Source organism: Rhizobium sp. C104, assembly GCF_022354505.1.
In the GTDB taxonomy this organism is placed as follows: domain Bacteria; phylum Pseudomonadota; class Alphaproteobacteria; order Rhizobiales; family Rhizobiaceae; genus Rhizobium; species Rhizobium redzepovicii.
The window spans coordinates 1,940,794-2,056,136 of sequence record NZ_CP092348.1 but is presented as its reverse complement, the minus strand read 5'-3'; the positions used below and the strand labels follow the sequence as shown (position 1 = coordinate 2,056,136).

Sequence of the window (115,343 nt, the reverse complement as noted above, 5' to 3'; positions counted from 1 at the left end):
ATGGGGCTGAGGCCGACGTCGGCCTTCAGGAAATGCGCCAAGATCGTCGGCGAGGTGATGGGTAACTACCATCCGCACGGCGACCAGTCGATCTATGATGCGCTTGCCCGTCTCGCCCAGGACTTCTCGCAACGCTACACGCTGGTCAACGGCCAGGGCAATTTCGGCAATATCGATGGCGACAGCCCCGCCGCCATGCGTTACACCGAATCGAAGATGACGGCGGTCTCCGAACTGCTGCTTGAAGGCATCGATCAGGATGCCGTCGATTTCCGCGACACCTACGACGAATCGAATTCCGAGCCGACCGTCCTTCCCGGCGCCTTCCCGAACCTGCTCGCCAACGGCTCCTCCGGCATCGCCGTCGGCATGGCGACCTCGATCCCGTCGCACAATGCCCACGAGCTTTGCGACGCCGCGCTGCATCTGATCAAGCATCCGGATGCGACCGTCGAAAAGCTCGTCGAATTCATTCCCGGCCCGGATTTCCCCACGGGCGGCATCATCATCGACAGCCGCGACAGCATCATCGAGAGCTATCGCACCGGCCGCGGTGGCTTCCGCGTGCGGGCGAAGTGGCAAACCGAGGATCTCGGCCGCGGCGGCTACCAGATCGTCATCACCGAAATTCCCTTCCAGGTGCAGAAGTCGCGGCTGATCGAGAAGATCGCCGAGCTGCTGATCGCCCGCAAACTGCCGCTCTTGGAGGACATCCGCGATGAATCGGCCGAGGACATCCGTGTCGTCCTGGTGCCGAAGACCCGCAGCGTCGATCCGACGATCCTGATGGAATCGATGTTCAAGCTGACGGAGCTCGAAAGCCGCTTCCCGCTCAACATGAACGTGCTGTCCATGGGCCGCATCCCGCGGGTCATGGCGCTGAACGAAGTGCTGAAGGAGTGGCTGGATCACCGCCGCGAGGTGCTGCAGCGCCGCTCGCGCTTCCGACTGGCCGCGATCGACAGGCGTCTCGAAATCCTCGGCGGCCTTCTGATCGCCTATCTCAACATCGACGAGGTGATCAGGATCATCCGCGAGGAGGATGAGCCGAAGCCTGTGATGATGGCGCGCTGGGATCTCACCGACATTCAGGTCGAGGCGATCCTCAACATGCGGCTGCGCGCCTTGCGCAAGCTGGAAGAGTTCGAGATCCGCAAGGAATTCGACGAACTCACCAAGGAAAAGGGCGAGATCGAAGCGCTGCTTGCCTCCGACGACAAGCAGTGGCAGACGGTCGCCTGGGAAATCGGCGAAGTGAAGAAGAAATTCGCCAAGGCGACCGAGGTCGGCCGCCGCCGCACCCAGTTTGCCGACGCACCCGAGGCCGACGAGGAAGCAATCCAGCAGGCGATGATCGAGAAAGAACCGATCACCGTCGTCATATCCGAAAAGGGCTGGATCCGAGCGCTGAAGGGCCATATCGCCGATACGGCGACGCTGACCTTCAAGGAGGGCGACGGCCTGAAGATAGCCTTTCCGGCGCAGACGACGGACAAGATCCTGATCGTCACGACAGGCGGCAAGGCCTTCACCCTTGGCGGCGACAAGCTGCCGGGCGGTCGCGGCCATGGCGAGCCGCTGCGCATCATGGTCGACATGGACAACGACCAGGCGGTGCTGACGGCTTTCGTCCACGATCCGTCGCGCAAGCAGCTGATCGTCTCGACAGCCGGCAACGGCTTCGTCGTTCCGGAGGCCGAGCTGGTCGCCAATACGCGCAAGGGCAAGCAGATCATGAACGTCGCGCTGCCCGAGGAGACGCAGCTGCTCGTGCCCGTCAGCGGCGACCATGTCGCCGTCGTCGGCGAAAACCGCAAGCTGCTGGTGTTCCCGCTGGCACAGGTGCCGGAAATGTCGCGCGGCAAGGGCGTGCGCCTGCAGCGTTACAAGGATGGCGGCATTTCCGACGTCCGCTGCTTCGCAATATCGGGCGGCCTCGTCTGGGAAGACAGCGCCGGCCGCACCTTCACGAAGAACAAGGACGAGCTTGCGGAATGGCTGGCCGACCGCGCCACCGCCGGCCGCACCGTGCCGAAGGGTTTTCCGCGCAGCGGCAAATTCGCCGGTTAATGCGTGATGCCGAAAAGTGTGAGCGGTTTTCGGGCGACATCATGCTCTAACTTTGTCGCCCGCAAGCGCGCAGCGGTTCCGGGCTAGCGATATAAAAATTCCGTGCTCGTCTCTTGGCGGGCGCCGGAACTTCTCTATCTCTTCGCTGTTATCCAAAACAAGAGAAGGCCGGTCTGTGGGCGGACGGAACGGCTGTGGGCCGCGCGCTTGGAGCAGGCGCGCGCCGTTACCGGAGGAAAATCGATGCCCGCCAGCACCATCAAATTGCATGTCAGCCATACCTACAGGGTTCCGCCTGCTGTCGTGTACGACGCCTGGCTCAACCCCGAAATCGCCCGCCGCTTTCTGTTTGCCACCGATGACGGTCATGTCATCCGCGCCGATATCGATCCGCATGTCGGCGGCCGTTTCTTCATCGTCGACCGCCGTCCCACCGGCGACGCCTTTCACCAGGGCGTCTTCCTGGAATTGAAGCGCCCGCAACGCATGGTCTTCAGCTTTTCCGTCGAGGACCACGACCACAATTGCGACCGAGTCGAAATCGACATCGAACCGCTCGGCGGCGGCAGCCGCCTGACGCTGACCCACGAAATGTGCGCCGAATGGGCCGAACACGAGGAAAAAACCCGGCAAGGCTGGGCGCACGTGCTCGAAGGACTTGGCAGGGAGTTGGAACAGCAGCAGATGAAGGCTACCGGTTGAGCGACAACGCCTATCCCGCCAATGGCCTGATGCTTCTGCCGTGCACCATCCAGAAGCAATGCCCGGCGATCGCCGCTATCAGGATGCCGCCGCCGACGAGTGTCATCGTCGCCGGCGTTTCCGAAAAGATCAGCCAGACCCAGATTGGGGCGAGCACTGTTTCGAGCAGATAGAACATGCCGACCTCGGGGCGGAGAGGTAACGCGGCCCGGTCGCGAGGCACCAGAAGGCGACCGGCATGACGATGGCGCCGTTGACGAGAATCCAGCCGGGATCGGCGATGGAAAGCCCTGAGGGCAGAGCTTGCGCGAGGCCGAGCACGGCCGGCAGGATAGCGGCAAGCAGCGGCACGAAGCCCATATCCCGGCGCGAGGCGCGCCCGATTGTAATAGCTGCGGCAAGAATAAACGCGCTGAGAAGCGCCATGGCATCGCCGAAAAAATGACCGCTGGAAAGCCCTTCGCGCACGATCAATCCGACGCCGAGGATCATGAACAGCATGGCGATCAGCGTCGCGGCCTGCGGCTTCTCCTTGAGGAAAGTCCAGGAAAGGAGCGCCCCGAACATCGGGTTGAAGGCGACGATGAAGACGACATTGGCTGTGGTCGTATTGAAGACGGCCAGCACGAAAGTGAGGGATGAGAGGCCGTAGAGCAGACCGGCGAGCAGGCCGGCTCGCCCCGGAACGAGCACCGGCCATTTACCCGAGGCAACGCGCATTGCTGCAAGGATGACGAGCGTGGCGACAACCGTGGCTGCGCTTCGCATGCCCAGGATCGACCAGATGTCGCCGCCGCCAAGGCGGACGAGCGGAATATCCATGGAAAGCGCCAGCCCGCCGATCGCCGTCAGCAGCAGGCCCTTCCGATGATCGGAAAGAGCGGTGGACATTCAGTCGTGGGGGCTTTCGGGCATGGACAAGGGATCGAAACGTTCCCAGCCGCGCGGTGTCAGGTGCTCCTGCGGCTGGAAGCGCGTCTTATAGTCCATTTTTCGCGACCCTTGAACCCAGTAGCCGAGATAGACATGCGGCAGGCCCAGCGCTTTCGCGCGCCTGACATGGTCGAGAATCATGAAGGTGCCGAGTGACCGCCGCTCGAGATCGGGATTGAAGTAGGAATAGACCATCGACAGCCCATCGCTCATCGTGTCGGTCAGCGCGGCGGCAAGCAGCTCGCCCTTCGGCCGCTGTTCCAGCCCGGAGCCTTCTTCACGCCGCCGGTACTCGACAATTCGCGTGTTCACATGCGTGTCCTCAACCATGATTGCATAGTCGAGCACTGTCATGTCGGACATGCCGCCCTGCTGGTGGCGAAAATCGAGATAGCGGCGGAAAAGCGAATATTGCTCGCTCGAAGGCTGGGCCGTGAATTCGGTGGCAATGACGTCGGAATTGGCGGCAAGCACCCGTTTCATCGATTTCGTCGGCTCGAATTCCTGGGCGAGAATACGCACGGAAACGCAGGCGCGACAGGATTCGCAGGCCGGGCGGTAGGCGATATTCTGGGAGCGGCGGAAACCGCCCTGGGTCAGGATGTCGTTCATCTCGGCGGCGCGCGGGCCGACCAGATGGGTGAACACCTTACGCTCCATCTCATGCGGCAGATACGGACACGCAGCCGGAGCCGTCAGATAAAACTGCGGAGATGGCGTTGTCTGCGTATTCATCTGTCGCGGAAATTTCCTTGTCGAGACCGTGCCGTTTCTTGACAGCATGACCTAAGAATAAAAAACGTCAACAGCGGGGCGGTTCTTGCCCTTCATATCGGTCTTCTAATTTTAAATATGGAGCAGTGGCGGCCCCGGCAAAGAGAAAGCGGAGACTTTATTTCGTCTCCGCTGAATGGTTTAGCCGTGGTCTTGAGCCATCGCTTAGGCGGTGCGAACCGTCGCTGTCCCGACCAGCAGGTCGTGGATGAGGCGGCTGCGCTCGGTAAACAGGCCGGCAAGCAGGATCAGCGGCGTCAGAACCGAGTTGAGGATCCAGAACAGCGCCAGATGCACGATCGCCGTCAGGAAATCCATCGGCCGACCGTCGACGCGCACGATGGCGATGCCCATCGCGCGCATGCCGAGCGAGGCCTGGCTCCGCCCGCCGACAGTCAGGCCGAAATAGATGCCGGCGACGATGACGAAGAGTGCAGGGTAGAGCAGGAAGCCAAGCCCGAGCGTGACGATCGACAGGAAGAACAGCACGATCCCCGCGGGGATGCAGAGCAGCAGCACGATCAAATAGTCGAGGATGAAGGCGAAGACACGGCGGCTCAACACGCCGCTATAGGCGCGCCAGTCCTCCGGTGCGGCATAAAGCGGATTGGGGTTGTAGCTCATCTCAATCTCCTGCGGAAAAGCGATGCCGCAGATATGGTATCGGCAGAACAAAATACAATAATTCTTCCTGGCTGCGGATGTTTCAGGCCGATCCGACCTGAAACATCCGCATCTAAATCGAAGAAATAGAGCATGATGTCACCCGAAAACCGCATACACTTTTCGGCATCATGCTCGCAATCACCGCTTCGCGAGGACTTTCGCCACCTCGACCGCGAAATAGGTGAGGATGCCGTCGCATCCCGCCCGCTTGAATGACAGCAGCGTTTCGAGCATCGCCCGCTCGCCGTCGATCCAGCCATTCATCGCCGCTGCCTTGATCTGCGAATATTCGCCGGAAACCTGGTAGGCGAAGGTCGGCAGGCCGAAGGCCTCCTTCATCCGCCAGCAGATGTCGAGATAGGGCAGGCCGGGCTTGACCATCAGCATATCAGCACCTTCCTCGACGTCGAGGGCCGCATCGCGGATCGCCTCGGTGCCGTTGGCCGGGTCGATATAATAGGTCTTCTTGTCACCCTTCAGCAGCCCGCCCGTCGAGATCGCCTCGCGATAGGGGCCATAGAAGGCGGAAGCGAATTTCGTCGCATAGCTCATGATGCCGACGCTCTGGTGGCCGGCTGCATCAAGCGCCATGCGGATTGCGCCGATGCGCCCGTCCATCATCTCGGACGGCGCAATGATGTCGGCGCCGGCATCCGCCTGCATCACGGCGGCACGCGCCACCTGATCGACCGTCTCGTCGTTGACGATCTCGCTGCCTCTCAAAATGCCGTCATGGCCATGGCTGGTGAAGGGATCGAGCGCGACGTCGGTGATGACGCCGATATTGGGCACCGCCTTCTTGATCGCCGACGTCGCCTTATTGATCAGATTATTGGCTTCGAGGCTGTTCGAGCCCGTTTCGTCGCGCAGTTCCATCTCGATATTCGGAAAGGTCGCGAGCGCTGGAATGCCGAGGCCGGCCGCTTCGCGTGCTGCCTCGACGGCCTTGTCGATGCTCATGCGGTTGACGCCCGGCATGGCCGGGATCGGATCGACGATGCCGGAGCCGGGCACGATGAAGATCGGCCAGATCAGGTCGTCGACCGTCAGCCGGTTCTCCTGCACCAACCGGCGTGTCCATTCCGCCTTGCGGTTGCGCCGCATGCGGCGATGGCCGGTGATGTCGTCGACGAGATGCGTCCTATCCTGCATGATATCTGCCCCTGGCCCATTCCATTTATCGGAGCGCTCATTATCATGACCCCCGAAAAATCCAAACCGGACGATTGGCCGCGGCGGAAAAACTTGAGGCGTAAAGCCCGAAATCGATTTTCGGCGTTACGCGCGAGCGCGATGTGATAGAGCATCTTCAGCGCGTCGTCAGAGGCGCGGCGCTCGTATGAAGATGCAACCCCGAACCGATGTCTGCGCTATGGAAACCGATTCTCCGACGATACCGAAACGCACGCTGGCGGATATACTCTTCATTCTTTTCCTGAGACTGGTCGCCGTTTCCTGCTTCTGGTTCGGCCTGCAATATTGGGCGATGCTCGTCGGCTATTCGCTGGTCGGCGCCGGCCGCTTCGACCTTTTGAGCCTGCCGTGGAAGGTGGCGAGCACCAGTCTCGCCGTGCTTTTTCCCGTCGCCTCCCTCGGCCTTTGGCTCACCGTCTCCTGGGGGCCGGTCATCTGGGTGCTGGCCGCCGGCGGGCAAATCCTGATGTACGGCCTACTGCCCAATATTTTCGGAGCCAACAAACTGATCATCCTGCTGCACGTGATGGTCGCCGTCGTCTACCTGATTTTCCGCCTGCTGCTCTGGCTGGAAAAACGCCGGCACCGCCGCCAGGTAAGTGTTGATTTACCCTGAGACAACGTGGGGTTTCCAGTAAGGCTCCGTTAAGCCTGCGGTTTAAGTCGAATTTTATATGTATTCGATAGGGTCTCACTCAAGGCGGGAAGAAAACGACACCGCCAAACAAACAGTGAGGCAGTCAATATGAACACGAAAATCAAGCCGCAGGCGGTATCGAACTTCCGTGACCAGCAGGACCAGGGCATCCGTGATCTTTACATGGAATCCCTTCATCTTGTTGAACGTCTTCACCGCCGTCTTCTCGACGTCATCAAGGACGAGTTCGACCGTCAGGGTCGCAGCGACGTCAACGCCATCCAGGCGCTGCTCCTTTTCAACATCGGCAATTCCGAACTGACCGCCGGCGAGCTGCGCTCGCGGGGCTACTATCTCGGCTCCAACGTTTCCTACAACGTCAAGAAGCTGGTCGACCTCGGCTTCATCAACCACCAGCGCTCGCGCATCGACCGCCGTTCCGTCCGCATCAGCCTGACCGAAACCGGCCAGGACATTGCCGAAACGGTGGCTAAACTCTACGAACGCCACATCACCTCAATCGACAAGGTCGGCGGCATCGGCACCGACGAGTTCACCCAGATGAACAAGCTGCTCCAGCGCCTCGACCGCTTCTGGAACAACTCGATCATGTATCGCCTCTGAGACCCTCGACCTCCTTCAGGGTTGCAGAAAACCGGACGTGTTCCCTGCGCGTCCGGTTTTGCCGTTGGCAACGCGTGGCATCTTTGCAACGCAAGGCAGACAAGCATTATCTCCCGTATCCAAGCCGTTTTTTAGCCGTTATTAACCGGCACGGTTTAGCCCGTCATATGGTTTGTTGTGTCGTGTTTCCGGTAGCCGGATATTCCGCCTTCCGGCACGGCAACACGAATTGGCCATATTGGTGTGGCAGCGGAAGGCTTAACAACCGGCGCTTTCAAGGGACCGATCAAAAATGGTCAGGCTGTCGCATCGCAATCTTGTGATGGGGCAAGCGGAAAGTTTTGATCTGCCGGGACAACAAATGCACAGAGATCTGCGTCAGAGCGCAGTGATATCGCAAAGAGCCGCGGCTTCTCTTTATCGCCGCATTCAGTGGTTGGGACTATGTCGAAGAAAAACGGAAATGAAGCTCTCTCGCGCCGCGCTTTCCTTGCGTCCGCGGCAACGGTTGGCGTTAGCGCGATTGCCGCGCCGGCCTTCGCGCAATCGGCGATCGATACGCTGATCAACGCGCCGCGCCGCGGCAACTGGGACGACCAGTTTGACGCCAAGGCGGCTTCGCGCACGGCAAGCGCCGTCGTTTCCAATACGCCGATCCTCGGCCCCCAATCGGTCGCTAGCGCCCAGCAGGCGGTCATGCAGTATCAGCAGATCGCGGCCGCCGGCGGCTGGCCGGAGGTCAATCCCGGTGACCAGAAGCTGCAGCTCGGCGTCAGCCATCCCGCCGTTCAGGCGCTGCGCCAGCGCCTGGCGATCACCGGCGACCTGCCGCGCGAGGCCGGCATGTCGAGCGCCTTCGATTCCTATGTCGATGGTGCGGTCAAGCGTTTCCAGGCCCGCCACGGCCTGCCGTCCGATGGTGTGCTCGGCGAATTCACGCTGAAGGCGATGAACATCCCCGCCGATGTCCGCCTGCAGCAGTTGAACACCAATATCGTCCGCCTGCAGACTTTCCCCGAGGATCTCGGCCGCCGCCACGTGATGGTCAACATCCCGGCTGCCTATGTCGAGGCTGTCGAGGATGGCACTGTCGCGACGCGCCACACCGCTGTTGTCGGTCGTCTCAGCCGTCCGACACATCTCGTCAATTCGAAGATCTACGAGGTCATCCTCAACCCCTACTGGACCTCGCCGCGCTCGATCGTCGAGAAGGACATCATGCCGCTGATGCGCAAGGATCCGACCTATCTCGAAAAGAACGCCATCCGCCTGATCGACGGCAAGGGCAACGAAGTTGCCCCGAGACCATCGACTGGAACGGCGAGGCACCGAACCTGATGTTCCGCCAGGACCCCGGCAAGACCAACGCCATGGCGTCGACGAAGATCAACTTCTACAACAAGAACGGCGAGTACATGCACGACACGCCGCAGCAGGGCCTGTTCAACAAGCTGATGCGCTTCGAGTCGTCTGGCTGCGTCCGCGTCCAGAACGTGCGCGACTTGTCGAACTGGCTCTTGCGCGAGACCCCCGGCTGGAACCGCCAGCAGATGGAGCAGGTGATCGCATCCGGCGTCAACACGCCGGTCAAACTCGCCACGGAAGTTCCGGTCTATTTCGTCTACATCTCCGCCTGGGGCATGCCCGACGGCATCGTCCAGTTCCGCGACGACATCTATCAGATGGACGGCAATGCCGAGCTGGCGCTCGATACCACGGCCGGCATGGAACAGCCGGTCCAATAAACGGCGGCCTCTGCATCGCATCTTCAAACCGCGCCTTCCCGGCGCGGTTTTTTTATGCCGGGGAGGGCACCCGGTGACGTGACCGCCGGTCCTCAGCGCTGCGCTGTCGCAAAATGACAGGAGCGCGCGCTTTGCTCAGCAAATGTCGTTCTCCGTATTGCCCTTGCCACGGCGGAAGGCTAATACCTCAGCGCATTCCAGTTGAGGAGCCCGCCATGACCAATGCTTCCACCGAGTCCTTCTTCAATCGCTCGCTTGCGGACGTCGATCCCGAGATTTTCGGTGCGATCGGAAAGGAACTCGGTCGCCAACGGCACGAGATCGAACTGATCGCTTCCGAGAACATCGTCTCCCGCGCCGTGCTGGAAGCCCAGGGCTCCATCATGACCAACAAATATGCCGAGGGTTATCCCGGCAAGCGTTACTACGGCGGCTGCCAGTTCGTCGATATCGCCGAGGAGCTGGCGATCGAGCGCGCCAAGAAGCTGTTCGGCGTCAATTTCGCCAACGTCCAGCCGAATTCGGGTTCGCAGATGAACCAGGCCGTGTTCCTGGCGCTGCTGCAGCCCGGCGACACCTTCATGGGCCTCGACCTGAATTCGGGCGGCCACCTCACGCATGGTTCGCCGGTCAACATGTCCGGCAAGTGGTTCAACGTCGTCTCCTACGGCGTGCGCGAAGGCGACAACCTGCTCGACATGGATGAAGTCGCCCGCAAGGCCGAAGAGCAGAAGCCGAAGCTCATCATCGCCGGCGGCACCGCCTATTCCCGCATCTGGGACTGGAAGCGCTTCCGCGAGATCGCCGATTCTGTTGGTGCCTATCTGATGGTCGACATGGCTCACATCGCCGGCCTCGTCGCCGGTGGCCAGCATCCGTCGCCGTTCCCGCATTGCCATGTTGCGACGACCACGACCCACAAGTCGCTGCGCGGCCCGCGCGGCGGCGTCATCCTCACCAATGAAGAGGATTTGGCGAAGAAGTTCAATTCGGCTGTTTTCCCCGGTCTGCAGGGTGGTCCGCTGATGCACATCATCGCCGCCAAGGCTGTCGCTTTCGGTGAGGCGCTGCGGCCCGAGTTCAAGGATTACGCCGCCCAGGTCGTCAAGAACGCCAAGGCACTGGCCGAAACGCTGATCGCAGGTGGTCTCGACGTCGTCTCCGGCGGCACCGACAACCATCTGATGCTGGTCGACCTGCGCAAGAAGAACGCCACCGGCAAACGCGCCGAGGCAGCTCTTGGCCGCGCCTACGTCACCTGCAACAAGAACGGCATTCCCTTCGACCCGGAAAAGCCCTTCGTCACCTCCGGTGTGCGCCTCGGCGCGCCGGCCGGCACGACCCGCGGCTTCAAGGAAGCCGAATTCCGCGAAATCGGCAATCTGATCGTCGAGGTTCTCGACGGCCTGAAGGTTGCCAATTCCGATGAAGGCAATGCCGCCGTCGAAGCCGCCGTACGTGGCAAGGTGGTCAACCTCACTGACCGCTTCCCAATGTATGACTACATGGGATAAGGAGTAGCGATGCGCTGCCCCTATTGCGGTTCGGAAGATACACAGGTTAAAGATTCGCGTCCGGCGGAGGACAATACGTCCATCCGCCGGCGGCGTATCTGTCCGGATTGCGGCGGCCGCTTCACGACCTTCGAGCGCGTGCAACTGCGCGAGCTGATGGTCATCAAGAAGACCGGCCGCAAGGTTCCCTTTGATCGCGACAAGCTGGTGCGCTCCTTCGAAGTGGCTCTGCGCAAACGCCCTGTCGAGCGTGACCGCATCGAGCGCGCCGTGTCCGGCATCGTCCGCCGGCTTGAAAGCTCGGGCGAAACCGAAATCTCCTCCGAGCAGATCGGCTTGCAGGTGCTCGAAGCGATGAAGAGCCTCGACGATGTCGGCTTTGTGCGCTACGCCTCCGTCTATCGGGATTTCTCGCTTGCCGAGGATTTCGAAAAGGTCATTTCCGAAATCAACGCCAAGATCGCCCGCGACCCGCTGGACAGGTGAGCCATGAGCGTCACGTCGCATGACGAGAGTTTCATGGCGGCGGCAATCCGCCTGTCGCGCCGGCATCTCGGCCGCACCGCCACCAACCCCTCCGTCGGCTGTCTGATCGTCAAGGACGGCGTCGTCGTCGGCCAGGCGGTCACCGCCGTCGGCGGCCGCCCGCATGCCGAGCCGCAGGCGCTCGCCGAAGCGGGCGATGCTGCTCGCGGCGCCACCGCCTATGTGACACTCGAACCCTGCTCGCATCACGGCAAGACCCCACCCTGCGCCGAGGCGCTGCTCGCCTATGGTGTCGCCCGCGTCGTCATCAGCGTCACCGATCCCGACCCGCGCGTCTCCGGCCGCGGCATCGCCATGCTGCGTGAAGCCGGCATCGAGGTGGATGCAGGCGTGCTGGAGGCCGACGGCCGGCGTTCGCTTGCCGGCTATCTCACCCGCCAGACGAAGAACCGCCCTTATGTGACTCTCAAGCTTGCCGTTTCCGCCGATGGCATGATCGGCCGCCAAGGGGAGGGCCAGGTGGCGATAACCGGCCCGGAGGCCCGCGCCGAGGTTCAGGCGCTGCGCGCCGAAACCGACGCGATCCTCGTCGGCATCGGTACCGCAATTTCCGACAACCCGCTGCTGACGGTGCGCACACCAGGCCTTGAAGCGCAGTCCCCCATCCGCATCGTGCTCGATCCCTCCCTGGCATTGCCGCTGACGAGCAAGCTGGTTCAGACGGCGCGGGATGTGCCGGTGATCGTGGTGGCGAGTGAAGAGATTTCGCCGTTAGGGTCAGAGGAAGGGTCACACCCTTCTGTCCTGGGAGCTACCCCCAGCCAATCTCCCCCTTGTGGGGGAGATGTCCGGCAGGACAGAGGGGGGTGCCACACTCTCCGACGCCGCTACGGACCTGGACTCCCGCCGCATCGCTCTCGAAGCCACCGGTGTCGAGATCGTCTATTGCAATCCCTATCATCCGGAAATCCTGCTGCCGGCCTTGGCAACACGCGGCATTTCCTCACTTCTGGTCGAGGGCGGCGCCAAGACCGCCCGGCTTTTCCTCGAGGCCGGTCTCGTCGACCGCATCCAGCTTTACCAGGCGCCTGTCGTCATCGGCGAGGGCGGTATTGAATCGCCGCTTGATACAACCGACATACCATCGGGTTTTGCCCACACGGGCACGCAGATGTTCGGCGAAGATCGCCTGGACGAATACGAAAGAGGGCTTTGATGTTTACCGGAATAGTCACCGATGTCGGCACGGTCGAATCAGTTTCTCCGCTGAAGGAAGGCATCCGGTTGCGGGTCGCCACCGCCTACGATCCCTCAACGATCGACATGGGCGCCTCGATTTCGCATTCCGGCATATGCCTGACCGTGACGGGTCTGCCGGCCGAGGGCAGCAATGGCCGCTGGTTCGAGGTCGAGGCCTGGGAAGAGGCGCTGCGGTTGACGACGATCGGCGCTTGGCGGGAAGGCAGCCGCATCAATCTCGAACGGTCGCTGAAAATCGGCGATGAACTCGGCGGCCACATCGTTTCCGGCCATGTCGACGGCAAGGCCGAAATCCTCTCGGTGACATCGGAAGGCGACGCCACCCGTTACCGGCTGCGCGCGCCCGAGCATCTGGCGAAATTCGTCGCCCCCAAGGGTTCGATCGCCCTCGACGGCACCTCGCTGACCGTCAACGCGGTCGACGGGACGGATTTCGACGTCCTGCTCATCCGCCACACGCTCGAGGTCACCACCTGGGGCGAGCGCAAGGCCGGCGATTTCGTCAATTTCGAAGTCGACACCATGGCGCGTTACGCCGCCCGGCTGGCGGAATTCCCGAGCACCTGAATCGAAAACCTGTACCGGTTTCCGGGGTCACAAGTCACTCACCAATCCGGGGACAGCTTCGTCAGATACTGGCCGTAAGCGCTCTTGCCGAGCTTCTCTGCGAGCTTGGCGAGGTCGTCCTGCGAGATGTAACCCATGCGCCAGGCGACTTCTTCGGGACAGGCGATCTTGAAGCCCTGGCGTTTCTCCAGCGTGCTGACGAAACCTGCGGCATCATGCAGACTATCCGGCGTGCCGGTGTCGAGCCAGGCATAGCCCCGGCCCATCAGCTCCACGAAAAGCTGGCCGCGCTCAAGATAGGTGCGGTTGACATCGGTGATTTCCAGTTCGCCGCGCGGTGACGGCTTCAGGTTCGCGGCGATATCGACCACCTGCTGGTCGTAGAAATAGAGGCCGGTCACCGCCCAGTTCGATTTTGGCTCCTTCGGTTTCTCCTCGATCGACTGCGCATTCATCTTTTCGTCGAAGCCCACGACGCCATAACGTTCCGGATCGGTGACGTGATAGGCAAACACCGTTGCGCCTTCCCGCCGACCTGTGCCGGATTTCATGATTTCCGGCAGTCCGTGCCCGTAGAAGATATTGTCGCCGAGAACGAGTGCCGAGCTGTCGCCGTGCACGAAGTCGGCGCCGATGATGAAGGCCTGGGCGAGGCCGTCCGGGCTCGCCTGTACGGCATAGCTCAGCGAAATTCCCCATTGCGAGCCGTCGCCGAGAAGACGCTTGAAGGCTTCGACGTCGTGAGGCGTGGTGATGATCAGCAGCTCCCTGATGCCGGCGAGCATGAGCGTCGTCAGCGGATAGTAGATCATCGGTTTGTCGTAGACCGGCATCAACTGTTTCGAGACGGCCTGGGTGATCGGATGCAGACGTGAGCCCGTACCGCCGGCGAGAATAATTCCCTTCATGCCTATCTCCTTAAAGACCCTTGTTCAAAAGGTCTTGCATGACAATCGTCATGGATTTCTTCCACTCCGGGAGCCGGAGTCCATAGGTTCCGGCGAGCTTCTCGCCATTGAGGCGTGAATTGGCGGGACGCTTTGCCGGCGTCGGATAGTCCGCCGTCGGGATGCGTTCGACGCCGACGTTTCTACCGCCGGATTTGGAAAGCTCAGCGAATATCGCTTCGGCGAAATCCGCCCAGCTTGCTTCGCCGCTGCCGGTCAGGTGAAAGGTGCCGCGGAGCGATGGCGCGGGGTCCGCGACGATACGGGTTGCAATCGCAAGAATCGCGGCGGCGATGTCGAGTGCCGAGGTCGGGCATCCCCTCTGATCGGCGACGACGCGAAGAAGATCGCGCGTCTCGGAAAGCCGCAACATCGTTTTCATGAAATTGGCGCCAAAGGGTGAATAGACCCAGGCAGTGCGCAAGATGACGTGGTTCGGATTCGCCGCCGCGACGGCCTTCTCGCCCGCGAGTTTCGAACGCCCATAGACGGAGATCGGCGCCGTCGCATCCTCTTCGCAATATGCGGAGGCCTTGTCGCCGCTGAAGACGTAGTCGGTCGAAATGTGGATGACCGGGACCCCGATCCGCGCGGCAGCCTCGGCAACTGCCCCGGCACCGGCTGCATTGACGGAAAAAGCAAGCTCGGCTTCGCTCTCGGCCTTGTCGACCGCCGTATAGGCGGCGGCCGAGACGATCACATCCGGCCGCAGAGCCGAGAAGGCGGCTGCGACGCTTGCAGGATCCGAAAGATCCATTTCCGGGCGCCCGACTGTGTTGATTTCGACGCCCGTTTCGGCACCGCGTCTGAGCAGCGACTGAACGACCTGGCCGTGTTTGCCGGTCACGGCAATGCGCATCTTATCGCCCCTTGAAAACGCCGAGGCGTTCGCCGGAGTAGACTTTTTCGCGCAGCGGCCTCCACCACCATTCGTTTTCCAAATACCAGTGCACGGTCTTCTCGATGCCGGTTTCGAAGGTCTCTTGCGCCTTCCAGCCGAGTTCGCTTTCGAGTTTCGAGGCATCGATCGCATAGCGTGCGTCGTGTCCGGGGCGGTCGGTGACGTTGGTGATCAGATGCGCATGCGGTGCCTTGTCACTGTAGACGCCGTCGAGAATGGCGCAGATGCGATGAACGACATCAATGTTCCTACGCTCATTGCGGCCGCCCACATTGTATTTTTCGCCGGGGCGCCCTCTGGATGCGATTGTGAAGAGGGCGCGGGCGTGGTCTTCGACGTAGAGCCAGTCGCGGACATTCGAGCCATTGCCGTAAATGGGAAGAGGCTTGCCCTCCAGTGCGTTCAGGATCATCAGCGGAATGAGCTTCTCAGGGAAATGGAACGGGCCGTAATTGTTGGAGCAATTGGAGACAACGACGGGCAGGCCATAGGTGCGGTGCCAGGCGATCGCCAGATGGTCGCTCGCGGCCTTGGAGGCGGAGTAGGGCGAGGACGGATCGTAGGGCGTCGTCTCCTCGAAGAGGCCCTCGTCGCCGAGCGAACCGTAGACCTCGTCCGTCGAGACATGCAGAAAACGGAAGGCGCTCTTGCGGCGAGCGTCAAGCCCATCCCAATAGTGCCGTGCGGCGTCCAGCAGGCTGAATGTGCCGACGATGTTGGTCTGAATGAAATCGGCTGCGCCCGAGATCGAGCGGTCGACATGGCTCTCTGCCGCGAGATGCATGACGATATCAGGGCGGAAGGACGCGAATGCTTCCTGCATCCCGACGTTGTCGCAGATGTCGGCGCGCAGGAACTGGTAGTTCGGCGCCGCTTCGACGGATTTCAGCGATGCCAGATTGCCGGCATAGGTCAGCGTGTCGACATTCAGCACCTCGGCGCCGATCTCGTTGACGAGGTGGCGCACCAATGCCGATCCGATGAAGCCCGCTCCGCCCGTGACCAGTATGCGCATCGTCGATCAATCCTGGGGTTGCTGTGTTGAATAGGAAAAATGACCTGGCAGATCGGCGAGCCGCGGCAACGTCTTGTCCTTGTCGGATGATACCATGTCTTTCTCATCGAAGGGCCAGCGAATGCCGATCGCCGGATCGTTCCACGCGATGCCGCGATCATGCTGCGGGCTGTAGGGTGCGGTTACCTTGTAGCTGATGACGCTGTTCGGCTCGATCGTTGCGAATCCGTGTGCGAAACCGGCCGGTATCCAGAGCTGCTTGCCGGTCTCCGGCGCGAGCTCCTGAGAGAGCCATTTGCCGAAGCTCGGCGATCCCTCGCGGATATCGACGACGACATCGATGATCCGGCCGGCAAGGCACCGCACCAGCTTGCCCTGTGCGAAGGGCGGGATCTGGAAATGCAGCCCCCGGACGGTTCCGGCCTGTGCCGAAAGCGATTCATTGTCCTGGACGAACGTGACGTCGGCCACATTTTCCCGGAACCAGGCATCCTTGAATACCTCGGAGAAGTAGCCGCGGTGATCGCCGAAGCGTGGCGGCGTGATCGCAACAATGCCCTCGATGGCTGCGGTCTCAATGCGCATGACATACCTTTTCTGCGGCCTTCATCAGGCGCCTGCCTTCATGACGCTCATCAGCATGTCAGCCTGCGAGCGGCTCTGCATGGCTGCAAGGCCTGTCGTTGCAATGGCATCGCGCTCGTCGGCATCTGCGATCAGCTTGTAGCAGCGCTCGATCATGTTGTCATACGGCTCGATTGCCAAGCCGCCGATGAAGGACTGGAGGTCTGGATCGCGGATGTCGCCTTCCGTCAGCACGCAAACGCGATTGGCGAGCAGATATGAAATGCGTACGATCTCGAAGACGCCGCTGGCATAATGATGGATGTTGATCACGATCTTGGAGCGGGCAATCGCCGCATCGCGTTCCGCTCCATAGATATTGAAGAGATGGGCGACCTTGAGCCCGCCGTCCTTCAGCGTCTTCAGGATATGGTGGCGGCGTTCGTTCATCGAGCCGTAGAAGAGCACGTCGATATCTTTGACGGTGGCGTGGCTTATCTGGCTGAGGCACCGGCTATAGCCGATTTCGAGCACGCCGGCGTGATCGATTCCCTTGGCGGCGAGATTTTCCCGATTGCGCGGGCTGTAATCCAGAACCGGAAGCGACTTCAGGACCGAGGTGTAGCGCGAATTGATCCAGCTGCTTTCTTCGGACACCTGCTCGAGATTGATGACGACGCTGTCCTTTGGCAGATGGCTGACGATTTCGGCGGCGAGAAGATTGCCGCCATAAATGATCGGCGCACGGCCGGCGAATGCGTTCATGTCGCGGACGATCGGTGCCGAGCCGCCGAGTTCCTCGAAGGCGCCCTGCAGGCCGAGCGCGACTTCGTCGAAGGCATGGCTGTGATTGTAGTTTTCGGGCGTCACGATCCAGATGCAATGACGGTCCTTGTGTGCCTGCCATCCGCCGGCAAAGGGCTGCAATGAATTGCGCAGCGGCTGCTCGATCTTCGGCGCGGCCGGTATGGCGGGCCTTCCCGTCCGGCCCGGCAGCGGCGGTACCGGAGAAGAACCAGAGGTCTGCCGGGCATAGGCGCGCATCAATTCGCGGCCGCCGATAAATTGGCCTCGCGGCATCCAGCCGGGCGGATCATCAGCCCCCCAGATCAGATGCGGCTGCTTGATGAGCGGTTGGCGGCCTTGCTGCCACGCGGTCAGGAGAGCCTCGTCACGGCTCTGCAAAAACGCTTCCTTGGCGGCGAGGAGGCCATGCAGCATCCGGCCGAGGCGGACACCGAACTTCCATTCGAAATCGGCAAGGGTGGGCACGAAGGCGGCGATCTTCAGTCCGGAGGCGATAGCCTGTTGGACATAAAGTCCGAGCAAGCGCTCGATCACGAAGGGGCGCATTTTCGCGTTGGCATCGCGTGAATAATTAGCCGTACCGGCATAGGCAGCACCCGCCGCCGTGCCGGCGCGCGCTTGGTTTTCCAGCGATTCAAGAATGCGTTCGCAAAAGGCGAAATAGCCGGACCAGAATTTTCGGTTGCCGCAGAAATAGTTGCAGAACATGAAGGCAATCTTGTCCTGCGGCGGCGCGATAGGATAGCCGAGCTCCTGGATATGCAGAAAGATCGGCTCCATGCCGGGGTGACCGCCAAGCAGCGAATGTTCCCAGACGTTGCTGTAGATCGCCGCGTGGCCGATCAACGGATTGTAAAGATAGGCGTCCGCTCCTTCTGCTCTGGCTTTTTCCGCCTCCGTCACAAAGGACGGGAAGCTTGTCACCGACTTCATCTCGAATTTGCTGGAGAGCAGCCCCCAGAACACGTCGTCACCGAGGCCGATCGCCTCGTGATGCTGATGCAGGGTGAGGAAGAGTTCATATTCGCGGGTCGTAGCCTGCGTATTGAACGAGATGTCGAGCGGCATGGCAGCCGTATCGAGCTGGCTGCGCTGCGAAGCGTCGAGATAGGGCTGATAGATGATGACCGATCCCGTGCCGGCAGCTTTCTCCGTGAGAAGCGCCAGATCAGGAAGGCCGGCCGGCAAAGAAGGAATGGGCTGATTGATCGTCAAGGTATTGTCCTTCGCGAAAGGCTACCGTCTGCATGGAAATCTGCAGGACGGCAATTTGAGCCTGTTTGGTGCTACTATTTGAGGTGAAGCTTGCGCCACACTGTTTGCAGAACTGTCGCTGTTCCGGCTGGGGTGGGGTGAGGGCACTCGACTACCGTGGTCAGTTTTATCTAGTCAGCCTTATTGGCTCAGCCGCTTCTGCTGCCAGTATCGCAAAAAGTTGCGATGTTGCGTTTGCAATTGGGAGCCTCGCTTATACGCCGCTCCTGTAGACCCCGTCATTCGATACCGTCGCAATATCCCCGAACAGGGACCCGGGTAGGGTATTGCCATAGAGTTCGGCTATCCGCTTGACGAGAAGATAGCTTCCCAGACGCTCCTGGCAGAATGAGATCGCACGTTTCTGCACGGGGTCATCGGCTTGAAACGGTTGATATCGTTTCGCAAATTCAAAAGACGGCGCCACCATGCGGACAAAAGTATCCAGCCACCAGTCCGTCGGATACGTGCCGAGTTCAATGCCACCAGGAACGAAAGTGCTGGAATTGAAAAACTGCAAAGCTTCGGCTTGCGCTAAAGTATTTGTTTCGATCGCACACGCTGTATATCTCAAGAAGTCAACAATATTGTGAAAGCGTGCGTAGTGTTGAGATATGTTATGGAGATTTAGCGGCCGAGGCAGAAAGAAACTTTCTGAAAAAAACGCCGGATCCTCTGGTCTTGTGATTTCTGTTTCTTCCGATGTTGCTGTGTTCATCCCGGGATAATCGGGGTTCGGCGTTCCGATTTTGAGCCGTGTCAAGAATTTTCGATACTGCCAGATAGTAATGGTACGAGGTTTTGCTGCTTCTTCCGAAACGACTTTCGCGACTACGATCGTTCCCAGAGATCCTGACAATTTCGCGTGAAGCTCCTCCGGCTCGCTGAAAAAATCATAGCCGGCAATGACATCCATTCCCCTGTTTTCCGAAGGTAGTTTAGAGTTGAGCCATATGATTTTCGAGCCCTCGGGCGGAGGATAGCTCGGCAAATCCTTATGGCAGATGATGAAAATGGTCATATTTGTGATCAGCCTCTGATAGATCGGGAGTTTCTGCCGGCTGCAATTACCACGCAGCTCGCCCGTCAATGCTTAGTTGTGTCAAGGTGGCGGACGTCGGTATTCCAAGCGCTTCTGCCTCTTGTCAGTGACTCTAAAGCGCGTTCCTTGCGCGTAGCAGGTGCGAGGCTTGGACCCATCCGGGGACGCAAGCTGAGGTCGTCGATACCCGTTAGCTTGGGTTTGCTTGCCGATATCGGCAAATGTCAGCAAGCGCCGCTTACGCGCGCTGCGTTGCCCGCTTGGCGGAATTCGCTAACGCGAAAACTGAATGATCTCGCCGTTATACTGCGTGCGCGTGATCTCGCGAAAACCGAGTTTGGCTGCGACCCTCAACGAGGCCTGGTTCTCCGGGCTGATGATGCAGCTCATCGGCTTTCCGGGGAAATGCGTTTGCCCCCAGCCGATCAGCGCGGTCAGCGCCTCGGTGGCGTAACCGCGGCCGTGTACCGAAGGCATCAGCGCCCATCCGAGTTCCATCGTCCCCTCGATCGAGGGTTCCATCTCGCGGCGGGATTCCATGAAGCCCGCTTCGCCGATGAACCGGCCGCTGGCCTGTTCCTCGATTGCCAGAAAGCCGAAACCCATATGGTGCCACATGCCGGCAATCCGAAGCATCCGGCTCCAGCTCTGCTCTCGCGTCGATGGGATGCCGGTGATGAAGTGAACGACGTCCTCGTCCGCCCAGAGTGCCGCATGCGCCTCAAAATCGTCGAGGCGGTGCGGGCGGAGCGTCAGCCGCTCGGTTTCGAGGGTTGGAATATCGGTCATCTCGGTTCCTTCAAGCGCCGGGTTCGCCGTCCCAATAGTCGAGATCGCTTTCCGGCCGGCCGATATGGCGGAAGCGCGAAGGTTCGGAACCTTCCTCGTTGTTTTGGCCCTGTTTGTTTTGGCAAGAAACTTTCCGGAATCCGGATATTCGACGATCTCGGTCTTCGCCATTGTCGATATGCCGAGATAGACGAGTGGAGCCGTGCCGGTGTTGATGATCTGGTGCGCCGTTTCCGGGCCGCCGGCCGGGGCGCCGAGCGTGTCACCCGCCTTGATCGCATGGCGCTCGCCGCCGAAGCGGTATTCGCCGGTGCCTGAAATCACGTAGAAAAGCTCGTCTTCGACATGGTGGTTGTGGAAGGGGCAGCCGGATTTCCCCGGCGGCACCTCGTTGTAGCTGATGCCGAGGCCGGTCAGGCCAAGAAGGGTGCCGAACGAAGTGTCGACGCTTTCATAGAGCGCGCCCTGTTTCCAGTGGTCGAGCTTGAGATCGGCGATATTGATCACCGCCTTCGATTCCCTGGCCATGATGTCCTCCTGTTGCAGGAAGAGAAGCCATCATCGCCCGGGAAAATTCAATGGTTTTCTGGAAAATCCCGGCATGACAGAGAAAAGGCATGGCAGAGAAAGGCATGGGCGGAGAGGAGACCGCCGCCCATGCTTTGAGCGCCGCGCACCGAAGGGGCCGCGATGCGCTGAAGCGTCAACGGACGTAGAAGGTCAGACTTCCGTCGGCTGCCTGTTCGGCATTTACGATGTTGCGGACGTCGACGCCCTCGTTGTTGAGCCGGTGGGCAAGTGACCTGTTGGCGTCGATCGAGGCCTGAATGGCGTGCACGGCCTGGCCGGAACGTTCCGGCGCCGAGCGCGGCCCGGTATCCTCGTCGTCGAGGTTGCGCCAGTTATGGACCTGCTCGACGTTGAAATCATTGCCGTGGAAGGTCCGGAGTGTCTGCTCGATGCCCTGGGCGGTGTTCATACCGAGGCTTTCGGCTCGGCTGACGCCGGCAAATACGAGGGAGGAGAGGGCTGCAGCGATGCTGATGGTGACAACGCGGTTCATGATTGTATCCTTTCATCTGCTTTGACGGTCGACTGTCGTTGCAGGGGATCGTCTGTCACGCCATGGAATTGGCACTCTCTTCCTCGCGATTCAATATGCTAACACACTGAAAAGCCATTAAGAATTGTTCATGAAATCCGCCTTCGAATTGCCGTTTTCCAGGCATCCGGAAATACCGCTTCGAGAAGCGTGCCGAGCAGTGCAGGCGCGGCGCGGCTATCCCCTTGCGGATATTTCTTCTTTGGCGTTTGCGGCATCGGGCGAAAGTGCTTGCCATTCTGGTGAAGGCATGTTTTGACCGCGGGCTGCCGAGTGGAAAACGCCCCACAAAACGAAGGTGAACCATGCCGAGAGAGACCGCTCCCCATATTTTGATCGTTGAGGCCCGCTTCTACGACGACATGGCCGACGCCCTGCTCGAAGGCGCGACCTTCGCACTGGAACAGGCCGGCGCCACTTTCGAGGTCGTCACCGTTCCCGGCGCACTGGAAATTCCGGCGGCGATTGCCATGTCGCTCGATGGAGACGACAATGGCGGAACGCATTATGATGGCTATGTCGCGCTCGGCATGGTCATTCGCGGCGAGACCTATCATTTCGATATCGTGTCGAACGAATCCTCGCGCGCTTTGATGGATCTTGCGGTCAGCGAGTCCCTTGCCATCGGCAACGGCATTCTGACCGTCGAGAACGACGAACAGGCATGGGTGCGTGCGCGCCGCTCGGACAAGGACAAGGGCGGATTTGCCGCTCGCGCCGCTCTGACGATGATCGAGCTGAAGCAGAAACTGGGTGCATAACGAATGAATGACGACAAGACGGAACGGCCGGTCAAGACTGCAAACCAGCGGGGCGCTGCCCGTCTTGCTGCCGTTCAGGCACTGTATCAGATGGATGTCGGCGGGACCGGCGTTCTGGAAATCGTCGCCGAATACGAGGCGCACCGTCTCGGCCAGGAACTCGACGGCGCGACCTATCTGAAGGCCGATGCCGGCTGGTTCCGTTCCATCGTCTCCGGCGTCGTGCGCGATCAGACCCGTCTCGATCCGCTGATCGCCGCAGCCCTGCAGGATGACTGGGCCCTGTCGCGCCTCGACAGCACCGTGCGCGCCATCCTGCGCGCCGGCGTCTTCGAGATCACCGACCGCAAGGACGTCCCGGTGGCGGTCATCGTCACCGAATATGTCGAGATCGCCCAGGCCTTCTTTGATGACGACGAGCCGAAGCTCGTCAATGCGGTGCTCGACCGCATTGCAAAGCAGGTTCGCGGCGACACGAAGAAGTAAGTCTTTAGCCGCCAAACAATCTCCCTAAGTCTTTCTTCGCACTGCAACGGTTTTCGCTCGTTGCGGTCTTGACGCCACGTGATCGACCACGCAATCTCCGCACCGCTTAGCTGTGGCATTTCTGTGGAGAGGAAGGCGATTCGGCGGCGTATCTGCCGGAGAAGGAGTGAGCTCCGGCCTATGGGAGGAAAGAGCGAAATGACGATTCTTTTATGCGTAATCGCATGCGGTCTGCTCTCGGTGGTCTATGCCGCCTGGGCAACCCGGTCGGTGCTTGCCGCCGATCAGGGCAATAGCCGCATGCAGGAGATCGCGGGTTATATCCGCGAAGGCGCTCAGGCCTATCTGACCCGCCAGTACAGAACCATTGCCCTTGTTGGCGTCGTTGTTTTCATCGCAGCCTGGCTGCTTCTTTCCGCCACGGCCGCCATCGGCTTCCTGATCGGCGCCGTGCTTTCCGGGGCTGCCGGCTTCATCGGCATGCATGTCTCCGTCCGCGCCAATGTGCGCACCGCCCAGGCGGCCTCCGCCAGCCTCTCCGCCGGCCTCGACATCGCCTTCAAGTCAGGTGCGATCACCGGCATGCTGGTGGCGGGCCTCGCACTGCTCGGCGTCTCCATCTACTATACGATTTTGACCTTCGGCCTCGGCCATGAGAGCGGCTCGCGCGAAGTCATCGATGCGCTGGTGGCGCTTGGCTTCGGCGCTTCGCTGATTTCGATCTTCGCCCGTCTCGGTGGTGGCATCTTCACCAAGGGCGCCGACGTCGGCGGCGACCTCGTCGGCAAGGTGGAAGCCGGCATTCCCGAGGACGATCCGCGCAACCCGGCAACGATTGCCGATAACGTCGGCGACAATGTCGGCGATTGCGCCGGTATGGCCGCCGACCTTTTCGAGACCTATGCGGTCTCCGTCGTCGCCACCATGGTTCTCGCCGCAATCTTCTTTGCCGGCGCCCCGATCCTCCAGTCGGCGATGATCTATCCGCTGGCGATCTGCGGCGCCTGCATCATCACCTCGATCATCGGCACCTTTTTCGTCAAGCTCGGTTCGAACGGCTCGATCATGGGCGCGCTCTACAAGGGGCTCATTGTCACCGGCCTGCTGTCGATCGTCGGTCTCGGCGCCGCCACCTCGCTGACGGTCGGCTGGGGCTCGCTCGGCACAGTCGCCGGCGCCGACGTGACCGGCACGAACCTGTTCGTCTGCGGGCTTGTCGGCCTGGTCGTCACCGCGCTGATCGTCGTCATCACCGAATACTACACCGGCACCGGCAAGCGTCCTGTCGTTTCGATCGCTCAGGCCTCGGTCACCGGTCATGGCACCAATGTCATCCAGGGCCTGGCGGTCTCGCTGGAATCGACCGCCCTGCCGGCCATCGTCATCGTCGGCGGCATTCTTGCCACTTACCAGCTCGGAGGCCTTTTCGGCACCGGCATCGCGGTTACCGCCATGCTCGGCCTTGCCGGCATGATCGTCGCCCTCGACGCCTTCGGCCCGGTCACCGACAATGCCGGCGGCATCGCCGAAATGGCGCATTTGCCGCCTGAGGTGCGCAAGTCGACCGACGCGCTCGACGCCGTCGGCAACACCACCAAGGCGGTGACCAAGGGTTACGCGATCGGCTCGGCCGGTCTCGGCGCGCTGGTGCTCTTTGCCGCTTACGCCAACGACCTGCGGTATTTTGCGGCGCATGGCGACCAGTATCCCTATTTCGCCAATATCGGCGAAATCTCGTTCGAATTGTCGAACCCCTATGTCGTCGCCGGTCTGCTGTTCGGCGGCCTAATCCCCTATCTCTTCGGCGGCATCGCCATGACCGCCGTCGGCCGCGCCGCCGGTTCGATCGTCGAAGAGGTGCGCCGTCAATTCAAGGAAAAGCCCGGCATCATGCAGGGCACGGAGAAGCCGGACTACGGCAAGGCGGTCGACCTTCTAACCAAGGCCGCCATCCGCGAGATGCTCGTGCCGTCGCTGCTGCCGGTGCTGGCGCCGATCGTCGTTTATTTCGGCGTGCTGCTCATCTCCGGCTCCAAGGCCTCGGCCTTCGCCGCTCTCGGCGCATCGCTGCTGGGCGTCATCATCAACGGCCTCTTCGTCGCCATCTCGATGACATCGGGCGGCGGCGCTTGGGACAATGCCAAGAAGAGCTTCGAGGACGGGTTCGTCGACAAGGACGGCGTACGTCACATGAAGGGCTCGGATGCGCACAAGGCGTCGGTCACCGGCGACACCGTCGGGGATCCCTACAAGGACACGGCCGGCCCCGCCGTCAACCCGGCGATCAAGATCACCAACATCGTCGCGCTGTTGCTGCTCGCTGTTCTCGCCGGTTGATACATCCAAGCACCGCGGTTCGCCGCGGTGCCATACCTGACAACAAAAAACCCGCCGGAAGGCGGGTTTTTTATCGGAGGTCTGTAGCTGATCAGCGCAGGCTGCTCGGATTCTGTGGCGTGCCGCCGGCGCCGCCGCCGAACAGGCTGCGGGCAGCACTCGCAGCGCTGCCGCCGGAAAGCATCTGCTGCAGGAAGGTGAGTTCCTTGCCGCCGGTCGGCGTGACGCGTCCGATCGTGTCGAACACCTTGCCGTCCTGAAGCGCGTAGTTGGCGCGGCGGCTGACGACGCCGTCCTTGTCGAAATAGATCGCCAGGACGCTCTGGTCGACGACCTTCAGCTTCTGGAACGCGACCGAGCGCGTGCGCCGCTGTGAGATGTAATAGAAGACTTCGCCGTCGAAGGTCGCCGTCGTCGACGGGGTGCCGAGTGAAAGCAGCACCTGCTCGCGGCTCGAGCCCTCCGGAACGAGGTTCAGCGACTGCTGGTCGGCGACATATCCGCCATTGAGCACGGTGCCGGTCTGGCAACCGGAAAGAACGGATGTGGAGGCGATTATAAGGGCAATGGCCGCACTGCTGAAGAGTTTCACGTCAGACTTGAAATACCGTTTCTTCAACGACATCTACTCCCTAAAGTATCGATAGCAGCCATTTGGGCCTTGCACGCTTTACCTCCTGCAAAACCATTGTGGCCATTCCGGGTCGACTATCCCGATTTGCTTCGCTGACGCATCGAGGGCGTCGTCCCGAAACTGGCCACGATCGGCATTGCAATTCGCGCCTGCTTCGGTAAACCAGCTTTCGAAATCATGCAACAAGGCCAGAGGCCGGCCAGCGTGAAGAATGAGGCATTTCCGGAAAAAACAATGATCTTCGGGCTGTTCCGCAAGAAAAACAACAATCAGGCAATCGTCGACAGGCAATATGCGGTGCTGACGGCGGGCGCCCGCATGCCAGAGATTTATGAGCGGCTCAATGTGCCGGATACGGTCATGGGCCGTTTCGAGATGCTGTCGATCGCCATGATTCTGTTTTTTCGCCGCACGCGCAGTCTCCGCCACCAGCGGCCAGGAGATCGCCCAGGAAATCGTTGACGCCTTCTTCCAGGATATCGACTATTCGATCCGCGAACTCGGCATCGGTGACAACAGCGTGCCGAAGCGCATGAAGAAGCTCGCCGGCATGTTTTACGGCCGGCTCGAAGCCTATTCGAAGGCGATGGACACCGGCGATGCCGAAGCGCTCGCGCTCGCCCTCGCGCGCAATATCTATCCGGAAAGCCCGGTGCCGGCCGATATGTCCGGCCTGGCCCATTGGATGATGGCCGCGGAAGCGCATTTGTCGGCGCTTGCCGAAGAGGAGATCGCCACCGGTTCGGCGACGCTGCCGCCGGTCGCCCGCCCACCTGTCGCCTGAGGAGGAAATCATGAAGAACGATCGGGACGATGTTCCCTTCTCCTATCGAGTCAAGGTAGGCCATATCTCGGCCAACCCCGTCGAGGTTCATGTCGAGGCCGACGCAAACGAGTTGACGGCGCTTGCCGAGAGCTGGAACGTCGTCTCCGTCGATGATCTCAGCGCCGATCTGCAGATTGCCCGCTGGAAGCGTGACGGCGTGCGCATCAAGGGCCGCGTGAAGGCGAAGATCGTCCAATCCTGCGTGGTGACGCTGGAGCCGGTCGAATCCGCCATCGACGAGAGCTTCGAGCAGATCTTCGTGCCGGAGGGTTCCAAGCTTGCCCGCCAGGCTGGCAATGATACCGGCGAGATGTTGCTCGATCCCGACGGTCCCGATCTGCCCGAGACCTTTGTCGGCGATACGATTGATGCCGGCGAGGTGGTTGCCGAATTCGCCGCTCTGGCGATCGATCCTTATCCGCGCAAGGGGGGCATCGAATTCGCCGGCCATATCGAAGATAGCGGCGAGGAGGACAAAAAGCCTTCGGCTTTCGCGGCCCTCAAGGATTGGAAAAAGGACTGAAGCGCCTCTGGCATTTGACATAATTCAGTTGTAAGCGACGCCAAAACCGGTATTTTGGCCGAAATTTCGCCCTCGGCGAAAAGAAGGATCAGGGACGCGTGATCAGAATATCTCTCGACCTCATGGGTGGCGACTTTGGTCCCCAGGTTGTCATCCCCGGCGCCGCCAAGGCGCTCGACCGGCATCCGGATATTTCCTTCGTTTTCTACGGTCTCAAGGAACAGTGCGATCCGGTTCTCGCCAAGTTTCCGAAGCTCAAGGAAAAATCGGTCTTTCACGACTGCGAGCTTGCCGTCAGCATGAGTGAGAAGCCGAGCCAGGCGCTGCGCCGCGGCCGCTATATCTCCACCATGTGGCGCTCGATCGAGGCGGTGAAGACGGGGGAGGCCGATGTCGCGGTCTCGGCCGGCAATACCGGCGCGCTGATGGCAATGGCGAAGTTCTGTCTGCGCACCATGGCCAATATCGAGCGCCCAGCGATCGCCGCGATCTGGCCGACGCTGAAAGGCGAGAGCATCGTGCTCGACGTCGGTGCGACGATCGGCGCAGATGCGCAGCAGCTGATGGATTTTGCGCTGATGGGCGGCGCCATGGCGCGGGCGCTGTTCGAGGTCGAACGGCCGACGGTCGGCCTGCTAAATGTCGGCGTCGAGGAGATGAAAGGCCAGGAAGAGGTCAAGGAGGCCGGCCGGCTGTTGCGCGAGGCGAATATCGATTCGCTCGAATATTCCGGCTTCGTCGAGGGCAATGACCTCGGCAAGGGCACGGTCGATGTCGTCGTCACCGAAGGGTTTTCAGGCAATATCGCGCTGAAAACCGCCGAAGGCACCGCCAAGCAGATCGGCGAATATCTGCGTGCTGCCATGTCGCGCACGCTGCTCGCCCGCATCGGCTACCTCTTCGCCAAAAGCGCCTTCGACATGCTTCGCGAGAAGCTCGATCCGAGCAAGGTCAATGGCGGTGTGTTTCTCGGCCTGAACGGCATCGTCATCAAGAGCCATGGCGGGGCAAATGCCGAAGGCATCGCCGCAGCCATCGAAGTCGGCTACGACATGGCCAAGAACGGCCTCAATCAGAAAATAGAAAACGATCTTAAGAAATATCATGCCAAGCGGCTGCCCCCAATGGGCCCGGAAGCTGCATGAGCAATGGGGTTCAATCGAATATGATCCGTTCAGTGGTTCGCGGGTTTGGAGCCGCACTTCCGAAGCGCGTGATGACCAATGGTGACATGGAAGCGATCGTCGACACGTCGGACGAATGGATTGTCCAGCGCACCGGCATCCGCCAGCGTTATGTCGCCGGCGATGACGAGACGACGGCCTCGCTCGGCGAGGCCGCCGCGCGAGCTGCCCTTGCCAATGGCGGCCTGACGCCGGCCGATATCGATCTGATCATCTGCGCCACCTCGACGCCTGATAACACCTTTCCGGCAACCTCGGTCAACATCCAGAACCGCCTCGGCATGAGCCACGGCTTCGCCTTCGACGTCCAGGCCGTCTGCACCGGTTTCGTCTATGCTGTCACGACGGCGGATGCCTACATCCGCGGCGGCCTAGCCAAGCGCGTTCTCGTCATCGGCGCTGAAACCTTTTCACGCATTCTCGACTGGAACGACCGTACCACCTGCGTGCTGTTCGGCGACGGCGCCGGTGCGATCGTGCTTGAAGCGACCGAAGGCGAGGGCACCGTTGCCGATCGTGGCGTGTTGACGGCGCATCTGCGCTCCGACGGCTCGCACAAGGAAAAGCTCTATGTCGATGGCGGGCCATCGACGACGGGTACCGTCGGCAAGCTGCGCATGGAAGGCCGCGAGGTCTTCAAATACGCCGTCGGCATGATCACCGATGTCATCCAGGCTGCCTTCGATTCGACCGGGACCACCGCCGAGGATCTCGACTGGCTGGTGCCGCATCAGGCCAATCGGCGCATTATCGACGGTTCGGCCAAGAAGCTGAACATCGATGCGGCGAAGGTCGTCATCACCGTCGATCTACACGGCAATACCTCGGCGGCCTCGATCCCGCTCGCGCTTGCGACCGCTGCCGGCGACGGCCGCATCAAGAAGGGCGACCTGGTGATGCTCGAAGCGATGGGCGGCGGCTTCACCTGGGGCGCCGTTCTGCTGCGCTGGTAGGCACGAATCCAAAAAAACTGGCGGCGAACAAGAGCTTGACCGTAAGGCGCAAGACAAATACTCTTTGCGCGATTTCACAAAATATTTGAAATGGGCGGGGAAACCATGACTGGAAAAACAGTGACGCGAGCAGACCTGGCGGAATCGGTTTTCCGCAAGGTCGGGCTTTCCCGGACCGAATCTGCGGAACTTGTGGAAACCGTCATCGACGAAGTTTGCAACGCCATCGTGCGTGGTGAAACCGTCAAGCTGTCCTCCTTCGCCACCTTCCAGGTGCGCGACAAGAACGAGCGGATCGGCCGCAACCCGAAGACCGGCGAAGAGGTTCCGATTTCTCCCCGCCGGGTCATGACCTTCAAGGCGTCGAACGTGCTGAAGACGCGCATCCTCAAGGCGCATGTCGCCCGCAAGGTCAAGCTGAAGCCGCAGAATCCGGCCTCCTGATCATCGGCTTCCCGTTTCGAAACGGCGATTTTCTCCCTTCGCACCGTCCTGCGTTGTGCGCAACGTCGAGACATGACTTGAATTGTCGGCGCCAAACCGTTGAAATACGATGAGTCGCCGTAAGATCGAGCCACGAGGTCGCGTAGCAGTATGACGTTGGACAAGAGCCCCGATGCCTTTCGCACCATTAGCGAAGTCGCAGACGATCTTGATCTGCCGCAGCATGTGCTGCGCTTCTGGGAAACGCGTTTTCCGCAGATAAAGCCGATGAAGCGCGGCGGCGGCCGTCGCTACTACCGGCCCGAGGATGTGGATCTTCTCAAGGGCATCCGGCATTTGCTCTATGATCACGGCTATACGATCAAGGGTGTGCAGAAGCTTCTGAAAACCAACGGCAACAAGTTCGTCATATCGGTCGGCCACGGCGATCTCGCCAGCGTCGAGGCGCTTGCCTCGGGCGTGCAGGAGGCGACCGCCGGGGAACCGCGCGTCGGCATGGCCGACGAAGACCAGATTGTCGGCCGCGCCAAGCCGCCGATTACCCGCCGCTTCTTCAATTTTGTGGCTGGCGAGGACGAGCAGGAAGTCTCGATCGGCAAGTCGAGCGTTGGCAAGGAAGACAGGGCGCTGCTGCAGGAGGCGCTCTACGACCTGCTGGAATGCAAGCGTCTGCTCGATCAGGTGCGCTGACCGGAACTCTTATTCTTATGCATGTCGTTATCCCGGGATCGCCGCACGGCTCCGGGCGAGACGCTTCAAAGCATGTCGCGCAAAAGTGTACAGCGGTTTCCCAAGCAAAGCGCGAAGCGCTTTTGCCGCAACGACATGCGTAAAACAAAGACACAAAGCGCAAGGAGCGAATCTGAAAGATCGCGACGCGCTTTAGACTTCGGTAAGCCGCTTCATCGCCTGTTCGAGTTCGCTGAGCTGGAAGGGTTTTTGCAGCACCGGCAATGTGCTCGGGCTGCTGCCGGCAGGGGCGGCGCCGTATCCCGTTGCATAGATATAGGGTTTGCCGCGTTCGTCGAGCAGGTTTGCGACCGGCAGCGAGCTCTGCCCGGCAAGCGAGACGTCGAGAATTGCAGCGTCGAATTCAGTATCCCTGGCGGCTGCCAGCGCCCGTTCGAGATCGGGCGCGCTGGCGCAAACCCGGTAGCCGAGATCGGCGAGCATGTCCTCGAGCAGCATGGCAATCAGCGCATCGTCTTCGACGATGAATATGTCTTTCATGTTCGCGTCCACCCATTTCCCCTTGCCGGGCATGCGGATTTATGTGGACTCCTGGCATGTCTCGTCAAGCCGTCGTGCCCGGCAGTGCGAGAAACAGCATATTGCCGGGTGAAATTCCATGTGTAAAAGCTGGGACGCCGCCTGCGCAACGGCAACTGCATAATTCCTTCAATCGGAATCGATTTTGGGATAAAACTCTGCAGCAATTCAAAGTGTTACGGCGCTCTTTGCGCGTCTGATAAGGCGCAGCGCCGTAAGGAGGGGTCTGGAATGGATTTGCTGAGTGCCACGGATTGGCTGCGTCACAGGCCGGGTTATACATATCCGCTGGCCGTTGCCTTCGTTGGCCTGACGTTTCTTCTGCGGCTTGCCGCCAGCGACTATCTTTCCGGCTTTCCCTTTCTGAGCTTCCTCCCGGCGATATTGCTGGCGAGTTTCATTGGCGGCGCGGGGCCGGGCCTCGTCGCGGCGATACTTGCCGCTTTCATTGTCCAGCAGTTTTTCGTCGAGCCGCACAATATCTTCTGGCCGGTCAGCGCCGGCCAATGGGTTGGGCTGTCGACCTATCTCATCAATGCGGCGATCATCATCGGGCTGATGGAGATGATCATCATCGCGCATCGCCGGCAGAGCCGCCTCCGCAACGAGCTCAACGGTTTCAACACGCGCCTCGAACAGACGGTTGTCCAGCGCACCGCCGAACTCAGGCACGAGATGGAAGAGAATGCCGCGGCACAGGCGCAGGTGCGCCAGCTGCAGAAGATGGAGACGATCGGTCAGCTCACAGGCGGCGTCGCCCATGATTTCAACAACATGCTGGCGATCATCATCGGCAACCTCGATCTTGCCCAGCGACGCATGACCGGGCATGAGGATCCCCGCGTGCTGAACTCCATCCAGAATGCCAAAGACGGCGCTCAGCGTGCCGCGGTCCTGACCGCGCGTCTGCTCGCTTTCTCGCGCCAGCAGCCGCTCGCCCCTGAGGTGATCGATCTCAATAAGCTCGTCGGCGGCATGTCCGAGCTGTTGCGGCGTACACTCGGCGAGCAGATCCGGATCGAGACCGTGCTTGCCGGCGGCCTTTGGCCGAGTTTTGCCGATTTGAGCCAGCTTGAGAACGCTATTTTGAACCTTGCCGTCAACGCCCGCGACGCCATGCCCGGCGGCGGACATTTGACCATCGAGACCGCCAATACCGAACTCGACGAGCGGTATTCCCGCATGCATTCGGAGGTCGATGCCGGGCAATATGTGATGGTCAGCATGACCGACACCGGCACCGGCATGTCGCCTGACGTGATCGAGCGTGCATTCGACCCTTTCTACACAACCAAGGGACCCGGCAAGGGCACCGGTCTCGGCCTCAGCCAGGTTTACGGCTACATCAAGCAGAGCGGCGGCCACATCAAGATCTATTCGGAGATCGACAGGGGTACGACGGTGAAGATCTATCTCCCCGGCATGTCGGCGCGATGAGCGCCAGGTTGAATGCGGCTGGCGCCCAGCCTATTCCCCAAGGCAGCGTCAACGATACGATCCTGGTGGTGGAAGATGATGAGAACGTCCGCATCATGACCGCCGAAAGCCTGCATGAGCTCGGTTACACCGTGCTGCAGGCGGCAAGCGGCATGGAGGCGCTTCTGCTTCTGGAAGAAAATCGGGAGGTCGACCTGATCTTCACCGATATCGTCATGCCGCAAATGAGCGGACGCCAGCTTGCCGATATCGTCCAGGAAAAATGGCCGGCGATCCGCATCCTCTACACCACCGGTTATACCCGTAATGCCATCGTCCATAACGGGGTGCTCGATCATGGCGTCTCCCTGCTCGCCAAGCCCTTCAGCCTGGAGCAGCTAGCCCACAAGATCCGCGAACTTCTGAATGTGCCGGCGAAAATGGAAGATGAGAGCACGTGAAGCCGAGCATGATGCCGAAAAGTGTGAGCGGCTTTCTCATGACATCATGCTCTAACTCTTTAATTTAAAACAGGATTTGGATTTTAGGCCAACCGAGCCTAAAATCATCCTGTTCCAGGCGGCAACATGTCCTCTGTCCCCGATCGCCTTATTCGATGACCTGGATCACGCGGTGCGTCTTCGGCTCGACGATGACGCGTCGCTCGTTGACGACGGTATAGCCATAACCGTCCATATTCGGCACGGTGTGCACTTCGACGGTATCGGGCAGCGTCGCGCCGACGGCGATATCGCCGTCATAGACGACGGACGGCGTATTTTGCTCCATGACATAGGTGCGAACTTCGCCTGGCAACACGACGGAGCCGGTCGGTGCGGGATCGGTGACGATGACGGTGCTCTGCGCGAAGGCGGTGGAACTGATGGTCAGCATGGCGGCCGCAGCCAGCATGATCTTGCGCATGGGATGTTCTCCTTTTTAACTTTGGACACCGAGGCAACGCTGGCCATGCGGCATAGTTCCCCGCCGGCCTTTCATCGTGGCACAAGACAGTCGCCATCAGCGCAGTTAAGGTGTTGCTAAATCAATTTATGCACCATACGGTTGAGCTGTCCGAATCACGGTCAGCGCGGGTTCGTTTAACGGCATCAAGGGTCGGCCGTTTACGCTTCGTTAACCATGTTGGCGATTTATACCCTGTGAACGGCCGCGTGGTCGTTGATTCGAAGGTCCGTCGCGTTTCGGTTTGCGGATGGATATCTGGAAAGACGATTGCGGCGGCTCAAGACATGCGTTTGCGGATGACGATATCGCTGGTGGCAGTGGCGGGCATGATGGCCGGCTGCACGTCGACAGGCGGTGTCCGCCAGCCCTCCGGGCCGGAGACCGTGGCGCCCGAGAAGGCGCTGGTCCTGCCGCCGCCGGGCGGCCCGTCGATCGTCAGCGTGGTCGAACGCAAGCGTGGCAACGGCGTCGAGCAGACGGTTTCCTTGTTTACCTCATCCTCCGTGCCCGGCCAGAACTTCCTGAAGGTCCAATTTTTCGGCGCGTCCGGGGCCAACCCCGGCACCGGCAATGCCGGCTTCAGCATGATCAATGAGAGCGGCATTGCCCGCGAAGTGGCGCGCTCCGCCCCCGGCGTGCCCATGGCGACGTCGGCGACCTTTCTGCAGAACAGCTATGGCCCTTTTGGTTACGCCTCCGGCCGCAGCCGTGGCGGCGACACCTGCATCTATGCCTGGCAGCAGATCCGCTCGAGCGTCAATGCCAACACCCAGGCGCGCAATTTCGGCATGATCCAGCTGCGCCTGCGTCTCTGCGACGCGAATGCCAGCGAACGCCAACTGCTCGGCATCGTCTATGGCTATACCATATCGGGCACTTTCGACGGGGTGATCTGGAATCCCTACGGCAATCCGCCGCCGGCCGACGTTGCGCTCGGCCGCACGGGCGCGCCGATCTATCCTGACCAGGGCGGCTATCGCGCCAGCCCGATGCCGATCGGCTACGAGCCGGCGCCCGCGATTATCAGCCGGCCGCGGGCGGTTCTGCCCCGCAACGCTTCGACCCCGGCACCGGGCGCCGCACCGATGCCCGCGCCCATCGGCCCGCGCGTGCCGCTGCCCGGCGAGGCGCCGCAGGCGAGGGTGATGCCGGATGCGGCAGCCGCGCCGCCCGAACAGCCGGTCGAACAATCCGCAAGGGCGATCGGCGTCACCGTGCCTTCGCCAGACTGCATAGGCGACGCGGCCATGACGGCCGCCTGCCGGAGATAGAGCATGATGCCGAAAAGTGTGAGCGGTTTTCGGACGACATCATGCCCGTTCTGAGTGAGCATGCCCGGAGCGCCGATGGTGTCCGGTTGAGCAATTTCGAAGGAACGTCGATGCGCAAAGCCCGCAGTGTCTTCATATGGGCCGTGGTTTCGCTCTGCTTGATCGTGCTGATCACGCTGCCGGTCAACTTGCAGACCCAGCTCATCACCAGCATCACGGTGGTGACGGTGATGGCGCTGATCAAGGTCTTGAAGGGCGAGGGGACCTGGCGCCTGGTGGCGCTCGCCTTCGGCACCTCGATCGTGCTGCGCTATGTCTACTGGCGCACCACCAACACCCTGCCGCCGGTAAACCAGCCTGAGAATTTCATTCCCGGCCTGCTGCTCTATCTCGCCGAAATGTACAGCGTCGCGATGCTGGCGCTGAGCCTGTTCATCGTCGCCACACCGCTGCCGCCGCGCCCCTCGCGCGCCGCCAATCCCGGGCGTTTGCCGCATGTCGATGTCTTCGTTCCGTCCTATAACGAGGATGCCGGGCTTCTCGGCAACACGCTGGCGGCCGCCAAGGCCATGGATTATCCGGCCGAAAAGCTGCATGTCTGGCTGCTCGACGATGGCGGCACCCTGCAGAAGCGAAATTCCGGCAAGCTGCTCGAAGCCCAGGCCGCCGCTGCCCGCCATATCGAGCTGAAGAAGCTCTGCGAAGACCTCGACGTCAGCTATCTCACGCGCGACCGAAACGAGCACGCCAAGGCCGGCAATCTGAATAACGGCATGAAACATTCGACTGGCGAACTCATCGCCGTCTTCGATGCCGACCACGCGCCGGCCCGCGATTTCCTGCTCGAGACCGTCGGCTACTTCGAAGACGACCCGAAGCTTTTCCTTGTTCAGACTCCGCACTTCTTCATCAATCCCGATCCGCTGGAGCGCAACCTGCGCACCTTCGACAAGATGCCGAGCGAGAACGAAATGTTCTACGGCATCATCCAGCGCGGCCTCGACAAATGGAACGCCGCCTTCTTCTGCGGTTCGGCGGCGGTCCTGAGCCGCAGGGCGCTCGACTCCCAGAACGGCTTTTCCGGCATCAGCATCACCGAGGATTGCGAGACGGCCTTAGCGCTCCACGGCAGCGGCTGGAACAGCATCTATGTCGACAAGCCGCTGATCGCCGGCCTGCAGCCCGCCACCTTCGCAAGCTTCATCGGCCAGCGCAGCCGCTGGGCGCAGGGCATGATGCAGATCCTGCGCTTCCGCTTCCCGCTGCTGAAACGCGGCCTGTCGATCCCGCAGCGCCTCTGCTACATGTCCTCCACGCTGTTCTGGCTCTTCCCGTTCCCGCGCACGATCTTCTTGTTTGCACCGCTCTTCTACCTGTTCTTCGATCTGGAAATCTTCACAGCCTCCGGCGGCGAGTTCCTTGCCTATACGCTTGCCTACATGCTGGTGAACCTGATGATGCAGAACTACCTCTACGGGTCGTTCCGCTGGCCATGGATTTCCGAACTCTACGAATATGTTCAGACTGTGCATCTGCTGCCGGCGGTCATCTCCGTCATGCTCAATCCGAGGAAGCCGACCTTCAAGGTCACCGCCAAGGACGAATCGATCGCCGTCAGCCGCCTGTCCGAGATCAGCCGCCCGTTCTTCGTCATCTTTGCGGTGCAGATCATCGCGCTCGTCATCACCATCTATAGAATCTATGCCGAGCCCTATAAGGCCGACGTCACCCTTGTCGTCGGCGGCTGGAACCTCATCAACCTGATCATGGCCGGCTGCGCGCTTGGTGTCGTGTCCGAGCGCGGCGAGCGCGCCTTGTCCCGCCGCGTCCGCGTCAACCGGCGCTGCGAATTCGGCGCCAACGGCAAGTGGTATACCGCCTCGATCGAGGACGTCTCGGTCCATGGCGCCAGGCTCCACATCTTCAACAAGCAACTCGACGAGATGCTGGTCGGTGCCCTCGGTGAAATCCGCTTCCGGCCCTATAGCGGTGCGGAACTGGAAACCCTGCCGCTGATCGTCCGCAACATCGAGCCGTCGGGCGACATCAGCAATGTCGGCTGCCAGTACGTGCCGAAAAGCGCGCTCGACCACCGCCTGATCGCAGACCTGATGTTTGCCAACTCGGGCCAGTGGACCGAGTTCCAGGCCTCGCGCCGCCGCAATCCGGGCCTGATCCGCGGCACCATTTGGTTCCTCGGTCTGTCGTTCTACCAGACGAGCCGCGGCCTCGTTTATTTCTTCCGCAGTATGCGGCCGGAACGCGAAGCCCAGCAGCAGGCCGCAAAGGTCAACGCCGGATGAGAAGCATCGTCGCTGCCTCGCTTTTCCTGCTGAATGCCTCCGCCTTCGCCCAGGCGCAGACGGCACCCTTCGACATGTCCGGGGAGCGTCCGCCCGGCGCCGCCGTTGCCCCGAGACAGACACCGCCGGCTCCGCCGGCAGCGGCTGCGCCGGTTCCCGTCACGCCCCCGGTTACCGTATTGCCGGCACCGGCACCCCAGGCGACACCTGCTCCTGCTCCTACACCGGTTCCCCCGGCAATCGCCGTTCAGCCGGCGCTGCAGCCGGCCGCGGCGGCGAATACGGCTCCGGTTCAGCGCCCCAACAGTATCCGTCGCTATGTCGTTCCCTTTTCGAAGCTCGGTCTCAGCGGTGAATATGATCGGCGGTCATGGTCCGTCTACCTGACGCAGGAACAGGCGGCCGCAAAGGCGAGCTTCACCTTCGCCTACCAGAATTCGATCGTCGTCGCGCCTGAGGCCTCGGCGCTGACCGTCTATCTCAACAATCGCCCGATCGGCCAGCAGCGCGTCGGCTCGCCGGACGGCCCGTCGGCCGTCACCTTCGCGGTTCCGCCAGGCCTGCTGCAGCCGGGCGCCAATGTCGTTACCTTCGAAGCCGCCCAGCGCCACCGCACCGATTGCAGCATCCAGTCGACCTATGAATTGTGGTCGAATATCGATCCGGCCGGAACCTATCTGAGCTTTGCCGGCAGCGATGCCGCAGAGCCGGCGAGCGCCGATGCGATCCGCGCCATCGGCGTCGACGGCGCCGGCAAGACCGAGTTCGACATCGTCGTCCCGGCGCTGGAGCAGCCGGGCACCACCAAGCCGCTACTGCGGCTGGCGCAGGGCCTCTCCGTGCTGAGCAGCATGCCGAACCAGGTCTTTGCCTTCAGCACTGCTTCGCTTCCGGCCGGCGGGCCGGGTAAGCTCAGTGTGCTCGTCGGTACCGCGGCGGAACTGCGGCCGCTCTTTCCGGGCCTGCCGCCCGGCGCCGAAAGTGCGGCACTCGCCGCTTTCGTCACCGATCCGCGCAGCGGCTCACCGGTGCTTCTGATCAGCGGCCCGTCCTGGCCGGCAGTCTCATCGGCGATCGATACCATCGTCTCCCCGACCGACAGATCCGCAGATATCCGCCGCGACGTGCTGACCACCGAACGCTGGAGCGCGCCGAACGCGCCGCTGGTCTTTTCCGATACCAACATCGCTTTGTCTCAGCTCGGCGTGAAGACCACCGAATTTTCCGGCCGGCGGTTGCGGACCAGCTTCAACATCGCCGTGCCGGCGGATTTTTATGCCAATGCCTATGGCGAGGCGAAGGTGCTGCTCGACGCCGCCTATACCGACAACGTCCTGCCCGGCAGCCACATCGATATCTACGTCAACGACAATATCGCCTCCACCGTGCCGATCACCACGACAACAGGCGGCATTCTGCGCCATCTGCCGATCCGCGTGACGATGCGGCACGTCAAGCCCGGCCTGAATACGGTGGCGATCGAGGCGATCCTGATGACCAAGGACGATGCGGCTTGCGCGCCTGGCGCGACAGCCGGCGCCAATCCCCGCTTTGCCCTGTTCGATACCTCAGAGCTGCAGATGCCGGATTTCGCCCGCGTCGGTCAGCGGCCGAATCTGGCCGCCATGGCCGGCACCGCCTATCCCTATGGCCGGGCCACCGAACCGATGCCGCTGTTCATCGACCGCGTCGACGCCGACACGCTTTCGGCCGCCGCGACCCTGCTCGGCCAGATGGCGATCATGGCCGGCCATCCGATCCCCGTGGAAACCGTTGCCTCGCCGAATACGATCGGAGATCGTGACGCGATCTTCATCGGCTCGATCTCGCAGATGCCGACAACTGCGCTGTCGCAGACCAATATAGCAACGGCGAGCCAGGCCTCATGGCGTCCGGTGACGGATGCGCAGACGGGCGTCGTCGACACCGGTACGGCCTTCGAGGAATGGAATTCCAAGGTCAGCGGCGGTGTCTTTCGCACCCGGATGATTGCCTTCCGCGAGTGGCTGTGGCGCAATTTCGATATTTCCCGCAGCTCGCTGCAATTCGTGCCGGGCGCCGAGGAAATCTTTACGCCGCCCAACACCGCTTCGCTTCTGGTGGCCCAGGGCTCCAGCCCCGCGGGAGCGGGCTCCTGGACCGTGGTGGCGGCGCCATCGGCGAAGGATCTGCGTGAAGGGGTCGAGGTTCTGACCTCGCAGCTGAACTGGCCGCAGTTGTCGGGCCACATCACCACCTATTCCAGCAAGACCGGCAAGATCGAGGCGTTGCCCGTCACCCGTTTCGATTTCGTGCCGTCGACGCCCTGGTCGATCGCCAACTATCGCCTGATCGCCGCCAACTGGTTGTCGACGAATATCCTCTCTTATGCCTCGCTGCTGGTCGTCTTCGTGCTCCTGATCGGCGTCACCACGTCGACGATGCTGAAGAAGCTGGGCCGGTCGAAATGAGGCGGTGGCGCGCGCTTCTGCTGGCGGCCTCTGTCGCGGTTGCACCGGGCCTGCCGGCTACCGCGCAGCAGGCGATGATTAATGCCGACGCCTGGTCGGCCTACAAGGCGAAGTTTCTCGATCCGAGCGGCCGCATCGTTGACAACGGCAACGGCAACATCAGCCACAGCGAAGGGCAGGGCTACGGCCTGCTGCTCGCCTATCTCTCGGCAAGCCCCGCCGATTTCGAGCAGATCTGGTATTTTACCCGCACCGAGCTGCTGCTGCGCGACGACGGCCTGGCCGTTTGGAAATGGGATCCGAACGTCAAGCCGCACGTGGCCGACACCAACAATGCCACCGACGGCGACATGCTGATCGCCTATGCTTTGGCGCTTGCCGGCACGGCATGGAAACGTGAAGATTATATCCTCGCTGCCTCCCGCATGGCGCAGGCGCTGCTTGCCGAAACCGTCGGCAGCTCGCAGGGCCGCACCTTGCTGATGCCGGGAACCGAAGGGTTTACCGGCAGCGACCGCGACGATGGTCCGGTCGTCAACCCGTCCTACTGGATTTATGAGGCGATCCCGGTGATGGCAGCGCTCGCGCCGTCGGATGCCTGGAAAAAACTGTCGGACGATGGCGTGGAACTGTTGAAGACGATGCAGTTCGGCCCGCGCAAGCTTCCTGCCGAATGGGTGAGCCTGCACGACAAGCCGCGGCCGGCAGAGGGGTTCGACGCCGAATTCGGCTACAACGCCATCCGCATCCCGCTATATCTCGCCCGCGGCGGCATCACCGATAAGGCACTGCTCGTCCGCCTGCAAAAGGGGATGTCGCAAGACGGCGTTCCCGCCACGATCGATCTGACCACCGGCCGGCCGAAGACCGTGCTGTCGGACCCCGGTTATCGAATTGTTAACGATGTTGTGGCCTGTGTTGTCGATGGGACCAGGCTGCCGAGTTCGGCGCTGCAGTTTGCCCCTGCGCTCTATTATCCGTCCACCCTTCAACTGCTGGGGCTGGCCTATATCGGGGAGAAGCATCCGGAGTGTCTGTGAAGTCTTCTCTCGTGGCGGTTTCAGCGGCAGTGGTGGTGGCAAGCCTTGTCACCGGACTGAAGGACCGTGCCGCTCTGCAGGAAAGGTTCGGCCTTGGCTCTGCCGGCAAGCCGGCGCCGGAACTGATGATGATGGGCCGTATCAAGCCGAACGATGCTGCCGGCAATTCCGAATTCAATGCGCAACTCGTCGCCGACAAGATCGAGGCGATCACGTCCCCGCCGCCATCGGCATCGGATACTTCAGATCCGAATGCCGTCGCGCAGCAGCCAGAACCGCCGCAATCAGCCGCGCCTCAATCTGCGCCCCCATCCGCGCCAGAACCCACGCCTCAGCCGACGGCTTCTCCGTCCCCGGTCACGCCTGCTATCGTGTCCGAGCCTCCAGCGCCGCAGCAGGCCGTCGCCCCGACGCAGCCTGCTGTCGATGAAAGCGCGCTTCGTTATTTCGCCAGCCGCGGCGACAAAGTGCGCCTGCAGGCCGAGATCTCTCGCCTTCAGGCGCTCTACCCGAACTGGGTTCCGCCGGCCGATCCGCTCGCCGTGCCGCAGAACGGCGACAAACAGCTCGAGGCCATGTGGCAGCTTTATTCCGATGGCCGATACGCCGAGCTGCGCAGGGCGCTCGCCGACCGTCAGGCAGCCGATGCCGGATGGCAGCCGCCGGCCGATCTGCTCGAGCGGCTCGCTGTCGCCGAGGACCGCGCCCGCCTCATCAATGCTTCCGACCTCAAGCAATATGCGACGGTGGTCGATATCGCAGCCACAACGCCGAGCCTGCTCACCTGCAGCGAGGTCGACGTCCTTTGGCGTGTCGCCGAAGCCTTCATCCAGACGAAGAGGCAGCAGCGCGGCCAGGACGCCTACAGCTATATCCTGAAGAACTGCCCCAATCCGGCCGAGCGGCAGGCGACTGTGGAAAAGGCCTCGACACTGCTTGCCTACCAGCCGATGCAGGCGCTGCTGGCGCTGGAGAAGCCCGCTGCCGACGGCAGCAAGGAATTCGACGCGATCCGCGACAATCTCGCCCGGCGCTTCATGGCCGAAGGCAATGACGATCCGAAGCTCGCCATCGCGCCCGAATATGTCGCCCGCCTCGAAAAACTCGCCGGGACCGAGGGGCTTGCCTCGGATGCGCTGCTGCTCGGCTGGTACCAGCTTCGCCGCAACAACGATCCTGAGGCGGAGAAGTGGTTCCGCGCCGCCCGCGCCAAGGAGGATACGGCCGCCGCTTCGCAGGGGCTGGCGCTGGCGCTGATCGCCCGCAAGGCGCCTCAGGAAGCCGAGGACGTGATGTTCCGCTGGCGTGCGGATTCCGACGATGCGAGCGCCACCTATCTCGCCGCGACCGCCAATCTGATGGCGCTGCAGCCCCCGGCCGATCTCGCCGAAGACGTGCTGCATCGCATCGCCGCCGAAGTTATCGCCCGGAAATACGTGCCGACGGCGCAGCAATTCGGCTGGTATGCCCGCTCGCTCAACCAGTTCCAGACCGCCGCGCGCTGGTTCGAGACCGCACTCGTCTGGAAGCCCGATGACGAACCGTCGGCCTATGGCCTTGTCGTCACCCGCGAGCAACTGGGTGACCGCAAGGGTGTGCTCGAGCTTCAGCGCGCCTGGGCCGGACGGTCGGCCCGGATCATCAATCTCGAAGACACCTCATCGCTGATGCCGAATGGGGGCGCGGTGCCGCCGGAGAAGGGCACGCTTGCCCCGCAGCAGCCGGTTCAGCCGACGCAGCCGGTGCAACGCCCTGCCACGGCGGCCGAGCCGCTTCCGGCCGAACGCCGCACCCCGCTGCAGCCGGAGCCCGATGTGGCCGTTCGCCCGGCAAGGCCGGCGATGCAGACGGTGACCGTTGCGCGCGGTTCGCGCCAGACACGCGGCTGCTCGACGACCTTCGATGCGGGTCAGCTCAGCCCGGCCAATGCGCTGTCGCGCGGCTGGTGCCTGATGGATATCAATCGGCCGATGGAGGCCATCTCGGCCTTCGAGGCGGCATTGCAGAGCCCGGTCCGCAAAGACCGTGAAGACGCAGCCTACGGCCAGAGCCTTGCCTATCTGCGCGCCGGCCTTTCCAGCAACGCCGCCGTTGCCGCCACCAAGGCGCCGCAGAACCGCCAGCGCGCCGCTGAGCTGCAGGTGGCGATCCTCGCCGACCGCGCGCTTTCGGCCTTCGATGCCGGGCGTTATCGCGAGACCCTGATCTATCTCGATCAGCGCGCCCAGCTACAGCAGGAACGCATCGACCTGATGGTTCTGCGCGGCTATTGCTACCTCAATCTCAAAATGTATGGCGATGCGACCCGTATCTTCGAAGCCGCTGCCGCGACCGGCAGCCGCGACGCTGCCCGCGGTCTGGCCGACGTTCGCAACGTCACCCATCCCGACGTCAACGACTAGCGTTGACGTCGACGTCAACGACTAGCGTTGACGCCGCCGCCGCTCTCCGCTACTCGCCTGTGCAGGGGTCGCCCCGGCCTCGCACCCGCAAGGAACGCCCCGTGCCCGCTCTCCACGATATCCTCGACAGATCCTATGACGCCTTCCTTTTCGACATGGACGGGACGCTGTTGAATTCCATCGCCGTCGTCGAACGCGTCTGGAGCGAATGGGCAAGGCGCCATGGCTTCGAACCGGAGGTCTTTCTGAAGACCATCCACGGCATTCGCGCCTCCGACGTCATCCGCGGGCTCGGCCTTCCCGGCGTCGATCCGGCCCATGAGGCGGACTTGCTGCTCGTCGAGGAGATGGAGGATGTCTCCGGCATCGTCGAAATCCCCGGCGCCATCCGCTTCCTCTCCGCCATTGCCGACGGCAAATGGGCGATCGTCACCTCGGCGCCGATCGAGCTTGCCAGGCGCCGCATGGCCGCCGCCGGCATCCCGATGCCGAAGGTCATCGTCAGCGGCCAGGAGGTCAAATCGGGCAAGCCCAGCCCCGAAGGCTATCTGCTCGGCGCCAGCCGTCTTGGCGTCGATCCCGCGAAATGCCTGGTCTTCGAAGACGCCGTCGCCGGCATCCTCGCCGGCGAAGCCGCCGGTGCCGACGTGACCGTCATTACCGAAACCCACGCCACCCCCTTCGAGACCCCACATTTCTCGATCGCCAACTACCAGGCATGGCAGCCCCGCCATACCGCCGAAGGCCGGCTGACGCTCGCGGCGATCTGATCAATTAGACAAACCGCCTCTTTTTGTGGGAGGCGAGTTTTTCCGCTTGCATTGCACGCGCCGAAAAACTAAACGAAGCAAGCCGTTTCGGCAGGTCGGGGCGTAGCGCAGCCCGGTAGCGCACTTGACTGGGGGTCAAGGGGTCGCTGGTTCGAGTCCAGTCGCCCCGACCATTTATCCCCTTGAAATCCAGTCAGAACATCACGTTTCGTATGGCGGCGCTCTCGCGGCCATTGCGGAAAACGGTTGATCTTCAGTGCGGTTTCTGGGCAATCGCGATCATCGATTTTGCCAGCAGCGGAATCCTCCCGACATATTCGAAGTCGACGTCTTCGAAACCTGTTTCATGCAGCAGCGTGCTCAGCGTTTCCGGAGACCAGAATTTGATATGGCCATGGTCCTTGAGGGGCATGAAATGATCGTCCATCTTGCCGCTGACGGCCAAGGCCAGATTTTTCCAGTAACCGTGAAAAGGCGTCGACATGACCGCGATGCCGCCGGGCCTCACCAGATCGTACATGGTGGCCGAGAACGCCTTGGGATCATAAACGTGCTCCACCACCTCGAGGCTGATCACCGCATCGAAGGTCCCGTACCGGCTGGAGAGATCTTCGTAACCGGAGCCGATTTCCAGCGGCAGATCCGGATGGGCCGTTCTCGCTTTTGCGATACCGTCCTCGGAGGGATCGACACCGGTGACATCATAGCCCTTTCCTGCAAGCACGGCCGCAGCACCGCCGGCACCGCAACCGAGGTCGAAGACCGATGTTTCTTTTGCCTCCTGAAAACTGTTCTCAAGAACATCGACTACGGCCGGCAGAATATAGGAATGGGCCGTCGCCGGTTTAGCATGCACATAGGTCGTCGCGTCTAGTTCGATAGACATTTTACCTCCTGGAGAAAATGAGCCCGCCAACCCAATAATACGCAACACAATCGTACGGCGGAGTTTGACGGCAGTGTGGTGTCGTTGTGGTATTAAAGTGATTAGCGCAGGAGGCGCTCGCGGCAGCTGAGGATGGCGGTTGGCGGATATGCGCATTCGGCTAGGCTAGCCGTCATCTCACGAACGAAGAGCGCCGGCGCTCGCCGATGGGAGATCCTGAAGCCGATTGACAGGGTGCAGGGAAGATGATGAAACGTGGCGCAAATCGGATTTCACTTTGCCGGGACGGGTACCCAGTCGTCGTTTCGACTTCGATATTGCGACCATTTGCAGTAAATAACGCTATGAAATACCCTTTGTGGGTGTGGAATCAAATAAATCTATTAGTTCTTTTTGGTACGCTTTGAGTTACGGAGCTGTTATTTGTTGCCTTTTGTTAAGGTTATACCAAGATTAAGTATGAGATACGCAATTTCGAATCTAAAAAACGTGAAACCTCTTCGCTTTCATGCGAATATGTGTAGATTAAAAGCGTCCCTGTCACAAATAGCCTAGTGCGAGCGCATGGCGGAAATGAAGCAGAATCTCACTTGCAGGCAAGCCCTCGCCGGCGCATTCCAGGCTTTGTCCGAGGAGGCCGTTAAGGCTGGCTGGTCGGAGGGCGATGTCGCCCTCGCGCTTGCTGAACTTGCCGAGGAGCAGGTGATCGAGGTGACCGCCAAGGTGATTATGGAAGGCTCCATTCACCCCCAGCTCGCCGCCGCCAGCCGCCACAGCAGCTGATCTCACAGCAGCAATCCCGCCGTCTTCGCCGCTGTGATGAAGGAAGCCTGTGCGGCGCGCGGGCTGCGCAGCCCGTCGAGCGCGTCCAGGCAATGCTGGCGCGCGACGCGATAGTGACGCCCACGCTTGCTCGGCCATTGTTTGAGATATTCGACGGCTTCCCAGACGGTGGACACGATCAGGCTGCTCTCTGGAGAAAACACCCGGATGGGGGAGGGGAAGCGTATTTCACTCAACGTCTGCACTCACTGATTATTGCCACAGGGCGGCGTCAAAACGCGCGGGACGAAAATTTGTTCCCGGATTTTGTTTCGTGGAAATTTGCGCAGTTGCTAAAATTCAAGCCGTCGCGCATAATCATTTCTGTCGGTTGCGGAGGGCGGCCGGCGATGCAAGCGTGGATGCGTTTGCCCTCGGAGGGAATGCGGCGTGATGTTACGGTCATCAATTCATCCGCATGATTTGCCGCTGTTTTCGGAAGATCTCGATCTGCTTTCGCAGGTGCTCGACAAGGTCTGCGATGAACGCGGCCTCGCCAGGACGACACCCGAGGCCGAGCGCATCGGTGCGGTCATCATTCAGCTCTACAGGCAGGGCGTGAAGGACGGCGGCAAACTCGCCGACCTGGCAAAGACCTACCTCTGACGTTCAGTTCTGCTCGATCGAGACACCGTTCTTGCCGATGCTCATCTCAATCCCCTGCGGCTTGCTTTCCTCACGGTAGATATAAGTACCGAGGCCGATGACGGTGACGACGAGAACGCCGATGAGAACGTAGAGACCATTCCTGCTGTTCAAATGACTGCCCTCAAATATCTGATAGGACAGCGGAAACGGCCAAGTGTCGGATTGGTTCCGCAACCAACAGGATGAATTGAGCCCGCGCCGGCCTAATCGTCGTTTGCGGCGTTGAGGTTTTCCGGCCGGATACCGTCGTCGCTGACGGTGCGCGCACGCAACCGGATGCCGGGGCCGCCTTCATCCTGATTGCCGCTCGACAGGAAGATGATGCCGTGCGCCTCCAGCGTGCTGCGCACATCGAACAGCGCGTGCGGCTCGCCCGCAAATTCGCCGTTTTCCAGCGCCGTCACGGTCTCCACAGGCAGGCCGGTTGCGGCGGCGAGCTCTTCGATACTCATCCCGATCATGGCGCGCGCGCCGCGTATCTGTGTCGCTGTTATCATGGCGGAAAATCTAGCGCATTTACCGCAGTTCTCAAGTGGCGCAGGCCGATCAAGTATCCTTCAATTTCACGCCGAACAGATCGTCGTGCATGCGCTCGACCGCGACCCCCATGCCTCCCATGAGGGCGGCCCGGTTCCCAAACCGGCTGATCTCGATGCGCGGCGGATAAGGCGTGCAGCGCGGCAGGAAACCCCGGATGGCGTTTACCAATTCCGGTCTTGCGCCGATGCTGCCGCCGGTGATCACCAGTTCGGGATCGAGAGTTGCTCCGATGGCGGCAATGGCGAGCGCCACTAGCCTTGCCGTCTCTTCGATTGCGGCGACGGCGCTGGCATCGCCTGCATTGAAGGCGTTGAAGAGATCGGCCACGGTGGCAGCGTTGCGCCCGCCGAAGCCGGTGTAGCGGCGTAACATCGCGACGCTGCCGACTGCACTCTCGAAGGTCCCGAGCGTAAACCCGCCGGGATCGAAAACATCGCCGCCGATCGGGAGATAGGCGATCTCGCCGGCCGCGCCACGCGCGCCACGCAGCAGTGCGCCATTGGCGATGATGCCCATGCCGACGCCCGTTCCGAGCGCGACGAAGGCAAAATTGCCGGTTTCGACACCGTGTCCCCGCCATTTCTCGCCTTGCGCGGCGAGGTTGACGTCATTTTCGACGATCACCGGAATGCCCATTCTGTCGGAGAAGACCTGCCGCAGATTGATCGCGTCGATGCCGGGGATATTCGGCGCCACATTGATATGGCCGGTGGCCGGATCGAGCACGCCGGGACTGCCCAGAACGACGAGACGGAGCTTGTCGGCAGTCGTTCCGGCTGCAAGCAAGAGTTCGACGATGAGATCGCTGAATTGATTGACGAGATGCATTCCGCCGCGGGGGTCGGTGGCCACTTTGGTTTCGGCTATGATGTTACCTAGCAGATCGCAGATCGCCGCAGCGATCTTGGTGCCGCCGAGATCGATGGAGACCGCAAGACCCGCCCTGGCGTTGAGTTCATACGTAATCGCATTGCGGCCCGGGCGGCCATCGGTCTGGCCGACAGGTTTCAACCATCCATCATCCTCGAGGTCGCGCACGACATCGGAAATCGTCTGTTTCGAAAGGCCGGTCAGCTTGGCAATGTCGGCGCGGGAAATCGAGCCGCTCGCCAACACGGTCCGGATCACGGCATGAGTTGAGATTTTTCGTGCGATGGGCGTCTGCGTGGCAGAAAGTGTCAGTGCCATCGGCTAGCTCTTCCAGTTAGTTCGGAGCATATACCTAATCAGGGGTCGATATTGACCCGAAACCCTCGTAGAAAGGAGGGCTTCGGCTCAACTTCGTCATATAAGCGGATTTCAGTACACCCAAGGTGGAGATTTGTCTATGTCCTTGACAAATGGGAGGTCGCCTGTAGGCTGATATCAACGTGCAATGAAATGCACGGCGAAATAAAGAGGGTCGAGGACAAGTATGCGCCACCCGCATTGTCTGGATAGCCGCGCGCTCGCCAAGGTCGCCCGAAGAGGAGCAGGCCCCGGCTTGTCCCTCTATTGCTCTCTTTCGCGTTCTGCAGCCTCTTCAACTTCGCTGTGGGGGGATTATCGATGATAAAGCCCTCGACCGATGGACAGCTTTCCGCCGAACAAGGCGTTTTACTGCCTATAATGGCGCCGCGCCTTCAGGCCGATGTTCATCCGGACGGATATGCTGATCTCGCCCTCTGGGGCGCCGGCAGTCTGGGGCGCGTGAGGTTTTCCGCCATCGCTGGCCCTTATACCTATGCGCCGAACCGAATGGTCTCCAGGCAGGGCGGCATATTCGTCGCGCAGTCGCTGCCGGTGATGTTGATCAGCGGCGCACGCCTTCAGGGCGTATATCCGGCGCGTCGTTGCGCCTGGTGGCATGAGCCGGATGGGGACGGCGCGAGCGCGAAGGTTACTCGGGGCCCCCATCGGCAGACTGCCGAAATGGGCTGGGGTGTCCTCATCGTGGACGTTCTCGGTTCCGATTTGCGGATTGCCGTCGGCGCCTCCAGAGACGAAGCCGAGAGGGCTCTCAGCCTCGCCAGCGAAGCGATCGTTGCCGAAGCCGCCGAATATGTCGCGCGTTGCGATCTGGCGCCCGACGCCGACCCGCTGATGCGCAGCATGGTCAGCCAGGGCATCCATGCCGCGCTTTCCAGCATCAGGCGCGACGAAAACGGCGCCTTCGCCGGTCTTGCCGCGGGGCAGGCCTACAGTGCCCCGGCGCGGACCTATTACCGCGACGGCTATTGGACGATGCAGCCGCTTTTGACGCTCGCACCGGAGGCGGTGCGCGACGAGATCCGGCTGCTTGCCAAGGGGTGCAGCCGGATGGAGAAGCCCCGAGCGGGGTGATCTTGACCGGGCCTGCGCAATCGGAGGCGTGGCAGCGCTTTGTCGAAGACAGCAAGGCCAATCCCAAAACCCACAAAAAGGCGGTCCCGGAATACCACAACCGTCCGCAAGACTGGTGGAGCGACCACTTCGACAGCCCGCTTTTTTTCATCCTGTTCATCGACGACTACGTCAGGGCCACGAAGGACCTCGCCGAGGCGCAGCTGCACTGGCCGATCGTTCGGGCAATCGTCGACCGCTATCTCAGCCTGGCCGGCCCCGACAGCGTCCTGCCGGTAAAGCCACGTAACGATCGGGATTGGGCCGACAACGTCTATCGCGAGGGCCTGGTCTCTTATGATCTCGGTCTTTTCATCGGCGCCATGGATGCGGTGGCAAGGCTTGGCGACGGTCTGGATCCGGCTCTTGCCGAACGCGCGGGCAGGACCGCAAATCTGGCCCGCCAGGAGATCGAGGCCAAGCTCTTCGTCCCGGCAACGGGAGGATATGTCGACTATGGAACGCCTGGCGCTTTTGTCGAGGATCATCTGGCTCTCGACAGCCTGACCTTGTCGCGGTTCGGCGCAATTTCAAAACAGCAGGCCATTGGCTTGCTGAGAGCCTTTGAAAGCCAGCTGGAAACGCGCAACAATCACGAGCAGCCCTATGGCAGCTGGGGTGTAATGTGCGCCTATCCGCCCTTCAAGCGGCCAAGCGATCTGCGATCCAAGACGGCGTTTCCCTACCGCTACCACAATGGCTCGGACTGGCCCTATTGGGATGGCGCCTATGCCGAAGAACGCCTTCGCCACGGACTTGGAGGGGCGCGTTACGCCCTGACGCGCTGGTGGGAAACCTGTCTCGACAATGGCTGGATCGGTGCGGTGGAATATTTCTCGCCGCCCTATGGGCGCGGCTCGCTGCTTCAGGGCTGGAGCGCCATGCCGGCGGCAGTCGTTTTGAAATATGGGCTTGACGCCGCAAATGCGGAGCCAATCTCATGAGCATGACGGCTCGGTCGGTTCTACTCGGGTCTCTTATCAATCCGCATGGCGAAGGCGACGGAGCCATCGCGTTCGAGTTCGGAAAAGCCAAGATGACGGTAGAAACCTCTGGCGCGTTCGTTGTTCGGATCGACACCGAGATGCACCGCTCCGACTCCGTGATTGCGGAGCGCTTCAAGCTCGGTGCTGATCATCCTGCGCCCCCAGCCGCCGGCCTGAAGTCCGGGAAGAATGTTGATGTGAAGATGCGCCGGGTAGTCGTCTTGAAGCCACGTCGTTCCGCTGCGCGGATTTTGAATTCGTTCGAGCACGTCGGCATCGCGCGGACGGTTGGGCGTCAGCCCGGCGACCTGCTGTCGGACGAACGGCCACCAGTCTGCTTTCAGATCTTTGTCGAACCCGACAGTATCGGGCGTCCCGACGACATAGCCGACCGGCCGGTTGCCCTGAACCAGAACAAAGGCAAAGTCTCTGGCAAATTTGAGGTAGGGTACCGACCAGATGTAACCGGGCAGATGCGGGTCGCTGTAAAGCGCGCTGGCATCTTCGCCGCCATTGGCGGTTTTCAGGCAGATGTCGAAAAGAGCGTCGATATCGGCTTCAATCGCCGGGCGGATGAAGCAGTTGCTGTCCATCGTTTTGCCACCTCCTGCGTGGCGCTTTGTCATTCTGGATCGCGAGAGGGGCCGATGCAGTGACGATTACCCCAGATTCGCCAACCAGGCAAAGCTCTGGGGAAAGAAAACGTTCGGCCGGCGCCAGGTGCGAGGCCCGGACGGGGAGTGGAGAATAAACCAAATGAGGTGGAGCAGATGAACAGAACCGTGAGATCGATCAGCATACTGCCGGCATACCGATTGAAAGCAGCTGTCGCGCTCGCCGGCGCGGCGCTTGTGAGTTTCGGCCTTTCCGCCGCCCGGGCCGACGATCTGGCCGTGTGGGATGACCAGACCTTCGAAGGCCAGAGCGCGGTCATCGAGCAACTGAATAAGGATTTCGAAGCCGCGCATCCCGGTGTCACGATCAAACGCACTGCGCGCACTTTCGATGACATGAAGCTGACGCTGAAACTTGCAGTTTCGGCGGGCGATGGCCCTGTCATCACCAAGGTCAACCAGGGCGCCGGCGACATGGGCGCGATGGTCAAGGAAGGCTTGCTCCTGCCGGTCGACGAGTACATTCAGAAATATGGCTGGGATAAGCGGCAGTCCGATTCCGTGCTGGCCAGAGACCGCTGGGAGGGGGCGAAATTCGGGGTCGGTAAGACCTACGGCATATCAGGTCTCGGCGAGATCGTCGGCCTTTACTACAATAAGAAGATCCTCGACGACGCCGGCGTGGCGCTGCCGCAGACCTTCGAGGAGCTTTTGGCCGACCTCGACAAGCTGAAGGAAAAAGGCGTTGCGCCCTTCATGATGGGCTCCGCCAAGCAGCATCTTGCCCTGCACATGATCGGCGCTATCGATCAAGCGCATATTGACGCGGCCAATCGCGCCGAGCTTGACGACCTGATCTACGGCAAGGGCGGCTCTTGGAACACAAAGGGCAACATCGAATCGGCCAAACTCGTGCAGCAATGGGCGCAGGGCGGCTATTTCTACCCCGGTTTCGAGGGCATATCGGGTGACGACGCCGTCCAGCTGTTCATATCAGGACAGGGCGCATTCCTGATCTCCGGAACCTGGTACTTCGGCGACATGCAAAACAATCCGGATATCGGCTTCATGGCCATTCCCGCTCCTAAGGGCGTTTCCAAGCCCATGAGCGTCGGCGGCGTCGATCTTGCCTGGGCGATAACCAGCCTTGCCAAAGACAAGGCGAAACAGGACCTGGCCGGCGAGTACATCGACTATATGGTGTCCGAAAAGGCCGCCGAAAGCTGGGCCGCTGCAGGCTATCTTCCTGCAACATCGCTCCCGGCGGATGCCAAGCCCAAGCTCACGCCGCTCCTGACCTCCGGCATCGAAATGTGGAAGACACTCAACGCCAACGATGCGCTCGGCCATTACCCCGATTGGTCGAGCCCGACGATGCTGAAGACAATCGACGACAACACGCCACTTCTCCTGTCCGGCAAGATTACGCCCGAAGCCTTTGTCGATGCCATGGACAAGGACTATCAGGCCTATTTGAAGGATAAGAAATAGGAAGTGCGGACGCCGGTCACGACCGCGCACTAGGCGGTCCGGCCGGCGTCCTATCCACCACGCTAAAATGAGCGCTGCGAGCTGACGACTTGCCGCACGATGACCAGAGCTTTGGCTTCATGGAGTACTGGATGAAACGCTCCGCACTGGATGGCTCGCAACAGACCAATTTCATCTATTTATTGCCGGGATTGCTGCTTTATACGGCTTTTGTCTTTGGGCCGATCGTCGCGGCCTTGGGTTTGAGCCTGACCAGTTGGGACGGCTTGACGATGCCGAGATGGGTCGGCCTCGGCAATTACGCCGATCTCTTTTCCGATAGCCGTTTTTACATTGCCTTGCGCAACAATGCCGAGCTTGATGATCTTCTACTGCGTCCTGCCGCTCGTGCTCGGCATAACGCTTGCCGCCTGCGTGTGGAATCTGAAGCAACGCGAACAACTCGCCCTCAGAACCTTCCTGTTCCTGCCTTACATCATGCCAACCGCCGTGTTGGGCATCATCTGGGCATGGCTCTACAATCCTGCATTCGGCCCGTTCAATCAGTTTCTGCGAGCGATAGGATTGAGCCGGTTCGCGTTACCCTGGCTCGGAGATTTCAATTTCGTGCTTCCCGCGGTCGGGATCGTTGCCACCTGGTATTTCTTCGGCTTTTGCATGGTCATCTTCCTCACCGGAATCCAGCGCATCGACCCGTCTCTTTTCGACGCCGCCAAGGTCGACGGCGCGTCGCCGCGAAAGACCTTTTTCTGGATAACGCTGCCGCTTCTCATGCCCGAGATCAGGGTGGTTTTGCTTCTGACGGTTATAGCCTCGATCAAAAGCTTCGACCTGATTTTCACGATGACCCGGGGTGGACCCGCCAACGCGACGCTCGTGCCGAATATCTACATGTATCAGCTCGGCTTTGAGCTCAATCGGTTCGGCGCAGCGGCCGCCATCGCCATTGTCGGCGCCTTGCTGACATTCGCAATCAACTATGCAATTCACCGGCTGGTGGGCTCAAGAAGCAAAGGAATGGCTTGATGGGCCGCTCGTCCAACTACCCCGCCGCGCTCTTCCTTCGCATTGTGCTCTGGCTTCTCGCTTTCGTAACGATCACCCCGTTCCTGCTGCTGCTGCTGACCTCGATAAAAAGCAAGGCTGACGTTCTGAAGGGCGCATTCGCCCTTCCGGCCTATCCGCATTTCGAAAATTACGTCGATGCCTGGAATGCCGGGCATTTCAACATTTACTTCTGGAACTCGATCGTCGTCGTCATACCCGTCGTTGCCGCAAGCGTCTTCTTGGGCCTGTTGACCGGTTTTGCCTTCGCCTACCTGTCGTTTCCGCTCCGGCGCACGCTGTTTGCGATCCTGACGCTCGGCATGATGGTGCCGGCGGAGGCCTTCATCATCCCGCTTTATTATGAGATGCGCTATCTCGGGCTGATCAATACCTATGCGGCTCTCATCATACCGCAGATCGCGATGTCGATACCCTTCTCGACGATCTTCCTTGCCAGCGCGATGCAGCAATTGCCGGAGGAAGTTCTCGAAGCCGCGGTGCTTGATGGCGCCGGACGCTTCTATATCCTGCGCAAGATCGTTATCCCGCTGATGATACCGGCAATGTCGACGCTGGCGCTGTTCTTGTTCATCTGGACCTGGAACGAGTTTCTCATTCCGTTCATCCTGGTCAATGACGACGCCTATCGGACGCTGCCCCTCGGCATGCTGTTTTTCCAGGGGCGTTACACCGTCAATACGCCGGTCCTGACCGCCGGCGCGGTGATCGTCATTTTCCCGCTCATTCTGACCTATCTGGTTTTCCAGCGGCGGTTCATCGCCGGCTTGACGGCAGGCGCGACGAAATAGGCAGCGATGTGCTCGCAGCTATGGCCCACGGCCGCGCTTGTGGCGCACCTCGAGCGCCGCGCAGCCCCAGACCGTGCCGAGCAGCAGATAGACATGGCGCCAGTGATCGATATCGATGACGTTGCCGATGGTGGCGTGGCCGAGAACAGAGATCCAGGCGATCATCAGGAAGGGCTGCCACGGCCGGTCGAGCAGCAGGTATCGGAAGCCGAGCGCCAGCGTCCAGACAAGCATGCCGACATAGGTGGCGAAGCCGAGCCAGCCATAGGTGGTCAGCGATTTCAGCCAGATATTGTGCTCGTCCTCGGGAAACATCGTGCCGAACACCAGCGGGCCGATGCCGAGCGGGCGCTCCATCATCATGGTGAAGCCGATCCGGTGGCGCTCGAAGCGGCCGAGATGTTCGCCGTCATATTGCTGCACCAGCTGAGCGCGCGCCGAAAACAGTTCGGCGACCTTCGGGATCTGCAACGCCACCAGCAGCGAGGCGACCAGCATGATGATCGCCGCCAGCGACAGCCCCAGAACTCTGAGGCGAAAGGCGCCGCTGCGCTCCTTGAGCAGCATGATGAAGATCAGGAGCGCCACGCCGAGCGCGAAGAGCCCCCAGGCGGCGCGCGAAAAGGACAGGAAGATGCCGAGTGCAAGCACCAGCAGAGCGAGAGCCTTCAGCGGCGATCTCTTCAGGTCGCCGACGAGGATGCCGTGGACGAGATAAAGCGATGGCGGCACCAGGAAGGGGCCGAAGACGTTCGGGTCCTGGAAGGCGCCCTTGGCGCGGTCATAGAGGGTGAAGATTTCAGCGCCCGGAAAGGCGTGGAAATAACCGAGTATGCCGAGCGCGGAGGTGGCGACGGCGGCGAAGGTCCACGCGTTGAAGATTAGCGGCAGCCGCTTGTGGCTGTCCTCGATGATCGCCGCGTAGAAGACCGCCGTCAGCGCCAAAAAGGTCGAGACCGCGATATACATCGGCCCGGTCGCCAGATCTTTCATCTGCGTCAGCGACAGCATGCCGCCGATGTTGAAGGTGAGCAGCAGGGCAAGCAGCGGTGCGACGCCGCGCGAAATCCTGAGGCCCAGGATAAACCAGAGGCCGATCAGTCCAGCCATCCAGAGCTCGTAGGGCGCCGGCTCGTCGATCACGAAACCGGAGAGGAAAACACCGAAGGCGACAAAGGCCGAGCCGATCAGGCGCAGCGTCATCCGCTGCGGCTGGGCGACACGGGGATATGTCGCCTCGATCGCGCTCAATAGGCGTTTTCCGTGTCGAGCAGCCGGATCGGCGTCAGGAACAGGATCTTCAGATCGAACCAGAGTGACCAGTTCTCGATGTAATAGAGGTCGTAGGCGGTGCGGAACTTGATCTTCTCGTCATTGTCCACTTCGCCGCGCCAGCCGTTGATCTGCGCCCAGCCGGTGACGCCGGGCTTGACGCGGTGGCGGGCGAAATAACCCTCGACGACATCGCCGAAGGCGCGGTCGCGGGCCTGGGCGAGAACGGCATGTGGGCGCGGGCCAACCAGAGAGAGTTCGCCCCGCAGCACGTTGAAAAGCTGTGGCAATTCGTCGATCGAGGTCTTGCGGATGAAGCGGCCGACGCGGGTGACACGCGGATCGCCCTTGGTCACCGCGGCCTTGCCCGTGGGGTCGGCCATGTTGGTGTACATCGAGCGGAACTTGAAGACGTTGATGATTTCATTGTTGAATCCGTGGCGCTTCTGCATGAAGAAGACGGGGCCTTCGGAGGTCGCCTTGATGGCGATGGCGGTCGCGACCATCAGCGGCCAGAGCAGCGCCAGCGCGATCACGGTGAAGAAGATGTCGAAGCCACGCTTGGCAACGGAGTCCCAGTCGCGGATCGGCATCTTGAAAATGTCGAGCATCGGCACCCTGCCGACGTGCGAATAGGCGCGCGGCCGGAAGCGCAGCCGGTTGGCATGCGCAGCAAGGCGGATATCGACCGGCAGAACCCAAAGCTTCTTCAAAAGGTCGTATATACGCGCCTCGGCCGAAAGCGGCAGAGCGATGATCAGCATGTCGATGCGCGTCAATCGCACGAATTCGACGAGTTCAGCCACGGTGCCGAGCTTCGGATAACCGGCAACCATGATCGGCGAACGCTTCTCGCCGCGATCGTCGAAGATGCCGCAGATGCGGATGTCGTTGTCATCCTGCTGTTCGAGGATGCGGATCAGCTCCTTGGCCGGCTCGCCGCCGCCGACGATGACGGCGCGACGCTCCATGATGCCGTTGCGCGCCCAGTTGCGGATGCCGTAGGCGACGAGGAAACGCTCGGCCGCAAGGAAGAGTGCGCCAGCCGTAAACCAGGGCAGATAGGCGCCGACGACCATCGCCCATGTGCTGCCGCGAACCAGCGCGAACAGGCCGACCGTCAGGAGGAGTGCGGTCATCCACGACCCCAGGATGCGCGGGATCAGCCGCAGCTTGGCCCGAAGTGCCGGAATGGTGTAGGTGTCGCCAAGCTGCAGGCCGATAACGGTCAAGGCCGAGGCGATCGCCGCCATGCCGGTCCGCACCAGCGATGAATCGTAGCCGTCACCGGGCCAAAAATAATGGGCGATCAGGGCGATCGCAAAGAGCGCCAGGAATTCCAGCAGCCGCAATTGCCCGATGATGATCACCGGCGACTTGGTTCCGTCACGGAACTGTTCGGCGATCTGCCGGGCATAGGGATTAATTTCTGTCGGGTCGGACGGTTTTTCCTGACCCGCGTCGCCGCGCACCTCGATGTCGGAGACCTGCTTGCGCAGTGCTTCCACGTCGAATTGATCGCCTTTTTCCAGCTTGTTCATGGGGCTTTCGCTCGTTGTCACCAAGCGAATTACCAGAAAGCCCCTGAAGAAATATTTACGGGGCGGCGGGCATTGCTCGGCCAGCGGCCGGATCGACGAGCTCATGGTACAATTTCAGGACATCGCGCGCCATGATGGCCGAGGAAAACACCGCCTTTACCGCCTCGGGCTTCGGCATCGTCTTGGCGTGCCAGTCGGGCGTGCTCAGCGTTTCCGCCATGACGCGGGCAAGATCATCGGAATTTCCGGCCTCCACAAGGGCTGCGCTGTCGGCGCCGAGCACCTCGGGAATGCCGCCGACCCGGCTGGCGATGATCGTCTTGCCGGCCCCGAGCCCCTCGAGCACGATATAGGGCATGGCTTCGGCGCGCGAGGGAACGACGAGGTTCTGCGCCATGGAGAAGGCTTCGTGGACCCGCATCGCCGGCAGCATGCCGATGCGCTTGCCGAGGCCACGCTCGACCATCATCTCGCGGTAGCGGTCGCGATCCGGTCCGTCACCGATCATCAGCGCCGACAGCGGCCGGCCGAGCAGCCGCTCGGTCTTGGCAAAGGCATCGACAAACAGATCGGGACCCTTGAGGTCCCGGAGCATACCCACATAGATGAAGTGCACGGCATCCGAGCGGGTGGGGATCGGCTCGAAATCGCGCTCGGCGATGCCGTTATAGATCAGTCTGGTCTTCGTCCGCGGCTTGCCCACCTTGCGCGCATAGGTGTCGCGCTCGTATTCGCAGATGAAGACCAGCGCATCGGTGAAATATTCCTGCAGGCGCTCCATCCTCAGGACGAATTGTCCGCTGAGCGAGGAACGCGAATAATGCAGGCTTCCGCCATGCGCGGTATAGAGGCGGGCTACGCGATACCTGTTCACCCGCAACGCTGAGCCGGCAAGTCGCGCGAGCACGCCGCCCTTGGCGCCGTGTCCGTGCAGCACATCCGGCCGCAAACTTTTAATTTTCTTGTATGTATCCCACATCGTCGCAAGGTCGGACGGGCTGATCGAACGCCGGATCGGCACGCGTGTCAGGCCGAGCGAGAGATAGGGACGGATATCGTCGAACAGGCTGTCCTCATACTCGCCGCCGGTCGAGCTGTCGCAGAGGATGCCGACTTGATGACCGGCCTTGCTGTGCTCCTCGACGAGATCGCGGACATGGCGGAAAATTCCGCCGACCGGCGACCTGAAGCAATGGAGGATGCGGAGCGGCTTCTGTATTGTCATCGCTCAGAAAAGCCGTTCGCGAACGTAGATCGTGTCGCCGGCGATGATCGGCCCGGATATGTTGATGCGGCCGGTCAGCACCTGTCCGTTGATCTTGCGGGTGACGTCGACCATGCTCTGGTTGGCGCGGCTGGTAAAGCCGCCAGCGACCGCAATGGCGTTCTGCACGGTCATGCCGGGGACATAGGCATACTGGCCGGGTTGGCCGACTTCGCCCATGAGGAAGATCGAACGGTAGCGATCGACATCGATGGTAACATCAGGATCGCGAAGATAGCCCTGCTGCAGTTTCTGGGCGATCTGGCCCGAGAGTTGCTGCAGGGTTCGGCCGCGGGCAGGGACTTGGCCGATGAGGGGGAAGGCGATATAACCGGCCTGATCCACGGTATAGGTGTTGGTTAGGCTCTGCTGGTCGAAGACGGTAACGCGCAGCCGATCGCCGCTATCAAGCGTATAGGGCTGGATGGTCGCCTCGTTGAACGCCTTCGGTGCCGGCTTGTATGTCGTGCAACCGCCCAATGCCGCCGTCATGGCTGCAAGGCTCAGGGCCAAAAGGATCTTGGGCTGGACGACAGACATCCGTTTGTGCTCACAGAAAATGAACTCGGTAGAGCCGTTATCAATCCGTTAGGGTTAATGCTCGGTAAAGGCCGCTTGCAATTTCCTGAGTTCCTTTCATCGGCCGTCGCTTATTACTCGGCAAGATTGCCATTAACCGTTGAGTTACCATGGTCGTTTACGCTTGCGGCACATTTGTTGTGGAGTAAGAGCATGTCCGGCGTAGCGCGTGATCAGGATGTGGACATCGACCTCGGCCAGTTGGTCCGCGCCGTCTGGGCGCGGCGGCTCAGGATTTTGGCGATTACGCTTGCGGGGGCGGGCATCGCCTTTACAGGCGCCAAGATTATGTCGCCGCAATATCGCAGCGAAACACGCATCCTGATCGAACCCCGGGCGCCGGCCTTCGCCAGCACCCAGCAAGTCAACGACGCCGGCGCTGGCCCGCTGATGGATGAGCTGAATATCGCCAGCCAAGTGCAACTGCTGCAATCGGCCGATCTCCTCAAGAAGGTCATCAACGACCTGAAGCTTTATAACCTGCCGGAATTCGACGATGCCGCCAACGGCTCGGCGATGAGCAGTATCATGGTGAAGCTGCATCTGAAGAAGAACCCGATGGAGAACCCGCCGGAAGAGCGGGTGATCGACGCTTTCGTCGAACGCCTGCAGGTGTACCAGGTGCCAGGTTCACGCGTCATCGGCATCAGTTTCACCTCGAAGGACCCGAAGCTCGCGGCCGCCATTCCGAACGCCATGGCCAATGTCTATCTTTCGACCCAGAGCGGCGCCAAGCTTGATTCCAATTCGGAAGCGACGCGCTGGCTGGAGCCGGAGATCGAGGGCCTACGCCGCAAGGTCAGCGAAGCCGAAAAGAAGGTCGCCGAATACCGCACCTCGCACGGGCTGCTGCAGACGAACGGCACGACCACCTTTCCCGCCCAGCAGCTGAACGATATTTCGGCGGAGCTGACCCGCGTGCGCGGCGACAAGGCCAATGCCGAGGCGAGGGCGCAGGCGGTACGCAATGCGCTGTCTTCGGGCGAAGCCTCCGACACGCTGCCTGACATCATGTCGTCCCAGGCGATCCAGCGGCTGAAAGCGACGGAATCCGGTCTGCAGTCGCAAATCTCGGATCTGCAGACCAGCCTTCTCAACAACCATCCACGGCTGAAAAGCCTGCGCGCCCAGCTCGCCGATATCCGCACCCAGATCCGCCAGGAGACGCAAAAGATCCTGACGAGCATCGAGAACGAATCCAAGGTTGCGGATCTAAGGGCAAGCGAGCTCGAGCGCCAGTCGGACACGGTGCAGGCCAACAGCGCCCGCGCCGGCGAGGACGAGGTCGGCCTCAATGCGCTGGAGCGTGAGGCGACCGCCCAGCGCCAGCTGCTCGAAACCTATCTGGTGCGCTACCGCGAGGCCGCTTCCCGCGCCGACAGCAATTCGAGCCCGGCGGATGCCCGTATCGTTTCCAAGGCCATCGAGCCGGTCGATCCCTATTTCCCGAAGGTGGTGCCGATCGTCGTTGTCGCTGCGGTCGCCACTCTGATCCTGAGCGCCATCGTCACCATGCTGGCCGAACTCTTCAGCGGCCGGGCGCTCCGTCCCGTCGATGCGGCCCCCGAGACCATCGAGGCGGAAACTCTCGTCGAGGAGAGGGTTGCGCCGCAGGCCGCTCCGGTTGTCTCTGCCGTCAGAAAGCCCATCCAGCCGAGCATGCTCGCCATTGTCGGGGATGAAGACGAAAAGGACGTGATCGAAGACACCGAGGCCGCCGAGAAGCTGCCGGAAGACGACAATGAATTCTCCGTCGCCTCCGTTGCCGATTATCTCACGGGCAGCCGTGCGCCGCTGGCTATCGCAATATCTCCGACCGGTGACAATGGCTCCGCGGCAACAGTTTTGCTGACCCGCATGCTCGCCGACGCCGGCCGCCGCGTCATCCTGATCGATATGACCGGTTCCGGTTACCCCACGGAGCTGATGGCCGAGGACCAGGCTGCTCCCGGCGTCACCGATCTGCTCTGCGGCGAGGCCGCCTTCGGCGACACGATCCACAGCGATCGTCTTTCCCTAGCCCATGTGATCCCCCAGGGCCAGAGCGACGTGCGCCGGGCCATGCGCGGTGTCGACCGGCTGTCGCTGCTGCTCGATGCGCTTGCCGCCGCCTACGACCTCGTGGTGGTCGAATGCGGTTCGGCCGATGTCGCCGGCGTCTCGCGGCTGACCCGCAGCCGCGATGTCGAGATCATTCTCTCCCTACCGGAGATCGAGGAAACGATCTTCGTGACCCTGATGACGGAATTCCAGGCTGCCGGCTACGAGCGCGTCGTGCTGATGTCGGGCGGGGAAGGGGCTGAGCAGACGCTCGGCCGGGCTGCCTAATGCATGTCGCGCAAAAGTGTTCAGCGGTTTTGCGGTAACGACACGCGTAACATAAACACCGCTTAGCCGATCCGTGCGCGGATGCTCTGCGTGAATTTATAGAGCTTCGGTCGGGCCTTGATATGGGCCTTGCCGCGGGTGACGATACGGTGCGCGGCGCCGGCGAGAACGCCGAACGGCGAGACCGGCAGCACCACGTCGTAATGCGCAGTCTCCACAGGCGCCCAGGATCGCTTGTAGGTCTGGTCGCCGAGTCCGAAATCGAACAGCGCCACCCCCTTGCCATGCAATCCCGAGATGGTCTGCCAATAGAGGAATTCGCCGGGACTCGTATCCGGCACCAGCTCCTCATCGATCGCGCCGAACTGGCAGATGATATGGTCGCCCTTGCGCGAAATCCCTGAAATCGCGGCGACCCGACCCTCATTCTCTCCCTTGAGCCGCAGCACATGCATCTGCAGCCCGAAATATTGCCTGCCGTCACCCCGCTTGTCGATCAAACCGTGCAGGAAGGCCTGCGTTTCCTTGTCTGCAAAGACGTCGGGCAGGCCGAGGCTGGCGAAACGGGCGCTCTTCAGCCGGAAGAAGATGTCGAGCAGCCGGTGCTGTTCCTCCGATTCCTCGGGGGCAAGGTATTCGAAGCCGCCGGCCGCCTCGAGGCGTTTCGACTGAACGCGGAATTTCTTGCGCCGGTTCTTGGCGTTGAGCTGCTTCAGCGTCTCCTCGAAAGCCGGAAAGAACGGCAGCTGATAGGCGTGATTCTGGTTCTGCACCATCGGCAGCCCGGTGAGCGGGGTCTGTCTTCCCCGCCATTCCAGCGGAATATTCTGCAGCAGCAGCAGATCGGCCCGGCCCTTCAAGGCGTGCCGAAGCTGCCCTGCGAACTTCTCGGCGTCGATGCTGCCGCCGCTTTCGGCAAAATTTCGGGAAAACAGGCCGGTATTGATATTGCTGTGATCGGCGGCGATGAACTTCGCCACGCCAAGCCCCCGCGACTTGACGATTTCGACCGGCAGAATGAAAGCCGTCTCACCGGCATGGGTGCCTTTGAGGATCGCCAGCGGCCGCTGAAACGCGCTCACCCAGGCGGCGCACCAGTCATAGCTCTGATGCAGCGACTGGAGATTGTCGCGCTCTAGCACCCGCCAGTCGTCCTCCAGCGGCTGCATCGCGTCGAAAACGCTGATGTCGACTTCGGCCATGGCGAGTTTCATGCTGAGCTGGCGCAGGCGCGAAATGGTCGTTTGGGCCAGCGCCCCGTCCTCCGACGGCTGTTCATGAACATCGAGCTTTTGCGTCTGCACGGTTTTCTCCGGTCAAGAATGCTGAACGGGAAGGTAGGAATGCAGGACGTATATTTGGTTTACTCGCACGCCATGGGCGAGGTTTTCCGCCTATCACGGTTATTCGGCCGTTAATGGCCTATTGCTGCCGCGGCCCGGCCATCCATTTGATGATTACCATCGCCGGCAGAACCCAGAGCAGGCCGGTGAGCAGGAAATAGAGCAGGTGCCCCCACCAGGGCGCGTTGCCGAGCGTTGCCACCGCGATCGTGTTCGCCACCAGCGCATAGACCAGAACGAGCACGATGATGAGGATCGTGCCGATGAATTTGCGGAGGCGGACGGGCATCAATTATCTCTCGGCAGGGACGGGGCGGACCGGCGCGACGGCATGCCGCAAAGGTTCGGGGCTTGTTTTGCATGAGCCGCTGGGGCAAATCAACTGCCGGATAGAAGGAGACATCATGGCTGTCGCAAACCCGACCACGGAACAGGCGATCCTGAGCGAAGTGCGCAAGCAGAACCGCGACCGCCGCGCCTTGCGCTTCTGGCTGGGTTTCGTGCTTTTGGCGCTCTTCTGTCTCGTGCTCGTCGGCGGCGCCACGCGGCTGACCAATTCCGGCCTGTCCATTACCGAGTGGAAGCCGATCCATGGCGTCATCCCGCCGTTGTCGGCCGCCGAATGGGAGGAGGAATTCCGCCTCTACCAGCGCATTCCGGAATTTCAGCAATTGAACAATTCCATGACCGTCGACGAGTTCAAGGGTATCTTCTGGTGGGAATGGGCCCACCGGCTGATCGCCCGCGGCATCGGCGTGATCTTCGCGTTGCCGCTCCTCTTTTTCTGGCTGACGGGGCGGATCGAGAAGGGCCTGCGCTGGCCGCTCGTCGGCATCCTGGCGCTTGGCGGCCTGCAGGGTTTCATCGGATGGTGGATGGTGTCCTCAGGGCTGTCCGTCCGCACCGACGTCAGCCAGTATAGGCTGGCGACGCATTTGATTATGGCCTGCCTGATCTTTGCCGGCTGCATGTGGATCATGCGCGGGCTCTCACCGCATTCCAACGATCCGGCGCCGACACGCAGCTCGCGCGGATTTGCCGCCGCGATCGCCATTTTCGCGCTGTTCCAGATCTATCTCGGCGCGCTGGTGGCGGGGCTAGACGCCGGTTTTTCCTACAACACCTGGCCGCTGATGGACGGCGCGGTCATCCCGTCGGATCTCTTGATCCAGCAGCCCTTCTGGATCAATGCCTTCGAGAACCCGAAGACGGTGCAGTTCATCCACCGCATCGGCGCCTATACGCTCTTCGCGTTGACGTTGATCAACATGGTGATCGCGCTTCGCGCCGCAGCCTGGACCACGCATGCCCGCCGCGCCGTCGTGCTTTTCTCACTGGTGACGCTGCAGGCGGCAATAGGCATCGCCACGCTGCTGCTGCAGGTGCCGCTACACTGGGGCCTGCTGCATCAGGCCGGCGCCCTGGTGGTTTTCGGTTTCGCCATCGCCAACTGGCGCGGTTTTTATGGCGAATATCCGCACGCCACCGCCATCGCGGAGCGCGGGTGAAGCGGTGTCGTAAGCCAGTCTAGCGCAGCACCCCATCGAGCAGCGGCATGCCGATGATCGTGGCGGTGGCGATCAGGATGTAGCAGGCGATGCGGAAGGTCCGCTCCTCGGCGAGCCCGAACAGTTTCGAGCCGCCGTAGAGCCCGACCGCGTAACTTGGCAGGATGACGGCGGTCAGCGCGAAGACCGCAGGCACGAACAATCCGCCGACGTAATAGCTGATGGCGCTGAAGACGGATGAGATCGAGAAATAGAGCACGACATTCGCTCTGACGCGCGTGAAGTCGCTCTTGCCGCCAAGCCAGTAGGCGACGACAGGCGGGCCGCCAAGCTGCGCGGCGCCGCTGAAAGGCCCAGCGATCAGGCCGACGCCGCTGCTGAGCGGAGCCGAAGGCGCGCCGTGATAGCGCCATCCCGATGCGAGAAGCGTAAGCAGGCCGATGGCGATGATGGTGATGCTCCAGCGTAGGAGCAGCGGGTCGAGCAGTGCCAGCATCGCCGTGCCGGCCGGCACGCCGAGTGCGGCCCCGGCCGCCATGACGAAGACCTCGGGCCGGTTGGCGCCGCGCCAGGCGGGCGGGATCATACCCAATGTGGCAATGCCGTCGATGACGAGCAGGATCGGCGAAACCAGCTTCGGCCCGACGATCGCGCCGGCGAGCGGAATGAAGATCAATGCGGCGCCGAAGCCCGAAAAGCCGCGGGCAAGCCCGGCGATGAAGGCAAACGCCATCAGCGCATAGATCCCATGGTCGGGCAGGGCGGCGGCAAACCAGACGTGCACGCCGGCGAAAAGCGCATCCAGCGTCATGGCGTCAGGAAGCGAGCATCAGGTCCATGTTCTGCACGGCGGCACCCGAGGCGCCCTTGCCGAGATTGTCGAGCAGCGCCACCAGATTGACCTGGGAACCGCTCGGCGTGCCGAAGACGAAGAGCTTCATCGTGTCCTTGCCTTCGAGCTCGACGGCGTTGACGCGGGGCAGCGTCTTGCTTTCGGCAAGCGGCACGACGGTGACGATCTCCTGGCCGGCATAATGGGCGGCGAGGGCGGCATGAATGCTTTCCATCGTCGTGCCCTCGGCGAGGTCGCCGAGATGCAGCGGCACCTGCACGATCATGCCCTGCGCGAACTTGCCGACCGACGGCGAGAAGATCGGCGCGCGATCGAGCAACCCGTGCACGGTCATTTCGGGCACATGTTTATGGGTGAGCGGCAGGCCGTAGACGAAATGCGGCGCGGTGATCGCATCCGGGTGATCCGGATTTTCCATCTGGGCGATCATCTGCTTGCCGCCGCCGGTATAGCCGGAAACCGCATTGACCGCGACCGGGTAGCCGTCCGGCAGAATCCCGGCGGCGCGCAGCGGCCGGATCAGGCCGATTGCGCCGGTGGGGTAGCAGCCGGGATTGGCGACGAAACGCGCGGCCTTGATCCTGTCAGCCTGCGCGCCGTCCATTTCGGCAAAGCCGTAGGCCCAGCCGGGATTGACGCGGAAGGCGGTCGACGTGTCGATGACGCGGACATTGTTGTTGGCCGAGACCATCTGAACCGCTTCCTTCGATGCATCGTCGGGCAGGCAGAGAATGGCGATATCGGCGCTGTTCAGCATGTCCTCGCGCATGGCGGCGTTGCGCCGCTCGGCCTCTGGAATGGACAGAAGCTCGACATCGCGGCGGCCGGCCATGCGCGTGCGGATCTGCAGACCCGTCGTGCCGTGTTCGCCGTCGATGAAGATTTTCGGTGCCATGTTAACCTGCGCTTTCAATGGGTTCAGAAGGTTTCCGGATTCATTTTGGGATAATAGGTCAGCCTTGTGACACGGCGATGGCGCGTCGTTCGGCATGAAGCCCCAGCATATACATCGCCACCGTTGCCCCCGCAATGGCGGTGATATCGGCATGATCGTAAGGCGGCGACACCTCGACGATATCGGCGCCGCGGATATCGAGCTGGTGCAGGCGCTGCAGCACCGAGAGGATCTTGGCGCTCGACGGTCCGCCGGCAACCGGCGTGCCGGTGCCCGGCGCAAAGGCCGGATCGAGGCAATCGATATCGAAGGTGAGATAGGCAGGCGCGCCGCGCGTATGCGAGATGATCGCCGAGGCGATATCGCCCGCACTCATCTCCTCGACCTGATGGCCGTAGAGGATATTGACGCCGCAATCCTCCGGCGCATGGGTGCGGATGCCGATCTGGATCGAGCGGTCGGGATCGATGATGCCCTCGCGGGCGGCCCGCGCCACGAAGGAGCCGTGGTCGATCCGCCGGTCCTCGTCGAACCAGGTGTCCTGGTGGGCGTCGAACTGCACAAGGGCGAGGGCGCCGTGTTTTGCCGCATGGGCTTTCAGCAGCGGCCAGGTGACGTAGTGATCGCCGCCGAGCGTCAGCAGGAAGGCGCCGCTGTCGAGGATGATATTCGCCTGCCGTTCGATGGCATCGGGCGTATCCTGGTGATTGCCGTAGTCGAGCAGGCAATCGCCGTAGTCGATCACCGCCATCTCGGCGAAAAGATCACGGTTGAACGGATATTGCGCATCATTGTCGAAGATCGCCGAAGCGCGGCGGATTGCCTGCGGCCCGAAGCGTGTGCCCGGCCTGTTCGAGGTTGCCGCATCGAAGGGAATACCCCAGACGGCAACGTCGACGCCGGCAAGCTCCTTGGTGAAGCGGCGGCGCATGAAGGACAGCGCGCCGGCAAAGGTCGGATCGCTGGCGGCGGAAGTGAGGCTGGTCGCCGTAAAGGCATGATCGATGGATTTGTTCGCCAAGAGGGGCTCCTTCTCTATGGGCGCTAAACCATAGTCGCGTTCGATGTCGGCCTTATATCGGCCGGTCACCGGTCACGACCAAACCGCCGGGCGACGAAATAGGCTGCTCCGGACGGTCAGGTTTGCCTGATCTCCCGAAAGCAACCGATGTTTCCTTTCGGGGCAGGAAAGGGGTAGGCGAGGTGGGTCGAGATTTCAAGCGATGCTTCGCCTGGCAGCCGCTCCTGGCTTTCGAGCGGCCGCCATTCAGCAGCAAGTTCGTCAGGCTGTCTTGCACGAAAGCCGCCGCAGTCCGGCGAGGGTGATCAGCGCCGTCACCGCGGCATAAGCTGCCAGCGGCCAGGCGGTGTCGCCGCCGAGCAATACGACGAACAAGGTGCCGGGAACGCCGACCAGGAGGCTTTCGATGCAGAAATAGAGCGCCACCGCCGTACCGGCGGTATCGTCGAACGCCTTGAGCGCACCATTGGCGGTGACCGCGGTCGCAAAGACGATGCCGATCGCGATGATCCACATCGGCAGGACGAAGCCGATGAGGGGTGCCTGCAGAAACACCTCTCCGGCGGCAAGCATCCCGGCGCCGAGAAGCAGCATCGCCATGCCTCTGGCGAGGCTGCCTGCGATGCCCCAGCGCGTGACGAAGCGTTTGGCAAAGCGCGCCGTCACGATCATCACTAAAGCCACCGAGGCAAAAATGAAGCTGAAGGTGATGCTGGAAAACCCGGCTTGATCGATCAGGATGCGAGGCGCGGTCGAGAAGAAGACGAAGAAGGCCCCCATCGCCGCACTGAAGCCGGTTGTGTAGACCCAGAAGGGAAAGCTCGCGAGAATTGGCTGGAACGAGATGGTCGCCGCCGCCGTGGTGGGGCGGGTTTCATGCCACCGCATCCCGGCGTTGAGAGTTGCGGCGACCGAAAGCAGGCCGATGACGACGAAGATGGCTCGCCACCCGTAGAGATCCGCAATCATCGCTCCGACGATCGGCCCGAATGCGGGCACGAAGGACAGTATGGAACCGAGCAGGCTATAGATCACGCTGCTTTCCGGGCGCTCGGCGTAAACGTCGCGTACAGTTGCGAAGGTGGCGACCAGCGCCGCTGAGGCGCCGATGGCTTGCAGCAATCGCAGGATCATGAAGAGGGGTGCCGATGATGTTTCGGCAAGCAAGAGTGAGCCAGTGGCGAAGAGTGCCGCCCCGCCGAGCAGAACGGGCCGCCGCCCGACGATATCGGAGACTGGACCGAAGACGATCTGCCCGGCACCGAGCACTAGCATGTAGAGGCTGAGGGTCAGTTGGATGACCTCAGGCGAGGTGCCGAGCGCCTCGGGCATCGTCGGCACGACCGGCAGATAGATGTCCATGGCAAGCGAGGCCAGGATGTCGAAAGGCGCCATCAGCAGCAAGGCTGCCGGCACGGAATAGGTCCAGCGCTGGATTTTGGAATAAGACATGGGAAAGAGACCGCTCAAATGATTTCATTCGGCGGCGATCTGTCTTTTCGTCAGGATCGGGGATTGGCCGGACAGACGCCGCAACAACAGGGCAGGGTTGTTGCGGCCTATTTGTCTGCGGACTTGGTTGTTCTCATCATGCGCCCCGGACTGCGGCTCCGCTCATTCGCGATGCCATTTGCCCCTTGTCTAGCAGCGTAGCCGGGGCTCGGCAACAGAACGCTCTTCCTCCCGCGCCGCCGATACCGATAAAAGCGATGGTTTAGTCAAATTTTTTATAAAATTCATACTTGCAGAAAAATTGGCGATTGCCTATGCAAGTCCGGGTTGCAGATTCGGTCCGCACAGTCAGCAAAAACATTATATTTCAGGAATATTTACAGTGATTTACCGAAGAGGGATTGACGGCCTACGGGCGGCCGCGGTGATGCCTGTCATTCTGTTTCATGCGGGCTTCAGTTTCTTCAGCGGCGGCTTCATCGGTGTCGACGTTTTCTTCGTGATCAGCGGCTTTTTGATCACCTCGATCATCCTTGAGGAGATGCGCGACGGCACCTTCTCGCTGGCGGCATTCTATGAGCGCCGCGCTCGCCGGCTCCTGCCGGCCCTGTTTCTCGTCGTCCTGTGCTGTCTGCCCTTCGCCTGGCTCTGGGTCATGCCGGAGGAGTTTCGCGCCTTCTCCGACAGCCTGATTGCCACCAGTCTTTCCGGCGCCAATTTCCTGTTCTGGTTCAAGAGCGGCTATTTCGCCCCGGAGGCCGGAGAGGTGCCGCTGCTCCACATCTGGAGCCTCGCCGTCGAAGAGCAGTATTACATGTTCTTTCCGCTGCTCGTCATGGTGATGTGGAAGCGCAAGCCGAGTTGGATGGTTGCGGTCTTGGTTGCGATCGCGTGTGCCAGCCTTGTCTACAGCGAGTGGGCCTCGCGGGTTTTTCCCTCGGCCAATTTCTATTTCCTGCCCTCGCGGGCCTGGGAATTTCTGGCCGGATCGATCTGCAGCTTGGTGCAGTCGAAGGGGCAGAAGCGCGGCAGCGATCCGTTGTCGCTGCTGGGGTTCGGCATGATCGCCTTTTCCGTCTTTTATTTCGACGAAACCTCGCCCATTCCCTCCACGCTCGCCGTGGTTCCCGTGATCGGCGCGATGCTCGTGCTGCTCTATGCACGACAGGGAACCTGGGTGTCGGCACTGCTTTCGACCCGCGTTTTCACCATGATCGGGCAGATCAGCTACAGCGCCTATCTCTGGCACCAGCCGCTTTTTGCCTTTGCGCGGATCCGCAGTATCGATCCGCCCCCGCTGATCGTGATGGGCGCTCTCGCCTGCCTTTCTCTTATGCTCGCCTATCTCTCCTGGCGTTTCGTCGAGCAGCCGTTCCGCCGCGGCGAGCGCCGATTGCTGCCGTCCACCCGCAGCCTGGTCGCATCCGTATCCCTGGTGCTTGCAGCCTTCATCACCTTCGGCATCTACGGCCACGACACGCGCGGCATTCCCTGGCGGCTGCCGGCGCCGATCAAGGAATTCATGGCGGACAATGATTGGAGCAAGACCTGCCTGCTCGAGGGCTCGTCGGGCTGGGATGCGATGCCGATCGAGAACTGCATATTTAACGGCAGCCACGCCCAGACTTACGCCATCCTCGGAGATTCGCTGGCCTCGTCGCTGACACCGGCGCTGACCAAGCGCCTGGACGGAATGAATATTGGCCTGCAGCAGATCACCCACAGCTTCTGTGCGCCGGTCGCCGACGTCTCGATGGTTCCCCACCAGGCGCGCGACTGCGGCGCCTTCAACGCTGCAGCGATCGAATATCTCGTCAAGAGCAAGGTGAAAACGGTCTTCCTCGCCGCCTCCTGGAAGATCTTTTTCGAGCAATCCCGGTACATCTTCAATGGCGAAGAAGTCGCGACATCAGACGTGGGACAGAGGCTGAGGGATGCGTTCGACAAAACCGTCGGCGCGCTGACATCGGCCGGCATCCGCGTCATCATCGTCTATCCTCATCCGCGCGGCGACACGGAGATCGCCGCCAAGGTCGCGAAGCTGATGCACAAGGGCACCCCGGCGCCGACGATCACGATCGCCCAGGATGAATTTCTCCAGCAATCGTCGCCTTCCTACGCCTATCTCGACGATCCCAAAGACAGGCATGTCCTACGCGTCGATCCGGCCAAGATTTTCTGTGGGAGAGAGGCGGGCCGGTGCGATCTGGCGCGGGACGGCAAGACCTTCATTTCCGACAAGGTGCATTTCACCTCGGCGGGTGCGGAAGCCGTCGCCGACGAAATCCTGGTCGCTCTCAGGCAAGACGACATAATGGATGGAAACGGCGTGGCCGCCCTTTCTTCCGACTGATGCACGTCGCGATGCACGTCGCCTGGGGCGAATTAAAGCGCGTCGCTATCTTTCAGACGCGCTGCTACTGTTCTTGTTTGACCGATACCGTTACCGCGGAACCGCGGTGTTTTGGCGTTCTGAAGAGCGCGCGCGGCAGTGGTTCTGCCCTTTTAACCGATTGCAAAACAAAAAGGCCGGGTTGCCCCGGCCTTCGTAAAATTCCGTCTGTCCGAAGCGATTAACGCTTGGAGAACTGGAACGAGCGGCGGGCCTTTGCCTTGCCGTACTTCTTGCGTTCGACGACGCGGCTGTCGCGGGTCAGGAAGCCGCCCTTCTTCAGGACCGAGCGAAGGCCCGGTTCGAAGTAGGTGAGCGCCTTGGAGAGACCGTGGCGAACGGCACCGGCCTGGCCGGAGAGACCGCCGCCGGCGACGGTTGCGACGATGTCGAACTGGCCGTCACGGGCAGCTGCAACGATCGGCTGGCGCAGGATCATCTGCAGCACCGGACGGGCGAAATATTCCGCGAATTCCTTGCCGTTGACGATGATCTTGCCGGAGCCCGGCTTGACCCAGACGCGGGCGACGGCGTTCTTACGCTTGCCGGTTGCGTAGGAGCGGCCGAGCGAATCGACCTTGCGGACGTGGGCCGGAGCAGCAGCTTCGGTAGCCGTGCCGAGATCCTTCAGGGAGGAGAGGTCAGCCATATCAGGCGCTCCTTACATTCTTTTTGTTGAGCACGGCAACGTCGAGGGCGACCGGCTGCTGGGCTTCATGGGGATGGTTGGAGCCGGCGTAGACGCGCAGGTTCTTCATCTGGCGACGGCCAAGCGGGCCGCGGGGAACCATGCGTTCGACGGCCTTTTCGAGGACGCGCTCCGGGAAGCGGCCTTCGATGATCTGGCGAGCGGTGCGTTCCTTGATGCCGCCGGCAAAGCCGGTGTGCCAGTAGTAGACCTTGTCGGAATACTTCTTGCCGGTGAAAACGACCTTGTCGGCATTGATGACGATGACGTTGTCGCCGTCGTCAACGTGGGGCGTGAAGGTTGCCTTGTGCTTGCCGCGCAGGCGCATAGCGATGATGGAAGCGAGACGGCCAACGACCAGCCCTTCGGCGTCGATGATCACCCACTTCTTCTCCACCTCTGCAGGCTTCTGGGAGAAGGTTGCCATAGTGAATACTCTCTTTTGAGACCCCTGGCCCGAGGGCTTGAAGGGCGTTTCTTGTTGCTTGGATTGACAGGCTTGCGGCATGCCAAAAAGAAAGCAGCCCGGACAGGCTGCGTTCTGCGCGGTGTATAAAGGCAATGTGATAGGGGGTCAACATCGACTTTCCCGACGTCTGGAAAAAAGAACCAGCAAAAACAATAAGTTAGATATATGGTATTATGTTACCTCACTTTTGTTGACTGAAGGCCGGTGCATCGGACGTTTTCACGTCGCCCGTGGCGGGCTTGAGCCTGCCGGACTTTAAGGAGCGTGCCGCGGTCGAAAGCAGCCGCTAACCCTCGAACGCGCGCAGGCATTTCATCATTTCGCGAAGGCCGCGGGTCAGATGTTTGTCCCGCCGCAGAACCATGCCGAGGCGGCGCGTGAGCTTCGGCTGCAGCGATGATGTCGTCACCAGGCCGGCGCGGTCGCGCTGCACCGCCAGCCCCGGCAGGATCGACCAGCCGAGCCCGACAGCCACCAGTTCCTTGATCGCCTCGATGCTGCCGAACTCCATGGCCGGCCGGATCCGGGTGTCCGGTGCGGCCAGCCATGCGTCGATTGCCCGTCTCGTATTGCCGCCCTCGTAAAGCAAGAGCGTCCTGTCGCGCATGAAAGCGGCGTCCGGTCCGCCGTCGGGCATGCGGCTGCCGGCGGGCGCGACCGCCAGCAATTCCTCCTCGTAGAACGGTTCGATCTCAAGGTTCCGACCCGAGGCCGGTAGCGCGATGACGGCGATATCGAGGCTGTTGGCCTCCAGATCGCGCAAGACGTCGTCGGCATTGCCGATATGGACGGTGATTTCGAGGCCTGGCATGGATTTGCGGGCGGCGGAGATGGCCCGAGGAAGCAGGTGGATCGACGCGGTGCCGCCACTGCCGATGCGCACGCGACCGCTGGCGCCATCCCTGTGCGGCATCATCGCTTCCTCCGCGGCGGCCGCGTCCTGCAGCAGCCGCCTTGCGTGCGCCAACAGATCGAGGCCTGCCGCGGTCGGCTGCGCCCGCCGTCCGACGCGCTCGATCAGCCGGACGCCGAGCCGCTGTTCGAGCCCCTTGACCTGCAGGCTGACGGCCGGCTGCGTCAGCCCTTCCTTGTCGGCGGCCGCCGTGAAACTGCCGAGATCGGCAACGTGGACGAAGGTTGCGAGCTGATCCAACTTTAGCGCCATGCCAAAGAAATCCTTATGCCTCTCATAATATCCATAAGCTTCCTTCGCGGCATTCTCCAGCGCATCTTTCATCCATCGAAGAAAGGAAGACGAGATGGCCCTGGAATTGAGTGAGAGACTAGAGACGCCGCACGATATCGTTCGATCGAAATTTCGCGCAACGGCGCGCTGGGGCCGGCGGCTGCTGGCGGCGGTCGAACATCGGCTGGAAAAGCGCCGCAGTCGCCGCATACTGTGCGATCTCACCGAGGACGAACTTCGCGATGTCGGCCTGACCCGTGCGCAGGCGAGGGCCGAGACAGCAAAGTCCTGGTTCTGGTCGTAACGGCTGCGGCTCAGCGGAAAGCGCTGATCCTGCTCGAAATTGCCGGCGCCTTGTGGCAATACGTCCGTCTGGAAATCGAGCGCAGGGAGCAGCATCATGGCCGAAATCGTATCCTTCCCGGACGCAGGCAGGGCGGAGGGATTACTGCTCCGCTCGTTGCGCGACGGCGTGCTGCGTCTCGTGCTCAACAACCCGCCGGCCAATGCGCTGTCGATCGCGCTTCTCGAAGCGCTGATGGCCGAACTCGACAAGGCCGGATCGGACGCGAGCGTGCGCGTCCTCGTCATCGCCTCGACCGGCAATGTCTTTTCCGCCGGCCACGATCTCAAGGAACTCACCGCCCATCGTGCCGATGAAGATCAGGGAGCCGGTTTCTTCGACAAGGCCTTCCGGCTCTGCGCCGATCTGATGCTGAAAATCGCGAATCTGCCGAAGCCGGTCATCGCCGAGGTCGACGGGCTGGCGACGGCGGCCGGCTGCCAGCTCGTTGCCTCCTGCGATCTGGCGATCTGCACGGATACGTCGACATTCTGCACGCCGGGCGTCAATATCGGCCTGTTCTGTTCGACGCCGATGGTCGCTGTTACCCGGGCCGCGCATCGCAAGCAGGCGATGGAGATGCTGTTGACCGGCGAGACGATCGACGCCTCCACAGCTAAGGATTTCGGTCTCGTCAACCGCATCGTGCCGAAGCAGTATCTGGCGCAGGTCGTTGCCAAATATGCCGGCGTGATCGCCAGCAAGTCGTCTCTGACCCTGAAGATCGGTAAGGAAGCGTTCTACCGGCAGATCGAACTGCCGGTCGAGGCAGCCTATGATTATGCCGCCAAAGTGATGGTCGGCAATATGCTGACGCAGGATGCTGAGGAGGGGATCGGCGCCTTCCTCGGCAAGCGCGCCCCGGAATGGACCGGCGAGTGATCACGCCAGTTTCAGAACCAGTCCGCCGATGGCGATGACGACGCCGGCGGCGTAGCGCCAGACACTGGCTTTTTCCTTGAAGACAGTAATCGAGATCACCAGCGCAAAGAGGATTGCGGTTTCGCGCAGGGCGGCAACGGTTGCGACCGGGACTTTCGTCATAGCCCAGAGGGCCAGCCCGTAAGACGCGATCGAGCCGGCGCCGCCGATCAGGCCGCGCCACCAGTTGCAACGGACGTGACGCGCCACGGCGATGGTGCCGCGTTGCGAAACCGCCCAGGAAAACAGCAGCACCGGCGGCAGCAGCGACATCCACAATGTGTAGGAGACCGCATTGCCGGAAAGCCGCGCGCCGATGCCGTCGACATAGGTGTAGCTGGCGATGACGCAGGCATTGGCAAGCGAGAGCATGACGGCGCGGCTGCTGCCGCGCCGAGCCTCAAGAGCAAGCGTCAGCACACCGGCGCAGATCGTCATTGTGCCGGCCAGGGCGCCGCCGGAAAGATTTTCCTTCAGGATGAAACCGCTTGTCGCGGCGATCAGCAGCGGTGCGCAGCCGCGCATCAACGGATAGACGAGACCGATATCGCCGGCCCGGTAGGCGGCGGCGACCAGCTGGAAATAGGCGAATTGCAGGATGGCCGAAGCGCCGATGAACGGCCAGGCAGAGGCTTGCGGCAGCGGCAGGAATGCCAGGAACGGTAGAGTTGAAACCGCGCCGCCGGCCGAGATCAATGCCGCATCGAGGGATTTATCGCTTCCTGCCTTGACGATGGCGTTCCATGTCGCATGCAGCAATGCGCCGAAGAGAACGAGCAGGATGACGTCGAGCGGCAAGGGAGTAAATCCGGAAAAGATGAGAGACGCTGGAAACGCCTCGCCTTGGACGTTTCAAATTCCTGAAAAGACAACTGGGATTTGCACGAAAATACACGGCAGCGGTCGCGGACGTGTTGATGTGTCGAATAGCATTCTTTCGGCACGGGCACAATTGCGGCGCTTCGAGGCAATTTTTACGTGCGCGCGACATGCGTTCAATCCAGGCGATCCTTTCAACTATGAGATGTTTCTAATGGATACGGGAACGGAGCCCGATAGTATCGGGAACAAAAGAAGAAACCATTTGCGGGAACCCGGTAACCGACTATTCTATGATGCTGAAATATAGATATTATTCTATAACTTTGACATACTGGGATTTTAAAGCTTCTGATTGTGTAACTTTCGAAATATCGCAGCGCGGGATTGAATGCGCGCCTTTCGCAAACGCGAAAGACGCATAGTTCCTGCGGCGGTCAGGACGGCGAAACCATCAAAGTTGATAATGCGGAACGAACAGCATCCCGTCAAGGTTGTCGATGTTCTGGCAGTTCAGGACGGGACAGCGCGGATCGTCTTTCGAGGGGATATGCGTCCATTCCGCATAGTCGGTGGCATCGCAATAATTGCTGTTGCGGACATAGCGATCGTAAAGCTGCAGTCCGCGGGGAGACTGGTAACGGAAGATGACCGCACCCTGATTGTGAATGGCGGCGCGCACGCTGGCACAGCTCATGGCAAGCGGATTGTGGCGCGAGATCGCCAGCGCCGGCGATGCGGCGAGCACGAAAATGAGGGCAAGAGCGATTTTTTTCATCGAATCATCCTCAGGAGTATCCTGTTCATATATACGGGAAAGGCGTGCAGCCGGTTTCACGGAAATGCAAAAAAACCTGCGGGCCATGCCAATCGGCTTTGCAAGTGGAGAAGCGGACATGAACCACGACAGCTATACGGATGATTATCTCACCGGAATCCTGCATTCGGTAAAGACCATCGCGCTGACCGGCGCTTCGCCCAATCCGGCCCGGCCGAGCAACGGCGTCATGGGTTATCTGCTGTCGCGCGGCTACGAAGTCATCCCCGTCAATCCGGGGCAGGCGGGCAAGCAGATCCAAGGTCGCACCGTCTATGCCCGGCTCGCCGACATTCCCGTGCCGATCGACATGGTCGACGTTTTCCGCGCCGCCGAATATCTGGATGGGGTGGTCGAGGAGGCCTTAGCGCTGAGGCCGCTGCCGCAGATCATCTGGGCCCAGCTCGGCGTGCGTGACGACGCGGCCGCGGCAAAGGCGGAAGCGGCCGGAATCAAGGTGGTGATGAACCGCTGCCCGGCGATCGAATATCCCCGTCTCATCGCCTGACCTCGTTGGCTGCTCTCGTTGCTTGAGTCGCTGTCGGCTGAGACGGATTTTCCACCGAACGCCTATGGGTTGAAACGGATCGCGATTAACTTTCGTTAGCGACAGGCTATGATCCTGCCCGTCAGCAACAACTGGAGGACGACATGGCCAAGAACGATCCGGGATTCAACACGTTGGCGATCCATGCCGGCGCCCAGCCCGACCCGGCGACCGGCGCGCGGGTCACGCCGATCTATCAGACGACCGCCTTTGTCTTCGATGATTCCGATCATGCCGCCGCCCTCTTCGGCCTGCAGGCCTTCGGCAACATCTACACCCGCATCATGAACCCGACGCAGGCCGTGCTCGAGGAGCGCGTCGCAGCGCTCGAAGGCGGCACGGCAGCCCTTGCCGTCGCCTCCGGCCATGCGGCGCAGATGATCGTCTTCCACACCATCATGCGCCCCGGCGAGAATTTCATCGCCGCCAACAGGCTCTATGGCGGCTCGATCAACCAGTTCGGCCACGCCTTCGAGAATTTCGGCTGGCAGGTGCGCTGGGCCGATCCCGCCGACCCGGCAAGCTTCGAAAGCCAGATCGATGACAAGACGCGCGGCATCTTCATCGAAAGCCTGGCCAATCCCGGCGGCACCTTCGTCGATATCGCCGCCATCGCCGATGTCGCCCATCGCAACGGCCTGCCGCTGATCGTCGACAATACGATGGCAACCCCTTATCTGATCCGCCCGATCGAGCACGGTGCCGATATCGTCGTGCATTCGCTGACGAAATTTCTCGGCGGTCACGGCAATTCCATGGGCGGCCTCATCGTCGACGGCGGCACTTTCGACTGGTCGAAATCCGGCAACTACCCGATGCTGTCGAGCCCGCGGCCGGAATATAACGGCATGGTCCTGCACGCGACCTTCGGCAATTTCGCCTTTGCGATCGCTGCCCGCGTGCTCGGCCTGCGCGATCTTGGCCCGGCAATCTCGCCCTTCAATGCCTTCCTGATCCTGACCGGCATCGAGACGCTGCCGCTGCGCATGCAGCGCCACAGCGACAATGCGATCGCCGTCGCAAAGTGGCTGAAGGCGCACAGCAAGATCGCCTGGGTCAATTATGCCGGCCTCGACGACGACCCGAACCACGTCCTGCAGCAACGCTATTCGCCGAAAGGCGCCGGTTCCGTCTTCACCTTCGGCGTCGAGGGCGGCTACGAGGCAGGCAAGACGCTGGTCGAGGGGCTGCAGCTCTTCTCCCATCTTGCCAATATCGGCGACACCCGCTCGCTGGTCATCCATCCGGCCTCGACGACGCACCGGCAGTTGAGCGACGAGCAGAAGATCGCCGCCGGCGCCGGGCCCGACGTGGTGCGCCTTTCCGTCGGCATCGAGGACGTCAAGGACATCATCGCCGATCTCGAACAGGCGCTCTCGAAAATCTGACATCGGAGAGGTCCGTGACGACCATGGCAAATTTCATTCACTTCCGCATTGACGGCGTCGAACCGGAGTTCGGCGCCCGGAGCCCGGCCGGATCATCTCCGGCGATCCGCAATTCCGCAGCTGGAACCTGGAGGAAGCCGCAGGCGGGCTCTATTCCGGCATCTGGGAGGCGACGCCGGGCAAATGGCGGATCGTCTATGAGGAATGGGAATATTTCAGCCTGCTGTCCGGCCATTCGATCGTGACCGAGGATGGCGGCGAGCCGATTCATCTGAAGATCGGCGACCGGATGATCTTAAGACCCGGCTTCAAAGGGACGTGGGAAGTCGTTGAAACGACTCGCAAGGATTATGTGATCAAGGTCTAAGTAGCGCCGGTAAATCGCCGCCGTTGACGGCGGGCCTGTCCCGATTTGCGGCGAGGGCGGCCCGTTTTTCCTCAAATGCGTGCGCCTCTTTGCCGGATAGAAAGCTTTTAACCAATCCCATTAATCCGCCCTACATTGTCAAAATGCTATATCTTGTCTGCAGCGCATAGCGGACATGATGTCTCCTGCCGTCCCCCAGACATGGCCTTGCAATTAACATTTTGCGGAATTTGCATGTCGTCGACTCTTGCAGGTAGGCACGTTCGCACCCAAACGTCTTCCATCATCGCGACGACGGTCTGTTTCCTTGTCGTCGCCCTCATCCTGACCGGCTTGATGGCGCATGTCGTCGTCACGATGACCCGGTCGGCGAATGAGATCGATGATGCCAGGGCCACGCGCGCCGCCCGTGCGGCAATCGGAGCCTTTGTGGCGCGCCTGAGCGGGACGACGACTGACAATGCCATTTGGGACGATGCCTATAGTGCAGCCTCGTCTCCGACCGCGGCCGCTTGGGCCTATGAAAATTGGGGAAAGACCAGCGAGGATTACGCGCTGTATGACGGTGCGGTCGTCATCGGCCCCGACCGCTCTTCGATCGTCTCCGCCTATGCCAAAGGCAAGCCCTTCGAGCCGAGCGCCTTTTTCGGCGAAGGCTTTTATCGGCAGATCAGAGTAGCTGCCGATCCCGCGCGGGCGCCGGTGGTCAATTTCATCAAGACCGAAAGCGGCATCGCCCTGCTCGCATCGCAGGCGATCCAGCCATACGAGGCCGCCACCGAGCTTCCGAAGCTCAGCACACTGACCTTTTACAAGGAATTTTCGCCCGAGGTTCTCGACGCACTCTCGAACGAACATGAACTGGAGGGCTTACACCTTGAGACGAAGCCCAGGCCGGAATTTCTGAACACGCCGATTACAGACATGAAGGGGGCCGTCATCGGCTATCTCGTCTGGCCGAGCAAGGCGCCGGGAAGCACCGTGTTTCAGCAGGTGACGCCCTATGTCGCGGCCGCCGTCGCCATCCTTGCGCTGTTCCTGATCGGCGTGCTGATGGTCGGCGCGTCCGAGGCGCGGCGCCTGCGCCAATTGGCGCAAGCAGCGCTTTTCGAAGCGAGCCATGACAGCCTGAGCGGCCTGTTGAACAGACATGGTCTTCTCAACCTGTTGGAAGAGTTCGAGAGTTCGGGCTCTTCGCCGCCACGGCTTTATCTGGTCGACCTCGATGGTTTCAAGGCCGTCAACGATGCCTGGGGGCACGCGGTCGGCGATGATTTGATCCGGCTGGTCTCGAACGCGCTGACGGCCTGCCACCCCGAAGTCGTTGCCGCGGCGCGGCTGGGAGGCGATGAATTTGCGCTGGTGCATGTTGGGTCCGCCACCTGCGAAGATATGGAGAAGACCATTCTGGCGCTGTTTGCCGAGCCCTTCAAAATCGACGGCCGGACGATCGAAGTCGGCGCAAGCATCGGAGCTGCCGCGGGCGACGCAGACATCGAGCCCTTGGAGCTTCTCCGCAGAGCGGACATGGCCCTCTATCGCGCCAAGGCCAATGGCCGAGGCCAAGCGATCGAATACGACCCCGAGCTGGACGAGGAGCGCCAGCGGGTCGCCGAACTGGAAGGCCTTTTGAAAGGCGCCATCGGCAGTGGTGCGATCGAGGCCGTTTTTCAGCCTCTCGTCTCTGCGACGACAGGCGCTGTCACCGGTTTGGAAGCGCTGGCGCGCTGGCGAACGTCGACAGGAAACATCAGCCCGGAGATTTTCATTCCTCTCGCCGAGCGGTGCGGCCTCATCGATGCGCTGGGCGTTCACATGCTGAGAACATCGATCGAGCATGCCAGGAGCTGGCCCGATCTGGCATTGTCTGTGAACGTCTCGCCAATCCAGCTCTGCAATCCGGAATTTGCCGCCGAAGTGATTTCGGTCCTGCAGGAGCTCGACTTCGATCCAAAGCGCCTGACCTTGGAGATTACCGAAGGCGTCCTGATGACGAATCCGGATCAGGCTCGGCGGTCGATAGACCAGCTCAAGCGCGTCGGCATAAAATTCGCGCTTGATGACTTTGGCTGCGGTTATGCCAGCATTGGCGCATTGCGGCAGTTCGGGTTCGATCGCATGAAGATCGACCGCTCGCTTGTGTCCGCTCTCGATGAAGGCGCCAATGGCGCCGATGTTCTTCGGGCGACCATTTCGCTTGCCACCGCCCTGCAAATTCCCGTGACCGCTGAAGGCATCGAGAACAGCCGCCAGGCTGCGATCTTGCGAGAGGCCGGCTGCGATCAGCTTCAGGGGTATCTGATCGGCAGACCGATGTCGGCACGCGACATATCCAGCAAGCTGGAAGAACAGTCGGCCGCCTGACGCCGTGGATTTCGTGGCATATGCTCCGATCAGGCGTACCAACCAGCACTTTCCGCATCGATTGCCACATTTTCAGGCATGGCCGTCGCCGGGTCATGCGGCGGCTGTCTCGATAAGTTTTGTCAATCCGCGTTTTCAATCAAAAGGCTGAGGCTGCGGTATCACCGGCCGCTACGGCTGATCTGTCAGGGGTGGATCACCACTGCAGATCCAGCCGGTCAAGCCCGTGGAAATGATAGACATCCTTGACCACAGGCGTCTTCGCCAGCTTCAGACCGGAAAGCCGCTCGAAGAGGATCGGCAGCACGATGTTGAGTTCCAGCCGCGCCAGCGGCGCGCCGATGCAGAAATGGATGCCGGCGCCGAAGGAGAGGTTCGCCGCCTCGTTGCGGTCGGGCCGGAAGGCGAGGGGATCGGTGAATTTCGCCGGATCGAGATTGGCGGCGGCGAGGACGAGGCTGACCTTGTCGCCGCGCTGGAAGGAGACGCCGTCGATTTCGGCGGGCTCCAGCGCCCAGCGCTGGAAGATGTGGACCGGCGCGCAGATGCGCAGGGTTTCCTCGACGGTGCGCTCGGTCGTCGCCTCGTCACGGAAGAGCGCAGCCGGATCTGAGCCGCTTTCGAGGATGGTGCGCACGGAATTGCCGATCTGGTGCACGGTCGCCTCGTGCCCGGCATTGAGCAGCACGATCGTCGTCGAGATCAGCTCTTCCTCGGTGAGATACTGTCCCTTGTGCTCGGTATGGATCATGTGGGTCAGCAGGTCGTCGCGCGGCTCGGCGCGGCGCTCGGCGATCACTGTTCTGACGTAGTCGGAAAATTCCTTCGCCGCCCGTTCGGCCTCATCCTCCTGCTCGCGCGTGCGGCCGAACATGTACATGCGGACATAGGCGTGCGACCAGGCAAGCAGCTGCGGCCCCATCTCCTCTGGAATGCCGATCATCCGGGCGATCATCGTCACCGGAATGATGTCGGCAAAGGCCGAGAGCAGCTCGACCTCGCGCTTGTCGGCGAATCCGTCGATCAGCCGGTTGGCAAGCTCGGCAAGCTCCGGCTTCATCTTCTCGACATGGCGGGAGACGAAGGCGCGGTTGACCAGCGTGCGCAGCCGCGTGTGCTCCGGCGGTTCGAGTTCGAGCAGGGAATAGCGTTCCGAGAGATCGAAACTGGCAAGGTGCGGCATCGGCTCGGCAAGGCCGAGTTCCTCGCGGCTGGCGATATGCAGGATCTGCCGACCGAAGCGGCGGTCGCGCAGCAGACCGTTCACGTGCTCGTAACCCGTGAAGAACCATTGCTTCTGCTCGGTCCAGTAGAACGTCGGACAATGGGCGTGAAGTGCGGCATAGACGGCATTCGGATCGCCATAGAAGGCCGGATTGCGGGCGTCCAGCGAGACGTGGCGGTTGGATGAATCGATCGAGAGAAAGGGCGGTATCGTCATGACGCGAAGGCTTAGCGGATTTGCCGGGCCTCGGAAAGATGGCGGGGCGAGGGCAAGCCGTCCTGAAACGACGCGCCGATCGCATTAAGATCCGTGTCTAACCGTGGGGATTGACTCCGGTTTTCCGGTCAGCCGGCCCGCGACAGCGTGCCCATGCGCCGCAGCGCCTCGACCTGGTCGTCGACCGTCGGCACGAGTTCGCCGGCGGTGGTGCTCGGCGTTGCCGGGGCCGGGGCTGCGGCCTCGGCTTTGCCGAAGGTGACCGTGCAGTTGCGGCCAGCGCCCTTTGCGGCATAGAGCGCCCGGTCGGCGGCCGAGATCAGCTTGTCGATATTGGCTTCGAGCGAGGAGGCGAGCGCGATGCCGATGCTGACGGTGACCGGAACGATAGCTTCGCCGGTGCTGACGGGCAGGCGGCAAAATTCGGTTCGGATCGCTTCGGCGATCGCCTCAGCTTCGGTCTGGTCGGTGACCGCGGCGAAGGCTGCGAATTCTTCGCCGCCCATGCGGCCGAAGATGCTGTTTGGAATATACTGGCGGGCCATGCGGGCGAAAGCCGTCAGCACGGCATCGCCGGACTGGTGGCCGAAACGGTCGTTGACGCGCTTGAAATGATCGAGATCGAAGAGCATCACCGCGACCTGGTGTTGCTCGTCATGGGCTTTTTCCTGGATGGCGTCGAAATAGCCGAGCAGGCCGCGGCGGTTGAGCACACCCGTCAGCGAATCAGTGAGCGTGAGGGCGCGCAGGTGCCGCTCGGAGCGCTCCATGATCAGCCGGCAAGTGAAGGCGAAGGCGATGGTGAGCAGGAAGGCGCTTGCCATGGCGGAGGCGCCGCCGAGATTGGTTGCCTCGATATCGCTTGGCAGCGTCAGCGCCATCGTCAGCGCTGAGCCGAAGCACAGGCAGCCCTGGATGACGAAGACGCCCATCAGCTTGACGCGGGTGCGCTCGCGGCGCATGTCGCCGGCGGAAACCGCCAGGGCAAGCGCCGTCGCCCCTGTCGCCGAAGCGAGGTTGTAGAGCACCACCCGGTTTGAATAGTCGCTGTTGACCCAGGGCAGGAAGACGCCAGCGAGCCAGATCGCCGGCGGCAGCAGCGCCCACCATTCGATCTTCTTGCGGTCGAGCGCCAGAAAACCCGCCACCCAGGCGCTCTGGCCGAGCAGCGCGATGGCATTGCCGATCTCAATCGACAGCAGGCTGGGGACCTGGTCGCGCAGCGCGATCATCGCAAAACCGATGCCGGTCAGCAGGAAGCCGAGGCCCCAATAGAGATAGGCCTCGTTCCGGACATTGTGGCGCCAGGCGACGAACAGCACCAAAGCGAGCGTCATGGCCTCCGAACACCAGATGGCGAGACCTGTAGCGATATTGAACACGGCAGCAACCCCTTGCCCGTCTGTCTTATCGGGTGGCCTTGTCTGTCGGCCCCGATCTGTTGGCTTGCATCCTTGCCGAGGAAGCTCGCCACTTCCTTAATGCTGCTGCGCTGCGGTATGGTTTTGGGCGGATATCTCCCGGTAAGCTTTCCGCCGGGTAAATGTGTGTGAGCACTCTCGAATGGAGTAAGCATTCCTTCATCCTGTCATGGAGAAAAGCCGGGGAAGGCGGTGCCATAGGCTCGCCGTTAACAGGCGCTTGTTGGAAAGAGGCTACAGCCAGGGCCACCTTGCCCGCCTTCTTAACGTTATCCGCATGCGTGTCTTGAAGAGAAGGGCACGGACACTCTATGTAGGGATAAGACATTTTCTTTGATTCCCGGCGCCGGCCGGCGAGACGTTGACAAAGGACGCACATGAGAAACCCAGTCGATACCGCAATGGCCCTCGTGCCGATGGTCGTGGAACAGACCAACCGCGGTGAACGCTCCTACGACATCTATTCCCGTCTGTTGAAGGAGCGCATCATCTTCCTGACCGGTGCCGTCGAAGACCATATGGCAACGCTCGTGTGCGCCCAGCTTCTCTTCCTCGAGGCCGAAAACCCGAAGAAAGAAATCGCCCTCTACATCAATTCGCCGGGCGGCGTCGTCACCGCCGGCATGGCGATCTACGACACGATGCAGTTCATCAAGCCGGCGGTTTCGACGCTCTGCATCGGCCAGGCCGCATCCATGGGCTCGCTGCTGCTGGCCGCCGGCCACAAGGATATGCGCTTCGCCACGCCGAATTCCCGCATCATGGTGCATCAGCCGTCGGGCGGCTTCCAGGGCCAGGCCTCGGACATCGAACGCCACGCCCGCGACATCCTGAAGATGAAGCGCCGCCTGAACGAGGTCTATGTCAAGCACACCGGCCGCACCTACGAGGAAGTTGAAAAGACCCTCGATCGTGACCATTTCATGGATGCGGACGAAGCCCAGGGCTGGGGCGTGATCGACAAGGTTCTGACGTCGCGCCTCGAAATGGAAGGCGAACAGGCCTAGTAATTAATTGGGATGGTGTTTTCGTCGCCACAGTTCTATCTCATTTGTGATCGAACAAGGCTTTCAACTGGCGACGAAGACGCTAATAGTAGCTATTAATGCTATGTTGAAATTTTATGACATAGCATCGGCATTCGAAGGGGAATTCGTTGCCACCGGAACCCGGACATGATCGATTGGGCCCGGTTCGTAGCCCCTGAAGCCCTTCTCGGCAAAGGCTCCGGTGACGGAGTGCCGCCAGGAGCTGATTGAGTGGACCGCGATTTCGCCTTGAAATGCGGCGTGCTGGAAGGAAAGTGATATGAGCAAGGTCAGCGGCAGCAACGGCGGCGACTCCAAGAACACACTCTATTGTTCGTTCTGCGGAAAGAGCCAGCACGAAGTCCGGAAACTGATTGCCGGACCGACCGTCTTCATCTGCGATGAATGCGTCGAATTGTGCATGGACATCATCCGCGAGGAGAACAAGTCCTCGATGGTCAAGTCCCGCGACGGCGTTCCGACGCCCCAGGACATCATCAAGGTCCTCGACGAATACGTCATCGGCCAGCGGCAGGCGAAGAAGATCTTGTCGGTCGCCGTTCACAACCATTACAAGCGCCTGGCGCACGCCTCCAAGAACGGCGAAGTCGAGCTGGCGAAGTCGAACATCATGCTGGTCGGCCCGACCGGCTGCGGCAAGACCTATCTCGCCCAGACGCTCGCCCGCATCATCGACGTTCCGTTCACCATGGCCGATGCGACGACGCTGACCGAAGCCGGTTACGTCGGCGAAGACGTCGAAAACATCATCCTCAAGCTTCTGCAGTCGGCCGACTACAATGTCGAGCGCGCCCAGCGCGGCATCGTCTATATCGACGAAGTCGACAAGATTTCGCGCAAGTCCGACAATCCGTCGATCACCCGCGACGTCTCGGGCGAGGGCGTGCAGCAGGCGCTGTTGAAGATCATGGAAGGCACGGTCGCTTCCGTTCCGCCGCAGGGCGGCCGCAAGCATCCGCAGCAGGAATTCCTCCAGGTCGACACGACCAACATCCTGTTCATCTGCGGCGGCGCCTTCGCCGGTCTCGACAAGATCATCTCCGCACGTGGCGAGAAGACCTCGATCGGCTTCGGCGCCACCGTCAAGGCCCAGGACGACCGCCGCGTCGGCGAAGTCCTGCGCGAACTGGAGCCGGAAGACCTGGTCAAGTTCGGCCTCATCCCCGAATTCATCGGCCGTCTGCCGGTTCTGGCGACGCTGGAGGATCTCGATGAGGATGCGCTGATCCAGATCTTGTCGGAGCCGAAGAACGCGCTGATCAAGCAGTATCAGCGCCTGTTCGAGATGGAAGACGTGGAACTGACCTTCCACGAGGATGCCCTGCGCGAAATCGCCCGCAAGGCGATCGTCCGCAAGACCGGCGCCCGGGGCCTTCGCTCGATCATGGAGAAGATCCTGCTCGACACGATGTTCGAATTGCCGACGCTGGAAGGTGTGCGCGAAGTCGTCATCTCCGAGGAAGTGGTGCGCGGTTCGGCCCGCCCGCTTTACATCTATGCCGATCGTCAGGAAGAAAAGGCCAACGCTTCGGCGTAACCTTTGCGCTTTCGCACGATTATTTTGGGGGCTTGCCATCGGCGGGCCCCTTTCTATTTGAAAAACCATCCGAGGCACTGTTAGTATTCTGCCGGTGGGAACCGGAATTGACTTTGCCGATGTTGGGAAGGGGCCGATGTTGTGCAAGGAAGAGTGCTTGGCAATGATGCCGTGATTCCGTAAGCCTATCGTCGGTGCTTGTATTTTAGTCGGTTGGAAGTGGTAAGCGCCGGTCCAGCCACGCGCTTCATAGTGTTGGTGTTCCGTTGTAATAAAGCTGTCACATCCGGGGAACGCGGGCGTTAGCGTGGCTTGAAAAGCGTAGTCAGAACCTCCACTTGTAGCAACAAGTGAGAGTGCCGGCCGGTCCCAAGCGGCCGTGCAGAGAGCCCGGTAACGGGACGATGGAAAGGACTTAAAAATGACGAAGAAAACGTCTGTAGCGAGCAGCACTGCCTACCCTGTTCTGCCTTTGCGCGACATCGTGGTTTTCCCGCATATGATCGTGCCGCTGTTCGTCGGACGGGAAAAGTCGATCCGTGCGCTCGAAGAGGTCATGGGTTCCGACAAGCAGATCATGCTGGTGACGCAGATCAACGCCAGTGACGACGATCCGGATCCCTCCGCGATCCACAAGGTCGGCACCGTGGCGAACGTATTGCAGCTCTTGAAGCTGCCCGATGGCACGGTCAAGGTTCTGGTCGAAGGCCGCGCCCGCGCCGAGATCGACACCTATACCAGCCGCGAAGATTTCTATGAGGCGCTCGGCCATGTGCTTGAGGAGCCGCACGACGATCCGGTCGAGCTGGAAGCCTTGTCGCGTTCGGTCGTCTCCGAATTCGAAAGCTATGTGAAGCTCAACAAGAAGATTTCGCCTGAGGTGGTAGGTGCCGCCAGCCAGATCGACGACTATTCCAAGCTCGCCGATACGGTCGCTTCGCATCTGTCGATCAAGATCACCGAGAAGCAGGAGATGCTGGAAACCACCAGCGTCAAGGCCCGCCTCGAAAAGGCCCTCGGCTTCATGGAAGGCGAGATTTCGGTCCTGCAGGTCGAAAAGCGCATCCGCTCGCGCGTCAAGCGCCAGATGGAAAAGACCCAGCGCGAATACTACCTGAACGAACAGATGAAGGCGATCCAGAAGGAACTCGGCGACGGCGAAGAAGGCCGCGACGAGATGAGCGAACTGGAAGAGCGCATCGCCAAGACCAAGCTCTCCAAGGAGGCCCGTGAAAAGGCTGACGCGGAGCTGAAGAAGCTGCGCCAGATGAGCCCGATGTCGGCTGAAGCCACCGTCGTGCGCAATTATCTGGACTGGCTGCTCGGCATCCCCTGGGGCAAGAAGTCGAAGATCAAGGCCGATCTCAACAATGCCGAGAAGATCCTCGAAGCCGATCACTTCGGTCTCGACAAGGTCAAGGAGCGCATCGTCGAATATCTGGCCGTGCAGGCTCGCGCCACCAAGATCAAGGGCCCGATCCTGTGCCTCGTCGGCCCTCCCGGTGTCGGCAAGACCTCGCTCGCCCAGTCGATCGCCAAGGCGACCGGCCGTGAGTATGTCCGCATGGCGCTCGGCGGCGTTCGTGACGAAGCCGAAATCCGCGGCCACCGCCGCACCTATATCGGCTCGATGCCCGGCAAGGTCATCCAGTCGATGAAGAAGGCGAAGAAGTCGAACCCGCTGTTCCTGCTCGACGAAATCGACAAGCTCGGCCAGGACTATCGCGGTGATCCGTCTTCGGCCCTGCTCGAGGTGCTCGATCCGGCGCAGAACTCGACCTTCATGGATCATTACCTGGAAGTCGAATACGACCTGTCGGACGTGATGTTCATCACGACGGCGAATACGCTGAACATCCCTGCGCCGCTGATGGACCGCATGGAGATCATCCGTATCGCCGGCTACACCGAAGATGAAAAGCGCGAGATCGCCAAGCGGCATCTGCTGCCGAAGGCCATCAAGGAACATGCGTTGCAGCCGGAAGAATTCTCGGTCAGCGACGACGCTCTGATGGCGATCAGCCAGCAGTACACCCGTGAAGCCGGTGTGCGCAGCTTCGAACGTGAACTGATGAAGCTCGCCCGCAAGGCGGTCACCGAGATCATCAAGGGCAAGACGAAGTCCGTGCATGTGACGGCCGCCAACATCTCCGACTATCTGGGTGTTCCGCGCTTCCGCCATGGCGAAGCCGAGGGCGAGGATCAGGTCGGCGTTGTCACCGGCCTTGCCTGGACGGAAGTCGGCGGCGAACTGCTGACCATCGAAGGCGTGATGATGCCGGGCAAGGGCCGCATGACGGTCACCGGCAATCTGAAGGAAGTCATGAAGGAATCGATCTCGGCGGCGGCCTCCTACGTCCGCTCGCGCGCTGTCGATTTCGGCATCGAGCCGCCGCGCTTCGACAAGAGCGACATCCACGTGCACGTGCCGGAAGGCGCGACGCCGAAGGATGGCCCCTCGGCCGGCGTCGCTATGGCGACCGCCATCGTCTCGATCATGACCGGTATCCCGGTGAACAGACACGTGGCCATGACCGGTGAAATCACCCTTCGCGGCCGTGTGCTGCCGATCGGCGGTCTCAAGGAAAAGCTGCTCGCAGCGCTTCGTGGCGGCATCAAGAAGGTGCTGATTCCGGAAGAAAACGCCAAGGACCTGGCGGAGATTCCGGACAACGTGAAGAACAGCATGGAGATCATCCCGGTGTCCCGCATGGGCGAGGTGATCAAGCATGCGCTGGTCCGGCGGCCGGAGCCGATCGAATGGGACGGCACGGTGGAAACGCCTGTCATCACCTCGGTCGAAGGCCTCGACGAGACGGGCGCGACCATAGCGCATTGAGTGGCCTCGGCCACATTTATGCCCCATTGGCTGAAAAGACGGAAAAAGGCTGGCGAAAACGCCAGCCTTTTTTGTGAAAACGTCATGTAGACGCTTGCTTTTCCTTGATTTGCAGGGCTTTTGGGTTCCCGGCGGGCCTGATGAAACCTATTCTGCGCCTAGCTTACTTTTGAGTCGTTTCGTACCATTTAGAAAGGGGTGGAAACATGAACAAGAATGAACTCGTGTCCGCAGTCGCCGAAAAGGCAGGACTGACGAAGTCTGACGCGGCTTCCGCTGTTGACGCGGTTTTTGACGTTGTCCAGGGTGAACTCAAGAACAAGGGCGACATCCGCCTCGCAGGGTTCGGCAGCTTCACCGTTTCTCATCGTGCCGCATCGAAGGGCCGCAACCCGTCGACGGGCGCTGAAGTCGACATTCCGGCTCGCAACGTGCCGAAGTTCACGCCCGGCAAGGGCCTGAAGGACGCCGTCAACGGCTGATCTGAGATTATCCGCCAGCCGTAAACGAGACCGGCTGTGCAGGATTTGGGAGGGGTTCGGCTTTGCCGGACCCCTTTTGCTTTCGCCGCTTGCCGCATGCGGCGCATTGTTCTACGACAGAGCTGTTCTCAGGGCGGGGTGAAACTCCCCACCGGCGGTAAGGGTCTCGGCCCGAGCCCGCGAGCGCCTTCCCAAGCTGTCGCTTGGGAAGGGTCAGCAGATCCGGTGCGATTCCGGAGCCGACGGTCAAAGTCCGGATGGAAGAGAATGAGCATGGCCGCGTGCGGGGCAGGAGACTGCCAGCGTCAGCGTGCCGTCGCTCGTTGCGTCCTGATTTATGTTGGTCCCTGGTTTCGGATGAAAGACATGAATCAGAATTCCCTTGCAGTGTCGCAGTCGCGCGCCTTTGCCGGCGCAGCTTTCATGGTGCTTGGAGGCGTGGTCTTCTCGCTCCTCAACGTCGTCACCCAGTGGCTGACGATGAAGCTCGCCTTTCCCTCGGCTTCCGCGGCCTTCTGGCAATATGCTTTCGCATTTCTGTTCTCCTTGCCCTTCCTGCGCAAATCAGGCCTTTCGGCAATGCGCACCGATTATCCCTGGCGGCATATTGTGCGCGTGATCTTTGCCGCGCTCGGCGTCGAGGCCTGGATTTCCGGCCTTGCGTCGGTGCCGATCTGGCAGGCGATCGCCCTCGTCATGACCTCGCCTTTCTTCATCATTCTCGGCGCCCGCCTGTTCCTCGGCGAACGTGTCGGTCCTGTCCGGTGGGCGGCGACCGGTGTCGGCTTTGCCGGCGCGATGATCATCCTGCAGCCATGGTCCGACAGCTTCACCTGGGCAGCCCTGCTGCCGGTGCTCTCGGCGCTGTTCTGGGGCGCCTCGTCGCTGATCACCAAGAGCCTGACCGGCATCGAAAAGCCCGAGACGATCACCGTCTGGCTGCTGGTGCTGCTGACGCCGATCAATGGCGGCCTGGCGCTCGCGGCGGGCTTTGCCGTGCCGACGGGCACCGCGCTTGCTCTCTTCCTGCTGGCCGGCCTGCTGACGGTCGTAGCGCAATACCTGCTGACCCTTGCCTATGCCAGCGCCGACGCCGCCTACGTCCAGCCCTTCGACAATCTGAAGCTGCCGTTGAATGTGCTGGCCGGCTGGCTGTTCTTCGGTTATGCGCCGGCCGGTTATCTTTGGCTCGGAGCTGCTCTCATCCTTGCCGCCTCGCTTTTCATCATGCGCGACGAGATGCGCCGGGAAAAGGGCGGCCTGACGCAAACCGCGTGAAATGGCGGGGGCTGTCATGCCTCTGTCATGGCAGTCCCGCAGAAAACCCATGTTTCGACTATTCGACACATGGGGGATTTTCATGACCATTTCATCGCGCAAGGCAGCACTTGCTGCCGTGCTTCTCGCTTCCGTTGCCTTCCCGGCCGCCGCCGAGCCGGTTTTCAACCGCATCGCCTCCTTCCCGGTCGCCCAGAACCTGCCTGCCGACAAGGACAAGCTCTCGGCGACTTCAGCCGAAATCATCACCGCGACCGACGACGGCAACACGCTGATCTATAGCGATAGCCCGCTCGGTGCGATCGGCTTCATCGACATCACCGATGCCAAGGCCCCGAAATCAGGCGGCGCGCTGATGATGGACGGCGAGCCGACCTCGGTCACCTCGAGCGCCGGCAAGGCGCTGGTCGCCGTCAATACCTCCGAAAGCAAGGCCAAGCCCTCGGGCCGTCTGGCGATCGTCGACGTGGCGACGAAGAAGATCGAGAACACCTGCGATCTCGGCGGCCAGCCGGATTCGATCGCGCTCAACAGGGACAAGACGCTCGGCGCCATCGCGATCGAAAACGAGCGCGACGAAGAGGTCAATGACGGCAAGATCCCGCAGATGCCGGCCGGCGATCTGGTCGTCTTCCAGCTCAAGAACGGTGCCGTCGATTGCGCCACCATCAAGCACGTGGCGCTGACCGGCCTTGCCGGCGTCGCCCCTGACGATCCGGAGCCGGAATTCGTCGCCTTTAACGGCTTGAACGAGATCGCACTGACGCTGCAGGAAAACAACGAGATCGTCATCATCGACGCCACTACGGCTGAGGTGAAAACGCATTTCTCCGCCGGCAGCGTCGATCTTACCGGCATCGACACCAAGCGTGACGGCGCTCTGAAATTCACCGGCGAATTGAAGGGCGTTCCGCGTGAGCCCGACGCCGTGAAGTGGCTGGACGACAACCGCCTCGTCATCGCCAACGAAGGCGATTACCAGGGCGGCTCGCGCGGTTTCACCATCTTCGACAAGACGGGCAAGCTTCTCTACGAATCGGGCGCATCCTTCGAACGCGCCGTCGCCCATATCGGCCACTATCCGGAAAGCCGTTCGGGATCGAAGGGCGTCGAGCCAGAAGGCCTCGAAGCCGCCAAGTTCGGCGACGACCAGTATTTCTTCCTGCTCGCCGAGCGCGCCTCGGTCGTCGGCGTCTTTAAAGATACCGGCGCCGATCCCGAGCTCGTGCAGCTGCTGCCATCGGGCATTTCGCCGGAAGGCGGGATCGCCATTCCCCAGCGCAACCTCTTCGCCACTGCCAACGAGCTCGACCTCGGCAAGGATGGCGGCACGCGCTCGCATGTGATGATCTATGAGCGTTCGGAAGGCGAGAAAGCCTATCCTCAGATCGTTTCCGCCGAAAAGGACGGCAATCCGATCGGCTTCGCAGCCCTATCGGGTCTCGCTGCCGTTCCCGGCAAGCCGGGCAGGCTCTATGCCGTCAGCGACAGCGTTCTCGGCTTGCAGCCGACGATCTACACGATCGATGCCAGCAAGAAGCCGGCGGTGATCACCGATGCGCTCATCGTCAAGCGCGACGGCGCCCCGGCCCAGAAGCTCGACATCGAAGGCATCGCGGTGGCCGCCGATGGCTCATTCTGGCTCGCCTCGGAAGGCTACAGCGAGCGTCTCGTCCCTCACGCCCTCTACAACGTCAACGCCAAAGGCGATATCAAGGCCGAGATCGCGCTGCCGAAGGAACTCGCCGCCAACGAAATCCGCTACGGCTTCGAAGGTGTCACCATTGTCGGCACCGGCGACGATGCCACGCTCTGGATGGCTGTCCAGCGCGAATGGGGTGACGACGAGAAGGGCTTCGTCAAGCTAGTCTCCTACAATCCGAAGAAGAAGGAATGGGGTGCCGTGCGCTATCCGCTCGACAAGACGGAAAGCGGCTGGGTCGGCCTGTCTGAAATCTCGGCGCAGGGCGACAGCGTCTACATCATCGAACGCGACAACCTCGTCGGCGACGCTGCCAAGCTGAAGAAGCTCTACAAGGTGGCGATCGCGGAGCTGAAGCCCGCCAAGCTCGGCGGCGAACTGCCGGTCGTCAAGAAAACCGAAGCCCATGACTTCCTCGGCGAACTGAAGACCACGACCAACGGTTACGTGCTCGACAAGCTCGAAGGCTTCACCTTCGACGCCTCAGGCAAGCCCTACGCCGTCACCGACAACGACGGCGTCAGCGATTCCTCCGGCGAGACGCTGTTCTTCCCGGTTGAGCTGAACGCGACGAACTGAGTTGGGATAAAGAGATAAAGGAAGAGGCCGGGCGAAAGCCCGGCCTCTGTCGTTGAATCCAAGACCCCTCCCCACAAGGGGAGGGGCTAAGATGCCGCACCGCTTCACGTAAACTCCATCGTATGAATTCGTCGAACGGTAACAGCCAGCAAGACCTCTGCTTTTGGTCGCTGCCGGACAACAGCGCCTAGTCGCTCCCCCTTATGGGGAGGGGTAGAGCGGCAGCCCACAACCCTCAAAAACAAGCAGCTCCAGCCCTACCAGCGCTGATGCACATGCGGGGCGATCAGCCGCTCGTAGAGCTCGCGTGTCGCCGCCATGACATCGGCCGAGAGCGGCGCAAGATCGGCTGCCGCCGCATTGGCTCTCGCCTGTTCGCCATTGCGGGCACCGGGGATGACGACGGTGACGGCGTCGGCCATCAGGATCCACCGAAGTGCAAAGGCGGCCATGGTGGCGCCTGTGGGCACCAGCTTGCGCACCTCCTCCACCGCCTGCAGGCCGACCTCGAAGGGCACGCCGGCAAAGGTCTCGCCGACGTCGAAGGCCTCGCCGTGACGGTTGAAATTGCGGTGGTCGTCGCTGGCAAAGTGCGTTTCCCTGGTGATCTTGCCGGAGAGCAGACCGCTGGCCAACGGCACGCGGGCGATGATCGCCACGTTCCTGCGGCGCGCCTCCTGGAAAAACAGGTGGTCGGGGCGCTGGCGGAAGATGTTGTAGATGATCTGGATGCTGACGACGCCGGGATATTCGATCGCCTTCAGCCCGTCCTCGACCTTTTCGACGCTAACGCCATAACCCCTGATCTTGCCGGCCTTCTGCAGCGCGTCGAGACCTTCGAAGACCTCCGGCTGGTAAAACACCTCGCGCGGCGGGCAGTGAAGCTGCACGAGGTCGAGGCTGTCGACGGCAAGATTCTCAAGGCTGCGGTCGATGAAGCCTTCGAGATTGGCCTTGGTATAACCTTCGGCGACATGCGGGTTGAGCCGGCGGCCCGCCTTGGTGGCGACCATCGGGCGCTGGCCGCCACGCGTCTTGAGCACGTCGGCGATGATCTTTTCCGAGCGGCCGTCGCCATATACGTCGGCTGTATCGATGAAGGTCATGCCGGCATCGAGTGCGGCATTCAGCGCCGCGCGTCCATCCGCTTCGCTGATATCGCCCCATGAGCCGCCGATCTGCCAGGCGCCGAAGCCGACATTGGTGACCGTGAAGGGCATGCGGCCGAAAGCATGGTGTTTCATGAGAAATTCTCCCAATGCATGTTGCCCGGAAGTGTGCAGCGGTTCCGGGATAGCGACATGCGTAAAAACAGAGAACTAAAGCGCATCGCATCAACCAAGTTCAATGTGACGCGCTTTAGGTGATGAAAGAGATTGGCCTATCAGCCGGGCGAGGATGCGGCAATTGTCGATCCGGCCTTGATTGGTCGCCTCGATGAAATATCGTCGGATTACAAGGCTTCAACTGCAATGGAATGGAAAAGGAAAGATCATGGAGATCAAACCCGCCGGCTCTCGCCCCTCGATGACGCCGCCGGCCGACTATTTCACCGGCGCTGTTCGCCAGGACCCGCTGATGGAGCCGCCGGCACCGGCCCGGGTGAAGGCAACCTCGGTTACTTTCGAGCCCGGCGCCCGCACCGCCTGGCACACGCATCCGCTCGGCCAGACGCTGATCGTCACTTTTGGCAAGGGCCTCGCCCAGAGCTGGGCGGGGAAATCCGCGAGATTCGCGCCGGCGACACGGTCTGGTTTTCGCCGGGCGAGAAACATTGGCACGGCGCTGGCGAGGATACGGCGATGACGCACATCGCCATTCACGAGGCGCTGGACGGCAAGCATGTCGACTGGATGGAACAGGTCAGCGACGCGCAATATTTCGGCAAAAGCTGATCAGAGCCGTTTCAGGCAATAGGAAAAATGCGCATGTGATTCGACCGTCAGAAACTCGAATTGCCAGCCGTAATCCTTGCAGAACTTGGTGACCGCCTCGACGACGCCATAGACGATCGGCTTGACCGTGTTGCCGGTGCAGAAGTCGTGCCCGGCGATGCGCCCCGTCCGCTTCACCTTCTTTTCGCAGAGCAGCAGTTCCTGCCAGGTGAGCTCGAAGGAATGATCGGTATCGATATAGGCCCAATCGAGGAAATCGTCCTCGAATTCGGCGAGCTTTTCCAGCGACGTACCCTGCATCAGATGCAGCCGGCCGGCGTCGATCTCGGCCGCGAACTTGGTGTGGATCGTATCGAACCCGGAGCTGTAGCGGTCCATCGACCAGGGATCGATGAGGTAGAGCTGCGCTGGGCGATTCTTTCCAGAATCTCCGCCGTATATTCGCCGAAGGCAGCCCCGACCTCGACGCCGATGCCGCCGTTCGGGATCCGGTAGAGCAGCTCGCCGCGATCCGGCAGCAGGCGGGCATTTTCCATATGATGAGCGCTGAGCGGGGTGCGCGGCATGCTCGCCCGGAGTGCCTGCCTGTCTTCACGTGTCTTCATCTCTGATCTCGGGATTGCGGGCGTCTGACGGCCCTGATGCGGTCTGCGGCGAACGTAGGAGCAGCCGACCTCGATGACAACCACATGACGGGAATTTGCTTCTTTCGAACAAATCGCTAAGTTTCACCTGTGGACTGACGAGAGCCCCGGGAGGAGCGATTTCATGAGACGCATGTGGCCTGAAGAGTTCAACGCCATCATCAACGGAGCCGAGGAGGTGATGTTGGAAGCACCCGCAGAGGCCGGCGAAGCACCGCTGAATCGCAAGGCGCTGAAGGCGCGCATCAGCATGGCGGATTACGAGCGGATCTGGCCGCTGGCCGAGATGCGCTTCCGGCTTGGCGAGGAAGCCCTGGAAGGCAAGGCCATCACACTGATCACCACCAACCCCCATTACCACTCCTGGCACCCGAAGGACGGCGGCAGCGTCGAATCCGTGTCCGACAGCGGTCGCCATTACAAGACGGATTATATCGTTGTGCACTTCCTGCTCGACGACGTGAAGGAAACATCCCCCGCCTGATGTGCTGACCGCCGGTGCAGGCCGTAGCCCGCACCGGCGTCCTGCTAACGCCGAGTTGATTCCGACGTTGATGACAACGGCGGCGATATCGCTAAGTTGGCGAGACATATCTTATCAATTTGGAGGTTCCCATGGCAGGCAATGTGCTGGATATCCCTGTCAAATCAGTGGATGGTCGTGAAACCACACTCAGCGAATACAAGGGCCGCGTGCTCCTGGTCGTCAACGTCGCCTCCAAATGCGGGCTGACCGTTCAATATGAGGGTCTCGAAAAGCTCTACGGCGAAAAGCGCGAGCGCGGCTTCGTCATCGCCGCTTTCCCCGCCAACGACTTCAAGGGTCAGGAGCCCGGCACCGACGCCGAGATCCTCGACTTCTGCACCAGCACCTACGATGTCACTTTCCCGATTTTCTCGAAGATTTCGGTCAAGGGCGAGACCCAGCACCCGCTCTACCGGCAACTGACCAAGTCCGGTGTGAAGACCACAGGTGACGGCCCGATGCGCGAACGCCTGAAATCCCACGGCATATCGGGCGGCGACGAGGACGACATTCTCTGGAACTTCGAAAAATTCCTGATCGGCCGCGACGGTAAAGTTGCCGCCCGATTCGCGCCTGACGTGACGGCCGATGATTCGCGGCTGGTCTCGGCGGTGGATAAAGAACTGGCGAAGGGGTGAATGGTCGGCGATGAGCCCGGCTGTCACGATTCCAGAACGCCACTTCGGAATCCCGAAATTCCCCGCTTCGGGATTCCGAAATCCGCAGCGTTTCGCACGGTGTCGACAGAAAAAATCATGCAATGATTTCAATCCCGCAACCAATTTCGGGATTCCGAAGGGCTATATAGAGTCTGGTAGGAAGTCTGAGCCAAGGCATTTCGCCACGATCAGAAACACTGTCGCAGTCACCGAGCCATGAATGCCCTTCGGCTGCAAAACGCGCCAGGACTGCGATGATTCGTAAAGAGGCTGAGCTTCAGATCCCAAGCACGGTCACAAGCGGGGGCGTAAAGTCCTTGAAGCCCACCCTCGGCCAGTCGCACCTTCTGTCAAACCGCGTCTTTGGTTCGTGGCGCTGGCATTGCGGATTCGTTTTGAAGGCGTAACCGGGCAGGCTGACATATCTGGCGCTTGGCGCATAAAGAGCGACCGCGATGCACAGCGTCAGTGCGGAGCAGAGAGTCCTCATGGAACACCTCCAGGTGTAGCAAGCGCGGAGATTTTCCGGGCGGTGAATTCTCACACTTTTGCCCGCGCCCATCCATTCGCCCAATAGGAGGTGGCGCCGCGCCCGGAGTAGTCCGTTCTGGTGGAGTGCTGATTTCAGACGCCGCGCCGCATCGCGACCTGCCGGACGCGCCAATGGATCCAATTGGAATTCCAAATACATCACGACGCAGCTGAGACATCCCACTGCGAAAGCTGCGATTTGGCACGTAAGGGAGAAAATGGTGGGCGATGAGAGACTCGAACTCCCGACATCCTCGGTGTAAACGAGGCGCTCTACCAACTGAGCTAATCGCCCATCGCTGACGAAGCCGGATCGGCCTGCCGCGTTGGTGGCCGTGATCTATGCGGATCGCGGCAAAACCGCAAGAGTGTTTGTGAAGATTTTTTGATTTTTTTGGTGGCGGTCCCGCTCCTTGTGATGGCGATCGGGCGTCACCGGGCTGTGGATAAAGGGGAGGGGGCCTGTCGACGTCGACCGCGCTGCCGGCTTCGATCGGGCGTCAGTGTCGTAGTGGGTAGGGGAATTGCCGGCCTTGCCGAAACAATTCAAACGACTGTCATGGTTTTGTCTCCAAACCTGCTTGACACTAAAAGACGAACCCCGTAGTTAGCCGCTCATCGAAACGGGCAGCCGTTTTGGTGAGGGTGCGAAGGCATCCGGACTGCTTGAAATGAATTGCGGGTGTAGCTCAGTTGGTTAGAGTGCCGGCCTGTCACGCCGGAGGTCGCGGGTTCGAGCCCCGTCACTCGCGCCATTTCAAGTCTTGTAGAACGCAAATGTGATTTGTCGTTTGTCCGGTTTCTTCATCCCAGCGGCCGCAAAAGGCCGATCAATGCGCGGGTGTAGCTCAGTCGGTTAGAGTGCCGGCCTGTCACGCCGGAGGTCGCGGGTTCGAGCCCCGTCACTCGCGCCATTCTCTTTCGAAAGCCATGCAGTTTCCAGGGGTCAGGCATGCAGCTTGAATCGGTTTGTGTGGATTTGTCGCGACATCGTTGCATCTGCTTGATAATGTCCGCGCGCGGCGCGTCGAATTGCCTCTGTAAATCTCTTGCGCCGGGGCGTCGGCTGCGCTAACCACGGCTTGTTGCAACGCACGTTCGCTTGCCGGGCATTTGCCCAAATGCGCCGCCTGGCGCCTCCGGCAAGCAGGGATGAACATGATGACTGAACTGCTCAGTTCCTATATTCCGATCGCTATCTTCATCGCTATCGCTCTCGTTATCGGCCTGGCGCTGCTCATTGCGCCGTTCGCCGTCGCTTTCAAAGCGCCCAATTCGGAAAAGCTCTCGGCTTACGAATGCGGCTTCAACGCGTTCGACGACGCCCGCATGAAGTTCGACATCCGCTTCTACCTCGTGTCGATCCTCTTCATCATCTTCGACCTCGAAGTCGCCTTCCTCTTCCCCTGGGCCGTTTCCTTCGGCGCCATCGGCTGGTTCGGCTTCTGGTCCATGATGGTCTTCCTCTTCGTGCTGACCATCGGCTTTATCTATGAATGGAAAAAGGGAGCCCTGGAATGGGAGTGACCCCTGTGAGCAATCAGCCGCTCGTCGCCCAGCAGCCGAAGGGGATCATCGATCCCGCCACAGGCAAGCCGATCGGCAGCAACGACGCATTTTTCGGCGAGATCAACAATGAGCTTGCCGACAAGGGTTTCCTCGTCACCTCGACCGACGAGCTGATCAACTGGGCCCGTACCGGCTCGCTGATGTGGATGACCTTCGGTCTGGCCTGCTGCGCCGTCGAAATGATGCAGCTGTCGATGCCGCGTTACGACGTCGAGCGCTTCGGTTTTGCGCCCCGCGCTTCGCCGCGCCAGTCCGACGTCATGATTGTCGCCGGCACGCTGACCAACAAGATGGCGCCCGCTCTGCGCAAGGTCTACGACCAGATGCCCGAGCCGCGCTACGTCATCTCGATGGGCTCCTGCGCCAATGGCGGCGGCTATTATCACTATTCCTATTCGGTGGTGCGCGGCTGCGATCGCATCGTGCCGATCGATATCTATGTGCCGGGCTGTCCCCCACGGCAGAGGCGCTGCTCTACGGCGTGCTTCTGCTGCAGAAGAAGATCCGGCGCACCGGCACGATCGAACGCTAAGGGTTAAGGACAAGGCATATGAGTGAAGCCCTGACTGAGCTTGCGTCCTACCTTGGCGAAGTGCGCGGCAATCTGATCGCCGCATCGCAGATGAAGTATGGCGAGCTGACGCTGACGACGACGGGTGAAAACCTGATCGCGCTTCTGACCTTCCTGCGCGACGACGCCAAATGCGGTTTCGTCAACCTGATCGATATTTGCGGCGTTGACTGGCCGCAGCGCGAGCTGCGTTTCGACGTCGTCTATCACCTGCTGTCGCCGAAGCAGAATCTGCGCATCCGCGTCAAGGTCGCAACCGACGAGGATACGCCGGTTCCGTCGGCCTGCGCCGTCCATCCCGGCGCCGACTGGTTCGAGCGCGAAACCTGGGACATGTACGGCGTGCTCTTCACCGGCCATCCGGACCTGCGCCGCATCCTGACCGACTACGGCTTCGAAGGCCATCCGCTGCGCAAGGACTTCCCGACGACCGGTTTCGTCGAGGTCCGCTACGACGACGCCGCCAAACGCGTTGTCTACGAGCCGGTCGAGTTGAAGCAGGAATTCCGCAACTTCGACTTCATGTCGCCTTGGGAGGGGACGGAGTATGTGTTGCCGGGGGATGAGAAGGCGAAGCAGTGAGTAGTGATTAGTTGGTAGTGAATAGTGGGCAGATATTTGGGTAACGAACGGGAAAATAAGTTCCTACCGTGATTTGAAAGTCTGGCAATTTGCTATCGAGCTGTCTGTCGTTTGTTATGAGGTGACGAGAACCTTCCCGCGCGAAGAGATCTATGGAATGACCAGCCAGATTAGACGATCTTCCGTTTCCGTGGCCGCGAACATCGCGGAGGGATACGGAAGAGAAAATCGAGGTTCGTTTGCCCAATTTCTCAAGATCGCACAGGGCTCGTTGAAAGAGTTGGAGACGCATTTGATCATCGCCGGAAGAATTGGCGTTCTTCAAGCCTCGGCCTTGGACGAATTGCTCGACCAATGCGACGAAATTGGAAAGATGCTGGGATCGCTTATCCGAAGCGTTCAGCACAGGAAAGCTGACGAATAGCGAGAGTGATGAAAACTAATCACTGCTCACTATTCACTACTCACTCTAAGCGAGTTAATCGCCATGACCGAACATAACGTCCGCAACTTCAACATCAATTTCGGACCGCAGCATCCGGCGGCACATGGCGTTCTTCGTCTTGTCCTGGAGCTTGACGGCGAAATTGTGGAGCGGGTTGATCCGCATATCGGCCTGTTGCATCGCGGCACCGAGAAGCTGATCGAAACCAAGACCTATCTTCAGGCCGTGCCCTATTTCGATCGTCTCGACTACGTCGCGCCGATGAACCAGGAGCATGCCTATGCGCTGGCGGTGGAAAAGCTGCTCGGCATCGAGATCCCGATTCGCGGCCAGTTGATCCGCGTTCTCTATTCGGAAATCGGCCGCATCCTCTCGCATCTTTTGAACGTCACGACGCAGGCTATGGACGTCGGCGCGCTGACGCCGCCGCTCTGGGGCTTCGAAGAGCGTGAAAAGCTGATGGTGTTTTATGAGCGCGCCAGCGGCTCGCGCATGCACGCCGCTTATGTCCGACCGGGCGGCGTCCATCAGGATCTGCCGGAACAGCTCGTCCAGGATATCGGCGACTGGTGCGATCCCTTCCTGAAGGCGCTCGACGATATCGACAATCTGTTGACCGGCAACCGCATCTTCAAACAGCGCAACGTCGATATCGGCGTCGTCTCGCTGGAGGATTGCTGGGCTTGGGGCTTCTCCGGCGTCATGGTGCGCGGGTCGGGCGCTGCCTGGGATCTGCGTCGCTCGCAGCCTTACGAATGTTATTCCGATCTCGAATTCGACATTCCGATCGGCAAGAACGGCGACAATTACGACCGCTACCTGATCCGCATGATCGAGATGCGCCAATCGGTCCGCATCATGAAGCAATGCGTCAACCGTCTGCTGTCGGATGCCAAAACCGGTCCCTTCTCGTCGATCGACGGCAAGGTCGTGCCGCCGAAGCGCGGTGAGATGAAGCGCTCGATGGAAGCGCTGATCCACCACTTCAAGCTCTATACCGAAGGCTACCACGTGCCGGCCGGCGAAGTTTACGCCGCGGTCGAAGCGCCGAAGGGCGAGTTCGGGGTCTATCTTGTCTCCGACGGCTCCAACAAGCCCTATCGTTGCAAGATCCGTGCGCCCGGTTATGCGCATCTGCAGGCGATGGATTTCATGTGCCGCGGCCACCAGCTTGCCGACGTCGCAGCCGTGCTCGGCTCGCTCGACATTGTCTTCGGCGAGGTGGACCGCTGATGCAGCGTCTGCCGCTTGCTGTCGTACTTCTTCTTGCGGCATCCGGGGTTTCGGCCCAGGAGACCGATACGCTCGGCACGCCGCTGGGCCGTAAGGAAGTGACGCCGCCGGCGGCGCAAACGTCCATGGGCGATCTTTTGTCCAAGGGCTATCAAATCAAGGCTGCCATTCCGAATGGCAGCAAATTCGTAGTGTTTATGCAGAAAGACCAGTCGGCCTATGCCTGCGAAATGCAGTCTTTGACCGCTTCGCGGTGTGGAACCCTAAACTGACAAGGCGTGAGGAAGAATGTCCGTTCGTCGATTAGCCGAAGATCAATTTCAGCCTGCCGCATTCGCTTTCAGCGATGAAAATGCGGTCTGGGCGGACAAGACGATCCAGAAATACCCCGCCGGCCGCCAGCAGTCGGCGGTCATCCCGCTGTTGATGCGGGCACAGGAGCAGGACGGCTGGGTCACGCGCGCGGCGATCGAAAAGATCGCCGACATGCTCGATATGGCCTATATCCGGGTGCTCGAGGTCGCGACCTTCTATACGCAGTTCCAGCTGCATCCTGTCGGCACCCGCGCCCATGTCCAGGTCTGCGGTACGACGCCCTGCATGCTGCGCGGCTCGGAAGCGCTGATGTCGGTCTGCAAGAGCAAGATCCACGCCCACGCCTTCGAGCGCAATGCCGAGGGCACGCTGTCCTGGGAAGAGGTCGAATGTCTTGGCGCCTGCGTCAACGCCCCGATGGTGATGATCGGCAAGGACACCTATGAAGACCTGACGCCGGCGCGTCTCGAAGAAATCATCGATACCTTTGCCACCGGCAATGGCGCGAGCATCAGGCCCGGCACCCAGATCGACCGGATTTTCTCGGCACCCGAAGGCGGCCCAACCTCGCTGACGACGGAAGAGCCGAAGACAAGGACGCGCGCCAAGAAGGCCGATGCCGAAAGCATTTCGGCTCCGGTCGACGCCGCTCCGGTTCCGCCCTCCGAGGCTGCCCGCCCGAAGAGCACCGATGCCGAAACCAACGCCGCCCTGAAGACGCCGGCAACGGCGCCGAAGGCGGCTGCCAGGAATGCCAAGGCTGCCGAGCAGCAGCCGGTTTCCGGCACTGCGCCCGCCGAACCGGCACCGGTGGCTGCCGCCAAGGCCGAAGCCGCCCCGGCGGCAAGGCTTGCGCTCACCAACAAGAACCGTCCGGCCGGCATCGAAAAACCCGCCGCGCCGGATGACTTGAAGATGATCTCCGGCGTCGGCCCGAAGATCGAGGCGACGCTGAACGAAATCGGCATCTTCACCTTCTCGCAGGTCGCGGGCTGGAAGAAGGCCGAACGCGAATGGGTCGACGGCTACCTGAACTTCCGCGGCCGCATCGAGCGCGACGACTGGGTCAAGCAGGCCAAGGCGCTCGCCAAGGGCGGCGAAGCGGAATATATCAAGGTCTTCGGCAAGAAGCCGCGGTAAGAGGTGAAGCATGTTACAAGATAAAGACCGCATCTTTACCAACATCTACGGCCTCAAGGACAAGTCCCTGAAGGGCGCAATGAGCCGCGGCCACTGGGACGGCACCAAACAGATCCTCGAAAAGGGCCGCGACTGGATCATCAACGAGATGAAGGCCTCGGGCCTTCGCGGCCGCGGCGGCGCCGGCTTTCCCACGGGCCTGAAATGGTCCTTCATGCCGAAGGAAAGCGACGGCCGCCCGCATTACCTCGTCGTCAATGCCGACGAATCGGAGCCCGGCACCTGCAAGGACCGCGATATCATGCGCCACGATCCGCATACGCTGATCGAAGGCTGCGTCGTCGCCAGCTTCGCCATGGGCGCCAATGCCGCCTACATCTATGTGCGCGGCGAATATATCCGCGAGCGCGAAGCGCTGCAGGCGGCGATCGACGAATGTTATGATTACGGCCTGCTCGGCAAGAACAACAAGCTCGGCTGGGACATGGACATCTTCGTCCATCACGGCGCAGGCGCCTATATCTGCGGCGAGGAAACCGCGCTGCTCGAAAGCCTCGAGGGCAAGAAGGGCCAGCCGCGCCTGAAGCCGCCTTTCCCGGCCAATATGGGCCTCTACGGCTGCCCGACAACTGTCAACAACGTCGAATCGATCGCCGTTGCCCCGACGATCCTGCGCCGCGGCGCCGGCTGGTTCTCGGCCATCGGCCGCCCAAACAATGTCGGCACCAAGCTGTTCATGCTCTCCGGTCACGTCAACAAGCCGTGCACGGTCGAAGAGGAAATGGGCATCACCTTCCGCGAACTGGTCGACCGCCATGCCGGCGGCATCCGCGGCGGCTGGGACAATCTGCTCGCCGTCATTCCGGGCGGCGCATCCTGCCCGATCGTGCCGGCCAAGGACATCATCGACTGCCCGATGGATTTCGACGGCCTGCGTGGCGTCGGCTCCTCCTTCGGCACGGCGGCCGCGATCGTCATGGACAAGTCCACCGACGTCATCAAGGCTATCGCCCGCATCTCCGCCTTCTTCAAGCATGAGAGCTGCGGCCAGTGCACGCCCTGCCGCGAAGGCACGGGCTGGATGTGGCGCGTGATGGAGCGCATGGCCAAGGGCAATGCCCAGAAGCGCGAAATCGACATGCTGTTCCAGGTGACCAAGCAGATCGAAGGCCACACCATCTGCGCGCTCGGCGATGCCGCCGCATGGCCGGTGCAGGGTTTGATCCGTAACTTCCGTCCCGAGATCGAAAAGCGCATCGACCAGTATACGGCAAGCGCTCTCGATCATGGCGCGGTTCTGGAGGCGGCTGAATAATCATGGCGGACAACGCATCGAAGAGTGGAAAGAAGGAAGACGCCGCCGATTTCGCGGCCGGCTTCGGCCGTCTCGCCGCCGAGATGCTGGAAAATGCACGGGCAATGCCCGTGCATCCGCTGATGGCGCATCCGGCCGCCGCCTTTGCCGCTGCAACGGCGATCGGCTTCGGCCTCTCGACGCAGATGGCGGGCGCCTTCTTCGGCGCCTTCCAGAGCGCGCTGGAAACGACCGGCAAGGTCGCTGCCGCCCTCGATGATACGCCGCCGGACGAACTCACGCCCGACGTCGAGATCCGTCCGGAGAATATTCGCCCTGCCGTGAAGGTTGTCGTCAAGCCGGCGGCCGCGAAGAGGGCAGGGCCGAAATTGACGGTTGTCAGGCCGGTCAGCGAACCGGTACCGGCAAGCCAGCCGAAGCCGGCTGAGAAGGCAAAACCGGTCGCGCGAGCGAAAAAGGCCGATGATCTGAAGCTGATCGCCGGCATCGGCCCGAAGCTGGAGCAGGTGCTGAACGCCAGGGGCATTCGCAGCTTCGCCGAAATTGCCGGCTGGAACGATGAGGACATCGCCCGTCTCGACGCCGAGCTTGGCTTCAACGGCCGCATCGGTCGCGACGACTGGAGCGGCCAGGCGAAAGTTCTGGCCGGGCGGGCGCGCCGCAAGAAATGAACTGTCCGGCCGTGCAATCGGCCGGAAAAATGGGCAGATCGGCGGACGGGCGGGGGCCTCACGCTGCAGAAGCCGATGCGGGTTCCGGACCTGGAACACGCGACAGAGAATTTGGGCGGCATCAGATGTCGGCAGGACGAAAGATCCGGCTTGGCAATGAGACTGTTGCAAAAATAGGTTTGTTTGCCGTCATCAGGCAAACGGGAAACAGGACTGAGCGACGATGGCAAAACTGAAGATTGACGGCAACGAGATCGAAGTTCCGGATCATTTCACGCTGTTGCAGGCGTGTGAGGATGCCGGTGCCGAGGTTCCGCGCTTCTGCTTCCATGAGCGCCTGTCGGTTGCCGGCAATTGCCGCATGTGCCTTGTCGAGGTGAAGGGCGGCCCGCCGAAGCCGCAGGCTTCCTGCGCCATGAGCGTACGCGACATCCGCGGCGGCCCGAACGGCGAACTTCCCGAGGTCTTCACCAACACGCCGATGGTCAAGAAGGCCCGCGAAGGCGTGATGGAATTCCTGCTGATCAACCATCCGCTCGATTGCCCGATCTGCGACCAGGGCGGCGAATGTGACCTGCAGGACCAGGCGATGGCCTTCGGCATCGACACCTCGCGTTACCAGGAAGACAAGCGCGCCGTCGAAGACAAGTATATCGGCCCGTTGGTCAAGACGGTGATGAACCGCTGCATCCACTGCACGCGTTGCGTCCGCTTCACCACCGAGGTCGCCGGGATTTCCGAGCTTGGCCTGATCGGCCGCGGCGAAGATGCCGAGATCACCACCTATCTCGAACAGGCAATGACCTCCGAACTGCAGGGCAATGTCGTCGACCTCTGCCCCGTGGGCGCGCTGACTTCCAAGCCCTTCGCCTTCACCGCGCGTCCCTGGGAATTGAACAAGACCGAATCGATCGACGTCATGGATGCCGTCGGTTCGGCGATCCGCGTCGACACCCGCGGCCGCGAAGTCATGCGTGTCCTGCCGCGCGTCAACGAGGCGATCAACGAAGAGTGGATCTCCGACAAGAGCCGCTTCATCTGGGACGGCCTGAAGACCCAGCGCCTCGACCGACCCTATGTCCGCCGCGACGGCCGCCTGCAGCCCGCCACCTGGGCTGAAGCCTTCGGCGCCATCAAGGCCGCCGTCGGCGCCACATCGGGCGACAAGATCGGCGCGATCGCGGGCGACCTTGCCTCGGTCGAGGAAATGTATGCGCTTTCCGAACTGGTGAAATCGCTCGGATCCGCTAATCTCGACTGTCGGCAGGATGGGGCGGCACTCGATCCGTCGCTCGGCCGTGCAAGCTACCTCTTCAACCCGACCATTTCCGGCATCGACCAGGCCGACGCGCTGCTGATCATCGGCGCCAATCCGCGTTTCGAGGCAGCCATCCTCAACGCCCGTATTCGCAAGCGCTGGCGCCGCGGCAAGTTCCCGATCGGCGTCATCGGCGAGCCGGGCGAACTGCGCTATAGCTATGACTATCTAGGCGGCGGTCCGGACACGCTGAAGGATCTGGTTGACGGCGGCCACGCCTTCGCCGAGGTGCTGAAGAACGCGGCCAAGCCGATGATCATCATCGGCCAGGGCGCGCTGTCGCGCACCGACGGCGCCGGTGTTCTCGCCAGCGCCGCCAAGCTTGCCGGTTCGGTCGGCGCAGTCGTCGAAGGCTGGAACGGCTTTGCCGTCCTCCACACCGCCGCCTCGCGCGTCGGCGGCCTCGACCTCGGCTTCGTGCCGGGTGCCAAGGGCGTCAATGCCGCCGAAATGCTGACGGCGATGGATGTGCTCTTCCTGCTCGGCGCCGACGAACTCGATTTCACCGCCAAGAAGGCCAAGCTCACCGTCTATATCGGTTCGCATGGTGATAACGGCGCCCATCATGCCGACGTCATCCTGCCGGCCGCAGCCTATACTGAAAAGTCCGGCACCTGGGTCAACACCGAAGGCCGCGTCCAGATGGGCAACCGCGCAGGCTTTGCGCCAGGCGACGCCCGCGAGGACTGGGCCATCATCCGCGCCCTTTCCGACGTGCTCGGCAAGAAGCTTCCCTTCGATTCGCTGAGCGAATTGCGCGTCCGGCTCTATGCCACTTTCCCGCATTTCGCCGCCATCGACGAGATCGCCGAAACCGATAGCGCCCAAATTGCCGCAGTTGCGAAAAAAGCCGGCAAGATGAACAAGTCAGGGTTTGCGTCGCCGGTGAAAGACTTCTATTTGACGAACCCGATAGCGCGGGCCTCGGCAGTGATGGCGGAGTGCTCGGCATTGGCCCGCAACAACTTCAAAGTCGCGGCAGAGTAAGGGCAGGGGACTATGGATTCTTTCTTTTCGACCTATGTCTTGCCGGCGATCATCATGATCGGTCAGTCGCTGCTGCTTCTGGTCTGCCTGCTCGTCTTCATCGCCTATGTTCTGCTCGCCGACCGCAAGATCTGGGCGGCCGTGCAGCTGCGCCGCGGCCCGAACGTCGTCGGCCCCTTCGGCCTTTTCCAGTCTTTCGCCGACCTTCTGAAATTCGTCTTCAAGGAGCCGATCATTCCGGCCGGCGCCAACAAGGCGGTGTTCCTGCTTGCCCCGCTGGTGACGGTGCTTCTGGCACTGTCCACTTGGGCGGTGGTGCCGCTTGCCGACGGCTGGGTGATTGCCAATATCAATGTCGGCATCCTCTACATCTTCGCGATTTCCTCGCTCGAGGTCTACGGCATCATCATGGGCGGCTGGGCTTCGAACTCGAAGTATCCGTTCCTCGGCGCGCTGCGTTCGGCCGCACAGATGGTGTCCTATGAAGTCTCGATCGGCTTCGTCATCGTCACCGTGCTTCTCTGCGTCGGTTCGCTGAACCTGACCGATATCGTCAATGCGCAGCATACCGGCCTCGGCACCATGCTCGGCCTGCCGGCGTCGTTCCTCGACTGGCACTGGCTGTCGCTCTTCCCGATGTTCATCATCTTCTTCATTTCGGCGCTCGCCGAAACGAACCGTCCGCCCTTCGACCTTCCGGAAGCCGAATCGGAACTCGTTGCCGGCTTCATGGTCGAATACGGCTCCTCGCCATACATGATGTTCATGCTCGGCGAATATGCGGCCGTCTGCCTGATGTGCTCGCTGACGACGATCCTCTTCCTCGGCGGCTGGCTGCCTCCGGTCGACATCTGGATCCTCAACTGGGTCCCGGGCATCATCTGGTTCATGCTGAAGGCCTGCTTCGTGTTCTTCATGTTCGCGATGGTCAAGGCTTTCGTCCCGCGCTATCGCTACGACCAGCTCATGCGCCTCGGCTGGAAGGTTTTCCTGCCGCTGTCGCTCGCCATGGTCATCATCGTTGCATTCGTGCTGAAGCTGATGGGATGGGCATGATGACGCCCTCTCTCGTTTCCGGCAAAATTGGAGGTTGAAGATGGGAAGCTTGTCCAGCTCCATCAGCTCGCTGTTCCTCAAGGAATTCTTCGGCGCGTTCTTTCTGTCGATGCGCTATTTCTTCCGCCAGAAGGCGACGATCAACTATCCCTTCGAAAAGGGACCGGTTTCCCCGCGTTTCCGTGGTGAGCATGCGCTGCGCCGCTATCCGAACGGCGAGGAACGCTGCATCGCCTGCAAACTTTGCGAGGCGATCTGTCCTGCCCAGGCCATCACCATCGAGGCCGGTCCGCGCCGCAACGACGGCACCCGCCGCACGGTGCGCTACGACATCGACATGGTGAAGTGCATCTATTGCGGCTTCTGCCAGGAAGCCTGCCCCGTCGACGCGATAGTCGAAGGGCCGAATTTCGAATTTGCGACGGAAACCCGCGAAGAGCTCTATTTCGACAAGGCGCGCCTTCTCGACAACGGAGACCGTTGGGAGCGCGAAATCGCCCGCAATATCGCGATCGACTCGCCGTACCGCTGATCGAGTTTTGAAATGCCGCAAGGGAGCTTTGCTGCTCCGGTCGCGGTCAATATGCACAGGAGCTTTGCCGGTCAGCCGCGCAAACTCTATCGGGCAGAAAAACTCCCGGCTGCCCGGGGGAAGATGAAAAAGGCACCAACATGGGTCTGCAGGCTCTATTTTTCTATCTTTTCGCCTTTGTCGCGGTGGCGTCGGCGTTCATGGTCATCTGGGCGAAGAACCCGGTTCACTCGGTTCTGTTCCTGATCCTGGTGTTCTTCAACGCGGCCGGCCTCTTCCTGCTGCTCGGTGCCGAATTCCTCGCGATGATCCTGCTGGTCGTCTATGTCGGCGCCGTCGCCGTGCTCTTCCTCTTCGTGGTGATGATGCTCGATATCGACTTCACCGAGCTCAGGGCAGGGGTTCTCGAATATGCGCCGATCGGCGGCCTGATCGGGATCATTCTCGCAGCCGAGCTGATCGTCGTCATCGGCGGCAGCGTCATCTCGCCTGAGATCGCCAAATCCGTCGCCATGCCGATCCCGGCGCTCAGCGAGCGCACGAATACGGCTGCTCTCGGCGACGTGCTTTACACCAACTACGTCTATTTCTTCGAGATCGCCGGTCTGGTGCTGCTGGTCGCGATGATCGGCGCCATCGTGCTGACGCTGAGGCACCGCACCAACATCAAGCGTCAGAATATCCCGAGGCAGGTTGCCCGCACGCCCGCCACCGCCGTCGAGGTGGTGTCGGTCAAGCCCGGGCAGGGCGTCTAAGGCAGGTCAAGGAACAAAGAACATGGTCATCGGACTTTCCCACTACCTGACGGTCAGCGCCATCCTCTTCACGCTCGGGGTGTTCGGCATCTTCCTGAACCGGAAGAACGTCATCGTCATCCTGATGTCGGTCGAACTGATCCTGCTTTCCGTCAACATCAACATGGTCGCCTTCTCCTCCTTCCTGAACGACATCGTCGGCCAGGTTTTCGCGCTGTTCATCCTGACGGTGGCGGCTGCCGAAGCGGCGATCGGTCTTGCAATTCTCGTTGTCTTCTACCGCAACCGCGGCTCGATCGCGGTCGAAGACGTCAATATGATGAAGGGCTGAGTGGCTCATGTTCCTCTATAAGGCTATCGTCTTTCTTCCCTTGATCGGTGCGATCGTCGCCGGCCTGTTCGGCCGCGCCATCGGCGCCAAGGCTTCGGAATATGTCACCAGCGGCCTGATGATCATCGCCGCCATCCTCTCCTGGTACGTCTTCTTCACCGTCGGCATGGGCCACGGCGAAGGCGGCCCGATCAAGGTCGAGGTGCTGCGCTGGATCCAGTCCGGCGGCATCGACGTCTCCTGGTCGCTGCGCGTGGATACGCTGACCTCCGTCATGCTGATCGTCGTCAACACGGTCTCGACGCTGGTTCACGTCTATTCGATCGGCTACATGCACACCGATCCGCATCGCCCGCGCTTCTTCGCCTATCTCTCGCTCTTCACCTTCGCCATGCTGATGCTGGTGACGGCCGACAACCTGGCGCAGATGTTTTTCGGCTGGGAAGGCGTCGGTCTTGCCTCCTATCTGCTGATCGGCTTCTGGTTCAAGAAGCCGTCGGCAACGGCTGCGGCGATGAAGGCCTTCATCGTCAACCGCGTCGGCGACTTCGGCTTCGTGCTCGGCATTGCCGGCGTCTTCGTGCTGTTCGGTTCGATCAACTTCGACACGATTTTCGCCAATGCCTCGAACTTCGCCCCGCATGAAGGCGGCGGCGAGGCGAGCGAAGTGATCCTCAACCTCTTCGGCATGCAGCTCGACAAGGCGCATGCGCTGACCGGCGTCTGCCTGCTGCTATTCATGGGCGCCATGGGCAAGTCGGCGCAGTTCCTGCTGCACACCTGGCTCCCTGATGCCATGGAAGGCCCGACCCCGGTCTCGGCCCTCATCCATGCCGCCACCATGGTCACCGCCGGCGTCTTCCTCGTCGCCCGCATGTCGCCGCTCTTCGAACTGTCGCCGGACGCACTCGTCGTCGTCACGGTGATCGGCGCGATCACCGCCTTCTTCGCGGCGACGGTCGGCCTGGTGCAGAACGACATCAAGCGCGTCATCGCCTATTCGACCTGCTCGCAGCTCGGCTACATGTTCGTGGCGCTCGGGGTCGGGGCCTACGGCGCGGCAATCTTCCATCTGTTCACGCACGCCTTCTTCAAGGCGCTGCTTTTCCTCTGCGCCGGCTCAGTCATCCATGCCGTCGATGGCGAGCAGGACATGCGCTACATGGGCGGGCTTTGGCCGCATATCAAAGTTACAGGCGGCCTGATGATCATCGGCACGCTGGCGATTACCGGTGTCGGCATTCCCTTCACGCCGATCGGCTTTGCCGGCTTCTTCTCCAAGGACGTGATCATCGAGGCGACCTATGCTTCGCATTCGCCGGTCGCAGGCTTTGCCTTCTCGCTGCTGGTCATCGCGGCTCTGTTTACGAGCTTCTACTCCTGGCGCCTGATCTTCATGACCTTCTTCGGCAAGCCGCGCGCTTCGCACGAAGTGATGCACCACGTTCATGAATCGCCGCAGGTCATGCTGGTGCCGCTCTATCTCCTCGCGATCGGCGCTGTGCTTGCCGGCGTGATCTTCGAAGGTCGCTTCTACGGCGAGGAATATGCCGAGTTCTGGAAGGGCGCGCTCTTCACCGGCGCCGAGAACGAACTCGTCGAACAGTTCCATCACGTGCCGGCGCTCGTGGGCCTGAGCCCCTTCATCGCCATGCTGCTCGGCTTCGCCCTTGCCTGGTACATGTATATCCGTTCGCCGCAGACGCCGCGCACCCTCGCCAGGCAGCACCGGGTTCTCTATCAGTTCCTGTTGAACAAGTGGTACTTCGACGAACTCTACGATTTCCTCTTCGTCCGCACCGCCAAGGCGCTTGGCCGCTTCCTGTGGAAGAAGGGTGATGTCGGCGTCATCGACACCTACGGCCCGAACGGCGTGGCCGCCCGGGTCGTCGCCGTCACCGACCGCGTCGTCCGCCTGCAGACCGGTTACCTCTATCACTACGCCTTCGCCATGCTGATCGGCATTGCGGCGCTTGTTACCTGGATGATGCTCGGGAGTTCCTTCTGATGACCGATTGGCCTATTCTTACAACGGTCACCTTCCTGCCGCTCGTCGGCGTGGTGCTCCTGCTCTTGATGAACGGCGAGAGCGCGAGCGGCCGGAAGAACGTGCTGTGGATCTCGCTGATCACCACCGTCTTCACCTTCGTCGTCTCGCTCTTCATCTGGATCGGCTTCGACAATGCCAATCCGGGCTTCCAGATGGTCGAGAAGCATGACTGGCTCGGCACCGGCATCGGCTATCATGTCGGCACCGACGGCATCTCCATGCTGTTCATCATTCTGTCTACCTTCCTCATGCCCTTCTGCGTGCTGGCGAGCTGGCTTTCGATCGAGAAGCGCCTGAAGGAATACATGATCGCTTTCCTCATCCTGGAAACGATGATGGTCGGCGTCTTCGTCTCGCTCGATATCGTGCTGTTCTACGTCTTCTTCGAGGCGGGCCTCATTCCGATGTTCCTGATTATCGGCGTCTGGGGCGGCAAGGACCGTGTCTATGCGAGCTACAAGTTCTTCCTTTATACGCTGCTCGGCTCGGTGCTGATGCTGCTCGCCATCATGGCGATGTACTGGCAGGCCGGCACGACCGACATTACCGCGCTGCTCGCCTATAAGTTCCCGCCGGCGCTGCAGACCTGGTTATGGCTTGCCTTCTTCGCCTCCTTTGCGGTGAAGATGCCGATGTGGCCGGTTCATACTTGGCTTCCCGATGCGCACGTTCAGGCGCCGACGGCGGGCTCGGTGATCCTGGCCGGCGTGCTCTTGAAGCTCGGCGGCTACGGTCTGATCCGCTTTTCGCTCGGCATGTTCCCGGTCGCATCCGATTATTTCGCGCCGTTCGTCTTCGCGCTGTCGGTCATCGCCATCATCTACACCTCGCTGGTGGCGATGATGCAGGACGACATCAAGAAGCTGATCGCCTATTCCTCGGTGGCGCACATGGGCTATGTCACCATGGGCATTTTCGCCGCCAACATGCAGGGTGTTCAGGGCTCGATCTTCCAGATGCTCTCACACGGCATCGTCTCCGGCGCGCTCTTCCTCTGCGTCGGCGTCGTCTACGACCGCACCCACACCCGGGAGATCAACGCCTATGGCGGCCTCGTCAACAACATGCCGAAGTATGCCGTCGCCATGATGGTCTTCACCATGGCCAACGTCGGGCTTCCCGGCACATCGGGCTTCATCGGTGAATTCCTGACGCTGCTGGGTGTCTTCCGGGTCAACACCTGGGTCGCGCTCTTTGCCGCCACCGGCGTCATCCTTTCGGCCGCCTATGCGCTCTGGCTTTATCGCCGGGTGATCTTCGGCGCGCTCGAGAAGGAAAAGCTGAAGGCGCTGCTCGATCTCTCCAGACGCGAACAGCTGATCCTCTACCCGCTGGTCGCACTGACCATCTTCTTCGGCGTTTACCCGGCCCCGGTCTTCGATGCGACGGCCGCCTCGGTGGATCTGCTGGTCAACAACTACACGGCCGCCGTGCACGCAGCGCAGAATATTGCGCTGTCTATGAATTGATGACGGGACTTATCGGACATGACCGCTGAAACAATTCTCCTCAGTCTGCATCTTTCCGCGCCGGAGCTCATCCTCGCGGTCGGCGCCCTTGTCCTGTTGATGGTCGGCGTCTTCTCAGGCGAGCGGTCTGGCCTCGTCGTCACCGGCCTCGCCATCGTCCTGCTGCTCGCCGCCGGTCTGTGGCTGCTCTTCGTGCCGGCGGAAGGCCTTGCCTATGGCGGCGTCTACATGGCCGACGGCTTCTCGCGCTTCATGAAGCTGGTAGCGCTCATCGGTTCACTGGTTGCCCTGTTCATGACGATGGGCCATGCCAGGGAAAATCAGCTCGACAAGTTCGAGTTCCCGGTTCTGCTGGTGCTGGCGACCCTCGGCATCCTGCTGATGATCTCGGCCAACGACCTGATCTCGCTCTATCTGGCGCTGGAACTGCAGTCGCTGGCGCTCTATGTCGTTGCCGCGATCAACCGCGACAGCCTGAAGTCGACCGAAGCCGGTCTGAAATATTTCGTCCTCGGCGCGCTTTCCTCCGGCATGCTGCTCTACGGCATGTCGCTGGTCTACGGTTTTACCGGCCACACCCACTTCTCCGAGATCGCCCAGGCGCTTTCGGTCGAGGGTGCGCGTTCGCTCGGTCTGATCTTCGGCCTGGTCTTCATCCTCGCCGGCATCGCTTTCAAGATCTCCGCCGTTCCCTTCCATATGTGGACGCCGGATGTTTATGAAGGCGCGCCGACGCCGGTCACCGCCTTCCTGGCCGCAGCCCCCAAGGTTGCCGCCATGGCAATGATGACCCGCATCGTCATCACTGCCTTCCAGCCGGTTCTGGCCGACTGGCAGCAGGTCGTCGTCTTCATCTCGATCGCTTCGATGCTGCTCGGCTCCTTTGCCGCGATCGGCCAGAAGAACATCAAGCGGCTGATGGCCTATTCCTCGATCGGCCACATGGGCTATGCGCTGGTCGGCCTTGCCGCCGGCAATCAGACCGGTGTTTCCGGTGTCATGCTCTACATGGTCATCTATATGGTCATGACCCTCGGTACCTTTGCGATCATCATGTCGATGCGCCGCAAGGACGGCACCGTGGTCGAGGAGGTCAACGATCTCGCCGGCCTCTCCACCACCAACCCGTTCATGGCGGTGGTGCTGACGGCGCTGATGTTCTCGCTTGCCGGCATTCCGCCGCTCGCCGGCTTCTTCGCCAAATACTTCGTCTTCGTCGCTGCCATTGAAGCCAAGCTGTATGCGCTTGCCATCATCGGCGTTCTCGCCTCGGTCGTCGGCGCTTACTATTATCTGCGCGTCATCAAGCTGATGTGGTTCGATGAGGCGACCGGCGAATTCGCCCGCGTCTCCGGTTCGTTGCGTCTGGTCTTCGGTCTCTCCGGCCTCTTCGTCACCGCCTATGTCCTAATCGGCGGCCCGATCGGCGGCGCGGCAGAGCTGGCCGCCGCGACGCTCTTTTGATGGCTTCCGACGGACGGCGCCGGATATCGCTCGGCGATTTCAGGCACGAGGCTCTGTCGGAAACATCGTCCACCAACAGCGAATGCCTTGCCCGGGCTCGGGCGGGCGACGGCGGCAATCTCTGGGTGACGGCCGAACGGCAGACCGGCGGACGCGGCCGCCGCGGCCGGCTCTGGGTGTCCGAACGCGGCAATCTTTACGCCTCTCTATTGCTGATCGATCCGGCGCCGATGGAGCGCCTGAGTTCCCTGCCGCTTGCCGTCGCCGTTGCCGTGCACCAGGCGATCCGCCATGTGCTGCCGCCGGGCGCCGAGCCGCTCGAGGTCAAATGGCCGAACGACATCCTCATCGGCCGCAAGAAGACCTGCGGCATTCTCGTCGAAGGCGAGAGGCTACCGGACGGCCGTTACGCTCTGATCGTCGGCATCGGAATCAATGTTTCGGTCATGCCGGATAATCCGCTCTATCCCGTCACTTGCCTGCGTGACCATGCAAGTGCGGCGTCGCCGGAAGAACTCTTCGCCCATCTCTTCGCGGCGATGGCGGATGTGCTTGATCAATGGGACGAGGGCCGGGGCATCGCCGAGATCACAGCACTCTGGCGCGCGATCGCCTGCGGCATCGGCGAAAAGATCACGGTGAATTTGCCGGACAGATCGATTTCCGGACAATTCGCCGGAATTGATGATAATGGCTTGTTGATGCTCGATACCGGCACTGGCAGGATAATGCCCATTGCTGCCGGTGATGTGTTTTTTGGATAGCGGA

The 115,343-nt window shown here is 61.2% G+C and carries 96 protein-coding genes, 4 tRNA genes, 13 pseudogenes and 1 riboswitch (1 of these 114 running past the window's edge); of the genes and pseudogenes, 71 read left to right on the top strand and 42 right to left on the bottom strand.

Going from position 1 to position 115,343, the window contains the following annotated elements; genetic code table 11:
• On the top strand, positions 1-2,070 hold the 3' portion of the coding sequence (gene parC / locus MF410_RS11340) for a DNA topoisomerase IV subunit A (protein WP_097627068.1). The gene continues 186 nt to the left of window position 1, outside the view; 2,070 of the gene's 2,256 nt are visible here — the last part of the coding sequence; the start codon falls outside the window, past its left edge; its stop codon occupies positions 2,068-2,070.
• A 243-nt stretch (positions 2,071-2,313) separates the two neighbouring features.
• Positions 2,314-2,772 carry an SRPBCC domain-containing protein gene (locus MF410_RS11335; RefSeq protein ID WP_012557206.1) on the top strand — a complete coding sequence of 153 codons (459 nt, stop codon included), beginning with the start codon at positions 2,314-2,316 and terminating at the stop codon, positions 2,770-2,772.
• 10 nt (positions 2,773-2,782) lie between these two features.
• On the opposite strand, the pseudogene MF410_RS11330 reads toward MF410_RS11335, so the two are convergent.
• The 4 genes and pseudogenes from MF410_RS11330 to hemB all read right to left on the bottom strand — a co-directional run bounded on the left by MF410_RS11330 (position 2,783) and on the right by hemB (position 6,297).
• Positions 2,783-3,663 (bottom strand): annotated as a pseudogene (locus MF410_RS11330) (DMT family transporter).
• The gene (locus MF410_RS11325; RefSeq protein WP_097627072.1) at positions 3,664-4,440 is read right to left on the bottom strand and encodes an arginyltransferase; all 777 of its coding nucleotides are present in this window, start codon (positions 4,438-4,440) and stop codon (positions 3,664-3,666) included.
• Between the two features lie 204 nt (positions 4,441-4,644).
• Positions 4,645-5,103: an RDD family protein gene (locus MF410_RS11320; protein WP_003574079.1), complete on the bottom strand. Its 459-nt coding sequence runs from the start codon at positions 5,101-5,103 to the stop codon at positions 4,645-4,647.
• 180 nt (positions 5,104-5,283) lie between these two features.
• Entirely contained in the window at positions 5,284-6,297 is a 1,014-nt protein-coding gene (gene hemB, locus MF410_RS11315; RefSeq protein ID WP_012557209.1) for a porphobilinogen synthase, read from the bottom strand.
• A gap of 220 nt (positions 6,298-6,517) precedes the next feature.
• Here hemB and MF410_RS11310 point away from each other — a divergent pair, with 220 nt between their 5' ends.
• The 7 genes and pseudogenes from MF410_RS11310 to MF410_RS11280 all read left to right on the top strand — a co-directional run bounded on the left by MF410_RS11310 (position 6,518) and on the right by MF410_RS11280 (position 13,172).
• Positions 6,518-6,955: a DUF6163 family protein gene (locus MF410_RS11310; protein ID WP_041671367.1), complete on the top strand. Its 438-nt coding sequence runs from the start codon at positions 6,518-6,520 to the stop codon at positions 6,953-6,955.
• Positions 6,956-7,084: 129 nt separating this feature from the next.
• Positions 7,085-7,600 (top strand): MarR family winged helix-turn-helix transcriptional regulator, encoded by a 516-nt coding sequence (locus MF410_RS11305; RefSeq protein ID WP_239620389.1) that lies wholly within the window; start codon positions 7,085-7,087, stop codon positions 7,598-7,600.
• 444 nt (positions 7,601-8,044) lie between these two features.
• Positions 8,045-9,345: pseudogene (locus MF410_RS11300) on the top strand (L,D-transpeptidase family protein).
• A gap of 215 nt (positions 9,346-9,560) precedes the next feature.
• The gene (gene glyA, locus MF410_RS11295) at positions 9,561-10,859 is read left to right on the top strand and encodes a serine hydroxymethyltransferase (protein WP_097627076.1); all 1,299 of its coding nucleotides are present in this window, start codon (positions 9,561-9,563) and stop codon (positions 10,857-10,859) included.
• A 9-nt stretch (positions 10,860-10,868) separates the two neighbouring features.
• Positions 10,869-11,345 (top strand): transcriptional regulator NrdR, encoded by a 477-nt coding sequence (gene nrdR / locus MF410_RS11290; RefSeq protein ID WP_003547190.1) that lies wholly within the window; start codon positions 10,869-10,871, stop codon positions 11,343-11,345.
• Positions 11,346-11,348: 3 nt separating this feature from the next.
• Positions 11,349-12,561: pseudogene (gene ribD, locus MF410_RS11285) on the top strand (bifunctional diaminohydroxyphosphoribosylaminopyrimidine deaminase/5-amino-6-(5-phosphoribosylamino)uracil reductase RibD).
• Positions 12,561-13,172, top strand: coding sequence for a riboflavin synthase (locus MF410_RS11280; RefSeq protein WP_097627080.1), 612 nt, complete (start codon positions 12,561-12,563; stop codon positions 13,170-13,172). The pseudogene ribD and the gene MF410_RS11280 overlap by 1 nt, the downstream one beginning before the upstream one ends.
• A 38-nt stretch (positions 13,173-13,210) precedes the next feature.
• Here MF410_RS11280 and rfbA read toward each other — a convergent pair whose 3' ends face one another.
• The 9 genes and pseudogenes from rfbA to MF410_RS11235 form a co-directional block, all read right to left on the bottom strand.
• Positions 13,211-14,080 carry a glucose-1-phosphate thymidylyltransferase RfbA gene (rfbA, locus tag MF410_RS11275; protein ID WP_097627082.1) on the bottom strand — a complete coding sequence of 290 codons (870 nt, stop codon included), beginning with the start codon at positions 14,078-14,080 and terminating at the stop codon, positions 13,211-13,213.
• A 10-nt stretch (positions 14,081-14,090) separates the two neighbouring features.
• Positions 14,091-14,978 (bottom strand): dTDP-4-dehydrorhamnose reductase, encoded by an 888-nt coding sequence (rfbD, locus tag MF410_RS11270; RefSeq protein ID WP_097627084.1) that lies wholly within the window; start codon positions 14,976-14,978, stop codon positions 14,091-14,093.
• Between the two features lies 1 nt (position 14,979).
• A complete protein-coding gene (gene rfbB, locus MF410_RS11265) occupies positions 14,980-16,035 on the bottom strand; it encodes a dTDP-glucose 4,6-dehydratase (protein WP_097627086.1) in 1,056 nt (351 codons plus the stop codon).
• Between the two features lie 6 nt (positions 16,036-16,041).
• Positions 16,042-16,620, bottom strand: a complete 579-nt coding sequence (gene rfbC / locus MF410_RS11260) for a dTDP-4-dehydrorhamnose 3,5-epimerase (protein WP_097627088.1) — start codon at positions 16,618-16,620, stop codon at positions 16,042-16,044.
• A pseudogene (locus MF410_RS11255) lies at positions 16,610-18,621 on the bottom strand (glycosyltransferase family 1 protein). Before MF410_RS11255 ends, rfbC begins: the two are co-directional and overlap by 11 nt.
• Positions 18,622-18,874: 253 nt before the next feature.
• Positions 18,875-19,681: a hypothetical protein gene (locus MF410_RS11250; protein WP_097627092.1), complete on the bottom strand. Its 807-nt coding sequence runs from the start codon at positions 19,679-19,681 to the stop codon at positions 18,875-18,877.
• Positions 19,682-19,975: 294 nt separating this feature from the next.
• Complete coding sequence (locus tag MF410_RS11245; RefSeq protein ID WP_097627094.1) at positions 19,976-20,491, bottom strand: GNAT family N-acetyltransferase; 516 nt, start codon at positions 20,489-20,491, stop codon at positions 19,976-19,978.
• A gap of 10 nt (positions 20,492-20,501) precedes the next feature.
• Positions 20,502-21,019 (bottom strand): annotated as a pseudogene (locus tag MF410_RS11240) (cupin domain-containing protein).
• Between the two features lie 175 nt (positions 21,020-21,194).
• Positions 21,195-21,554, bottom strand: coding sequence for a hypothetical protein (locus tag MF410_RS11235; protein ID WP_097627098.1), 360 nt, complete (start codon positions 21,552-21,554; stop codon positions 21,195-21,197).
• 130 nt (positions 21,555-21,684) lie between these two features.
• Between MF410_RS11235 and MF410_RS11230 the strand changes: the two genes are divergently transcribed.
• The 4 genes from MF410_RS11230 to MF410_RS11215 all read left to right on the top strand — a co-directional run bounded on the left by MF410_RS11230 (position 21,685) and on the right by MF410_RS11215 (position 25,177).
• Positions 21,685-21,852: a hypothetical protein gene (locus tag MF410_RS11230; protein WP_165503913.1), complete on the top strand. Its 168-nt coding sequence runs from the start codon at positions 21,685-21,687 to the stop codon at positions 21,850-21,852.
• Positions 21,853-21,898: 46 nt separating this feature from the next.
• Positions 21,899-22,354 (top strand): 6,7-dimethyl-8-ribityllumazine synthase, encoded by a 456-nt coding sequence (locus MF410_RS11225; RefSeq protein ID WP_097627100.1) that lies wholly within the window; start codon positions 21,899-21,901, stop codon positions 22,352-22,354.
• Positions 22,355-22,357: 3 nt separating this feature from the next.
• Positions 22,358-22,840 carry a transcription antitermination factor NusB gene (gene nusB, locus MF410_RS11220; RefSeq protein WP_054181836.1) on the top strand — a complete coding sequence of 161 codons (483 nt, stop codon included), beginning with the start codon at positions 22,358-22,360 and terminating at the stop codon, positions 22,838-22,840.
• A 198-nt stretch (positions 22,841-23,038) separates the two neighbouring features.
• Positions 23,039-25,177, top strand: a complete 2,139-nt coding sequence (locus tag MF410_RS11215; RefSeq protein WP_097627279.1) for a sodium-translocating pyrophosphatase — start codon at positions 23,039-23,041, stop codon at positions 25,175-25,177.
• A gap of 91 nt (positions 25,178-25,268) precedes the next feature.
• Here MF410_RS11215 and MF410_RS11210 read toward each other — a convergent pair whose 3' ends face one another.
• A complete protein-coding gene (locus tag MF410_RS11210) occupies positions 25,269-25,802 on the bottom strand; it encodes an outer membrane protein assembly factor BamE (protein ID WP_097627102.1) in 534 nt (177 codons plus the stop codon).
• A 186-nt stretch (positions 25,803-25,988) separates the two neighbouring features.
• Here MF410_RS11210 and MF410_RS11205 point away from each other — a divergent pair.
• The 6 genes and pseudogenes from MF410_RS11205 to MF410_RS11180 all read left to right on the top strand — a co-directional run bounded on the left by MF410_RS11205 (position 25,989) and on the right by MF410_RS11180 (position 30,431).
• A pseudogene (locus MF410_RS11205) lies at positions 25,989-26,595 on the top strand (ubiquinol-cytochrome C chaperone family protein).
• A gap of 10 nt (positions 26,596-26,605) precedes the next feature.
• Positions 26,606-27,160 carry a DUF177 domain-containing protein gene (locus tag MF410_RS11200; RefSeq protein WP_097627106.1) on the top strand — a complete coding sequence of 185 codons (555 nt, stop codon included), beginning with the start codon at positions 26,606-26,608 and terminating at the stop codon, positions 27,158-27,160.
• A gap of 98 nt (positions 27,161-27,258) precedes the next feature.
• Positions 27,259-28,305, top strand: a complete 1,047-nt coding sequence (plsX, locus tag MF410_RS11195; protein ID WP_012557284.1) for a phosphate acyltransferase PlsX — start codon at positions 27,259-27,261, stop codon at positions 28,303-28,305.
• Between the two features lie 20 nt (positions 28,306-28,325).
• Positions 28,326-29,297, top strand: a complete 972-nt coding sequence (locus MF410_RS11190; RefSeq protein ID WP_037073922.1) for a beta-ketoacyl-ACP synthase III — start codon at positions 28,326-28,328, stop codon at positions 29,295-29,297.
• 105 nt (positions 29,298-29,402) lie between these two features.
• Positions 29,403-29,741, top strand: coding sequence for an integration host factor subunit alpha (locus MF410_RS11185; RefSeq protein ID WP_003578475.1), 339 nt, complete (start codon positions 29,403-29,405; stop codon positions 29,739-29,741).
• Between the two features lie 150 nt (positions 29,742-29,891).
• Positions 29,892-30,431 carry a MerR family transcriptional regulator gene (locus MF410_RS11180; RefSeq protein WP_097627109.1) on the top strand — a complete coding sequence of 180 codons (540 nt, stop codon included), beginning with the start codon at positions 29,892-29,894 and terminating at the stop codon, positions 30,429-30,431.
• 192 nt (positions 30,432-30,623) lie between these two features.
• Here the strand turns inward: MF410_RS11180 and MF410_RS11175 are convergent, their stop codons facing one another.
• Positions 30,624-30,971, bottom strand: a complete 348-nt coding sequence (locus MF410_RS11175; RefSeq protein ID WP_097627111.1) for a response regulator — start codon at positions 30,969-30,971, stop codon at positions 30,624-30,626.
• Positions 30,972-31,241: 270 nt separating this feature from the next.
• Between MF410_RS11175 and MF410_RS11170 the strand changes: the two are divergent.
• Positions 31,242-32,887 (top strand): annotated as a pseudogene (locus MF410_RS11170) (response regulator).
• A 148-nt stretch (positions 32,888-33,035) separates the two neighbouring features.
• Here the strand turns inward: MF410_RS11170 and MF410_RS11165 are convergent.
• Positions 33,036-33,350, bottom strand: a complete 315-nt coding sequence (locus tag MF410_RS11165; RefSeq protein ID WP_097627115.1) for a DUF1236 domain-containing protein — start codon at positions 33,348-33,350, stop codon at positions 33,036-33,038.
• Between the two features lie 326 nt (positions 33,351-33,676).
• On the opposite strand from MF410_RS11165, the gene bcsN reads away from it, so the two are divergent.
• The 7 genes from bcsN (at position 33,677) to MF410_RS11130 (ending at position 43,801) form a co-directional block, all read left to right on the top strand.
• Complete coding sequence (bcsN, locus tag MF410_RS11160) at positions 33,677-34,663, top strand: cellulose biosynthesis protein BcsN (RefSeq protein ID WP_097627117.1); 987 nt, start codon at positions 33,677-33,679, stop codon at positions 34,661-34,663.
• A 110-nt stretch (positions 34,664-34,773) separates the two neighbouring features.
• A complete protein-coding gene (bcsA, locus tag MF410_RS11155) occupies positions 34,774-36,966 on the top strand; it encodes a UDP-forming cellulose synthase catalytic subunit (RefSeq protein WP_097627280.1) in 2,193 nt (730 codons plus the stop codon).
• Positions 36,963-39,416 carry a cellulose biosynthesis cyclic di-GMP-binding regulatory protein BcsB gene (locus MF410_RS11150; RefSeq protein WP_097627119.1) on the top strand — a complete coding sequence of 818 codons (2,454 nt, stop codon included), beginning with the start codon at positions 36,963-36,965 and terminating at the stop codon, positions 39,414-39,416. The genes bcsA and MF410_RS11150 overlap by 4 nt, the downstream gene beginning before the upstream one ends.
• The gene (locus tag MF410_RS11145; protein ID WP_097627121.1) at positions 39,413-40,456 is read left to right on the top strand and encodes a glycosyl hydrolase family 8; all 1,044 of its coding nucleotides are present in this window, start codon (positions 39,413-39,415) and stop codon (positions 40,454-40,456) included. The genes MF410_RS11150 and MF410_RS11145 overlap by 4 nt, the downstream gene beginning before the upstream one ends.
• Positions 40,453-42,858 carry a cellulose synthase gene (locus MF410_RS11140; protein ID WP_097627123.1) on the top strand — a complete coding sequence of 802 codons (2,406 nt, stop codon included), beginning with the start codon at positions 40,453-40,455 and terminating at the stop codon, positions 42,856-42,858. Before MF410_RS11145 ends, MF410_RS11140 begins: the two co-directional genes overlap by 4 nt.
• 101 nt (positions 42,859-42,959) lie before the next feature.
• A complete protein-coding gene (locus MF410_RS11135; protein WP_097627125.1) occupies positions 42,960-43,628 on the top strand; it encodes an HAD family hydrolase in 669 nt (222 codons plus the stop codon).
• Between the two features lie 96 nt (positions 43,629-43,724).
• Positions 43,725-43,801 (top strand) — tRNA-Pro (locus tag MF410_RS11130).
• A gap of 80 nt (positions 43,802-43,881) precedes the next feature.
• On the opposite strand, the gene MF410_RS11125 is transcribed toward MF410_RS11130, so the two are convergent.
• Positions 43,882-44,514, bottom strand: a complete 633-nt coding sequence (locus MF410_RS11125) for a methyltransferase domain-containing protein (protein ID WP_097627127.1) — start codon at positions 44,512-44,514, stop codon at positions 43,882-43,884.
• Between the two features lie 564 nt (positions 44,515-45,078).
• Here MF410_RS11125 and MF410_RS11120 point away from each other — a divergent pair.
• Complete coding sequence (locus MF410_RS11120; protein WP_165503912.1) at positions 45,079-45,297, top strand: hypothetical protein; 219 nt, start codon at positions 45,079-45,081, stop codon at positions 45,295-45,297.
• Between the two features lie 2 nt (positions 45,298-45,299).
• Here the strand turns inward: MF410_RS11120 and MF410_RS11115 are convergent, their stop codons facing one another.
• On the bottom strand, positions 45,300-45,533 hold the full coding sequence (locus tag MF410_RS11115; RefSeq protein WP_097627128.1) for a DUF982 domain-containing protein: 234 nt from the start codon (positions 45,531-45,533) through the stop codon (positions 45,300-45,302).
• A gap of 196 nt (positions 45,534-45,729) precedes the next feature.
• Between MF410_RS11115 and MF410_RS11110 the strand changes: the two genes are divergently transcribed.
• A complete protein-coding gene (locus tag MF410_RS11110) occupies positions 45,730-45,942 on the top strand; it encodes a hypothetical protein (RefSeq protein WP_029872887.1) in 213 nt (70 codons plus the stop codon).
• 3 nt (positions 45,943-45,945) lie between these two features.
• Here MF410_RS11110 and MF410_RS11105 read toward each other — a convergent pair whose 3' ends face one another.
• The 3 genes from MF410_RS11105 to MF410_RS11095 form a co-directional block, all read right to left on the bottom strand.
• Positions 45,946-46,095 (bottom strand): hypothetical protein, encoded by a 150-nt coding sequence (locus MF410_RS11105; RefSeq protein ID WP_097627130.1) that lies wholly within the window; start codon positions 46,093-46,095, stop codon positions 45,946-45,948.
• A gap of 92 nt (positions 46,096-46,187) precedes the next feature.
• Positions 46,188-46,481: a helix-turn-helix domain-containing protein gene (locus tag MF410_RS11100; protein WP_097627132.1), complete on the bottom strand. Its 294-nt coding sequence runs from the start codon at positions 46,479-46,481 to the stop codon at positions 46,188-46,190.
• Positions 46,482-46,530: 49 nt separating this feature from the next.
• Positions 46,531-47,712: an ROK family transcriptional regulator gene (locus MF410_RS11095; RefSeq protein WP_097627134.1), complete on the bottom strand. Its 1,182-nt coding sequence runs from the start codon at positions 47,710-47,712 to the stop codon at positions 46,531-46,533.
• Between the two features lie 360 nt (positions 47,713-48,072).
• On the opposite strand from MF410_RS11095, the pseudogene MF410_RS11090 reads away from it, so the two are divergent.
• A pseudogene (locus MF410_RS11090) lies at positions 48,073-49,829 on the top strand (glycogen debranching protein).
• A 20-nt stretch (positions 49,830-49,849) separates the two neighbouring features.
• On the opposite strand, the gene MF410_RS11085 reads toward MF410_RS11090, so the two are convergent.
• Entirely contained in the window at positions 49,850-50,464 is a 615-nt protein-coding gene (locus MF410_RS11085; RefSeq protein WP_097627138.1) for a GNAT family N-acetyltransferase, read from the bottom strand.
• Between the two features lie 177 nt (positions 50,465-50,641).
• Between MF410_RS11085 and MF410_RS11080 the strand changes: the two genes are divergently transcribed.
• The 3 genes and pseudogenes from MF410_RS11080 to MF410_RS11070 all read left to right on the top strand — a co-directional run bounded on the left by MF410_RS11080 (position 50,642) and on the right by MF410_RS11070 (position 53,832).
• On the top strand, positions 50,642-51,976 hold the full coding sequence (locus tag MF410_RS11080) for an extracellular solute-binding protein (protein ID WP_097627140.1): 1,335 nt from the start codon (positions 50,642-50,644) through the stop codon (positions 51,974-51,976).
• A 131-nt stretch (positions 51,977-52,107) separates the two neighbouring features.
• Positions 52,108-53,002: pseudogene (locus MF410_RS11075) on the top strand (sugar ABC transporter permease).
• Positions 53,002-53,832: a carbohydrate ABC transporter permease gene (locus tag MF410_RS11070; protein ID WP_097627144.1), complete on the top strand. Its 831-nt coding sequence runs from the start codon at positions 53,002-53,004 to the stop codon at positions 53,830-53,832. Before MF410_RS11075 ends, MF410_RS11070 begins: the two are co-directional and overlap by 1 nt.
• 18 nt (positions 53,833-53,850) lie before the next feature.
• Here MF410_RS11070 and MF410_RS11065 read toward each other — a convergent pair whose 3' ends face one another.
• From MF410_RS11065 to MF410_RS11050, 4 genes are read right to left on the bottom strand one after another with little or no spacing between them, the layout of a single operon-like run.
• The gene (locus MF410_RS11065; protein WP_097627146.1) at positions 53,851-55,083 is read right to left on the bottom strand and encodes an O-antigen ligase family protein; all 1,233 of its coding nucleotides are present in this window, start codon (positions 55,081-55,083) and stop codon (positions 53,851-53,853) included.
• Complete coding sequence (locus tag MF410_RS11060; RefSeq protein WP_097627148.1) at positions 55,080-56,645, bottom strand: undecaprenyl-phosphate glucose phosphotransferase; 1,566 nt, start codon at positions 56,643-56,645, stop codon at positions 55,080-55,082. The genes MF410_RS11065 and MF410_RS11060 overlap by 4 nt, the downstream gene beginning before the upstream one ends.
• Positions 56,646-56,700: 55 nt before the next feature.
• Positions 56,701-57,870 carry a glycosyltransferase family 4 protein gene (locus MF410_RS11055; protein WP_097627150.1) on the bottom strand — a complete coding sequence of 390 codons (1,170 nt, stop codon included), beginning with the start codon at positions 57,868-57,870 and terminating at the stop codon, positions 56,701-56,703.
• Positions 57,871-57,873: 3 nt separating this feature from the next.
• Positions 57,874-58,449, bottom strand: a complete 576-nt coding sequence (locus MF410_RS11050; RefSeq protein ID WP_003573986.1) for a polysaccharide biosynthesis/export family protein — start codon at positions 58,447-58,449, stop codon at positions 57,874-57,876.
• A 192-nt stretch (positions 58,450-58,641) separates the two neighbouring features.
• Between MF410_RS11050 and MF410_RS11045 the strand changes: the two genes are divergently transcribed.
• Positions 58,642-60,816, top strand: coding sequence for a Wzz/FepE/Etk N-terminal domain-containing protein (locus MF410_RS11045; RefSeq protein ID WP_097627152.1), 2,175 nt, complete (start codon positions 58,642-58,644; stop codon positions 60,814-60,816).
• Positions 60,817-60,878: 62 nt separating this feature from the next.
• Here the strand turns inward: MF410_RS11045 and MF410_RS11040 are convergent, their stop codons facing one another.
• Positions 60,879-62,120 (bottom strand): GNAT family N-acetyltransferase, encoded by a 1,242-nt coding sequence (locus MF410_RS11040; protein ID WP_097627154.1) that lies wholly within the window; start codon positions 62,118-62,120, stop codon positions 60,879-60,881.
• Positions 62,121-62,238: 118 nt separating this feature from the next.
• The gene (locus MF410_RS11035) at positions 62,239-62,448 is read right to left on the bottom strand and encodes a DUF2842 domain-containing protein (protein ID WP_003573983.1); all 210 of its coding nucleotides are present in this window, start codon (positions 62,446-62,448) and stop codon (positions 62,239-62,241) included.
• A gap of 115 nt (positions 62,449-62,563) precedes the next feature.
• On the opposite strand from MF410_RS11035, the gene MF410_RS11030 reads away from it, so the two are divergent.
• Complete coding sequence (locus tag MF410_RS11030; protein WP_097627155.1) at positions 62,564-63,667, top strand: COX15/CtaA family protein; 1,104 nt, start codon at positions 62,564-62,566, stop codon at positions 63,665-63,667.
• 19 nt (positions 63,668-63,686) lie between these two features.
• Here MF410_RS11030 and MF410_RS11025 read toward each other — a convergent pair whose 3' ends face one another.
• The 4 genes from MF410_RS11025 to cml all read right to left on the bottom strand — a co-directional run bounded on the left by MF410_RS11025 (position 63,687) and on the right by cml (position 67,888).
• Positions 63,687-64,478 carry a sulfite exporter TauE/SafE family protein gene (locus tag MF410_RS11025; RefSeq protein ID WP_097627157.1) on the bottom strand — a complete coding sequence of 264 codons (792 nt, stop codon included), beginning with the start codon at positions 64,476-64,478 and terminating at the stop codon, positions 63,687-63,689.
• A gap of 4 nt (positions 64,479-64,482) precedes the next feature.
• The gene (argC, locus tag MF410_RS11020; RefSeq protein ID WP_097627159.1) at positions 64,483-65,415 is read right to left on the bottom strand and encodes an N-acetyl-gamma-glutamyl-phosphate reductase; all 933 of its coding nucleotides are present in this window, start codon (positions 65,413-65,415) and stop codon (positions 64,483-64,485) included.
• 58 nt (positions 65,416-65,473) lie between these two features.
• On the bottom strand, positions 65,474-66,436 hold the full coding sequence (gene speB, locus MF410_RS11015) for an agmatinase (RefSeq protein ID WP_097627161.1): 963 nt from the start codon (positions 66,434-66,436) through the stop codon (positions 65,474-65,476).
• 261 nt (positions 66,437-66,697) lie between these two features.
• Positions 66,698-67,888, bottom strand: a complete 1,191-nt coding sequence (cml, locus tag MF410_RS11010) for a CmlA/FloR family chloramphenicol efflux MFS transporter (RefSeq protein WP_097627163.1) — start codon at positions 67,886-67,888, stop codon at positions 66,698-66,700.
• Positions 67,889-68,270: 382 nt separating this feature from the next.
• On the opposite strand from cml, the gene MF410_RS11005 reads away from it, so the two are divergent.
• Entirely contained in the window at positions 68,271-70,241 is a 1,971-nt protein-coding gene (locus tag MF410_RS11005; RefSeq protein WP_239620385.1) for an acyltransferase family protein, read from the top strand.
• 220 nt (positions 70,242-70,461) lie between these two features.
• Here MF410_RS11005 and rpsI read toward each other — a convergent pair whose 3' ends face one another.
• The 3 genes from rpsI to MF410_RS10990 all read right to left on the bottom strand — a co-directional run bounded on the left by rpsI (position 70,462) and on the right by MF410_RS10990 (position 72,674).
• Positions 70,462-70,929: a 30S ribosomal protein S9 gene (gene rpsI, locus MF410_RS11000; protein ID WP_003587370.1), complete on the bottom strand. Its 468-nt coding sequence runs from the start codon at positions 70,927-70,929 to the stop codon at positions 70,462-70,464.
• Position 70,930: 1 nt separating this feature from the next.
• Positions 70,931-71,395, bottom strand: a complete 465-nt coding sequence (rplM, locus tag MF410_RS10995) for a 50S ribosomal protein L13 (RefSeq protein WP_003573970.1) — start codon at positions 71,393-71,395, stop codon at positions 70,931-70,933.
• A 328-nt stretch (positions 71,396-71,723) separates the two neighbouring features.
• Positions 71,724-72,674, bottom strand: a complete 951-nt coding sequence (locus MF410_RS10990; RefSeq protein ID WP_179867136.1) for a LysR family transcriptional regulator — start codon at positions 72,672-72,674, stop codon at positions 71,724-71,726.
• Between the two features lie 22 nt (positions 72,675-72,696).
• Here MF410_RS10990 and MF410_RS10985 point away from each other — a divergent pair, with 22 nt between their 5' ends.
• Both MF410_RS10985 and MF410_RS10980 read left to right on the top strand, forming a co-directional pair.
• The gene (locus MF410_RS10985) at positions 72,697-72,927 is read left to right on the top strand and encodes a DUF1127 domain-containing protein (protein ID WP_097627167.1); all 231 of its coding nucleotides are present in this window, start codon (positions 72,697-72,699) and stop codon (positions 72,925-72,927) included.
• 96 nt (positions 72,928-73,023) lie between these two features.
• Complete coding sequence (locus MF410_RS10980; RefSeq protein ID WP_097627169.1) at positions 73,024-73,848, top strand: enoyl-CoA hydratase; 825 nt, start codon at positions 73,024-73,026, stop codon at positions 73,846-73,848.
• On the opposite strand, the gene MF410_RS10975 is transcribed toward MF410_RS10980, so the two are convergent.
• The gene (locus MF410_RS10975) at positions 73,849-74,685 is read right to left on the bottom strand and encodes an EamA family transporter (RefSeq protein WP_097627171.1); all 837 of its coding nucleotides are present in this window, start codon (positions 74,683-74,685) and stop codon (positions 73,849-73,851) included.
• A gap of 475 nt (positions 74,686-75,160) precedes the next feature.
• Positions 75,161-75,484 carry a hypothetical protein gene (locus tag MF410_RS10970; protein ID WP_097627173.1) on the bottom strand — a complete coding sequence of 108 codons (324 nt, stop codon included), beginning with the start codon at positions 75,482-75,484 and terminating at the stop codon, positions 75,161-75,163.
• A 118-nt stretch (positions 75,485-75,602) separates the two neighbouring features.
• On the opposite strand from MF410_RS10970, the gene MF410_RS10965 reads away from it, so the two are divergent.
• From MF410_RS10965 to MF410_RS10950, 4 genes and pseudogenes are all read left to right on the top strand, one after another.
• Entirely contained in the window at positions 75,603-76,031 is a 429-nt protein-coding gene (locus tag MF410_RS10965) for a CoA-binding protein (RefSeq protein ID WP_097627175.1), read from the top strand.
• A gap of 143 nt (positions 76,032-76,174) precedes the next feature.
• The gene (locus MF410_RS10960; protein WP_097627177.1) at positions 76,175-77,458 is read left to right on the top strand and encodes an O-acetylhomoserine aminocarboxypropyltransferase; all 1,284 of its coding nucleotides are present in this window, start codon (positions 76,175-76,177) and stop codon (positions 77,456-77,458) included.
• 23 nt (positions 77,459-77,481) lie between these two features.
• Positions 77,482-77,825, top strand: a pseudogene (locus tag MF410_RS10955) (cupin domain-containing protein).
• Between the two features lie 234 nt (positions 77,826-78,059).
• Positions 78,060-80,189 (top strand): bifunctional diguanylate cyclase/phosphodiesterase, encoded by a 2,130-nt coding sequence (locus MF410_RS10950; RefSeq protein ID WP_097627180.1) that lies wholly within the window; start codon positions 78,060-78,062, stop codon positions 80,187-80,189.
• A gap of 196 nt (positions 80,190-80,385) precedes the next feature.
• On the opposite strand, the gene MF410_RS10945 is transcribed toward MF410_RS10950, so the two are convergent.
• Together MF410_RS10945 and MF410_RS10940 are read right to left on the bottom strand one after the other, a co-directional pair.
• Positions 80,386-81,630: a cytochrome P450 gene (locus MF410_RS10945; protein WP_097627182.1), complete on the bottom strand. Its 1,245-nt coding sequence runs from the start codon at positions 81,628-81,630 to the stop codon at positions 80,386-80,388.
• 128 nt (positions 81,631-81,758) lie between these two features.
• The gene (locus MF410_RS10940; protein ID WP_097627184.1) at positions 81,759-83,012 is read right to left on the bottom strand and encodes a GGDEF domain-containing protein; all 1,254 of its coding nucleotides are present in this window, start codon (positions 83,010-83,012) and stop codon (positions 81,759-81,761) included.
• Between the two features lie 416 nt (positions 83,013-83,428).
• Here MF410_RS10940 and clpP point away from each other — a divergent pair, with 416 nt between their 5' ends.
• From clpP to MF410_RS10910, 6 genes are all read left to right on the top strand, one after another.
• Positions 83,429-84,058 (top strand): ATP-dependent Clp endopeptidase proteolytic subunit ClpP, encoded by a 630-nt coding sequence (clpP, locus tag MF410_RS10935; RefSeq protein ID WP_003573944.1) that lies wholly within the window; start codon positions 83,429-83,431, stop codon positions 84,056-84,058.
• Between the two features lie 301 nt (positions 84,059-84,359).
• On the top strand, positions 84,360-85,637 hold the full coding sequence (gene clpX, locus MF410_RS10930) for an ATP-dependent Clp protease ATP-binding subunit ClpX (protein ID WP_003573940.1): 1,278 nt from the start codon (positions 84,360-84,362) through the stop codon (positions 85,635-85,637).
• Between the two features lie 421 nt (positions 85,638-86,058).
• Positions 86,059-88,476: an endopeptidase La gene (gene lon, locus MF410_RS10925; RefSeq protein WP_097627185.1), complete on the top strand. Its 2,418-nt coding sequence runs from the start codon at positions 86,059-86,061 to the stop codon at positions 88,474-88,476.
• A gap of 206 nt (positions 88,477-88,682) precedes the next feature.
• Positions 88,683-88,958: a DNA-binding protein HupB gene (gene hupB, locus MF410_RS10920; RefSeq protein WP_003573937.1), complete on the top strand. Its 276-nt coding sequence runs from the start codon at positions 88,683-88,685 to the stop codon at positions 88,956-88,958.
• Between the two features lie 120 nt (positions 88,959-89,078).
• A riboswitch (FMN riboswitch) is annotated at positions 89,079-89,231 on the top strand.
• Between the two features lie 93 nt (positions 89,232-89,324).
• Positions 89,325-90,236 (top strand): DMT family transporter, encoded by a 912-nt coding sequence (locus tag MF410_RS10915; protein WP_097627187.1) that lies wholly within the window; start codon positions 89,325-89,327, stop codon positions 90,234-90,236.
• 82 nt (positions 90,237-90,318) lie between these two features.
• Positions 90,319-92,517, top strand: a complete 2,199-nt coding sequence (locus MF410_RS10910; RefSeq protein WP_097627283.1) for an esterase-like activity of phytase family protein — start codon at positions 90,319-90,321, stop codon at positions 92,515-92,517.
• 257 nt (positions 92,518-92,774) lie between these two features.
• Here MF410_RS10910 and MF410_RS10905 read toward each other — a convergent pair whose 3' ends face one another.
• Entirely contained in the window at positions 92,775-93,761 is a 987-nt protein-coding gene (locus MF410_RS10905; RefSeq protein WP_097627189.1) for an aldo/keto reductase, read from the bottom strand.
• A gap of 250 nt (positions 93,762-94,011) precedes the next feature.
• On the opposite strand from MF410_RS10905, the pseudogene MF410_RS10900 reads away from it, so the two are divergent.
• A pseudogene (locus tag MF410_RS10900) lies at positions 94,012-94,412 on the top strand (cupin domain-containing protein).
• On the opposite strand, the pseudogene MF410_RS10895 reads toward MF410_RS10900, so the two are convergent.
• Positions 94,413-95,017 (bottom strand): annotated as a pseudogene (locus MF410_RS10895) (class I SAM-dependent methyltransferase).
• A gap of 163 nt (positions 95,018-95,180) precedes the next feature.
• On the opposite strand from MF410_RS10895, the gene MF410_RS10890 reads away from it, so the two are divergent.
• Together MF410_RS10890 and MF410_RS10885 are read left to right on the top strand one after the other, a co-directional pair.
• Positions 95,181-95,540: a hypothetical protein gene (locus MF410_RS10890; protein WP_097627195.1), complete on the top strand. Its 360-nt coding sequence runs from the start codon at positions 95,181-95,183 to the stop codon at positions 95,538-95,540.
• A 131-nt stretch (positions 95,541-95,671) separates the two neighbouring features.
• Entirely contained in the window at positions 95,672-96,220 is a 549-nt protein-coding gene (locus MF410_RS10885; RefSeq protein ID WP_012557329.1) for a glutathione peroxidase, read from the top strand.
• Between the two features lie 771 nt (positions 96,221-96,991).
• Here the strand turns inward: MF410_RS10885 and MF410_RS10880 are convergent.
• Positions 96,992-97,067 (bottom strand) — tRNA-Val (locus MF410_RS10880).
• A 383-nt stretch (positions 97,068-97,450) separates the two neighbouring features.
• Here MF410_RS10880 and MF410_RS10875 point away from each other — a divergent pair.
• From MF410_RS10875 to MF410_RS10780, 20 genes and pseudogenes are all read left to right on the top strand, one after another.
• Positions 97,451-97,527 (top strand) — tRNA-Asp (locus tag MF410_RS10875).
• Positions 97,528-97,609: 82 nt separating this feature from the next.
• Positions 97,610-97,686 (top strand) — tRNA-Asp (locus MF410_RS10870).
• A 247-nt stretch (positions 97,687-97,933) separates the two neighbouring features.
• The gene (locus tag MF410_RS10865) at positions 97,934-98,299 is read left to right on the top strand and encodes an NADH-quinone oxidoreductase subunit A (protein ID WP_239620423.1); all 366 of its coding nucleotides are present in this window, start codon (positions 97,934-97,936) and stop codon (positions 98,297-98,299) included.
• A pseudogene (locus MF410_RS10860) lies at positions 98,290-98,873 on the top strand (NADH-quinone oxidoreductase subunit B family protein). Before MF410_RS10865 ends, MF410_RS10860 begins: the two are co-directional and overlap by 10 nt.
• 18 nt (positions 98,874-98,891) lie before the next feature.
• Complete coding sequence (locus MF410_RS10855; protein ID WP_097627198.1) at positions 98,892-99,494, top strand: NADH-quinone oxidoreductase subunit C; 603 nt, start codon at positions 98,892-98,894, stop codon at positions 99,492-99,494.
• Between the two features lie 34 nt (positions 99,495-99,528).
• Positions 99,529-99,918: a four helix bundle protein gene (locus tag MF410_RS10850; RefSeq protein ID WP_097627200.1), complete on the top strand. Its 390-nt coding sequence runs from the start codon at positions 99,529-99,531 to the stop codon at positions 99,916-99,918.
• Between the two features lie 63 nt (positions 99,919-99,981).
• Positions 99,982-101,172, top strand: a complete 1,191-nt coding sequence (locus MF410_RS10845; protein ID WP_012557331.1) for an NADH-quinone oxidoreductase subunit D — start codon at positions 99,982-99,984, stop codon at positions 101,170-101,172.
• Positions 101,172-101,444 (top strand): hypothetical protein, encoded by a 273-nt coding sequence (locus MF410_RS10840; protein ID WP_097627202.1) that lies wholly within the window; start codon positions 101,172-101,174, stop codon positions 101,442-101,444. The genes MF410_RS10845 and MF410_RS10840 overlap by 1 nt, the downstream gene beginning before the upstream one ends.
• 16 nt (positions 101,445-101,460) lie before the next feature.
• Complete coding sequence (locus tag MF410_RS10835) at positions 101,461-102,627, top strand: NADH-quinone oxidoreductase subunit E (RefSeq protein WP_239620382.1); 1,167 nt, start codon at positions 101,461-101,463, stop codon at positions 102,625-102,627.
• A gap of 10 nt (positions 102,628-102,637) precedes the next feature.
• The gene (nuoF, locus tag MF410_RS10830; RefSeq protein WP_003558451.1) at positions 102,638-103,942 is read left to right on the top strand and encodes an NADH-quinone oxidoreductase subunit NuoF; all 1,305 of its coding nucleotides are present in this window, start codon (positions 102,638-102,640) and stop codon (positions 103,940-103,942) included.
• 2 nt (positions 103,943-103,944) lie between these two features.
• The gene (locus MF410_RS10825; RefSeq protein ID WP_097627206.1) at positions 103,945-104,613 is read left to right on the top strand and encodes a 5' DNA nuclease; all 669 of its coding nucleotides are present in this window, start codon (positions 103,945-103,947) and stop codon (positions 104,611-104,613) included.
• A gap of 223 nt (positions 104,614-104,836) precedes the next feature.
• A complete protein-coding gene (gene nuoG / locus MF410_RS10820; RefSeq protein ID WP_131711061.1) occupies positions 104,837-106,918 on the top strand; it encodes an NADH-quinone oxidoreductase subunit NuoG in 2,082 nt (693 codons plus the stop codon).
• 12 nt (positions 106,919-106,930) lie between these two features.
• Positions 106,931-107,974: an NADH-quinone oxidoreductase subunit NuoH gene (gene nuoH / locus MF410_RS10815; RefSeq protein ID WP_003587271.1), complete on the top strand. Its 1,044-nt coding sequence runs from the start codon at positions 106,931-106,933 to the stop codon at positions 107,972-107,974.
• Between the two features lie 40 nt (positions 107,975-108,014).
• Positions 108,015-108,506 carry an NADH-quinone oxidoreductase subunit NuoI gene (nuoI, locus tag MF410_RS10810; protein WP_003587270.1) on the top strand — a complete coding sequence of 164 codons (492 nt, stop codon included), beginning with the start codon at positions 108,015-108,017 and terminating at the stop codon, positions 108,504-108,506.
• 140 nt (positions 108,507-108,646) lie between these two features.
• The gene (locus tag MF410_RS10805; RefSeq protein ID WP_003573901.1) at positions 108,647-109,261 is read left to right on the top strand and encodes an NADH-quinone oxidoreductase subunit J; all 615 of its coding nucleotides are present in this window, start codon (positions 108,647-108,649) and stop codon (positions 109,259-109,261) included.
• A gap of 22 nt (positions 109,262-109,283) precedes the next feature.
• Entirely contained in the window at positions 109,284-109,592 is a 309-nt protein-coding gene (gene nuoK / locus MF410_RS10800; protein WP_049734055.1) for an NADH-quinone oxidoreductase subunit NuoK, read from the top strand.
• A gap of 7 nt (positions 109,593-109,599) precedes the next feature.
• The gene (gene nuoL, locus MF410_RS10795) at positions 109,600-111,600 is read left to right on the top strand and encodes an NADH-quinone oxidoreductase subunit L (RefSeq protein ID WP_097627210.1); all 2,001 of its coding nucleotides are present in this window, start codon (positions 109,600-109,602) and stop codon (positions 111,598-111,600) included.
• Positions 111,600-113,111, top strand: a complete 1,512-nt coding sequence (locus MF410_RS10790) for an NADH-quinone oxidoreductase subunit M (protein ID WP_097627212.1) — start codon at positions 111,600-111,602, stop codon at positions 113,109-113,111. Before nuoL ends, MF410_RS10790 begins: the two co-directional genes overlap by 1 nt.
• Before the next feature lie 18 nt (positions 113,112-113,129).
• Positions 113,130-114,575, top strand: a complete 1,446-nt coding sequence (nuoN, locus tag MF410_RS10785; RefSeq protein ID WP_003587266.1) for an NADH-quinone oxidoreductase subunit NuoN — start codon at positions 113,130-113,132, stop codon at positions 114,573-114,575.
• A complete protein-coding gene (locus MF410_RS10780) occupies positions 114,575-115,339 on the top strand; it encodes a biotin--[acetyl-CoA-carboxylase] ligase (RefSeq protein ID WP_097627213.1) in 765 nt (254 codons plus the stop codon). The genes nuoN and MF410_RS10780 overlap by 1 nt, the downstream gene beginning before the upstream one ends.
• Positions 115,340-115,343 lie beyond the last annotated feature (4 nt).

Bases quoted from the DNA above. Each gene is read 5' to 3' on its own strand.
- MF410_RS11175 (WP_097627111.1), bottom strand. From the start codon at position 30,971: ATGAAAGACATATTCATCGTCGAAGACGATGCGCTGATTGCCATGCTG.
- MF410_RS10855 (WP_097627198.1), top strand. From the start codon at position 98,892: ATGAGTGAAGCCCTGACTGAGCTTGCGTCCTACCTTGGCGAAGTGCGC.
- MF410_RS11030 (WP_097627155.1), top strand. From the start codon at position 62,564: ATGGCTGTCGCAAACCCGACCACGGAACAGGCGATCCTGAGCGAAGTG.
- nuoG (WP_131711061.1), top strand. From the start codon at position 104,837: ATGGCAAAACTGAAGATTGACGGCAACGAGATCGAAGTTCCGGATCAT.
- nusB (WP_054181836.1), top strand. From the start codon at position 22,358: ATGAATGACGACAAGACGGAACGGCCGGTCAAGACTGCAAACCAGCGG.
- argC (WP_097627159.1), bottom strand. From the start codon at position 65,415: ATGGCACCGAAAATCTTCATCGACGGCGAACACGGCACGACGGGTCTG.
- clpX (WP_003573940.1), top strand. From the start codon at position 84,360: ATGAGCAAGGTCAGCGGCAGCAACGGCGGCGACTCCAAGAACACACTC.
- rfbB (WP_097627086.1), bottom strand. From the start codon at position 16,035: ATGCGCATACTGGTCACGGGCGGAGCGGGCTTCATCGGATCGGCATTG.
- MF410_RS11120 (WP_165503912.1), top strand. From the start codon at position 45,079: ATGGCGGAAATGAAGCAGAATCTCACTTGCAGGCAAGCCCTCGCCGGC.
- MF410_RS10885 (WP_012557329.1), top strand. From the start codon at position 95,672: ATGGCAGGCAATGTGCTGGATATCCCTGTCAAATCAGTGGATGGTCGT.
- MF410_RS11225 (WP_097627100.1), top strand. From the start codon at position 21,899: ATGCCGAGAGAGACCGCTCCCCATATTTTGATCGTTGAGGCCCGCTTC.
- nuoI (WP_003587270.1), top strand. From the start codon at position 108,015: ATGGGAAGCTTGTCCAGCTCCATCAGCTCGCTGTTCCTCAAGGAATTC.
- MF410_RS11080 (WP_097627140.1), top strand. From the start codon at position 50,642: ATGAACAGAACCGTGAGATCGATCAGCATACTGCCGGCATACCGATTG.
- MF410_RS11035 (WP_003573983.1), bottom strand. From the start codon at position 62,448: ATGCCCGTCCGCCTCCGCAAATTCATCGGCACGATCCTCATCATCGTG.
- nrdR (WP_003547190.1), top strand. From the start codon at position 10,869: ATGCGCTGCCCCTATTGCGGTTCGGAAGATACACAGGTTAAAGATTCG.
- MF410_RS11025 (WP_097627157.1), bottom strand. From the start codon at position 64,478: ATGACGCTGGATGCGCTTTTCGCCGGCGTGCACGTCTGGTTTGCCGCC.
- MF410_RS10905 (WP_097627189.1), bottom strand. From the start codon at position 93,761: ATGAAACACCATGCTTTCGGCCGCATGCCCTTCACGGTCACCAATGTC.
- MF410_RS10980 (WP_097627169.1), top strand. From the start codon at position 73,024: ATGGCCGAAATCGTATCCTTCCCGGACGCAGGCAGGGCGGAGGGATTA.
- MF410_RS10965 (WP_097627175.1), top strand. From the start codon at position 75,603: ATGAACCACGACAGCTATACGGATGATTATCTCACCGGAATCCTGCAT.
- MF410_RS11050 (WP_003573986.1), bottom strand. From the start codon at position 58,449: ATGTCTGTCGTCCAGCCCAAGATCCTTTTGGCCCTGAGCCTTGCAGCC.
- MF410_RS10915 (WP_097627187.1), top strand. From the start codon at position 89,325: ATGAATCAGAATTCCCTTGCAGTGTCGCAGTCGCGCGCCTTTGCCGGC.
- MF410_RS11125 (WP_097627127.1), bottom strand. From the start codon at position 44,514: ATGTCTATCGAACTAGACGCGACGACCTATGTGCATGCTAAACCGGCG.
- glyA (WP_097627076.1), top strand. From the start codon at position 9,561: ATGACCAATGCTTCCACCGAGTCCTTCTTCAATCGCTCGCTTGCGGAC.
- MF410_RS10825 (WP_097627206.1), top strand. From the start codon at position 103,945: ATGGCGGACAACGCATCGAAGAGTGGAAAGAAGGAAGACGCCGCCGAT.
- nuoF (WP_003558451.1), top strand. From the start codon at position 102,638: ATGTTACAAGATAAAGACCGCATCTTTACCAACATCTACGGCCTCAAG.
- MF410_RS10985 (WP_097627167.1), top strand. From the start codon at position 72,697: ATGGCCCTGGAATTGAGTGAGAGACTAGAGACGCCGCACGATATCGTT.
- MF410_RS11320 (WP_003574079.1), bottom strand. From the start codon at position 5,103: ATGAGCTACAACCCCAATCCGCTTTATGCCGCACCGGAGGACTGGCGC.
- rplM (WP_003573970.1), bottom strand. From the start codon at position 71,395: ATGGCAACCTTCTCCCAGAAGCCTGCAGAGGTGGAGAAGAAGTGGGTG.
- MF410_RS11230 (WP_165503913.1), top strand. From the start codon at position 21,685: ATGAAATCCGCCTTCGAATTGCCGTTTTCCAGGCATCCGGAAATACCG.
- hupB (WP_003573937.1), top strand. From the start codon at position 88,683: ATGAACAAGAATGAACTCGTGTCCGCAGTCGCCGAAAAGGCAGGACTG.
- MF410_RS10780 (WP_097627213.1), top strand. From the start codon at position 114,575: ATGGCTTCCGACGGACGGCGCCGGATATCGCTCGGCGATTTCAGGCAC.
- MF410_RS10835 (WP_239620382.1), top strand. From the start codon at position 101,461: ATGTCCGTTCGTCGATTAGCCGAAGATCAATTTCAGCCTGCCGCATTC.
- nuoK (WP_049734055.1), top strand. From the start codon at position 109,284: ATGGTCATCGGACTTTCCCACTACCTGACGGTCAGCGCCATCCTCTTC.
- MF410_RS11145 (WP_097627121.1), top strand. From the start codon at position 39,413: ATGAGGCGGTGGCGCGCGCTTCTGCTGGCGGCCTCTGTCGCGGTTGCA.
- MF410_RS10960 (WP_097627177.1), top strand. From the start codon at position 76,175: ATGGCCAAGAACGATCCGGGATTCAACACGTTGGCGATCCATGCCGGC.
- bcsN (WP_097627117.1), top strand. From the start codon at position 33,677: ATGCGTTTGCGGATGACGATATCGCTGGTGGCAGTGGCGGGCATGATG.
- rfbD (WP_097627084.1), bottom strand. From the start codon at position 14,978: ATGCGCATTGCCGTGACCGGCAAACACGGCCAGGTCGTTCAGTCGCTG.
- MF410_RS10945 (WP_097627182.1), bottom strand. From the start codon at position 81,630: ATGACGATACCGCCCTTTCTCTCGATCGATTCATCCAACCGCCACGTC.
- MF410_RS11095 (WP_097627134.1), bottom strand. From the start codon at position 47,712: ATGGCACTGACACTTTCTGCCACGCAGACGCCCATCGCACGAAAAATC.
- MF410_RS11150 (WP_097627119.1), top strand. From the start codon at position 36,963: ATGAGAAGCATCGTCGCTGCCTCGCTTTTCCTGCTGAATGCCTCCGCC.
- MF410_RS11110 (WP_029872887.1), top strand. From the start codon at position 45,730: ATGTTACGGTCATCAATTCATCCGCATGATTTGCCGCTGTTTTCGGAA.
- rfbA (WP_097627082.1), bottom strand. From the start codon at position 14,080: ATGAAGGGAATTATTCTCGCCGGCGGTACGGGCTCACGTCTGCATCCG.
- MF410_RS10950 (WP_097627180.1), top strand. From the start codon at position 78,060: ATGTCGTCGACTCTTGCAGGTAGGCACGTTCGCACCCAAACGTCTTCC.
- hemB (WP_012557209.1), bottom strand. From the start codon at position 6,297: ATGCAGGATAGGACGCATCTCGTCGACGACATCACCGGCCATCGCCGC.
- MF410_RS11210 (WP_097627102.1), bottom strand. From the start codon at position 25,802: ATGTCGTTGAAGAAACGGTATTTCAAGTCTGACGTGAAACTCTTCAGC.
- MF410_RS11055 (WP_097627150.1), bottom strand. From the start codon at position 57,870: ATGACAATACAGAAGCCGCTCCGCATCCTCCATTGCTTCAGGTCGCCG.
- MF410_RS11180 (WP_097627109.1), top strand. From the start codon at position 29,892: ATGACGTTGGACAAGAGCCCCGATGCCTTTCGCACCATTAGCGAAGTC.
- MF410_RS10990 (WP_179867136.1), bottom strand. From the start codon at position 72,674: ATGAAAGATGCGCTGGAGAATGCCGCGAAGGAAGCTTATGGATATTAT.
- MF410_RS10790 (WP_097627212.1), top strand. From the start codon at position 111,600: ATGACCGATTGGCCTATTCTTACAACGGTCACCTTCCTGCCGCTCGTC.
- cml (WP_097627163.1), bottom strand. From the start codon at position 67,888: ATGTCTTATTCCAAAATCCAGCGCTGGACCTATTCCGTGCCGGCAGCC.
- rfbC (WP_097627088.1), bottom strand. From the start codon at position 16,620: ATGCGCATTGAGACCGCAGCCATCGAGGGCATTGTTGCGATCACGCCG.
- MF410_RS11060 (WP_097627148.1), bottom strand. From the start codon at position 56,645: ATGAACAAGCTGGAAAAAGGCGATCAATTCGACGTGGAAGCACTGCGC.
- lon (WP_097627185.1), top strand. From the start codon at position 86,059: ATGACGAAGAAAACGTCTGTAGCGAGCAGCACTGCCTACCCTGTTCTG.
- nuoH (WP_003587271.1), top strand. From the start codon at position 106,931: ATGGATTCTTTCTTTTCGACCTATGTCTTGCCGGCGATCATCATGATC.
- MF410_RS10865 (WP_239620423.1), top strand. From the start codon at position 97,934: ATGACTGAACTGCTCAGTTCCTATATTCCGATCGCTATCTTCATCGCT.
- MF410_RS11305 (WP_239620389.1), top strand. From the start codon at position 7,085: ATGAACACGAAAATCAAGCCGCAGGCGGTATCGAACTTCCGTGACCAG.
- MF410_RS11235 (WP_097627098.1), bottom strand. From the start codon at position 21,554: ATGAACCGCGTTGTCACCATCAGCATCGCTGCAGCCCTCTCCTCCCTC.
- clpP (WP_003573944.1), top strand. From the start codon at position 83,429: ATGAGAAACCCAGTCGATACCGCAATGGCCCTCGTGCCGATGGTCGTG.
- nuoL (WP_097627210.1), top strand. From the start codon at position 109,600: ATGTTCCTCTATAAGGCTATCGTCTTTCTTCCCTTGATCGGTGCGATC.
- MF410_RS11250 (WP_097627092.1), bottom strand. From the start codon at position 19,681: ATGACCATTTTCATCATCTGCCATAAGGATTTGCCGAGCTATCCTCCG.
- MF410_RS10840 (WP_097627202.1), top strand. From the start codon at position 101,172: ATGCAGCGTCTGCCGCTTGCTGTCGTACTTCTTCTTGCGGCATCCGGG.
- MF410_RS11215 (WP_097627279.1), top strand. From the start codon at position 23,039: ATGACGATTCTTTTATGCGTAATCGCATGCGGTCTGCTCTCGGTGGTC.
- MF410_RS11185 (WP_003578475.1), top strand. From the start codon at position 29,403: ATGACTGGAAAAACAGTGACGCGAGCAGACCTGGCGGAATCGGTTTTC.
- nuoN (WP_003587266.1), top strand. From the start codon at position 113,130: ATGACCGCTGAAACAATTCTCCTCAGTCTGCATCTTTCCGCGCCGGAG.
- MF410_RS10845 (WP_012557331.1), top strand. From the start codon at position 99,982: ATGACCGAACATAACGTCCGCAACTTCAACATCAATTTCGGACCGCAG.
- MF410_RS11085 (WP_097627138.1), bottom strand. From the start codon at position 50,464: ATGGACAGCAACTGCTTCATCCGCCCGGCGATTGAAGCCGATATCGAC.
- MF410_RS10910 (WP_097627283.1), top strand. From the start codon at position 90,319: ATGACCATTTCATCGCGCAAGGCAGCACTTGCTGCCGTGCTTCTCGCT.
- MF410_RS11190 (WP_037073922.1), top strand. From the start codon at position 28,326: ATGATCCGTTCAGTGGTTCGCGGGTTTGGAGCCGCACTTCCGAAGCGC.
- MF410_RS10890 (WP_097627195.1), top strand. From the start codon at position 95,181: ATGAGACGCATGTGGCCTGAAGAGTTCAACGCCATCATCAACGGAGCC.
- MF410_RS11200 (WP_097627106.1), top strand. From the start codon at position 26,606: ATGAAGAACGATCGGGACGATGTTCCCTTCTCCTATCGAGTCAAGGTA.
- bcsA (WP_097627280.1), top strand. From the start codon at position 34,774: ATGCGCAAAGCCCGCAGTGTCTTCATATGGGCCGTGGTTTCGCTCTGC.
- MF410_RS11045 (WP_097627152.1), top strand. From the start codon at position 58,642: ATGTCCGGCGTAGCGCGTGATCAGGATGTGGACATCGACCTCGGCCAG.
- MF410_RS11070 (WP_097627144.1), top strand. From the start codon at position 53,002: ATGGGCCGCTCGTCCAACTACCCCGCCGCGCTCTTCCTTCGCATTGTG.
- MF410_RS10970 (WP_097627173.1), bottom strand. From the start codon at position 75,484: ATGAAAAAAATCGCTCTTGCCCTCATTTTCGTGCTCGCCGCATCGCCG.
- rpsI (WP_003587370.1), bottom strand. From the start codon at position 70,929: ATGGCTGACCTCTCCTCCCTGAAGGATCTCGGCACGGCTACCGAAGCT.
- MF410_RS11280 (WP_097627080.1), top strand. From the start codon at position 12,561: ATGTTTACCGGAATAGTCACCGATGTCGGCACGGTCGAATCAGTTTCT.
- MF410_RS11165 (WP_097627115.1), bottom strand. From the start codon at position 33,350: ATGCGCAAGATCATGCTGGCTGCGGCCGCCATGCTGACCATCAGTTCC.
- MF410_RS10805 (WP_003573901.1), top strand. From the start codon at position 108,647: ATGGGTCTGCAGGCTCTATTTTTCTATCTTTTCGCCTTTGTCGCGGTG.
- MF410_RS11245 (WP_097627094.1), bottom strand. From the start codon at position 20,491: ATGACCGATATTCCAACCCTCGAAACCGAGCGGCTGACGCTCCGCCCG.
- MF410_RS11325 (WP_097627072.1), bottom strand. From the start codon at position 4,440: ATGAATACGCAGACAACGCCATCTCCGCAGTTTTATCTGACGGCTCCG.
- MF410_RS11100 (WP_097627132.1), bottom strand. From the start codon at position 46,481: ATGATAACAGCGACACAGATACGCGGCGCGCGCGCCATGATCGGGATG.
- MF410_RS11310 (WP_041671367.1), top strand. From the start codon at position 6,518: ATGGAAACCGATTCTCCGACGATACCGAAACGCACGCTGGCGGATATA.
- MF410_RS11335 (WP_012557206.1), top strand. From the start codon at position 2,314: ATGCCCGCCAGCACCATCAAATTGCATGTCAGCCATACCTACAGGGTT.